The organism is Blastococcus sp. SYSU DS0616 (assembly GCF_054051015.1).
This window is the reverse complement of the sequence record NZ_JBJHAJ010000010.1, coordinates 1-111,082: the sequence shown is the minus strand read 5'-3', so window position 1 is coordinate 111,082 and position 111,082 is coordinate 1. Positions and strand designations below refer to the sequence as shown.

Below are 111,082 nucleotides of genomic sequence, written 5' to 3'. Positions count from 1 at the left end.
TCTGCCGACTGAGCTAAAGGGGCGTGCTCCGAGGAGCCATCGAAGACTGTACCCGATGCCTCCGGCCCCCCTGCAGGGGCCTGCCGCGAGCACCCGGACGTGCTGGAACGGCCCCGCGCCAGGGGCCCGGCGCGAGCTCGCGAGCGGTGGGGGGACGCGGGGTCCTTCGTCAGGTCCGGACGTACAGGCGGCGGTGGGTGGTCCCCGGTGCGGCGGAGCGCACGCCGGTCCGGGCGAGCAACCACTTCTCCAGCCGGTCCTCGGGCAGCGGCCGGCTGATCAGGAAGCCCTGCAGCTTGTCGCAGCCCATGGCGATCAGCTGGTTGCGCGTCATCTCGTCCTCGACGCCTTCCGCCACCACGCACAGCCCCAGGTTGTGGGCCAGCTCGATGATCGAGCGCGCGATGAACGACTCCCCCTGACTGGTGGCCATGGTGAGCACGAAGGACTTGTCGATCTTCAGCTCGTCGATGGGCAGCTGCCGGAGCTGGGAGAGCGACGAGTAGCCGGTGCCGAAGTCGTCCATGGACAGCCGGAGCCCCAGGTCGTGCAGGTTGTCCAGGACCGAGCTCTCCCGCACCGAGTCGTTCACGACGCTGCTCTCGGTCAGTTCCAGGATCAGCAGCTCGCCGGGGACGTCGTGCCGCTCCAGCGCACCGCGGATCCGCTCGACGAGGTCGGGCTCGCTCAGCGAGCACGCGGAGACGTTGACCGCGACCGACAGCGAGATGCCCTGGTCCAGCCAGCGCCGGCACCGCGCGAGCGCGAGCTCCAGGACGTGGTCGGTGACCGCCCCGATCCGGCCGATCTGCTCGGCCAGCCCGATCACGTCCTCGGGCGGGATGCTGCCGTAGCGCGGGTGGGTCCAGCGCACGAGCGTCTCCACCGACACGATGTCGGAGGTCTGCGCGTCGATGACCGGCTGGAAGACGACGTCGATGTGCCCGTCGGCCATCGCCTGCTCGAGCTCGGTGCCCAGCTGCAGGCGGCGCAGGCTCTGCTGGTCCAGCACCGGGTGGTAGCTGGCCACGCCACCGGCCTCCCCGGCCGCCAGCAGGGCGACGTCGGCGCGCTGCATGAGCGCGCCGGCGTCGGTGCCGTGCACCGGTGCGGCGGCGACGCCGATGGTCAGCGAGACCTCCAGGTCGAGGCCGGCCACCCGGACCCGCGTGGCCGCGGCCTCGCGCAGCCGCCGGGCCGCCTGCTCGGTGGCGGCCAGGGAGAGACCGGGCAGCAGGACGGCGAACTGCTCCCGCTCCATGCGGGCCAGGAGCGCGCGCGGCGGGGCGTGCTCGCGGAGCAGCCCGGCGGTGACCAGCAGCAGCTCGTCGCTGGCGGCGTGCCCGAGGGTGTCGGTGACGTCGGCGTAGGTGCCGAGCGAGGCGAGGATGAGGCCGGCTTGGCCGCCCTCGGGGTCCTCGGCCACCAGGGCCTCGATCTCCGCGGCGAGCCGCTGGCGGTTCGGCAGGCCGGTGAGCCGGTCGTGGTCGGCGTCGAAGCGGATGCGGGTGAGCAGCTGCTGCTGCCGGATCGCGGCGTTGATGTGGGTGAGCATCGACTCCAGGGCGCCGCGCTCGCTGCTGCCGAAGGAGACGGCGTCGCTGCGCCGGTCGCACACCTCCAGGTAGCCCGGCTCGCCGGCGGCCGTGGTCACCGGCGCCGCGAGCAGCTCGGCGACCCCCCGCCGGGCGAGAGCCGCCGCCTCGACCTCGTCGGCGCGGCCGGCCGCGACGTGGATCGCCCCGGCCGAGGCGACCGCGCGACGGCGCAGCACGTCGTCGGGGTCGCCCGGCCCGTCGTACCAGTCGGCACCGCCCTCGGTGGCGACGACCAGCCGCGGCCCCTCGTCGAGGTAGGGCGGCAGCCACAGGGCGACCCGCTCGGCGTTGAGGAGCTCCTGCACCGCCTGCACGATCCGCCGGGTTCCCGACTCGTCGGGCTGCACCTGCTCCACCCGGCGGGCGAAGGCGTAGACCCGCTCCAGGGACTGGCTCTCCCGGGTGACCTCGGCGAACCGGCGGTAGAGCAGCACGAGCGCGACCACGAGTGGGGTGAGGATGACCGCGGCCCACAGGGTGGTGTCCAGCAGCAGCAGGATGGCCAGGCCGATGACGACGGCCAGCGGCTGGACGACGACGACGGGCACGAAGAGGCTCGTCCAGACCGAACGTCCGGGATACCCCTGGGTCAGGGTGATGGCCCCGGCCACCATGCCGGCCCCCACGACGTTGGCCGCGAAGACGGCCAGCAAGCAGGACGCCCACGTCAGCGGATCCCTGATGTCACCCGCCGGGAGCAGTTCCAGCACCCCGATGGCGACCGCGCTGTCGATGACCGCCACGGCGACGTTGAACACGATCTTGGGCCGCGGATAGCGCTGGATCGCCAGGACGGTGCCGACGGCCAGGGCGCGGGTGACGGCGGTCCAGACCCCGCCCACCACGAGGAGCGCGATGACGAAGGCCACCTCGCTCGCCGAGTTGACGAAGCTGTGCCGCCGGAACTCGACGTGGACGTTGACCCACTCGGCGAGCATCGCGGCCAGCAGGACCGCGACGAGGACCCGACCATCGACCGCGAGCGGTTCCCGCGCCAACACGGCGGCGCCCGCCGGGACGGCGACCACCAGGGCGAGGGTCGCGACCGCCCAGGGACTGCGGACGGTACGCGGGCGTGTACGCTCACGAACGTCCTGCTCAGCCACGTGCACGGCACTCCCCGGGTCGTCGGGCGGGCGAAGGCTAGCAGCGGTGTCGATCACCGCCACCCTCCCCGCACCCGGGAGAGCGACCCGTCCACCACGGTCATCGGCACGCGGCACCCCGGACATGAGTGCGGGGCAGCCGGCCCATCGGACCGACTGCCCCGCACGAAGTCCGGCGACCGGGCGCCGCGGAGGCTCAGGCCTCGTTGCGGCCCCACTTGACACCGCGGCCCCACTTCACACCGCGGCCCCACTTCACACCCCGGGTACCGATCTCACGCTGCGTGCTGCTGTTCATGGCGCCTCCCTCGTGGCACGACTGTTGGCTGTTGCGGCAGCCATCCGCGCGCGGGGCAGGGCGTCGTCGAATACGGACCGCGCGGGTGACACTCCTTCCCGTCACCGGCCGCCACAAGCATCTCGATCACGACACGCCGCGTGACCCGTCGTGTCGTCACCAGCCGCCACGCTGATCACACGACGCGTGATTTGGCCCCTCCTCCGCCGACCGCGTGCGCGGACCGGCAGTTCCAGCCGCGGATCCTGCCGGTCCGCGCACACTGCGCACCCGCGCAGACGCACGGGCGTGCACGAGGACGGGTGAACCGTCCTCCGCGGTGGTCCACAGATCGTGTCGACGCCCCGCGGACGCCGGGGTGCACGCGCTTACGCTGCCGCGCGTGCACCCCGGCCCGGACGACCGCGAGCGCGGCTCGACGCTGCCGTTCGTGCTGGTGTGCTGGCTCGTCGCGGCGCTGATGGCCTTCGGGGCGATCGCCGCCTCCGATGCCTTCCTCGAACAGCAGTCCGTGCAGTCGGTCTGCGACGGCGCCGCCCTGGCCGCGGCCAACCAGGCCGACGAGGCGGTGGTCTACGCGCACGGGGTGGGGACCGAGCTCCCGCTCGGCCGCGCCGCCGCGCAGACGGCGGTCGCCGACCAGCTCGCCGACGGGGGGCTCGCACTGGACAGCTGGACCGCCGAGACCGACGGGGCCGAGGTGACGGTGCGGTGCACCCGCCACGTCGACATCGCGTTCGGCTGGCTCTTCCTGGGTGGTCAGCAGCTGGAGCGCACCGCCGTCTCCAGCGCCCGGGCTCCCACGGCGCCCTGACCCCGGTACGCGAACGGCCCCCGACCTGGTGGTCGGGGGCCGTCGTACCGGGCGTGGCGGGTGAAGGATTCGAACCTTCGAAGGCTAAGCCGACGGATTTACAGTCCGCTCCCATTGGCCACTCGGGCAACCCGCCGTGTTTGGTACCGGGAGAGAGTAACAAGAGGACGGACCCACGGGTGACGGGTCCCCGGCGCGCCGGGGCCCGTCCGGCATGAGAGGAGAGACATGGCCGACGCATCGTTCGACGTCGTGAGCAAGGTCGACCGGCAGGAGGTCGACAACGCCCTCAACCAGACGGGCAAGGAGCTCTCGCAGCGCTTCGACTTCCGCGGCACCAACGCCACCATCGCGTGGGCCGGGGAGGAAGGCGTGACCCTCCAGGCGGACACCGAGGAGCGGGTCTCGGCCGCGCTCGAGGTGTTCAAGGAGAAGCTGGTCAAGCGGGGCATCTCGCTCAAGGTGCTGGACGCCGGCGAGCCGCAGTCCTCGGGGAAGAGCTACAAGATCGGTGCGACGATCAAGCAGGGCATCGAGTCCGACGTCGCGAAGAAGATCGCCAAGCTGATCCGCGACGAGGGCCCCAAGGGCGTGCAGGCGCAGATCCAGGGCGACCAGCTGCGGGTCAGCGGCAAGAAGCGCGACGACCTGCAGGCGGTGCAGCAGCTCCTCCGCGGGGCCGACCTCGACGTCGCCCTGCAGTTCGACAACTACCGGTGACCTGATGGAACGGCCCCCTCGCAGGGACCGGCGGCGCGCAGAGCGTGGCGTGGGGAGCGAGGGGGCCCTTCTACCGGCCGAGCTCGCGGGCCATCTGCTCCAGCCGGGCGATCCGCTGCGGCATGGGCGGGTGGCTGGCGAACAGCGACGCCATGCCCGCCCCGCGGAACGGGTTCGCGATCATCAGGTGGCTCTGGGTGACCAGCCGGTCCTCCTGCGGCAGCGGCCGGGCCGCCGTCCCCCGCTCGATCACCCGCAGCGCGTCGGCCAACGCGAGCGGGTCCTGCGACAGCTGGGCGCCCGAGGCGTCGGCCTGGTACTCCCGGCTGCGGCTGATCGCCATCTGCACCACGCCGGCGGCGATCGGCCCGAGGAGCATCAGCAGCAGGCCGCCGAGGGCGTTGCCGCCGCCGCGGTCGTCGGACCGGCCGCCGAACAACGAGGCGAACATCGCCATGTGGGCCAGGTAGGTGATCACCGTGGCCATGGCGCCGGCCACCGAGCTGATCAGGATGTCGCGGTTGTAGACGTGCGAGAGCTCGTGCGCGAGCACCCCCCGCAGCTGGCGCCGGTCGAGCAGCTCGAGGATGCCCTGGGTGACGCAGACGGCCGCGTGGCGCGGGTTGCGGCCGGTGGCGAACGCGTTGGGCTGGTTCGTCGGGCTCACGTAGAGACGGGGCATGGGCTGCCGCGCCTCCGTCGCGAGCTCGCGCACGATCGCGTACAGCTGCGGCGCCTGCGTCTCGGTCACCGGGAAGGCCCGCATCGCCCGCAGTGCCAGCTTGTCCGAGTTGAAGTAAGCGAAGCCGTTCACCCCGAGGGCGACCACCAGCGCGATGAACAGCCCGCCGTTGCCGCCGATCGCGTAGCCGGCGACGAGGATCAGCCCGCCCATGGCGCCCAGGAGGACGGCGGTCTTCAGTCCGTTGTTCCAGCGCTGCACGTCCGGTCCAACGCCGTCCCGGGAGCGCCCGTTCCCGGACGACGGACGCGCCCTCCCCCGGCGGAATGACCGCGCCACCGCAGCGGTTCCTCCTTCCGGACGCGGTGACATCTCGCCGCTGCGGCGTGTCCGGTTGCACATCCCGGCCGTGTACACGCGCACGTAACCTCGCCCGGTGGAGGTAGACCGCTGATGACTGGCACCAATCCGACCGTCGCGCCGTCGAGCTCGAACGGCGCCCCGGCCACCCCGGTGTCCGGCTCCGCTCCCGGTGGGCTCGTCAAGAGCGTCGTGGAGCTCGACCGCGTCGTCATCCGGCTGGCCGGTGACTCCGGCGACGGCATGCAGCTGACCGGCAACCGGTTCACCAGCGAGACGGCGTCGTTCGGCAACGACCTCAAGACGCTGCCGAACTTCCCCGCCGAGATCCGCGCGCCGACGGGGACCCTGCCGGGCGTCAGCTCCTTCCAGCTGCAGTTCGCCGACCACGACGTCATGACGCCGGGTGACGCCCCGGACGTGCTCGTGGCGATGAACCCGGCTGCGCTCAAGGCCAACCTCGGCGAACTGCCCGGCGGCGGCCTGCTGATCGTCGACTCCGACGAGTTCACCCCGCGCAACCTGGCGAAGGTCGGCTACGCGACCAACCCGCTGGAGGACGGCTCGCTCGAGGGGTGGCAGACCGTCAGCGTCCCGCTGACCTCGATGACCCTCGACGCGCTCGCCGACTCGGGCCTCGGCAAGAAGGAGGCCGAGCGCAGCAAGAACATGTTCACCCTCGGCCTGCTGAGCTGGATGTACCACCGGCCCACCGAGGGCACGGTCCGCTTCCTCGAGCGCCAGTTCCGCCGCAAGCCGGAGATCGCCGCGGCGAACATCGCCGCGTTCCGCGCCGGCTACAACTACGGCGACACCACCGAGGCCTTCGCCGTCTCCTACGAGATCAAGCCCGCCCCGATGAAGCCGGGCCGCTACCGGAACATCTCCGGCAACCAGGCGCTCGCCCTCGGCCTCGTCGCCGCCGGCCAGCGCTCGGGGCTCCCGGTGTTCCTCGGCGCGTACCCGATCACCCCGGCGTCGGACATCCTCCACGAGCTGTCCCGGCACAAGGCCTTCGGCGTGCGCACCTTCCAGGCCGAGGACGAGATCGCCGGCATCGGTGCGGCCCTCGGCGCCTCCTTCGGCGGCGCGCTGGGCATCACGACGACGTCGGGCCCCGGTGTGGCGCTCAAGGCCGAGACCATCGGTTTGGCGGTCATGACCGAGCTGCCGCTGGTCATCGTCGACGTCCAGCGCGGTGGCCCCTCCACCGGCCTGCCGACGAAGACCGAGCAGTCGGACCTGCTGCAGGCGATGTTCGGCCGCAACGGCGAGGCCCCGATCCCGGTCATCGCCCCGCGCTCCCCCGGTGACTGCTTCGACGCCGCCGTGGAGGCCGCGCGGATCGCGCTCGCCTACCGGACGCCGGTCATGCTGCTGTCGGACGGCTACCTCGCCAACGGCGCCGAGCCGTGGGCGATCCCGGACGCCGACTCGCTGCCCGACCTCACCGGGTCGGTGGCCTTCGCCACCGAGCCCAACGGCGAGGACGGCGAGTTCCTCCCCTACCTCCGCGACCCCGAGACCCTGGCGCGCGCCTGGGCGATCCCGGGCACCGCGGGCATGCAGCACCGGATCGGCGGGCTGGAGAAGGCCGACAGGACCGGCAACATCTCCTACGACCCGGCCAACCACGACTTCATGACCCGCACCCGGCAGGCGAAGATCGACGGCATCGCCGCGTCGATCCCGGCCACCGACGTCGACGACCCCGACGGCGACGCGCGCGTCGCCGTCATCGGGTGGGGCTCCACCTACGGCCCGATCGGCGCCGCCTGCCGGCGGATCCGGAGCTCCGGCCGGAAGGTCGCCCAGCTCCACCTGCGGCACATCAACCCGTTCCCCGCCGACCTCGGCGAGGTGCTGGCCCGGTACGACCGGGTCATCTGCCCGGAGATGAACCTCGGGCAGCTGGCCCTGCTGCTGCGCGCGAAGTACCTGGTGGACGTGCAGAGCCACACCCAGGTGCGCGGGCTGCCCTTCCGCGCGGCCGAGCTGGCCGCGGTGATCCAGGACGCCATCGACAGCACCACCGCACCCCTGAACGGAGCACCGCAGTGACCACCGTCGAACTCGGCATGCCGGACGCACCGACCCCCATCGACGCCGCCATCGCCCGCTCGCTCGAGCAGCACGGCCCCAAGCAGACCGAGCTCAAGGGCAAGGACTTCAAGACCGACCAGGAGGTCCGCTGGTGCCCCGGCTGCGGTGACTACGTCATCCTGAACGCGGTCCAGAGCTTCCTGCCGAGCCTGGGCATCGCCCGCGAGGACATGGTCATCGTGTCGGGCATCGGCTGCTCGTCGCGCTTCCCGTACTACATGAACACCTACGGGATGCACTCGATCCACGGCCGCGCCCCGGCGATCGCGACCGGCCTCGCCGCCTCACGCCCCGACCTCTCGGTGTGGGTCGTCACCGGCGACGGCGACGCGCTCTCCATCGGCGGCAACCACCTGATCCACGCGCTGCGGCGGAACGTCAACATGACGATCCTGCTGTTCAACAACCGGATCTACGGGCTCACCAAGGGCCAGTACTCGCCCACCTCCGAGGTCGGGAAGGTCACCAAGTCCACGCCGATGGGCTCGCTGGACCACCCGTTCAACCCGGTGTCGCTCGCCATCGGCGCGGACGCCACCTTCGTCGGCCGGGCGATGGACTCCGACCGCAAGGGCCTCACCGAGGTGCTGCGGCAGGCCGCGGAGCACCAGGGCACCTCGCTGGTGGAGATCTACCAGAACTGCAACATCTTCAACGACGGCGCGTTCGAGCTGCTGAAGGACCCGGCGACGGGCCCGATGTGGACGATCCCGCTCGTCCACGGCGAGCCGCTGGTGTTCGGCCCGGACGGCGCCTCGTGCGTGGTCCGCGACGACTTCGGGGGGCTGCGCATCGCCGAGACCAACCAGGTCGACGCGAGCGAGATCGTGGTGCACGACGCGACCCGCGAGGACCCGTCCTACGCGTTCGCGCTGTCCCGGCTGTCCACGCAGGACCTCCGGTACACCCCGATGGGCGTGTTCCGGAAGGTGGCGAAGCCGAGCTACGAGGCGATGATGTCCGAGCAGCTGCACGAGGCCCGGCTGCAGGGCCCCGGCGACCTCGACGCCCTGCTGGCCGGTGGGGACACCTGGGAGGTCAAGGCCTAGGAGGACCCCGTTCCGCGCGCACGGCCCGCCTCCCGCCCGGGAGGCGGGCCGTGCTGCGTCCGGGGCGGATCAGCGCCGGCCGTTCTCCCGCAGCACGTCGGTGAGCACCGGCAGGGCCCGGTGGAGCTGCTCCCGCGTCGGCGCGGCGAAGCCGAGCACCAGCCCGGCCCGGCCATCGTCCACCAGCGCGTGCCGGGCCAGCCCGTCGACGGCGATCCCCCGCGCCGCGGCCGCCGCGCGCACCGCCTCCTCCGCGGCGGTGCCGGGCAGCGGCACGAGGACGTGCGCCCCGGCGGCGTCCCCCTCCACCCGGCACCCGGCCGCCGCGACCGCGGCCCGCACCTCGCCCGCCCGCGCGACCAGTTCACGGCGCAGGCGGCGCAGATGCCGGGCGAGGTCCCCGGAGGCCGTGAACCCCGCGAAGACCCGCTGACCGGCGCGCGCGGGCCGGGTGCCGGTGGCGGTGCGGCGGAGCAGCAGTTCCGCCCGCAGCGGTTCGGGCGCCACCATCCAGCCGACGCCGAGGGTGGGGCTGAGGATCTTGCTCGTCGTGCCCAGGTGCACCACGACGTCAGGCCCCAGCGCGCCCAGCAGCGGCAGCGGGGCGACGTCGTAGCGCAGCTCCCCGTCGTAGTCGTCCTCCACCACCCACCACCCCTCGGCGCGGGCCCGGGCGACCAGCGCGAGCCGGCGCGCGGCCGACATCCGGCGGCCGAGCGGGTACTGGTGGGCCGGCGTGCAGTAGACGGCGGCCACCCCGGACGGGAGCGCGTCGACGATCAGGCCGTCGTCGTCGACCGCGGCCGGGACGACCTCGACGCCGGCATCGCGCAGCGCACCGACGACGCGCTGGTAGCCAGGGTCCTCGACCGCCACCCGGCTGCCCGGCGGCAGCGCGCGCGCCACCTCCCCCACCGCCGCCGAGGTGCCGGCGGTGGCCAGCACCTCCTCCGGGCCGGCGGCCAGGCCCCGGTGCCGCAGGAGGTGCTCACCCACCGCCGATCGGAACGCGGGGTCACCGGCGGCGTCCGGGCGGGCGTCGGGCGCCTCGTCGCCCGCGGCCCGCCAGGCCCGCCGCCAGGCCGCCCGGTCGAGGACCTGCAGGCACGGCGACCCCGCCCGCAGGTCGACCAGCGCCGGTGCGGCCGGCGAGCGGACGGCCGGAGCGGGAGCCGCCGCGGGCGCCGCCGTCACCGCGCCGAGGACGTACGTGCCCGCGCCCCGGCGTCCGCCGAGCCATCCCTCGGCCAGCAGCTGGTCGTAGGCGGCGACGGTCACCGTGCGGCTCACCCGCAGCGCCGCGGCGAACGCCCGCGTCGACGGCAGCCGGTCCCCGGGGCGCAGCGTCCCGTCGGCGGCGGCGGTGCGCAGCGCCTCGGCCAGCTGGACCGACAGCGGCGTGCCCGAGCTGCGGTCGAGCAGCACCGGGGGGAGGTCGACCACGGTGCTCCTGCCGCCGACGAAGTGGACTGCCGGGAATCTAGCGGATTGGTCGTTCCGGAGGACCACCTGCGCCGTCCAGGATCGACGTCGTGGACACCGCCCCGCCGCTCTCCCCCACCGACCGCAGCACCGTCCGCCGGGGCGCGAAGCGCGCCCGCACCGACCGGGCCGACCTCTACGCCGTGCTCGACGCCGGCCTGATCGGCCATCTCGGCGTGCAGCTGGGCGACGCCCCGGTCGTGCTGCCGACGGGCTACGGCCGGCGCGGGGACACCCTCTACCTGCACGGCTCGACGGGGGCCGCGACGCTGCGGGGCGCGGCCGCGGGCGCGCCGGTCTGCTTCACCGTGACCCACCTGGACGGGATCGTCTACGCGCGCTCGGCCTTCCACCACTCGGTCAACTACCGCTGCGCGGTCGTGCACGGGCGGGCCCGCCTGGTGCAGGACCCGGACGAGCGGCTGCTCGGCCTGGAGGTGCTCACCGAGCACCTGGCGCCCGGATCCTGGACGGCGACCCGCCGGCCCGACCGCAGGGAGCTGGCCGCCACCGCGGTGCTGGCCCTCGACCTCGCCGAGGCGAGCGTGAAGATCCGCACCGGCCCGCCGGGGGACGACGAGCGCGACATCGAGGGCGCGGCGGCCCCGGACCCGGTGTGGGCCGGCGTCCTGCCCGTCCGGACGGTGCTGGGCGAGCCGGAGCCCTGCCCCCTGCTGCCCGCCGGGACCACCGTCCCCCTGCGGGTGACCGGCCGGGTCCTCAGCCCTGCGGGGTGACGCGGAGCAACTGGTCTCGGCCGCCGCCGTTGTCGGTGGTCACGTACAGCGCACCGTCGGTGCCCTGCTCGACGGTGCGGATGCGCCCGTAGGTGCCGTCCAGCTCGGGCAGCCGGAACTGCTCGACGAGGGCGCCGGCCTCGTCCAGGCGCAGCGCCAGCACGTGCTGCCCGCGCAGCGCGCCGAGCAGGAGCAGCCCGTCGTAGTCGCCCCACTGGTCCCCGTCGAGGAACGTGCCGTCGCTCGGGGCGATGGGCGGGGCGCCCGAGTCCCAGACCGCCGGGACCGCCCCCTCGATCTCCGGGTCGGTCATCGGCACGCTCTCGTCGTAGCCCCCGCCGCCCACGGGGTCCCAGCCGTAGTTGGCGCCGGGGCGCAGCAGGTTGACCTCGTCGTTCCGGTCGGGCCCGTGCTCGACCGAGTAGACCTGATCCGTGCCCGGCCGCCGGGCCAGGCCCTGGACGTTGCGGTGCCCGTAGGTCCAGATCAGGTCGGCCGCACCGTCGTCCGGAGCGACGAAGGGGTTGTCCGGCGGAGCCTGGCCGGTGGCGGGGTCGGCGCGGAGCACCTTGCCGGCCAGCGAGCCGAGGTCCTGGGGGTGGGTGCCGACCGCGTTGTCCCCGGTGCCGACCAGCAGCGCGCCGTCCGGCCCGAACTCGAGCCGGCAGCCGCCGTGTCGGCCGCTGCGCTCGTTGAGCGGGATGCCACCGATCAGCGGGTCGTCGACCCGGGTGGCGGACGACCAGTCGCCCGCCACCGTCCAGGCGACGACGCCGATGAACCCCTCCCGATCCCCCTGGCACGTGTAGAACCGCCGGTTCCCGGCGAACGCCGGGTCCAGCGCCAGGCCCATCAGGCCGGTCTCCCCCGCCACGAACAGGTCACCGAGGTCGGCCTGCACCTCCCGCACGGTGCCGTCCGGGAGCACCGCCGTGAAGCCGCCCGCGCGCTCGTCGAGCAGCAGGGTGCCGTCCTCGCTCTGGGCGACGTCCCAGGGGTGGTCGAGCCCGTCGGCCACCACCTCGACCTGCAGCGACGGGGCGCCGGTGGGAGCCGAGGTGGTCGGGGGCGTCGAGACCGAGCCGGCGTCCTCCTCCGCCCCGCCCGAGCACGCGGTGAGCAGGAGGGCGGCCCCCATGCAGCAGAAGGACCTCGCCCCTCTCACCCCTCGCACGCTCCGGGCGAGCCTTCGGGCGAGCCCGCGCTCGCCGACTTCGGAGGGCATGGGGGTCCTTCCGCTAGCTGGTGCGCGTGACCACGTAGTCGCACAGCGCCGAGAGCGCGTCGCGCACCTCACCGGCCGGGACGTCGTCCAGCCGGCCGCGCGCCCGATCGGCGTACTCCCGCAGCACGTCGGTGGCGCGGGCCAGCGACCGGGAGGACCGGAGCAGCGCGAGCGCCTCGGCGTGCTCGGCGTCGTCGGTGACCGGGCCGGCGACCAGCTCGCGGAGCCGGGCCTCCGCGGGGTCGTCGCCGGCCAGCGCGAACAGCACCGGCAGGGTGGCGATCCCCTCGCGGAGGTCGGTGCCCGGCGACTTCCCGGAGACGTCGTCGGTGCTGACGATGTCGATCAGGTCGTCGGAGATCTGGAAGGCGACGCCGACCTCCTCGCCGAACTCGGTCAGCGCCGCCACGAGGTCGTCGTCCACGCCGGAGAATGAGGCCCCGAAACGGGCCGACGTCGCCACCAGCGAGCCGGTCTTGTCGGCGAGCACCTGCAGGTAGTGGGCGATCGCGTCGTCGCCGGGCTGGGCGCCGACGGTCTCCTTGATCTGCCCGGTGACCAGGCGCTCGAAGGTCCGCGCCTGGACCCGCACGGCCTCGGGACCCAGGTCGGCGAGGATGTCCGACGCCCGGGCGAAGAGCAGGTCGCCGGTCAGGATGGCGATGCTGTTGCTCCACCGGCTGTTCGCGCTGGGGGCGCCCCGGCGCACGGCGGCCTCGTCCATGACGTCGTCGTGGTACAGCGTGGCGAGGTGGGTGAGCTCGCAGACCACGGCGCCCTGCGTGACCTCCGCGGCGGACGGATCGCCCAGCTGGGCGGCCAGGAGCGCCAGCATCGGCCGGAACCGCTTGCCGCCGGCGGCCATGAGGTGACCGGCGGCCTCCCGCACGAACGGGTGCTCGCTGCCCACGGCGACGGCCAGCTCGGCCTCCACCCGGGCCAGCCCGTCGGCCAGCGCCTCCCCGAGGTCGCCCTCGGGGAGCCAGGGGCCGATGGTCGACGCCGGGGTGGAGATCCGGTGCCAGACCTCGGTGGGGGTGCCGTCGGCTGCAGCACGGGCTCCGGTCATATCAACCGACGAATCTAGCCGCCTGCTCGGCGAGGTCGAGCACCGCCCCGGGCAGGACGCCGAGCGCGAGGGTCACGGCCGCGGTCACCGCGAGCACGATCGTCGTCGGGAGCCCGGGCACCCCCACCGTCGGGCCGTCGACGACCGGCTCGGAGAAGTACATGAGCACGATGACCCGGAGGTAGAAGAAGGCCGCCACCGCGCTGGCCAGCAACGCCACCAGCGCCAGCGGCCAGGCGCCCTGCTCGATCGCGGCGCGGAAGACCGCGAACTTGCCGGTGAACCCGGCGGTGAGCGGGATCCCGGCCAGCGCCAGCAGGAAAAGGGTCATGATCGCGGCCGTGACCGGGGAGCGCGCGCCCAGCCCCGCCCACTGCGACAGGTGGCTCGCCTCGCCGTCGCCGTCCCGCACGAGGGTCAGGACGGCGAAGGCGCCGAGCGTGGTGATGCCGTAGGCCAGCAGGTAGAACATCGTGGCGGACAGGCCGGAGCCGCCGCCGTCGGCGCCGAGGCCGATGACGCCGGTGAGCAGGAAGCCTGCGTGCGCCACCGAGGAGTAGGCGAGCATGCGCTTGAGGTCGGTCTGGGTCAGCCCGAGGATCGCGCCCACGACCATGGAGACGATGGCCGCGGCGTAGATCAGCGGCCGCCAGGTCCACTCCACGGGGCCGAACGCGACGTAGAGCAGGCGCAGGATCGCGCCGAAGGCCGCAACCTTGGTGCAGGCCGCCATGAAGGCGGTGACCGGCGTCGGGGCGCCCTGGTAGACGTCGGGCGTCCAGGCGTGGAACGGCGCCACGCTGGCCTTGAAGAGCAGGCCGACGACCAGCAGCGCCAGGCCCAGGACCAGCAGGACACCGCCGCCGTCCACGGTCGCGACGTCCCGGATGTCGCTGAGCCGGACGCTGCCGACCGCGCCGTAGACCAGCGCCAGGCCGTACAGGAAGAAGGCCGAGGCGAAGGCGCCCAGCAGGAAGTACTTGACCGCCGCCTCCTGGGAGAGCAGCCGGCGCCGCCGGGCCATCCCGCTGATCAGGTACAGCGGCAGGCTGAGCACCTCCAGCGCCACGAACATGACCAGCAGGTCGTTCGCCGCGACGAACAGCATCATGCCGCCGAGCGCGAAGGTGGCCAGCGGGTAGACCTCGGTCTGCACCCGGGGCACCGTGGCCAGCTCCCGGTCGCGCGGGCTGCCCGCGGGGACGGCGGCGCTGACGACGAACGCCGACCGCGCCGGGTCGAGCGCGCGCTCGGCGAACAGCAGGACCGACAGCGCACCCAGGCCGGCGATGGTCGCCTGCAGGAAGAGCGCCGGGTCGTCGACCGCCAGCGCGCCACCGGCGGTGACCTCGGGCTCGCGGGCCCAGGCGACGATCAGGACGGCGAGGAGGGCGCCGACGGTGCCGACCAGCGCGAGCGCCACCTGGGCCGCGTGGCGCCGGTCCCGCGGCACGAAGGCCTCCACCAGGATCCCGGCGCACGCCGCGCCGAACACGACCAGCAGCGGGGCCAGCGCGGCCCAGGAGAGGTCGGGTGCCTCGATCATCGGTCGGTCCCTCCGGAGGCGCCCAGGTCACCCAGGGTGGCGACGACGGCCGGTTCGATCAGGTCGATCAGCGGCTGCGGGTACACACCCAGGCCGATGATCAGCGCCACCAGCGCCACGACGACGGCCAGCTCGCGCCGGTCGAGGTCGAGCACCCGCAGGGAGCGGCGCGGGGCGGTCCGCGGGGCGGTCAGCGTGGCGGTGGCTCCCCCACCGACCGCCACCGGTTCGGCGGGGTCCTCCTGCAGCAGCACGCCACGGGGCGGGCCGTGCATGGTGCGCTGGTACATGAGCAGCACGTAGAGCGCCGCCAGGACGATGCCGACCGTCGCCAGCACCGTGAACACCGGCCGCTCGGGGAACGAGCCGATCAGCACGAGGAACTCGCTGACGAAGCTGTTGGTGCCCGGCAGGGCCAGCGACGCGAGCCCGGCCACCAGGAAGGCGCCGGCCAGCAGCGGGGCCTTCGCGGCGACGCCGCCGTAGTCGGCGATCCGGCGGGAGCCCCCACGGGCGATGAGCATGCCGACGACGAGGAACAGCAGCCCGGTCGCCAGGCCGTGGTTGACCATGTAGAGCACCGCGCCGGTGCCGGCCTCGGTGGTGAAGGCGAAGATGCCCAGCGCGATGAAGCCGAAGTGCGAGATCGAGGTGTAGGAGACCAGCCGCTTCATGTCGCTCTGGCCCATCGCCAGCAGCGCCGCGTAGAGGATGCCGACCACCGCCAGTACCAGCACGAACGGGGCGAACTCCCGCGACGCGTCGGGGAACAGCGGCAGGCAGTAGCGCAGGAAGCCGAAGGTGCCGACCTTGTCCAGGACGCCGACCAGCAGCACCGCCCCGCCGATCGGGGCCTCGGCACCGGAGTCGGGCAGCCAGGTGTGGAAGGGCACCAGCGGCGCCTTGATGGCGAAGGCGACGAAGAAGCCGAGGAACAGCAACCGCTGGACGTCGGGGTCGATGTCGAGCTGCCGGAGCGCGTCGAACGCGAAGGTCCCCTCGCCGAGCGCGCCGCTGCTGACCACGTACAGGCCGATGACCGAGGCGAGCATCACCAGCCCGCCGACCAGGCTGTAGACGAAGAACTTGACCGCCGCGTACTGCCGGCGCGGCCCGCCGAAGCTGCCGATCAGGAAGTACATCGGGACGAGCATCGCCTCGAAGAAGACGTAGAACAGCAGCACGTCGGTGGCGACGAAGACGCCGACCATCATCGCCTCGAGCAGCAGCAGCCAGGCGAAGAAGACCCGCACCGGGCGGCGGCCGCCGTCGGCCTCGTGCCAGGAGGCGGCGACCACCAGGGGCACCAGGACGCCGACGAGCAGCACCATCACCAGGGCGATGCCGTCGACCCCCAGCGCGAACTCCGACCCGAAGTCGGGGATCCAGGAGACCGCCGTCGTCAGCTGGAACCGCGGGCCGCCGGCGTCGAACGCGAGCGTCGTGAGCACGGCCAGCACCAGCACGACCAGGCTGACGGCGAGGGTCACCTGCTTGGCGAGCAGGTCGCGCCCGCGCGGCAGGGCGGCCACCGCCGCGGCTCCGACGGCCGGCACGGCGATCATCGCCAGCAGCCAGGGGAAGTCACTCACCGCAGCACGTCCTTTCCGGGGCACCGGTCGGCGCTCGAGACCATGTGTTCGCTTCCGCGGGACGGCCCGCTCATCCGGACGTCACCGCCAGCAGCGCGCCCGCGACCACGACGGCGCCGCCGAGCATGCCGAGGGCGTAGCTGCGCACGAAGCCGGTCTGCAGCCGGCCCAGCCGGGACGACGAGCCGCCCAGGCCCGCGGCCAGGCCGTTGACGGCGCCGTCGACGCCGCGGTTGTCGAGCCAGACCAGGGCGCGGGTGAGCCACTGCCCCGGCCGCATGAACAGCGACTCGTTCACCGCGTCGGCGTAGAGGCCGTTGCGAGCCGCGCGGGTGACCGGGGAGACCCGGACCGGCGCGGTCATCGGCACCTCGCGGCGGCCGACGAACAGCCAGGCCACCAGCACGCCGAGCAGCATCACGACCGTCACCACCAGGCCGATGACCGCCGGGGCCACCACGTGGGCGGCCTCCGCCGGCTCGCCGAAGACCGGCTCCAGCCAGCCCGACAGGGGGAACACCGACACCAGCAGGCCACCGGCGGCGACCGAGCCGACGGCGAGCACCACCATCGGCGCGGTCATCACCGGGGGCGCCTCGTGCGGGTGGACGCCCTCCTCCCAGCGGGGCCGGCCGAAGAAGGTCATGAGCATCAGCCGGGTCATGTAGAAGGCGGTGAGCCCCGCGCCCAGCACGGCGACCCCGCCGAGCACCCAGCCCCAGACGTCGTCCCGGTCCAGCGCGGCCTCGATGATCGCGTCCTTGGTGAAGTAGCCGGAGAGGAACGGGAACCCGATGAGCGCGAGGTAGCCCAGCCCGAAGGTGACGAAGGTGACCGGCAGCTTGTTCCACAGGCCGCCGAAGCGCCGCATGTCCACCGAGTCGCGCATCGCGTGCATGACCGAGCCGGCGCCGAGGAACAGCCCGGCCTTGAAGAACCCGTGCGCGAGCAGGTGCGCCAGGCCGGCGACGTAGCCGGCGGGCCCGAGCCCGACGGCCAGGAACATGTAGCCGATCTGGCTGACCGTCGACCAGGCCAGCACCTTCTTGATGTCGTCGTAGGCGCAGCCGGCGACCGCCCCGATCAGCAGGGTGAGCGCGCCGATCGCCAGCACCACCGCCCGCGCGGTGGGCGTCAGGTCGTAGATGGGGGCCGACCGGGCGATGAGGTAGACGCCCGCGGTGACCATCGTGGCCGCGTGGATCAGCGCCGAGACCGGGGTGGGGCCCTCCATGGCGTCGGGCAGCCACGCCTGCAGCGGGAACTGGCCGGACTTGCCGCAGGCACCCAGCAGGAGGAGCAGGCCGATCGCGGTGATCGTCCCGCCCGCCAGGGTGCCCACCGTCCCGAAGACGCCGGCGTAGGAGGTCGTCCCGAGCTGGGCGAACATCACGAAGATCGCCAGGGCCAGGCCGACGTCGCCGACCCGGTTCATGATGAAGGCCTTCTTCGCCGCGGTGGCCGCGGCCGGGCGGGTGTACCAGAAGGCGATGAGCAGGTACGACGCCAGCCCGACGCCCTCCCAGCCCACGTAGAGCGCCACGAAGCTGTTGCCCAGGACCAGCAGCAGCATGGCCGCGACGAAGAGGTTGAGGTAGGCGAAGAACCGGCGGCGTCCGGCGTCGTGCGCCATGTAGCCGATCGAGTAGACGTGGATCAGCGAGCCGACGCCGGTGATCAGCAGGACGAAGACCGCCGACAGGGGGTCGTAGAGCAGCCCCGCGGTGACGTCCAGCCCGCCGGTGGCGATGAAGGTGAACAGCTCCACGTCGACGGCGCGCTCGTCCAGCCCGGCCAGCTGCACCGTGCACAGCACCGCCAGCACGAACGCCGCGCCGACGGTCGCCGTCCCCAGCAGGTGGCCCCAGCGGTCGGTGCGGCGGCCACCCAGCAGCAGCACCGCGGCCCCCAGCAGGGGCAGCGCGATCAGCAGCCAGGACCAGCCCAGCAGCCCGTCCGCGGGCAGCGTCTCAGACACAGAAGTCCCCGTCCCGCGCGTCAGTACTTGAGGAGGTTGGCGTCGTCGATCGAGGCGGACCGCCGGGTCCGGTAGATCGACATGATGATCGCGAGCCCGACGACCACCTCGGCGGCCGCGACGACCATGACGAACAGCGCGATGATCTGGCCGTCGACGGTGCCGGTGGACCGGGCGAAGGTGATCAGCGTCAGGTTGACGGCGTTGAGCATCAGCTCCACGCACATGAACACGACGATCGCGTTGCGCCGCACGAGCACGCCGACCGCGCCGATGGTGAACAGGATCGCGGCGAGCACGAGGTAGTGGCTCAGGCTCACCGGTCCCGCCCTCCGGGCACGTCGCTGACGGTGGGATCAATCGACCCGAGGGCGGCGTCGGGTGACCCGAGCTGCTCCCGGCCGGTGGGACGGGGCATCTGCTCGATCTCCTGCGCCTCGATGCCGGTGGCGAGCGTGTCCTCGGCGTAGCGGCCGTCGGGCAGCAGCCCGGGCGCGGCCACCGAGTGGGCGCGGGCGTAGACCCCGGGTCCCGGCAGCGTCTGCGGCCGGTCGGTGAGGAAGCGCGCCCGGGAGAGCTCCCGCTGGCCCGTGCGGCTGCCCGGGGTCCGCTCCATCTGGGTGAAGACCAGGGCGCCGACGGCCGCGACGATCAGCAGCCCGCCGGTGACCTCGAACGCCACCAGGTACCGCGAGTACAGCAGGCCGGCGATCGCCTCGACGTTGCCCGACGCAGCGCCGCCCGCCCCGCCCTGCACCGCCTCGAGCCCGGCGACCGGCAGGTCCCGGGTCGCCCGCGCGATGCCGGCCCCCGCGATCGCGGCGAATCCGACGCCGAACAGCGTGGCCGCCACCCGCTGGCCGCGGAGCGTCTCCACGACCGAGTCGGAGGAGTCGCGGCCCACGAGCATGAGCACGAAGAGGAACAGGATCATGATCGCGCCGGTGTAGACGATGATCTGCGCCGCCCCGAGGAACGGCGCCTCCTGGACGACGTAGAAGACCCCCAGCGACAGCATCGTCAGGACCAGCCAGAGCGCGGAGTGCACCGCGTTCCGGCTGAACACCATGCCCAGCGCCCCGGCCAGCGCGACGGGGCCGAGGATCCAGAAGACGACGGCCTCGCCGGTGCCGATGACGACGCCGGCGGTGTCCGGGGTCACGGCCGGGGCTCCGGTTCGCGCACGTAGTAGTCCTTCTCGTCGTCGCCGAGCCGCATCGGGTGCGGGGTGGCCTCCATGCCGGGCAGCAGGGGGGCCATCAGCTGTTCCTTGGTGTAGATCAGGTCGCGCCGGTTGTCGTCGGCGAGCTCGAAGTCGTTGCTCATCGTCAGCGACCGCGTGGGGCAGGCCTCGATGCACAGCCCGCAGAAGATGCAGCGCAGGTAGTTGATCTGGTAGACCGCGCCGTACCGCTCACCGGGCGAGTAGCGCTCGTCCTCGGTGTTGTCGCCACCCTCGACGTAGATGGCGTCGGCCGGGCAGGCCCAGGCGCACAGCTCGCAGCCGACGCACTTCTCCAGCCCGTCGGGATGCCGGTTGAGCACGTGGCGGCCGTGGTAGCGCGGCTTGGTCACCTTCGGCTCGTACGGGTACTGCTCGGTGGTCACGGTCCGGAAGATCTGGGCGAAGGTGACCCCGAAACCCTGGACCGCGGCGGGCAGGAGGCTGTCCCGGACGGCGGGCCGGTTGCGTCCGCCCGCCGCGGAGTGCTCCACCTCCCCGCGGGACCGCCGGACCATGTCCTGCTCGCCGGGCTTGCCGTGCGCGGGGGTCTCCCGCTCGTCGCGGTCAGGCATCGCGCTCCTCCTCGACGGTGGCGGTGCCGCGCCGCCCGGTGCTGACGACCGGGGCCGCGTCGGCGGTGGTGGTGGACTGGCGCCGCAGCCGGGGCGACGGCGGCACCTGCAGGTCCATCGGCGGGACGGGGAACCCGCCCTCGGCGCGGCCGGGGCCACCGGCGGGCCGGCGGCGCGCCCCGGCCGGCGGCAGCACCTCCGGCTCGGCCCGGGTCGGGTGGTTGGAGCCGGCCGCGGCCTCGGCGGCGGCGAGCCGGGTGTCCTGCTGCGCGGAACGGCCGCCGAGCCAGAGCGCGGCGAGCACCAGCAGCGCCGCCGGGACCCCGACGTAGACCGCCACCTCGCCGGTGGAGAGGTCGGTCTCCCGGGAGACGGTGCGCATCGTCGCCACGATCAGGATCCAGACCAGCGCGACCGGGACGAGCACCTTCCACCCGAAGCGCATGAACTGGTCGTAGCGCAGCCGGGGAAGCGTGCCGCGCAGCCAGATGAAGACGAACAGGGCGGCGACGACCTTGAGGAAGAACCACAGCAGCGGCCACCAGCCGGTGTTCGCGCCGTCCCAGATGGAGATCGGCCACGGCGCGCGCCAGCCGCCCAGGAACAGCGTCGCGGCGAGCGCCGAGACGGTGACCATGTTGATGTACTCGGCGAGGAAGAACAGGGCGAACTTCAGCGACGAGTACTCGGTGTGGAACCCGCCGACGAGCTCGCTCTCGGCCTCGGGGAGGTCGAAGGGTGCCCGGTTGGTCTCCCCCACGACGGCGATCGCGTAGAGCACGAAGGACACCGGCAGCAGGACGGCGTACCAGCTGGGACCGGTGAACTCCCAGCCGAAGAAGGAGAGCTGGGTGCCGTCGGCCTGGGCGGCGACGATCTCCGAGGTGGACATCGTGCCGGCGTAGAGGAACACCGCCACGATGGACAGCCCCATCGCGATCTCGTAGCTGATCATCTGCGCCGCGCTGCGCATGCTGCCCAGCAGCGGGTAGGTGGAGCCGGAGGCCCAGCCGCCCAGCACGATCCCGTAGATGCCCATGGCGGACATCGCCAGGATGATCAGCACCCCGATCGGGGCGTCGGTGAGCTGGAGCGGCGTCTGCTCGCCGAAGATGCTCACGACCGGGCCCATCGGGATCACCGAGAAGGCGACGAACGCCGGGACGGTGGCGATCACCGGAGCCAGGAAGTACACCGGCTTGTCGGCCATCGCCGGCATGATGTCTTCCTTGAACGCCAGCTTGAGCCCGTCGGCGAGGCTCTGCAGGTAGCCGCGCGGGCCGACCGTGTTCGGCCCGATCCGCTGCTGCATCCGCGCGACGACCTTGCGCTCGAACACGATCGCGAACAGCGTCATCGCGACCAGCACGGCGAAGACGCCGACGATCTTGATGAGCACGATCCACCAGACGTCGTGCCCGAAGTCCGCCAGCGTCGGCTGGTCGGGCGCGGCCCACAGGTTCATCGCACGACCTCCCCGGCGACGGCCGACGTGCGGGCCAGCCGCACGACCGCGCCGGGCCCGGCGCCCAGCGCGGAACGGATCTCGCTGCCGGGCGAGCGCATCGGCAGCCACACCACCTGGTCGGGCATGGCGGTGACCACCACCGGCAGGCTGATCGAACCGGTGGGCCCGCTGACGGTGAGCCGGTCGCCGTCGGCCAGGCCGAGACGGGCGGCCGTGCCGGTGCCGATGCGGGCGACCGGGCGGCGGGCGGTGCCGGCGAGCTCGGGCTCGTCGCGCTGCAGGGTGCCGACGTCGAGCAGCTGCCGCCAGGACGCCAGGACCGCCTCGTCGTCCCGGAGCAGCGGGGCGGCCGGCGGGGCGACGTCGGGCCCGGAGGCGGTCGCGGCGGACCGGCGGGCCCCCAGCGCGGAGAGCGCGGACCGCGCCACCTCGGGAGCGGGCAGCCGCAGGTCGGCGTCCATCGCGTCGGCCAGGCCGTGCAGGACACGGCCGTCGGGCAGCTGCCCGGAACCGTGCAGCGTCGCGTCGAAGGACCGCAGCCGGCCCTCCCAGTCCAGGTAGCTGCCCGCCTTCTCCGGTGCGGCCGCGACCGGCAGGACGACGTCGGCGCGCTCGGTGACCGCGCTGGGGAACATCTCCAGGCTGACCACGAAGGCCGCCGCGTCGAGGGCCGCCAGCGCCAGGGCGGGGTCGGGCAGGTCGGCCGGGTCGACGCCGCCGACCAGCAGGCCGGGCAGCCGGCCGCTGCGCGCCGCGGTGAGGATGCCGGTGGTGTCCCGCCCCGGGGCGGCGGGCACGGCGCCGGGGTCGACGCCCCAGACCGCGGCCACCTCGGCGCGGGCGACGTCGTCGTCGACGGTCCGGCCACCGGGGAGCAGGTTCGGCAGCGCCCCGGCCTCGACGGCGCCGCGTTCGCCGGCGCGGCGGGGCACCCAGGCGAGCCGGGCCCCGGTGGCCCGGGAGAGGGCGAGCAGGGCGGAGAACGCGCCGGGAACCTCGGCCAGCCGCTCCCCGGCGAGGACGACGGCGCCCGGCTTCCGCAGCGCCTCCACCGCGGGCCCGCCCCAGGTGCCCTCGGCGAGCGCGAGCAGCGACCGCGCCTCCGCCCCGGGGACCGTGGTGAGCACCGTGGCCTCCAGCTTCGCGGCGGCCCGGGTGGCGAACGGCGCGAGGTCGAAGACCGGCAGCTTGCGGGTGCGCACTGCGCGGCGCAGCCGCAGGAAGAGGATCGGGGACTCCTCCTCCGGCTCGAGGCCGGCCAGGAGGACGGCGGGCGCCTCGCCGACGTCGGCGTAGGTGACCGCACCGGTCACCGGGCCGGTGCCGGCGATCGTGCTCGCCAGGAACTCCAGCTCCTCGGCGGAGTGCGCGCGGGCACGGGCGTCGACGTCGTTGGTGCCCAGCGCCACGCGGGCGAACGTGGCCCACGCGTAGGCGTCCTCGAGGGTGAGCCGGCCGCCGGGCAGCACGCCGACACCGCCCTCGGCGCGGGCCCGGAGCAGGCCGGCGGCGGCCGCGGCCCACGCCTCGGGCCAGGACGCCGGCTGCAGCTCCCCGTCGGCGCCGCGCACCAGCGGGGTGGTCAGCCGGGCGTTGGCGCTGGCGTAGCGGAACGCGTAGCGGCCCTTGTCGCAGGTCCACTCCTCGTTGACCGCCGGGTCGTCGCCGGCCTGGCGGCGGGTGATCTTGCCGCGCCGGTAGTCGGTGCGCATGGCGCAGCCCGAGGCGCAGTGCTCGCAGACGCTGTCCTCGCTGCGCAGGTCGAAGGGCCGGGCACGGAACCGGTACTGGGCGCTGGTCAGCGCCCCCACCGGGCAGATCTGGGTGGTGTTGCCGGAGAAGTAGGACTCGAACGGCTCGTCCTCGTAGATCGCCACCTGCTCCAGCGCGCCGCGCTCGAACAGCTCGATGAACGGGTCGCCGGCGACCTGCTGGGAGAAGCGGGTGCAGCGGGCGCAGAGGACGCAGCGCTCCCGGTCCAGCAGCACCTGGCTGCTGATCGGCAGCGGCTTGGGGTAGGTCCGCTTCTCGTCGACGAACCGGCTCTCGGCGCGGCCGTTGCTCATCGCCTGGTTCTGCAGCGGGCACTCGCCGCCCTTGTCGCAGGTCGGGCAGTCGAGCGGGTGGTTGATCAGGAGCAGCTCCATGGTGCCCTGCTGCGCCTTGTCCGCGACCGGGCTGGTGAGCTGGGTGTGGACCTCCATGCCCTCGGTGACCGGCATGGTGCACGAGGCGACCGGCTTGCGCTGCCCCTCGACCTCGACCAGGCACTGCCGGCAGGCGCCGACCGGCTCGAGCAGCGGGTGGTCGCAGAACCGCGGGATGAAGACACCGACCTGCTCCGCGGCGCGGATGATCAGCGTCCCCTTCGGCACGGCGACCTCGAACCCGTCGATCGTGCAGCGGACGGCGTCCGGCGGGGTGTGCGGGCCGGGGGCGCCCGGCGGCACCGCGGGTGCGGGTGGCGGGTTGGTGGGCGTGAGCGTCATGACGCGGCTCCGACCGGCTCGAGGCGGAGGGAGCGGCCGAGCCGGGCCTGCTCCTCGGGCGGCAGCAGGGCGACGTAGTCGTCCTTGAAGTACTTGAGCGAACTGGTGATGCAGCTGGTCGCGCCGTCTCCGAGCGCGCAGAACGACCGGCCCAGGATGTTGTCGCAGGTGTCGACCAGGATGTCGAGGTCCTGGGCGGTCCCCCGCCCGTGCGCGATCCGCTCGAGGATCTGCACCAGCCAGTAGGTGCCCTCCCGGCAGGGGGTGCACTTGCCGCAGCTCTCGTGCGCGTAGAACTCGGTGAACCGGAGCGTGGCCTCGACGATCGAGTCGGTCTCGTCGAACACCATGAGCGCGGTGGTGCCGAGCATCGAGCCCGCCGCGGCCACGGAGTCGAAGTCCAGCGGGACGTCGAGGTGCTCGGGCGTGAAGTACGGCGTCGACGAGCCGCCCGGCGTCCAGAACTTCAGCTCGTGACCGGGGCGGATGCCGCCGGCCATCTCGAGCAGCTCGCGCATCGTCGTGCCCATGGGGGCCTCGTACTGGCCCGGCCGGACGACGCGGCCCGACAGCGAGTAGATCTTCGGGCCGGGCGACTTCTCCGGGCCGAACGCCTTGAACCAGTCGGCGCCGCCGCGGACGACGAACGGCACGCTGGCGAGCGTCTCGACGTTGTTGATGACCGTCGGGGCCCCGTACAGGCCGGCGACCGCGGGGAACGGCGGCTTGAGCCGGGGCTGGCCGCGGTAGCCCTCGAGCGAGTCGAGCAACGCCGTCTCCTCGCCGCAGATGTACGCACCGGCGCCGGCGTGCACGATCAGCTCCAGGTCGTAGCCGGAGCCGAGGATGTCGGTGCCGAGGTAGCCGGCGGCGTAGGCCTCACCCACGGCGTTGAGCAGCCGCCGGTGCGCGTGCACCGCCTCGCCGCGGACGTAGATGACGGCCAGCTTCGACCGGATGGCGTAGGAGGAGATGATCACGCCCTCGATCAGCGAGTGCGGGTCGGCCATCATCAGCGGCAGGTCCTTGCAGGTGCCCGGCTCACCCTCGTCGGCGTTGACCACGAGGTACTTGGGCATCGCCGCGGGCCCGGTGGGCTCCTCCCCCGGCTTGGGCTGGGGGATGAAGCTCCACTTCATGCCGGTGGGGAAGCCGGCGCCGCCGCGGCCGCGCAGACCGGAGTCCTTGACCAGGGTGACCAGCTCGTCGGGCTGCATGGACAGCGCGGTGCGGAGTGCGGAGTAGCCGTCGAGCCGCTCGTAGGTGGCGAGCCGCCAGGACTGCTCGGCGCCCCAGCGGCTGGTGAGGACAGGGGTGAGGGGCACGGTTCATCGCCTCCGCTTCGGGCCGCGGCCCTCGATGGTCCGGGTCGGGCCGCCGGGCCCCTGGGTGTCCGGGGGTGGGGTGGCGGGGCTCTGACCACTCGTGCCGGGCTCCTGCCCGGCCGGGGTGTCGGTGCCCTCGCGGCCGTCGGGCAGCCGCCGGCCGGCCGGTTCGGGGGCGTCGGGGTGCGAGCCCGCGGCGCCGGCCTTCTCGGCCGGGGTGTCGGCGGCGGCCACCCGCGCGTCCGCCGCCTCCTTGCCCGGGGTCTCCCCCGTGCTCCCCGACGGGCGCACGGTCTCCCGCGGCTCGCCGACGTCGGCCGGCTCGGGCTCCGGGCCGCGCATCGGCGGCGCGGCCTCCCCGCGTTCGGCGGCCAGCCGCAGCCCGCGCAGGGTGGGCTCGTAGTTCCCCGGCGCGTCGACGGCGGCGGCAGCGGCCGCCGCGTCCAGGTGCTGGGAGAAGCCCGCCAGCTGGCGGGAGACGCCGCGGAAGTCGGTGAGCGGCGCGCCGCGGGTCGGCAGCGGCTTCTCCCCCCGGCGCAGCGCCGCGACCAGCTCGCGGGCGCTGTCGACGTCCTGCTGGTCGTAGAACTCGTAGTCCACGGTGACCACGGGCGCGTAGTCGCAGGCGGCGAGGCACTCGGCGTGCTCGAGGGTGATCGAGCCGTCGGCGGCGGTCTCGTCGTGGTGCACGCCGAGGTCGGCCGACAGCGCGTCCATGATCCGCTGCCCGCCCAGCACGGCGCAGAGCGTGTTGGTGCAGACGCTGACCAGGTGCCGGCCGGTGGGGCGGCGCTTGTACATCGTGTAGAAGGTCGCGACCGCCCCGACCTCGGCCTTGGTCAGCCCCAGCTCCTCGGCGCACAGCGCGACGCCCTCGGGGGTGACGTAGCCCTGGTAGCTCTGCACCAGGTGCAGCATCGGCAGCAGCGCCGAGCGGGCCACCGGGTAGCGGGCGATGATCTCGCGCGCCTCGAGCCGGGCCTGCTCGGGCAGCGGCGGGGTCTCGGCGAGGGACGCGACGTCGACCGGGCTGGAGTCCAGCCCGGTGACCGCCGTCCCCTCGGGACTGCCTGGCAGTGCACTCATCGGTCGACGCCCCCCATCACCGGGTCGATCGAGGCGATCGCGGCGATGACGTCGGCGATCATGCCGCCCTCGCTCATCGCCGCCGTCGCCTGCAGGTTCACGAAACTGGGGTCGCGCACGTGGACGCGCCACGGGCGGGTGCTGCCGTCGCTGACCACGTGGTAGCCGAGCTCGCCGCGGGGGGACTCGAGGGGCACGTAGACCTGCCCCGCCGGCACCCGGAAGCCCTCGGTGACCAGCTTGAAGTGGTGGATCAGGGCCTCCATCGACTGACCCATGATGTGCCGCACGTGGTCCAGCGAGTTGCCCATGCCGTCGGGCCCCAGGGAGAGCTGGGCGGGCCAGGCGATCTTCTTGTCCTCGACCATCACCGGGCCGGGCTCCAGCCGGTCCAGCGCCTGGGCGATGAGCTTCAGCGACTCGTTCACCTCGGCCATGCGCACCAGGTAGCGGCCCCAGGCGTCGCAGGTGTCGGCGGTGGGGACCTCGAAGTCGTAGGTCTCGTAGCCCAGGTAGGGCTCCACCTTGCGCAGGTCCCAGGCCAGCCCGGTGGCGCGCAGGACCGGTCCGGTGATGCCGAGGGCGACGCAGCCGGTGAGGTCGAGGTACCCGGCGTCCTTGAGCCGCGCCTGCCAGATCGGCTGGCCGGTGAGCAGCCGGTGGAAGTCCGCGACCCGCTTCGGGAAGACCTCCAGGAACTCCCGGATGTGCTCGACCGCCCCCTCGGGCAGGTCCTGGGCCAGACCGCCGGGGCGGATGTAGGCGTGGTTCATCCGCAGCCCGGTGATCTCCTCGAGCAGGTCGAGGACCATCTCGCGCTCGCGGAAGCCGTTGGTCATGCCCGTGAGGGCACCCATCTCCATGCCGAAGGTGGCCAGCGCCACCAGGTGGGAGGCGATCCGGTTCAGCTCCATCACCAGCACCCGGATCGTGGCCGCGCGCTGCGGGATCTCGACGCCGAGCAGCTTCTCGACGGCCATGCAGTAGCCGGCCTCGTTGAACAGCGGGGCCAGGTAGTCCATCCGGGTCACGAACGTCGTGCCCTGCACCCAGTTGCGGTACTCGGTGTTCTTCTCGATACCGGTGTGCAGGTAGCCGATCACCACGCGCGCCTTGGTGACCGTCTCGCCCTCCAGGTCGAGGACCAGGCGGAGCACGCCGTGGGTGGACGGGTGCTGCGGGCCCATGTTGACGACGAGGCGCTCCTCGCCGTGCGGGTCGGCCCCGAGGGTGACGTCCCAGTCCCCGCCGGTGACGGTGTAGACCCGCCCCTCGGTGGTCTCCCGCGAGCCGGCGTAGGGGTCGGCCGGGTTGTAGGTGGTGCTCATCGGTAGACCCCCGTCACCGGTAGGCCCGCCGCGTGTCCGGCGGCGGGATCGTCGCGTCGTGGTACTCCACCGGGATCCCGCCGAGCGGGTAGTCCTTGCGCTGGGGGTGGCCGTCCCAGTCGTCGGGCATGAGGATCCGGGTCAGCGCCGGGTGGCCGTCGAAGACGACGCCGAACATGTCGAACGTCTCCCGCTCGTGCCAGTCCGCCGTCGGGTAGACGCCGGTCACCGACGGGACGTGCGGGTCCTCCGCGGTGACCGCCACCTCCAGCCGGATGCGGCGCCGGTAGGTCATCGAGGTCAGGTGGTAGACGACGTGCAGCCGGGGCCGGCCGGGCGTCACCTCGGGGCCGCCGCTGTCGAGGTAGTCGACGCCGGAGAGGCTGCTGCACAGCTCGAAGCGCAGGGCCTCGTCGTCCCGCAGCGCCTGCACCAGGGTCAGCAGGTGCTCCCGGGCGACGAAGTAGGTGATCTCACCCCGGTCGACCAGCACGCGCTGCACCGCGGCGGCGTAGGTGGCCTCCCCCACGGCCTCGATCAACGCGTCGGTGACCTCGTCGAAGTACCCGCCGTAGGGCCGGTCGGTGGAGTGCAGCGCGACCGCGCCGCCGGGCTCCACCCGCACCAGGCCACCGAACCCCGAGGTGTCACCGCTGCCGCTGACCCCGAAGGCGCCCTTCCGGAAACCGCCGGACGGCGCGGTGCTGTCGTCGTAGCCGGCCTCCTCGCGACCGGGGACGACGTTCGAGCCGCCGTCGTTGCTCATCGCCGGCCACCCCGCTCGTCCGGGAGCAGGACGGCGTTGCCGCCGCGCCGCTCGATCCCGAACTGCCCGGTGCGCCCCTCGGCGGCCGCCTGCTCGTAGGCGCGGCGGGCCTCCTTGTCGACGCGGACGGTCGACGGCATCTCGACCAGCAGGTCCTTGGCCGTGCCGTCCTCGCGGGCCTGCTGCTGCTGGCGGGCCCGCTTCTCCCCCAGCGGCTCGTGCTGGATCTTGTGGTGCAGCTTGAGGATGGCGTCCATCAGCATCTCCGGCCGCGGCGGGCAGCCGGGCAGGTACATGTCCACGGGGACGACGTGGTCGACGCCCTGGACGATCGCGTAGTTGTTGAACATGCCGCCGGAGCTGGCGCAGACGCCCATCGCCAGCACCCAGCGGGGCTCGGGCATCTGGTCGTAGATCTGCCGCAGGACCGGCGCCATCTTCTGGCTCACCCGGCCGGCCACGATCATCAGGTCCGCCTGCCGCGGCGAGGCCCGGAAGACCTCCATGCCGAAACGGGCGAGGTCGTACCGGCCCGCACCGGAGGCCATCATCTCGATGGCGCAGCAGGCCAGGCCGAAGGTCGCCGGCCACAGCGACGACTTGCGGGTCCAGTTGACCAGCTTCTCCACGCTGGTCAGCAGGACGCCGCTCGGCAGCTTCTCCTCGAGTCCCATGTCAGTCCCCTGTCAGTCCCACTCGAGTCCGCCGCGCCGCCACTCGTAGGCGAAGGCGAGGAAGACGGTGCCGAGGAACACGGCCATCGCGGCCAGCCCCCACACCCCCAGCGCGTCGTTGGCGACGGCCCACGGGTAGAGGAAGACGATCTCGATGTCGAAGACGATGAAGAGCATCGCGGTCAGGTAGTACTTCACCGGGAAGCGGCCGCCGGTGAGCGGCTGGTCGACCGGCTCGATGCCGCACTCGTAGGCGGCCAGCTTGGCCCGGTTGTGGCGGCGCGGCCCGACGAACGGCGCGACGACGACCGAGAACAGCGCGAACGCCGCGGCCAGCACGAACAGGCCGACGAGCGGGGCGTAGGTCGAGAGCATCAGCTGCACCCTAGGGTGATGTCGGTCACGGCCTGGTCATGGTCGGGATACGGAGTGTCGTGCCGGCCGGTCGTCATGGCAGCTCCCTCACGTCGCCGGGGTGAGTCGCAGGAGCACGGCCAGCGCGCGGTCGATCGCGTCGCCGTCGCGGCCGTCGGTCAGGTTGCCCATCACCCGCAGCGCGGCGTCGGTGAGCGCGGGGCGGCGCAGCCCCCGGGCCATGGCGAGCCGGACCCCTGCTGGCCGGGCCAGCAGCGCCAGGAAGCCCAGGCCGAGCCGGTGGAGGCGGCCCAGCTCGGCGCGCAGCCGGCCGGGGTACCGCCGCAGGACCGCCTCCCGCGCCGTCCCGGTTGCAGGGGTTCACCGTGCCGGCGGCGTCCCCGGCAAGCAGCAGCAGCCCCCGGGTGTACGCCGGACCCCGGCTCAGCGGCGTCAGCCCGTCACCGCAGACCTTCTCCCGCGGGAAGTCGGCCTTCTCCAGCAGCGCGACATCCAGGCCCGCGCGGACGAGGTGCCAGGCCGCGCTGGAGCCGGCCGGCCCGGCACCGACGACCACGACGTCGGCGGCGTGCGCCGCTGCGGTCCGCGTCATGCCACCCCTCCGGTCCGTCGTCGAGCCCGGTGCAGCTTGTGAAAGAGTTCACAAACCGCTCGGTCCCGAGTCTAGGCCGCGATGTGATCTAGCCGACAGACCCCCCCTCGGCGCAGGGCCCCGGCGACCTCAGCGCGGCCCCGCACCGGGCGGCCGGTCCGGGCATCAGGAAGGCGCCGGCAACCAGGTGCTCAGCCAGGCCGCGGAGCGGTCGATCACCTGCTCGAGCGCGCCGGGCTCGGGGAACAGGTGCGTGGCGCCGGGGATGATCGCGACCTCGTGGTCGACGGTGAGCCGGGCGGCGGCCTGCCGGTTGAGCTCGACGACCTGGGCGTCCGCGCCCCCGACGACCAGCAGCACGGGCGCCCGCACCTGGTCGAGCGCGCTGCCGGCCAGATCGGGACGGCCACCGCGGGAGATCACCGCCCGGACCCTCTCCGGTCGCTCGGCGGCGGTGATCAGGGCGGCCGCCGCACCGGTGCTGGCACCGAAGGTGGCGACCGGCAGGGTCGCGAGGCCGGGCCGGCCGAGCAGCCAGTCGACGGCGCCGGTGAGCCGCCCGGCCAGCAGCGGGATGTCGAACCGGTGCTCGCGCGTGCGCGCGTCGACCTCCTCCTCGGCGAGGGTCAGCAGGTCCAGCAGCACGGTGGCGTACCCGGCGGCGTGCAGCCCCTCGGCGACCTGCTGGTTGCGCGGGCTCCGCCGGCTGCTCCCGCTGCCGTGGGCGAAGACCACCACACCGCGCGGATCGGCGGGGCCGACGAGGTCGGCGCGCAACGCCGCCCCGGGCACGTCGACGACGACGTCCTCCTGGAAGCCGGGCGCGCCCTCGTCAGCCGGCACCGTCGCGCTCCTCCGGCTCACCGGGGCGGGCCTGCGCGAGGGCCGCGCGCACCTCGTCGTCCTCGGTCGGTCGGAAGTCGGCGTAGCCCTGGCCGACGGCGGAGAAGTCCGCGGGGGCCCAGAGGCAGAGCAGTTCGTCGACGTCCGGTGTGATCTGCCGGCAGGCGTTCGGCGAGGCCACGGGGACGGCGACGGTCAGGTGCGCGGGGTCCTGGCGGCGGACGGCGGCGACCGCGGCGCGCATGGTCGAGCCGGTGGCCAACCCGTCGTCGACCAGGACGACGCGGCGGCCGGCCAGGACCGGCGGCGGGCGGTCGCCGCGATAGGCCTCGGTGCGCCGGCGCAGCTCGGACACCTCCTGGGTGCGGACGTCCTCGAAGGTGGCCGCGTCCACCCCGGCGCGGTCGATGACGCTCTCCTGCCGGACGGTCTCGATCTCGTCCCCCACGGCCGCGATCGCGCCCATGGCGAGCTCCGGCTGCCAGGGCAGGCCGACCTTGCGGACGACGACGATGTCGAGCGCTGCGTCGAGGGCGGCGGCCACCTCCGCCCCCACGACGACCCCGCCCCGCGGCAGGCCGAGTACGACCACGTCGCCGTGCCCGGGGGTGACCAGGTCGTCGTCGACCAGCCGCGCGGCGAGCGCCCGGCCCGCCTCCCGGCGATCTGCGAAAGGTCTCCGGTCTCCAGCCATGTGGTCCGGCTACCCGGCCCGCCGGGCGGCTAACGGCCGGAGCGGCTGGGAAGGGGGCGCGCGGGGTCGTCGGGCACCGGCGCTCGTCCCGCCGAGGCCGTCCCGCCGCTGCACCCCCGGAGGCCCTCAGGGCTTGCGGGCACGGTGCAGCGCGACGATCCCCCCGGTGAGGTTCTGCCAGGCGACGTCGGCCCAGCCGGCGTCCTGCAGCCGGCCGGCGAGCGCCGCCTGGTCGGGCCAGGCGCGGATCGACTCGGCCAGGTAGACGTAGGCCTCGGGGTTGCTGCTCACCGCCCGGGCGATGCGGGGCAGCGCCTTCATCAGGTACTCGGTGTAGACGGTGCGGAACGGCGACCAGGTGGGGCTGGAGAACTCGCAGACCACCAGCGTCCCGCCGGGCTTGGTCACCCGGGCGAACTCCCGCAGCGCGGCGTCGGGGTCGGCCACGTTGCGCAGGCCGAAGGAGATGACCACGCCGTCCACGCTCTCGGCGGCCAGCGGCAGCGCCATCGCGTCACCGGCCACCTTGGGCACCGGTCGCGCGGCCCCGGCGCGCAGCATGCCCTGGGAGAAGTCGCAGGCGATCGCCGTCACTCCGCCGGCGGCGAGCTCGACGGTGGAGACCGCCGTCCCGGCCGCGACGTCCAGCACCGTCTGGCCCGGCCGGGCCCCCAGCGCCTCGCGGGTGGCCCGTCGCCAGGAGGCGTCCAGCCCCGCGGAGAGGACGGTGTTGGTGACGTCGTAGCGCTGCGCGACCCGGTCGAACATCGCCGCGACCTCGGCCGGTCGCTTGTCCAGCCCGGCCCGCAGGCCGGCGGTGTGCGGGTTCTCTCGCCGGTCTGCCACGGCATCGACGCTACAAGGCCTCCTACTCTGATCACGTGACTGCCGCCGCCCTGACCTCCCCGGCGGCGGCGTCGCGCACCGTCACCACGGTCCGCTCCGACGCGGCCGGCGAACTGCTCGACCTGCTCCCGGTCCGCGGCGGCCTCTCCTGGGTGCGCCACGGTGAGGGCCTGGTCGGCTGGGGCGAGGCGGCGCGGCTGGAGGTCTCGGGCCCGCGCGCGCTGGCCGAGGCCGCCGAGTGGTGGGACCGGTTCACCGCCGGCCTCGACGTCGCCGACGAGCTGCGCGTCCCCGGCTCGGGCCCGGTGCTGTTCGCGAGCATCGCCTTCGACCCGGTCGCGGGGACGTCGGTCTTCGTCGTCCCCGAGGTCGTCGTCGGGCGGCGGGACGGCGTCGGCTGGATCACCGCCGTCGGGGCCGCACCGGAGCTGCCGGACCCGACCCCTGCCGACGACGGCCCGGCGCCCCGGCTGCGCTACGCCGACGGGGCGCTGGACCCCGCGAGCTGGTGCGCCGCGGTGGCCGCCGCCGTCACCCGCATCGACGCCGGCGAGCTGGAGAAGGTCGTGCTCGCCCGCGACCTGCTCGTCTCCTCCGACGTCCCGCTCGACCCCCGGCGAATGCTGCGCCGGCTGGCCGCCCGGTTCCCGGGGTGCTGGACCTTCGCCGTCGACGGCCTGCTGGGCGCCACGCCGGAGCTGCTGCTGCGCCGCACCGGCCGGCGGCTCTCCTCGCGCGTGCTGGCCGGGACCGCGCCGCGCGGGGCCGGCGCCGAGGACGAGCGGCTGGCCGCGGCCCTGATGGACTCGGGGAAGGACCGCGCGGAGCACGGCCTCGCCGTCGACTCCCTGGTGCGGGCACTGCAGCCGTACTGCCACGAGTTGACGGCACCGCCGGAGCCGGAGCTGCTCACGCTGGCCAACGTGCGGCACCTGGCCACAGACGTCGTGGGCACCCAGCGCGGCTCGGCCGGGCTGCTGGAGCTGGTCGGCGCGGTGCACCCGACGGCGGCCGTCTGCGGCACCCCCACGCCGGACGCCGCCGCGCTCATCGGCGAGCTCGAGGGCATGGACCGCGGCCGGTACGCCGGACCGGTCGGCTGGCTGGACTCGACCGGCGACGGCGAGTTCGGCCTCGCGCTGCGCTGCGCCGAGCTGGTCGGCGACGACGGCGCGCGGCTGTTCGCCGGCTGCGGCATCGTCGCCGGCTCCGACCCGGCCGCGGAGCTGGCCGAGACCCAGTCGAAGTTCGCCGCGTTCCAGGCCGCGCTCGAGGGCTGAGCCGCGCGCTCTGGGGGTGCTGCACACGCTCTGGGCGGCGTGCAGGACTCCTCCAGCAGGAGGAGCACCCCCAGAGCGGCGCGGGCTACTCCCCCAGCGCCGCCGCAGCGGCCCGCCGCAGGTCCTGGGCCAGCGCCGCCTCGGTGCGCTGGTCGGTGCCGACAACAACGACCTGCGGACCCCCCAGGCCGAGCACCGCCGTGAGCTCCGCCGGCGTGGACACCCGTGTCGCCGGCCAGCCCAGCGAGTCCGCCACCGCCACCAGGTCGCGCCCGTGCGGGGTGCCGAAGACCCGCCGGTAGTCCGCGGCGAACCGGTCCTGCCCCGGCTCCAGCTGGGCGAAGATGCCGCCGCCGTCGTTGTCCGGCACGACGACCGTCAGGTCCGGGCGGCGCTCGCCCTCGCCGAGCAGCAGCCCGGTCAGGTCGTGGAGGAACGTCAGGTCGCCCATCAGCGCGTACGCGGGACCGGCGTGGACGAGCGCCGCACCCACGGCGGTCGAGATCGTCCCGTCGATGCCCGCGACCCCGCGGTTGGCCAGCACCGTCACGTCGTCCCGGGGCACGGCCAGCCGGTCGACGTCGCGCACCGGCGTGGACGACCCGAGCACCAGCAGCGCGCCCGCGGGCAGGGCGGCGACGACGTCGCGGGCCAGCCGGGCGGCGGTCAGCGCCGGGGCGCCGTCGAGCACCGCGTCGACGGCGGCGCCGACCCGGGCCGCGGCGGCGTGCCAGGCGGCCGCCCAGTCGGCGTCGACCGGGTCGTCGGGATCGGCGCCGGCGAACAGCCGGGCCACGTGGCTGCTCGACCGGCCGGCGTCGGCCCACCGCGGCGAGGCGCTCACCGTCTCGACGGTGACGGCGGGGTCGGCCAGCAGGGCGCCGACCGGGCGGGAGAGCGTCGGCCGCCCCACCACCAGCACCCGCTCGGGCCGGTGCGCGGCCAGCCAGCCGGGCGCACCGAGCGCCAGCACGCCACCGCGCACGCTCCCCGGGCGCCCCCAGAGCCCGCTGCTCGGCTCGGCGACGACGGGCCACGCGGAGCCCTCGGCGAGGCCCGGGGCGCCGTGCAGAGGCCCGTCACCGGCGATCACCAGCGTCCGCGGGGGCAGCCGGCGGGCCCGCGCCGCCCAGCCGGCCGACGGCTCGGCCACCGTCCACGGCGCACCCCCCGGCCGGCCGGCCCACGGGGCCGCGAGTTCGGCCGGGAGTTCCTCGTCGGGCAGCAGCGGCTCGCGCAGCGCGAGGTTCAGCTGCACCGGACCGGCGTCGGCCGACAGCGTGCCGGCGGCGACGGTGAGCGCCTTGGCCACCACGGACCGCCAGTAGCGGTTCTGCTCGGCCTCCCGGCCCGCCTCGGGGACGCCGACGTCGGCCGCCCAGCGCACCGCCGCCCCGTACAGGCCGGCCTGCTCGATCGTCTGGTTGGCGCCGGTGGCCCGCAGCTCCGGCGGGCGGTCGGCGGTCAGCGCCAGCAGCGGCACCCCGCTCGCGTCGGCCTCCAGCACCGCGGCGTGCAGGTGTGCGGTCGCCGTCCCGGACGTGGTGAGCACCGGCACCGGGCGGCCGGAGCCCTTGGCCAGGCCGAGGGCGAGGAACGCCGCCGTCCGCTCGTCGAGGCGCACGTGCAGCCGCAGCCGGCCGTCCCTTTCGGCCGCCGCGAGGGCCAGGGCCACCGGCGCCGACCGCGAGCCGGGCGCCAGCACGGCGTCGGTGACGCCGCCGCGCACCAACTCGTCGACCAGCACGCGGGCGAAGGCGGTGGCGGGGTTCACGCGGCGAGCACCTCGTCGATCCGGGCCCGCCAGCGGGCGGCGGCGCCCTCGCCGCCCGCCACGACGGCGCGCCGGTCCGGCTCGGGCCGGGCCACCGGCAGCGCGCCGTCCACGGGCAGCAGCGGGGACGAGCAGACGTCTCCGGTGAAGAGCGCGACGGTCGCCAGGCCGCAGGCGAAGGGCAGCTCCGGCAGCGCGGCGGCGAGCGCCACCCCGGCGGCGATGCCGACCGAGGACTCCAGCGCCGAGGAGACGACGCAGGGCAGGCCGTGGGCCTCCGCGACGCGCAGCGCCGCCCGCACACCGCCCAGCGGCTGCACCTTCAGGACGACGACGTCGCCGGCCTCGCGCAGGTCGACCGCCAGCGGGTCGGCCGCCCGGCGCACGCCCTCGTCCACGGCGACGCGCACGTCGATCCGCCGGCGCAGCGCGGCCAGCTCGGCGAGGGTGGCGCACGGCTGCTCGACGTACTCCAGCCCGACGGCGGCGTCGAGCTCGCGGATCCGCCGCACGGCGGTGTCGACGTCCCAGGCGGCGTTCGCGTCCACCCGGATCGCGCCACCGGGACCGAGCGCGTCGCGCACGGCCTCGACGCGGGCGCGGTCGTCGGCGGCGGTCTGCCCCGGCTCGGCGACCTTCACCTTGGCGGTGCGGCAGCCGGACGCCGCCGCGATCGCGTGCGCCCGCTGCGCGCCGACCGCCGGCACGGTCACGTTCACCGGCACCGACGCGCGCACCGGCGCGGGGAAGCCCTCGACCGCGGCCTCCACCGCGGCGGCCCACCAGCGGCGGCTCTCGGTGGCGTCGTAGTCCCAGAACGGGGAGAACTCGCCCCAGCCGGCCGGGCCGCGCAGCAGCACGCCGTCGCGCACGTCGATGCCCCGGAAGCGGCTGCGCAGCGGCACCTCGTAGACGGCCAGCTCGGTGATCTCCGCCGGGAGCGCGGGCGCGGCGGCGGCGGTCATGGCGATCAGCCTAGGAGAAGGACCCCCTGCCCCCCACCACTCGCAGGCTCGTGGCGGGCCCCTGCAGGGGGCCGCATAGGCTCGTCCCTCGTGGCTCGGCACCTCACCCTCGTGCCCGCGGCCGAGCTCTCCGACGACGACGTCCGCGCGGCGCTGGACGGCGAGCGCCCGCTGGCCGTGCTGCCCGCCGGTCCCCCGGCCGTCGTCGACGCCGCCCGCGCCGCGCTTCGCCCCGACGAGCCGCTCGAGCCGGGCACCGACCTCGTCGTCGTGACCTCCGGCTCCACCGGGAACGGTCGCGGGGTGCTGCTGTCGGCCGCCGCGCTGCGGGCGTCCGCGGCCGCGACCCTCGACCGGCTCGGCGGCCCGGGCAGCTGGCTGCTCAGCCTGCCCGTGTCGGCGATCGCCGGGCTGCAGGTCCTCTGCCGCGGCCTGCTCGGCGGGCGCAGCGCCACCCGCCTCGGTGCCGGGGAGCCGCTGGCCGACGCCGTCGCCCGCATGCCGGCCGGCGACCGCCGGTACACCTCCCTCGTCCCCACCCAGCTGCGCCGCGCGCTGGACGCCGAACCGGATGCGCTGCGTGCCTTCGACGCGGTGCTCGTGGGCGGCGCGGCCACCGACCCGGCCCTGCTGGCCCGCGCCCGGGCCGCGGGCGTCGCCGTCGTGACCACCTACGGGATGACCGAGACCGCCGGTGGCTGCGTCTACGACGGCCTGCCGCTGGCCGGCGTGACCGTGCGGGTGACCGACGGGATCGAGCTGGCCGGCCCGGTGCTGGCGCACGGCTACCGCGGTGATCCGCAGGCGACCGCGGCCGCGTTCGCGGACGGCTGGTTCCGCACCCGGGACGCGGGCACGCTCGGCCCCGACGGCCGCCTCACCCTGCACGGCCGGCTGGACGAGGTCGTCATCTCCGGCGGCGTCAACGTGCCGCCCGCAGCGGTGGAGGCCGCGCTGCGCGAGCACCCCGCCGTCGCCGACGCCGTCGTCTTCGGCCGACCCGATCCGGAGTGGGGTCAGCGGGTCGTCGCCGCCGTCGTCCCGGCGCCCGGCGGCGCACCGACCCTGGCCGAGCTGCGACCGTGGGTGACCGAGCGGCTGGGCGCCCCCGCCGCGCCCCGGGAGCTACGGCTCATCGCCTCGATCCCCACCCTGCACACGGGCAAGCCCGACCGCCGCGCCGTCGCGGCCCGCACCCCGGAGGTCTGATGGCCACCCCTGCCCAGTGGCTGGCCGGCGCCCGCCCCCGCACCCTGCCGGCGGCGGTCTCGCCGGTGCTGGTCGGCACCGGTGCCGCGGTCGCGCTCGACGGCTTCCGGCTCGGCCCCGCGCTGCTCGCGCTGGTCGTGGCCCTCGCGCTGCAGGTGGGGGTCAACTACGCCAACGACTACTCCGACGGCCGGCGCGGCACCGACGCCGAGCGGGTCGGTCCGATGCGGCTGGTCGGTTCCGGCGCAGCTCCACCCGGGCAGGTGCTCGGGGCGGCGCTGGCCTCCTTCGCGGTCGCCGGGGTCGCCGGGCTGGCCCTGGCGGCGCTGTCGAGCTGGTGGCTGGTCGCGGTGGGGGCGGTCTGCATCGCCGCGGCCTGGACCTACACCGGCGGCCCGCTGCCCTACGGCTACCGGGCGCTGGGCGAGGTCTTCGTCTTCGTCTTCTTCGGCCCGGTCGCCGTCGTCGGCACCACGTACGTGCAGACCCGCACCCTGCCCGGCCTGGCGTTCGCCGTCTCCGTACCCATCGGCCTGCTGATCGTGGCGATCCTCGTGGTGAACAACCTGCGCGACATCGAGGGCGACGCCCGGGTGGGCAAGCGCACGCTCGCCGTCCTGCTCGGCGACCGGGGCACCCGAGTGCTCTACGCCGCGCTGCTGGTCGTGCCGTTCGCCGTCGTCGCCGCGGTGGGGCTCGCGCGGCCGTGGGCGCTGCTGGCCCTGGCCGCCGCGCCGCTCGCGCTCGCCCCGGTGCGGACCGTGCTGGGAGGCGGCCGCGGGCCGGCGCTCATCGGGGCCCTGGCCTCGACCGGGCTGCTGACCCTGGTCACCGGCGTGCTGCTCGGCGCGGGCCTCGCCCTTTCCTGAGCGCTGCTACTGCGGAGCGTCCCCGCTGAGCCGAGCGCGCAGGTCCTCCTTGGCCGTGCGCCGCGCGATGCTGCGCGCCGCCAGCGCCTCGGTGAGCCGGTCGCGGGAGGGCCGCAGCAGCACGTAGGAGACCGGCATCGACAGCAGCAGCCCGAACAGCAGGCCGGGGAAGCTGCCCAGCCCGGCCCACCAGAGGACCAGGACGAGCGCCGCGGCGATCGCGAAGCGGCCGACCGTGTAGATCACCAGCCACGGCAGGACCTTCGGCGGCGTCGCGGCGCCACCGGCCGGGCTCACCGGTGCACCGGCGGCGCTCGGGTTGTTCTCAGCCATGACGGCCCTCCCACTTGGTCGAGAGAACGACCGTCGTCCTCGTGCGTGCGACCCCTCTGATCCGGTTCAACGCGTCGATGGCCGCCTCGAGTGCCGGGATGTCGGTCACGCGCACCTTCAGCACGTACCCCTCGCTGCCGGCGACCCGCCAGCAGTCCTCCACCTCGGGGATCTCCCGCAGGCCCGCCTCGACGCCGGTGTCGTCGACCGCGTCGCTCTCGATGACGCTGACCAGCGCGGTGACGTGCAGGCCCACCGCCGCCGGGTCGACGACGGCGCGGTACCCGGTGATCACCCCGGCCGCCTCCAGCTTGCCCACCCGCTCGTGCACGGCGGGCGAGGAGAGCCCCACCTGCCGCGCGAGCTCGGCGTAGCTGGCCCGGCCGTTGGCGCGCAGCAGCTCGATCAGCTGCTGGTCCACGGCGTCGATGGTGGTTCTCCGTCCTGCCCGGGTATGGGATCTGCGTTGCGCGGCACCGAGTATCGCCGCCGACGTACGCTGGCGGTCGACGAGGGGGTGGGCCCGTGGTGTTCCTGGTGGTTCTCGTGATGGCGGTCGTGGTCGTCGCACTGGTGGTGCGCGCCGCGGCGAACGCAGGCCCCGAGGGGAGCGCGCGCCCGGAGCGCCGGCCGCAGCGGCCCCGGGGACCGGTCCGATTCGTGGCCCCCGATGACGACCCGGAGTTCCTCCGGGAGCTCGAGCGCCGCGCGCGCCGGGACGACGGCTCCCCCACGTAACGCCGTCCGGGCCCTTCCCGGGGCCTGAGCCGAGCGTGCGAGCGGCCCTCTCAGGCGGCCGGGGTCGTCCCGAAGAAGCGGCGCCAGCCGCGCCGCGGGCCCGCCTCAGACGTGCCCGCGTCCGGCGCCGAGCCGTCGGCGTCCCCCGGCCAGCCGAGACCGCCGCCGCCCTGGCGGGTGGGGCCGCCCGGCCAGCCCAGGTCGCCCTCCTCCGCCGCGCCCCGCGGGCTCCCGCGGTGCGCGCCCGGACCGTCGGCCTCCCGGCCGGCGAGCGCGGCCGCGACGAGCGGGTGCGACGCCTCCCCGTCGGCCGCCGCGTGCCTACCCACGCCGCACCTCCCGGCGGGCCCGTGCGCTGCTGATCAGCTCCATGAGGGCATGGAAGCACGCAGGTCCGACATCGGTCACCGCCCCGCGCCGCACTGCTCCCCGGACGGGGGAGCGCTCAGACCCCGCCGTAGCTGTGCAGGCCGGTCGAGACCATGTTCACGTACAGCAGGTTGAACAGCACCACGGCGAACCCCAGCACGTTGGTCCAGGCGGCGGGACGGCCGCGCCAGCCGGGGGTGGTGCGGGCGTGCAGGTAGCCGGCGTAGACGACCCAGGAGATGAACATCCAGGTCTCCTTGGGGTCCCAGCCCCAGAACCGGCCCCAGGCGCTCTCCGCCCAGATCGCGCCGGCGATCATCGCGAACGTGTAGATCGGGAAGCCGAACACCGCGGTGCGGTGCGCCACCCGGTCCAACCCCGCGGCGGACGGCAGCCGGTCGAGCAGCCCCCCAGCGGCGCCGGGCGCGGCGGCGCTGCGGCGGGTGCGGACCAGGTACAGGACGCTGGCGATGCCGCTCACCAGGAAGATGCCGGAGCCCAGGATCGCGCTCGTCACGTGGATGCCCAGCCAGCTCGACCGCAGCGCGGCGACCAGCGGCCCCGCCTCGGCGTAGAGGAACAGGCCGATGCCCACCATCGCGAGGATCACCGGGCCGAGGACGAAGACGCCGATGTGCCGCAGCGAGGGCTGGCGCAGCGCCAGCACGAAGTAGGCGACCACCGCGACCAGCACGACGGCCGTGGCGAACTCGTACATGTTGCCGAAGGGCAGCCGGTCGGTGGCCATGCCGCGGGCGACGAGGACGCCGGCGTGGGCCAGCGCGCCCAGCGGGGTCAGCGCCATGCCGAGGAGCCCCCAGCGGGTGCCCTGCGCCGTCTCCGGCGCCTCCTGCCCGGCCGGGGCGGCGGGGGGCTCGGGGGCGACCGGCCCGGCGCCGACACCGGCGAGCTCGCGGCTGCGCACCGTCCGCCGGCCGAACGCGAGCTGGGCGCAGAAGGCCAGCAGCGCGACGGAGTAGAGCGCGACGCTCACGGAGAAGAGGGTGTCGGACAGCTCGGCCAGCGAGGAGTCAGTCACGCGGGGGGACCTCCGGTTCAGGTGCGGTGCGGGCGGGTGCGGCGCTCAGCGCGTCCCGCAGGTCGTGGGATAGCGTGGCGAACCGGGAGCCGTTCTCGCCGCCACCCCGCGTGAGCGAGGCGAGCGTGAGCACGCTACCGCCGCCGTCGGGGGCGGGCTCGGCCCGGGCGAAGACGCGCTCCCGGCGCAGCAGGAGCATGCCCAGCAGGCCGGCCAGCAGGGTGATCGCCGAGCCCAGCACCCACACCTGGCCGGGGTCGTGGGAGAACTGCAGGGCGGCGAACTCCTTGACCCCGCTGAAGGTGACGCGGGTGCCGTCGGGCAGGTCCAGGGACTCGCCCACCGAGAGGTTCGCCGAGCCCACCTCGGTCAGCCGGCCGCGCTCGATCTGGCTCTCGTCGAGGGAGTACACCGACTGCGGCAGCCCGGAATCGAGGCCGAGGTAGCCGGAGAAGGCGATCAGCGCGACCTGCGGGGCCAGCGGCCGCGGGTCGACGGAGGTCAGCACGCCGCCCTGCACCAGACCCGTGGGCGCGAAGAAGCCCTTCAGTGCCAGCTGCTCCTCCCGGCCGGGGATGTCGGGCAGCTTGAGCGCGCCCTCGCTGGCCAGCGTCTGCTGGTCGCTGGGCAGGAAGGGCACGGTGAGGTCGGTGAAGGTCGTCCCGTCCGGCACGGTCACGGTGAATGTCGGGCTGAAGCCGTGACCGGTCACGTAGACCCGGTCGCCGTCGACCCGGAGGGGGTCGTTGACCCCGATGGTGGTCGGCCGCCCCTCGGCGGAGGGCTCGCCGTAGCGGATGTCCGCGGTGAACGAGGCGGCGGTGAGGTTCTCCTCGTACTCGGCGGTGAACTGCTCGAGGTCGACGCAGAGCGGGCTGAGGTCGCCGCTGTCGACCAGCGGGCCCGCGGAGTAGGTGTCGTACTGCTGGAAGGAGTTGCAGAACCCCTGTCCCTCGGTGACCAGGATGCTGCCCTCGTAGCCCCACAGCTTCCCGCCCGCGAGGCTCAGCAGGAGGGCCAGCAGCGAGAGGTGGAAGACCAGGTTCCCGGTCTCCTTCAGGTGGCCCTTCTCGGCCGAGAGCTCCGGGCCGCGCGCGGTCTCGCGGCGCACGACCCGGTAGCGCCGCACCCGCAGCTCCTCCTCGACGCCGTCGAGCGCGGCCCCCGGGGTGTGCGCCACGGGCCACCGATCGGCGTCGGGGAGCCGGAGCAGGTTCCGCGGAGCCGGTGGCGGCGGGGTGCGCAGTGCGCGGGCGTGCTCCCGGGCCCGCGGCAGGACGCAGCCGATGAGCGAGAGGAACAGCAGCAGGTAGACCGCGGCGAACCACGGCGAGCTGAAGACGTCGAACAGGTAGAGCCGGTCCAGCACCGGGGCCAGGTCGGGGTGGTCGGCGAAGTACTGCCGGACGTTGTTCTGGGACAGCGACCGCTGCGGCAGCAGCGAGCCCGGGACGGCCGCCAGCGCCAGGAGGAACAGCAGCACGATCGCCGTGCGCATCGCGGTGAGCCGCCGCCACCAGCGCAGCAGCAGGCCGCCCAGCCGACGGCCGGCCGGGGGCCCGGCGGGCGGGGTCGGGGTGGCCGGGCGCGGGGGCGCCTCGATGCTCACAGCGCCGATTCCCCGAACCCGGTGGCGGCCAGCCAGGAGCGCAGCCAGCCCATCATCTCGGTCCACGCACCGGTCACCAGGAGCAGCCCGACCACCACCAGCACGGCCCCGCCGAAGCGGGTCACCGCCTGCGCGTGCCGGCGGAGGAACGTCGTGGCCCCCACGGCCCAGCGGGCACCGAGGGCGACGAGCACGAACGGCACGCCCAGCCCCAGGCAGTAGGCCAGCCCCAGCAGCGCCCCGCGGCCTGCGGTGGCCTCGGCGAAGGCCAGGTTCTGGACGGCGGCCAGCGTGGGCCCCATGCAGGGGGTCCACCCGAGCCCGAAGACGACCCCGAGCAGCGGGGCCCCGGCCAGCCCGGCCGCCGGCCGGGTCGACAGGCGCGCGGTGCGCTGGAGGAACGGCACCCGGCCGAGGAACGCCAGCCCGATGAGGACCGTGATGCCGCCCATCACCCGGGTGATGAGCTCGTTGTGCACCAGGAGCAGCCGGCCGAGTCCGCCGAACGCCGTGCTGATGGTCACGAACACCGCGGTGAAGCCGAGCACGAACAGCAGGGCACCGAGCACCATCCGCCCCCGCGGCGGGCGCAGATCGGCCGCCGGGAGCACCGCCGTGGCGGTGGCCGCCGTGCTGCCCCCGGCGGGCGCGGACGCAGCCGGAGCCGGGGCCGGGGCCGTGGTCGCGGCGCTGCCCACCAGCCCGGTGACGTAGGAGAGGTAACCGGGCACGAGCGGCAGCACGCAGGGCGAGGCGAAGCTGATCAGGCCGACGAGCGCCGCGACGGCCGCCGCCACCAGCAGCGGCCCGTCGGTGACCAGGCCGGCGAAGGTCTCCCCCACGTCAGACCTCCTCCGCCTGCACCTGGTCCAGCACCGCGCGCAGGTCGTCCTGCGCCACCGCCCCGGTGTACACGGCGGCGACCCGGCCCTGGCGGTCCAGCACGATGGTGGAGGGGACGGCGTTGGCCGGGTAGTCGCGGAAGGCCAGCGCCACCTCGCCGCGCGGGTCGTAGAGCGAGGGGAACTCGATGCCGAAGCGCTCGACGAAGGCCAGCGCGAACTGCTCGTCGGTCTCCTTCACGTTCAGCCCGACGAACTGCACGCCCTCGTCCCGCACCTCGGCGTAGACCTCCTGGAACTCGGGCGTCTCGATCCGGCACGGGCCGCACCAGGACCCCCAGAAGTTCAGCACGGCCACGTCCCCGGCCAGCGCCGCCGACGAGAACTCCCCGCCGCCCAGCAGGGTGCCGGAGAACTCCGGCGCGGTCGCCCGCTCGTCGGCCGGGATCACCTCGCCGGCCGGGGTGGCCTCGACGAACCGGAACTCGCCGCCGTTGTTGACCTCGACCGCGTCGGAGCCGGTGCTGCACCCGGTGAGGATCGCGCCCGCCAGCAGGGCCGTCAGCAGCCGCCTCATGCGCCCGGCACCGCGTCGGGGTCGGTGGCGCCGGCCGGCTCGGCGTAGGAGACGCGCACGAAGTCGTCGTCCTCGTAGGTGAGCGAGGTGACGCTGGCCAGCGAGCACTGCCGGCGGCGGGGGTCGTGGGCGAACCGGCGTCCCTCGACGTGCAGGCGGGTGGCCCAGATGGGCAGCTGGTGGCTGACCAGCACCGCCTCGTGCCCGCGGGCGGCGTCCCGGGCCGCCTCGACCGCGGCGATCATGCGCGCGGCGATCTCCACGTACGGCTCGCCCCAGGAGGGCTGGAAGGGGTTGCGCAGCTTCCACCAGTTGCGGGGCGCCCGGAAGACGCCGCCGCCCCCGCCGACGACCCGGCCCTCGAACGCGTTGCCGGCCTCGATGATCCGCTCGTCGATCTGCACCTCCAGCCCGGTCGCCTCGGCCAGGGGGCGGATGGTCTGCCGAGCCCGCTCCAGCGGGCTGGACACCAGGTGGACGACGTCCCGCCCGCTGAACCACTCCGCGGCCGCGATGGCCATGGCCTCGCCGGCGGTGGAGAGGCGGTAGCCGGGCAGCCGGCCGTAGAGCACGCCGGCGGGGTTGTGCACCTCGCCGTGCCGGAGGAGGTGGACGACGGTGGTGGTCACGAGGAGCGCTCGCTGTCGATCGCGCCGGTGCGGTGGGCGTCGGCCTCGGCGGCAGCCCGGGCCGCGGCCGGGAGCGCCTCGAGCACCCGGTCGAGGGCCTCGCCGGAGAGCTGCGCGTTGACGAACCACGCCTCGAACGCCGACGGCGGGAGGTACACCCCGCGGGCCAGCAGGGCGTGGAAGAAGGCTGTGTAGCGGGAGACGTCCTGGGTGCGGGCGTCGTCGTAGTCCCGGACCTGGCGCTCGTCGGGCACGAAGAAGACCGAGAACATGTTGCCGGCCTGCTGCACCCGGTGCGGCACACCGGCGGCGAACAGCGCCGCGCTCGCTGCCCCGCGCAGCACGGCGGAGACCTCGTCGCACTGCGCGTAGACCTCGTCGGTGCAGTTCCGCAGGGTGGCCAGGCCGGCCGCGACCGCCACCGGGTTCCCCGAGAGGGTGCCGGCCTGGTAGACCGGCCCGCTCGGCGCGAGGTGCTCCATGAGGTCGGCGCGGCCACCGAACGCCGCCGCCGGGAGCCCCCCGCCCATGACCTTGCCGAAGGTGAACAGGTCGGCGTCGACCGGGTCGAGGCCGTACCAGCCCGACGCCGACACCCGGAAGCCGGTCATGACCTCGTCGAGCACCAGCAGCGCACCGTGCGCCGCCGTGATCCGCCGCAGCTCGGTGTTGAAGCCGTCCAGCGGCGGCACCACGCCCATGTTGCCGGGCGCGGCCTCGCTGACCACGGCCGCGATGGCGTCGCCGCGCTCGGCGAAGACCGCTTCGACGGCGGCGACGTCGTTGTAGGGCAGCACGATGGTGTCCGCGGCGGCCCCCGTGGTCACCCCGGGGGTGTCGGGCAGGCCCAGCGTGGCCACCCCGGAGCCGGCCGAGGCCAGCAGCGCGTCGACGTGGCCGTGGTAGTTGCCGGCGAACTTGACCAGGAGCGGGCGGCCCGTCACCCCGCGCGCCAGCCGCACGGCCGAGAGCACCGCCTCGGTGCCGGAGTTGACCAGCCGCACGCGCTCGACCGGCGCGACGCGGTTGCGGATCTCCTCGGCCAGCTCCAGCTCGCCCTCGGTGGGGGCGCCGAAGGACAGGCCGCGACGCGCGGCCGCGGTCACCGCCTCGACGACGGCGGGGTGCGCGTGGCCCAGGATCATCGGCCCCCACGAGCTGACCAGGTCGACGTAGCGCCGCCCGTCCGCGTCGGTGATCCAGGGACCGGAGGCCTCGGCCATGAAGCGCGGCGTGCCGCCGACGGCGCGGAAGGCGCGCACCGGGCTGTTCACCCCGCCCGGGGTGACGTCCTGACCGCGGGCGAAGAGGCCGGCGGAAACCGGGGCCTCGTAGGTGTAGGGCGGGCTGTCCAGCGAGGTCACGTCCCCAGTGTCCCCTCTGCGCCCGGCGAGCGGTCGGAGGCATCGCGCACACTCCCGAGCAGGGCGGCCCGCAGCGCCGCGGGGTCGCGGGTCGGGACCAGCACCGTCCGACCGTCGGCCAGCCGCAGCGGCAGCCCGGTGCGGCCCCGCGGCAGCGACCAGCCCCCGCCGAGCACGGGGGCACCGGCATCCACCCCGGCGTCGGCCTCCCGCAGCGCGGCGGCGTCGACGTCGCGCAGCGGCACCTGCTCGCGGCCCACCGCCAGGCCGTCGGCGTCCACCCGGACCGTCCACACCCGGCGGGCGGACAGGCAACCGATCGCGACCACGCCGGGCACCGCGACCAGGGTGAGCGCCCAGACCAGCGGCGGGACGTCCGGCCCGGGCAGCAGCAGGTCCCCGAGCAGGAAGAGCCCGAGGACCCCGGCGACCAGCCAGAACGGCCGCCAGGAGCCCCCGGGCTCGACGTACGTCACGTCCCCGACCACCCCTGGGTCAGCGGGTCAGCAACCGCGCCGCCTCGACGGCCCAGTAGGTGAGCACCTGGCCGGCGCCCGCGCGGCGGATGGCGACCAGCGTCTCGAGGATCGCCCGCTCGCGGTCCACCCAGCCGTTGGCGGCGGCCGCCTCGACCATCGCGTACTCGCCGCTGACCTGGTAGGCGCTCACCGGCACCTGCACGGCGTCGGCGACCTTGGAGACGATGTCCAGGTAGGGCAGCGCCGGCTTCACCATGACGGCGTCGGCACCCTCGGCGAGGTCCTGCGCGACCTCGCGCAGCGCCTCGTCGGCGTTCGGCGGGTCCATCTGGTAGGTCGACCGGTCGCCGAACTGCGGGGCACCCTCGGCGGCCTCGCGGAACGGGCCGTAGAAGCCCGAGGCGTACTTGGCCGCGTAGGCCAGGATCGGCACCTCGGAGAACGCGGCGCTGTCCAGCCCGGCGCGGATGGCGGCGACCTGCCCGTCCATCATCCCGCTGGGCGCCACCAGGTGCGCGCCGGCCTGCGCCTGCGCGATCGCCACCGCGGCGTACCGGTCCAGGGTCGGGTCGTTGTCGACGACCCCGGCCGGGGTGACGACGCCGCAGTGCCCGTGGTCGGTGTACTCGCACAGGCAGAGGTCGGCCATGAGGACCAGCTCGTCACCGAGGTCCGCCCGCAGGTGCTGCAGCGCCACGTTGACCACGCCGTCGGCGGCGTCGGCCCCGGACCCGACCGGGTCCTTCTCCGACGGGATGCCGAAGAGCATGAGCCCGCCGATGCCCGCCTCGGCGGCCTCGGCCGCGGCCTTCCGCAGCGAGTCCTGGGTGTGCTGGACCACGCCCGGCATCGAGCCGATGGGCACCGGCGAGTCGATGCCCTCCTTGACGAAGACCGGCAGCACCAGGTCGGCCGGGGCCACCCTGGTCTGCGCGGTCAGCCGCCGCAGCGCCGGCGTGGACCGCAGCCGGCGTCCGCGCGCGAAGCCCGGGTTCGCCCCACCACCCTCGATCACTTGCCCTCGCCGTCCTCCGCCTCGCGCAGCGACAGGGCGTACTCGGCGAGCGCGTCCACCAGCGGCGCCACGGCCGCGGTCTCCGGCTGCACGTCGACCCGCAGCCCGAACTCCTGGGCGCTGGCCGCCGTCGCCGGGCCGATCACCGCGACGACGGTCTTGGCGTGCGGCTTGCCGGCGATGCCGACCAGGTTGCGCACCGTGCTGGAGGAGGTGAAGCAGACGGCGTCGAAGCCACCTCCCTTGATCGCCTCGCGCACCGACGCGGCCGGCGGCGCGGCGCGCACCGTCCGGTAGGCGGTGACGTCGTCGATCTCCCAGCCGCGCTCGACCAGCCCGGCCGCCAGGGTCTCGGTGGCGATGTCGGCGCGCGGCAGGAGCACCCGCTCGATCGGGTCGAGCACGTCGTCGTACTCGGGGAAGTCGGCCAGCAGGCCCTGGCTGGACTGCTCGCCGCTGGGCACCAGCTCCGGCTGGATGCCGAAGTCCCGCACGGCCTCGGCGGTCTGCTCGCCGACGCAGGCCACCTTCACGCCCGCGAACGCGCGGGCGTCGAGGCCCAGGTCGACGAACTTCTCCCGGACGGCCCGCACCGCGTTGACCGAGGTGAACACGATCCAGCCGTAGCGGCCGGTGACCAGGCCCTTGACGGCGCGGTCCATCTGGGCCGGGCTGCGCGGCGGCTCGACGGCGATGGTCGGCACCTCGACCGGCACCGCCCCGTACGCCCGGAGCCGGTCGCTCATGTCCCCGGCCTGGTCCTTGGTCCGCGGCACGAGCACCCGCCAGCCGAACAGCGGGCGGCTCTCCCACCAGGACAGCTTGGCGCGCTTGTCGACGGCGGCGCCGACGGTGGCCACCACGGGCCCGCTGAGCGGGTCGAGGCCGGCGGTCTTCTCCGCCACGGCCGACAGCTTGGTCACCAGGCTCTTCTGGCCGGTCCCGGAGCCGCCGGTCGTCACCACGACCGGGGTGCTGCCGGAGAGCCCGCCCTCCACCAGGCGTGCGGCCGCGTCGGGCAGCGCCTCGGCGGTGCCCTGGAGGACCAGCGTGCCGCCGGTCGCGGCGGCGGCCCCGGCCAGCGCGGCGACGTCGACGCCGCTGCGCAGGTCCGCGGTCACCGCGGTGCTGCCCGGCGCGACGCCGGCGAAGGCGGGGACGGCGGTGGCGGTCGCGACACCCGGCACCACGTCGAACGGCACGGAGGTGCGGCAGACGGCGAGCACCTCCTTGACCACGTCGTCGGAGGTGTAGGGGTCACCGGTGACGAGGCGGACGACGACCGCGCCGCCCTTCGCCGCCGCGACGGCGCCCTTGGCCACCTCGGCGGGCTCACCGGACACCGGCGTCAGTTCGGCCTCCGGGTTGGTCTCGCGGACGGCGTCCTGGAGGGCGGCGGCGACGTCGGGGTCGACGAGGACCACCGACGCCTCGGCCAGCGCCGCGGTGGCGCGGGCGGTGAGCATGCCCGGGTCGCCCGGGCCGGCGCCGACGAACACGACCCGGCCGGACTGGCCTGCGGTCTTGCGGAAGCGCGTCATGCCGTGCTCCTGATCCTGGCCCGACTCCGTCGGGCGTCTGTTGTGGCCCGAGTCCTTCGGGCGTCTGCTGGGGTCTGGGTGGGGCAGGGGGTCACTCGCCGGCCGCCATCAGGGCGGCCGCGCCCCGGTCGAGCAGCTCGGCGGCGAGGGTGCGGCCGAGGGCCGCGGCGTCGGCGAGCGGACCCGTGAGCGAACCGCGCACGGAGTCGCTGCCGTCGAGCGCGGTCACCGAGGCGCGCAGGTACAGCTCCGGGCCGCTCTCGCCCTCGGCCACCTCCGCGTAGGCGGCGACCGGTGCGCTGCAGCCCGCCTCGAGGGTGGCGAGCGTCGCCCGCTCGGCCACCACGCAGGCGCGCGTGGCGGCGTCCTCGAGCCGGCCCAGCAGCTCGCGGGTGCGGGCGTCGCTGGTGCGGCACTCCACGGCGAGGGCTCCCTGGGCGGGAGCGGGGAGCACCTGCAGCGGATCGAGGGTCTCGGTGATCCGGTCGGTGCGGCCGATGCGGCTCAGCCCGGCCCGGGCGAGGACGACGGCGTCCAGGTCACCCGGGCCGTCGGGGGCGCCGGCCACCCGGGCGAGCCGGCTGTCGACGTTGCCGCGGATCGGCACGATCTCCAGCCCGAGCCCGAGGGCCCGCAGCTGGGCGACGCGGCGGGGGGCGCCGGTGCCGATCCGCGCACCGGGCGGCAGCTCGCCGAGGGTGAGCCCGTCGCGGGCGACCAGGGCGTCCCGGGGGTCCTCCCGCACCGGGACGGCGGCCAGGCTCAGCCCCGGCTCCGGCGCGGTGGGCAGGTCCTTGTAGCTGTGCACCGCCAGGTCGACCTCGCCGGCGAGCAGGGCCCGGCGGATCGCGGTGACGAACACCCCGGTCCCACCGAGCTGGGCGATGGCCGCGGAGGACCGGTCGCCCTCGGTGCTGATCAGCACCAGCTCGACCGGCACACCGGTGGCGGCGGTGAGGGCGTCGGCGACGGCCCGGGACTGGGTCTGCGCCAGCACGCTGGCCCGGGTGCCCAGCCGCAGCGGAACAGCGGTGCCCGCCACCGTGGTGGCGGCGTCCTGCACGTCGGCGGCGGTCATGCCGGGCCTCCCGGACGGTCGGGGTCGACGGTGACGGCGTCGGCCAGCCGGCCGGCGCCGGGGGTGACATCGGCGTCGATGCCCAGGCCGAACAGTGCCCGCAGCGCGCCGGCGTAGTCCGTGCCACCCGGCGTGGCGGCCAGTTCCTTCACCCGCACGGTGGGCTCGTGCAGCAGCTTGTCGACGACGCGGCGCACGGTGCGGGCGATCTCCGCACGCGCCCGCGCGTCCAGGTCGGGCAACCGGCCGGCCAGCCGCAGCAGCTCGGCGTCGACGACCTCGGCGGCCTGGCTGCGCAGCGCGGAGACGGTGGGCCCCACCTCGGCGGCCTGCCGCTCGGCGCGCAGCAGCGCCGTCTCCGCCTCGATCATGGCGCGGGCGGTGCTGATGTCGTCGGCCGCCACGGGCCCCGCGGTGGCCTCCCCGTCGCGCTGCTCGCCCTGCAGCAGCGCCGTGTTCCGCTCGCCCTGCAGGAGGGCCAGGTCGACGACGTGCACGCCGGGCAGCGCGGCCACGCCGGGGTCCACGTCCCGGGGCAGCGCGAGGTCGATGACCACCAGCGGCCGGTCGCGCCGGCCGGCCATCGCCGCGGCGACGACCTCGGTGCCCACGACCAGGCCGGTGGCACCGGTGCAGGTGAGCAGGACGTCGGCGGCGGCGAGCTCCTCGCCCATGTGGTCCAGCGGGGCGGCGCGGCCGCCCACGGCCTCGGCCAGCCGCTCGGCGGAGGCCGGGGTGCGGCTGCTGACGACGACGGAGGCACCGCGGCGGGCCAGCGTGGTGGCGGCGAGCGCACCCATGGAGCCGGCGCCGACGACGAGGACGGGGCGGCCGGCGAGGGCGCCGATGCGGGCCTCGGCCCGGTCGAGGGCCACCGACACCAGCGAGGCGCCGGCCCGGTCGATGCCGGTCTCGGAGTGCACCCGCTTGCCCACGCGCAGCGCGCGCTGGGCGACCGGGTGCAGGGCGCGGCCGACGGTGCCCTCCTCGCGGGCGAGGGCGTAGGCGGCGCGCAGCTGCCCGAGCACCTGCGTCTCCCCGACCACCATCGAGTCCAGCCCGGCGGCCACGGTGAACAGGTGGGCGACGGCCTGGTCCTCGTAGTGCACGGTCACGTACGGGGAGAGCTCCTCCACCGTGGCCCCGGCCTGACGGGCCAGCACCCGGCTGACGTCGGTGACGCCGCCGTGGAAGCGCTCGACCTCGGCGAACACCTCGACCCGGTTGCAGGTGGCGAGGACGAGGGCCTCGCTCACGTGGTCGCTGTCGACCAGCTCGTGCAGCGCCTTGACCCGCTCGTCGGGCCCCATCGCGAACTGCTCCAGCAGCGCGACCGGTGCGGTCTGGTGGCTCACGCCCACCGCGAGCATGCTCATGCCGACTCCTCCCCCACGGGCACGGCCCGCTGCTGGCCGAGGAAGGCCAGCACCTGCAGCTCGACGGACAGGTCGACCTGGCGGACGTCGACGCCCGGGGGCGCCGACAACGTCACCGGTGCGAAGTTCAAGATGCTCCTCACCCCGGCCGCGGCGAGCCGGTCGCAGACCTGCTGGGCGACCTCGGCCGGCGTCGCGATGACCCCGATGGAGGCCCCCGCGGCCGTCACGGCGGCCTCCAGCCCGGCCATGTCCTGCACGGTCAGGCCGCCGATGCGCTGGCCCACCCGGCCCGGCGCGGCGTCGAAGAGGCCGACGAACTCGAAGCCCCGGCTGCCGAACCCGGCGTAGTCGGCGAGCGCGGACCCGAGGTTGCCGATGCCCACGAGCACGCAGGCGCGGGACTGCTCGGCCCCCAGCACGCGGGCGATGCGCTCCTGCAGGGCGCGCACGTCGTAGCCGACGCCGCGGACGCCGCAGGAGCCCAGGTGGGACAGGTCCTTGCGCAGACCCGCCGGGTTGACCCCCGCGGCCGTCGCCAGGTCACCGGAGGAGACGGTCGTCCGGCCGCCGTCGGCGAAGCTGGTCAGCACCCTCAGGTACACGGCCAGACGAGCGACGGTGGCCTCCGGGATGGTCCGGGGCCGCGGCTGGATCACGGGCTCTCCACAGCGGTCGCGCCCGGGACCCGGCGGGCGCCGGGGGCGGTGCTGCGACATCGGGGACGCGAGCGCTCGGCGCGCTCGCGTCCGCCACGGTAACCGCTTGTGAACGCAGGAACAAAGTTGCCGACGCGGCGACGGGCCGTTGACCTGGACCGATCGGGTCACAGGTGTGGTGGAGAGCACGATAACCGCTGGCCGCCCGCCACCCGTACGGGGGGCCCGGGTCCGGCCCCGCCCCGGAACCGGGAGACAGCCGGACGGGGCCGCGCCTCAGTCCAGCCCGAGGTCCCGTCGCAGGCGGGGCACGTCGAGCGTGAAATAGGAGTGCTCCCGGCCGTCGAGCAGCAGCACCGGCACCCGGTCGCCGTACTCCGCCTGCAGCTCGGGATCGGCGTCGACGTCCACCCGGACCGGCTCCAGGCCGGCGCGGGCGGCGATCGGGGCCAGCTGCTCGGCGGCGGTCAGGCAGAGGTGGCAGCCGTCGCGGACCAGCAGCTGCAGCCGCTCAGCCATCGGTGGCCTCGCCGGCCGCTGCGCCGACCGGTGCCGCGGCGTCGGTGCCGGTGAGGCCGAGCTCGCGGAGGCGGGCACGGCTGACCTTGCCGGTCAGCGAGTGCGGCAGCGACGGGAGGAAGTGCACCGACGTCGGGACCTTGTACCGCGCGAGCGACTCCGCAGCGTGCCGCTGCAGCTCCTCCACCGCCAGCCGCTCACCCGGCTCGAGGACGACGACGGCCCGCACCGCCGCACCGGTGCGCGGGTCGGGGACGCCGATGACCGCGCTCTCCGCCACCGCCGGGTGCTGCTCGAGGACCCGCTCCACCTCGGCCGGGTAGACGTTGAAGCCGCTGACGAGGACCAGGTCACTGCGCCGGTCGACCAGGTGCAGGTCGCCGTCGGCGTCGCGGTAGGCGAGGTCGCCGGTGCCGAGCCAGCCGTCGGCGTCTGGCCCGTCGGCCCCGTCGGGCCAGAAACCGGAGAAGAGGTTCGGACCGCGCACCCAGATCTCCCCCGGGCCCTCGTCGGCCTCGTCGGCGTCCTCGTCCGCACCGGCGTCCGCGTCCCCGCCGTCGGGCGGGTCCACGGTGCGGGCGCCGACGGTCGCGGTGTCGCGCAGCTCCAGCTCCAGCCCCGGCACCGGGCCACCGATGCACGCGGGCTTGGCCCGGCCGGTGGCCAGGGTGCTGGCCACGACGGGCGCCGCCTCGGTGAGCCCGTAGCCCTCCCACACGGTGACGCCGGCCCGCTCGCGCATCGCCGTCCAGACCTCCTCGGGCAGCGGCGCGGCTCCGGCAGAGGCCACGCGCACGGCCGCGAAGCCACGGCGCAGCTCGGCGTCCGGGTGGGCGGGGTCCTCGAGGTTGCCCGCGTCGGCCGCGGCCAGCCAGGCCTGGTACATCGGCGGGGCGCCCGGCACGGCGGTGACGCCCTCCTCGGCCATCACCGCCAGCGACGCGCGCGGGTCGAAGGTCTCCTGCAGGACGGCGCAGGCCCCGGTGGCCGCGACCAGCCCGAAGCCCGCGTTGAGCCCGTACACGTGGAAGAGCGGCAGCACCAGGAGCACCCGGTCGTCGGGGCGGACCGGCGGCGAGGTCATGGCCAGGCACTGCTGCTGGTTGGCGCGCAGCGCCCCCGAGGTGAGCATCGCGCCGCGCGGCCGGCCGGTGGTCCCGCTGGTGTAGCAGAGGAAGGCCAGCGCGGCGGGGTCGTCGGGCACGGTGGGCGCCGGGCCGTCGGCCGCGGGCGGACCGGGGCAGACCGGCACGCCGGCCAGCGGGTCGCGGACGCCGGGCGCCACCAGGAGCGCAGCCCCGGAGTCGGTGAGGACGTGCTCGAGCTCCGGGTCGGTGTAGGCGGTGTTCACCGGGACGACGACGAGCCCGGCGCGCAGACCGCCCAGCACCGCCCGCAGCCAGTCCAGCCCGTTCGGCAGCTGCACGGCGACGCGGTCGCCGGCGGTCAGCCCGCGGTCGGCGTACCCCGCGGCCGCCCGGTCCGCCGCCGCGTCCAGCTCACCCCAGCTGAGCCGGCGGTCCCCGGTCACCACCGCCGGGGCGTCGGGGTCGCGCTGCGCGGCGGCGCGTACCAGCGCGGCCAGCGACGTGCCTGCCTCGGACACGGACATCTCCTGTCGTCGGTGCGGCGCAGCCCCGGTCGGGGGACGCGTGGGACGCGCCCGGGTGGGCTGCCGTGGACGGCCAGGGGCGATGTTGTCACCATGGGGCCTGCGACGCAGCCCATGCGCGCCGTGACGGCGCGCGTGGCGAACGAGGACGGTCCAGGCACAGCGGGCCGACGAGGAGGTCGAACGCCCGCATGCCGCACCCCCTGGACGCCGGGCGGCCGCCCGGTGCCGGCCCCCGCCCGCGTCCGAGGCCGTTCCCCCGCGCGAGCGCGGAGGAGCTGCCGGTCGCTGGAGCGCTCGCCTCGCTCACCGGCCCTCCGGCCGCGCCGGACGACGACGCCGATCCCCTCCCCGTGGAGGTCGCCGCGGAGCTCGCCGACGCCGGTGCGGGCCTCGTGGCGGCCGGCGACGTCGACGTGTGGGGGCTGGTCCGCCGGGCCCAGGGCGGGGACGCCGAGGCGTTCGGGCGGCTCTACGACCGCTACGTGACGCTGGTGCACCGGTACGCCTACCACCGGGTCGGCGACCGCGCGACGGCCGAGGACGTCACCAGCGAGACGTTCGTGCGGGCGCTGCGGCGCATCGACTCGCTGTCGTTCCAGGGTCGTGACGTCGGCGCCTGGCTGGTGACGATCGCCCGGAACATCATCCGCGACCAGGTGAAGAGCAGCCGCTTCCGGCTGGAGGTCAGCACCGCGGACATGCGGGACGCCGACCGGGCGACCGACGGGCCCGAGGACGCCGTGCTGCAGCACCTGACCAACGAGGAGCTCCTGGCGTGCGTGAGGCAGCTGGGGGGCGAGCAGCAGGAGTGCATCGTGCTGCGTTTCATGCACGGTCTCTCCGTCTCCGAGACTGCCGAGATCATGGGGAAGAAGGACGGCGCGATCAAGGCGCTCCAGCACCGGGCGGTCCGGCGGCTGGCGAGCCTGCTCCCCGACGGGCTGCGGTGACCGCACCCAGGGGTCGGGCCGTAACCGGCCGGTCCGCTCCATCGTTGGACACGGGGCGGCGGACCCTCGCCGGGATGCGGACGAGCGCCGAGGCGAGGACGGGAGGTGGCGGGTGATCCGGCCCGAGAACGGCTCGACCATGACCGGTCCCCCGTCCGCACCCGACACCGGGGCGGCGCTGGCCGCTCGCCTCGAGAGCCTCGCCGCTCAGCTCGACACCGACCCCGAGCCGCGGTACCGGGCCCGCGCCCGCGCCCGGCTGGTGGCGATGGCTGCCGTCCGCACCCCGGAGCCCGCCGGCCGTTCGCTGCGCCGGCGGTTGCTCGCGGCTCGCGCGGTGGACCGCCCGCCGGCCCGGTGGCGGGGACGGCTGACCGCGGGGCTCGCCGGCGCCGCGGTCGGCGTCACCGGCCTGGCGGCCCTCGTGGCCGTGGCGGCCGGCGCGCAGCCGGGCGATCCCCTCTACGACCTCAAGCGCGGCACCGAGCAGACGCAGCTGGCGCTCGCCGGCGACAGCCGCGGCCAGACCCTGCTGGAGCTGGCCAGCACGCGCCTGGAGGAGCTCGCCCTCCTCGCCGCCGCCGGGGAGCCGGCGCTCGTCCAGCACACCCTGCGGGCCATGGACGAGCACACCGCCCAGGGGGCCACTTGGCTCACCGGGCGCGCCGTGGAGCTCCGCGACGCCGCACCGCTGGACACCCTGGCCCGCTGGGCCGCCGCGCACTCGGGCGGGCTCGCGACGCTGTCGGACGACGTCCCGGCGGCCGCCGCACCGGCCTACGGGGAGTCCACGGACCTGCTCCGCGCACTGACCGCCCGGGTCGAGGGGCTGCGCGCGGCGCTGCAGTGCTCCGCGGGCCCCGCCGTCGTCGGGGATGACGCGCTCGGCCCGGTCCCCGGCCTCTGCCTCACCGCCGCCCCGCCCGCGGTGGTCGACGAGTCCCCGGCGGCGGTTCCGCCCCACACCGACACCGACACCGACACCACCGTGCCGCCGTCGGCCGGGCCCGCCGAACCCGCCGCACCGCCCACCCCCTCCGAGCCCGGTAGCACCCCTGCGGGCACACCGCAGGCGCCCGGGCCGGGCAGCGCGCCCACCGGTGGCGCCACGGCCACGCCCGGCGCCCCCCGCCCGTCGGTGCCGGCCCTGCCGGTGCCCGGCGGGCCCGGTGGGCCCGGACCGGTCAGCAGCACGACCCGGCCGGCGCCCCCACCGGTGCTCGACGTCCCACTGCCCGGTCCGCTGAACCTCTGCCTGCCGCCGCTGATCACGATCGGCGAGTGCTGACCACGACCTGACCCCGGGCCACCGGCCCGGCTAGGGTCGCAAGGACGGTGCGCCGGGCCGGCCGCAGGCGCAGTCCCGGCGCACCGGGCCGGATCGAGTGAGGGAGGTCGCCGTGCCGCGACTGTCGGTGCGCGGTCGCCGTGCCGCGCAGTCCGCCGAGGAGACCCGCGCCCACGTCGCCGGCGCCGCGTCGGCGGCGGCGGCGGAGGTGGCGAGCCCGACGGCCGTCGAGCCCGACCTCACCGCTGCGGCGTTCTTCGACGTCGATAACACGATGATGATCGGCGCCTCGCTGTTCTGGTTCGCCCGCGGCCTCGCCGCCCGCAAGTACCTCACTAGCCGCGACATCGCCCGCTTCGCCTGGCAGCAGGCGAAGTTCCGCATCGCCGGCAACGAGAGCGCCGACGACATGCTCACCATCCGCGAGAACGCGCTCGCCTTCGTCGCCGGCCGCGAGGTCTCGGAGATCATGCAGGCCGGTGAGGAGATCTACGACGAGCTGATGGCCGACCGCATCTGGTCGGGCACCCGCGCCCTCGCGCAGAAGCACCTCGACGCCGGTCAGCGGGTGTGGCTGGTGACGGCCACGCCGGTCGAGCTCGCGTCGATCATCGCGCACCGGCTCGGGCTGACCGGGGCGCTGGGCACCGTCTCCGAGATCGTCGACGGCCGCTACACGGGGCGGCTGGTCGGCGAGCTGATGCACGGACCGGCCAAGGCGGAGGCGGTGCTGGCCCTCGCCGAGCGGGAAGGCCTGGACCTGTCCCGCTGCACCGCCTACAGCGACTCGGCCAACGACCTGCCCATGCTGTCCCTCACCGGCACGGCGGTGGCGGTCAACCCCGACACCGAGCTGCGGGCGGTCGCCCGCGCCCGGGGCTGGACCATCCGCGACTTCCGCACCGGGCGGAAGGCCGCGAAGATCGGCGTGCCGACGGTGGCCGCCGCCGCGCTCTCCGGCGGGCTGGTCGGTGGCGCGCTCGCCCTGCGCCGCCGCAACAAGCTGCCCTGGTGAGAGGACCCTCGTCCTCCCACGCCTCGCACGCTCGGCGCGGGCCCCTGACGAGGGGCCGTTCCAGCACCTCACCCCAGGGCACGCCCCGCGCGCTCGGCGCGGGCCCCTGACGAGGGCCGTTCCAGCACCTCACCCCAGGGCACGCCCCGCGCGCTCGGCGCGCGCCCCTGACGAGGGCCTTCAGCTGAAGACGCTCCTGCGGCGCAGGAGCAGCTGGTAGAGCGAGTGCTGGATGGTCTCCCGCACCTGGTCGGTCAGGTTGAACACCAGCATCGGGTCCTCCGCGGCGGCCGGTCCGTAGGACGCCGTCTCGATCGGCGCCCCGAAGGCGATCAGCCACTTGGAGGGCAGCGGCACCAGGCCCAGCGGGCCCAGCAGCGGGAAGGTGGGGGTGATCGGGACGTACGGCAGGCCCAGCAGCCGCGCCGCGGTCCGGGCATTCCCGATCATCGGGTAGATCTCCTCGGCGCCCACGATCGCGCAGGGGATGATCGGCGCCCCGGTGCGCAGTGCGGCGGACACGAAGCCACCCCGGCCGAACCGCTGCAGCGTGTACCGCTCCCGGAACGGCTTCCCGATGCCCTTGAAGCCCTCGGGGAAGACGCCCACCAGCTCGCCGCTGGTGAGCAGCCGCTCGGCGTCCTCGTTGCACGCCAGGGTCGCGCCGAACTTGCGGGCGAGCGCGCCCACGACCGGCAGCTCGAACACGAGGTCGGCACCGAGCAGCCGGAACCGGCGGTTCGCCGGGTGTTCGTCGTGCAGCGCCACGGTCGTCATGAGCGCGTCCACCGGCAGCGTGCCGGAGTGGTTGGCCACCACGAGCGCCCCGCTGTCGGCCGGCACGTTCTCCAGGCCGAAGGTCTCCACGCGGAACCACTTCTGGAACAGCGGGCGCAGCATGGGGAGCAGCACGTGATCGGCCAGGTCGGGGTCGAAGCCGAACTCGTCGGTCTCGTACTCGCCGGTGAGCCGCCGCTCCAGGAAGTCGATCCCGCCGACGACCTGCTCCTCCCAGCCCGGCGGTGCCGACGGCGCGGCCACGCGCGGCTCGTCCTCGTCGGGACGCAGCCGGATGACCCGGGCCTCAGGCATCGCGCACCGCCCGGAGGTCCGGCGCCGGTGGGGCCGGGCGCAGCCGCTGCTCGACGGCCGAGGCGGTGTCGCCGAGGCGGCCCAGCACCGAGCGCAGCCCCCCGCCGACCGCCCGGACCGCAGCGGGGTCCAGGAGCGGGGTGACCGTGCGCGCGTAGTCGGCGAGCGCCGCTGCCGTGCTGTAGCGAGGGGTGTAGCCGAAGGAGGTGCGCAGCACCGTGGTGTCCACCACCCGGCCGAAGTTGAGGAAGCGCATCTGCTCCGGGGAGTAGTCGACGAAACCGAACCGGCGCGAGAGGCGCCCGACCGACCCCAGCGCGGGTGAGGGGAGCGGCACCTCGACACGGCCGAGGCGGCGGATGGCCTGCGAGAGCAGCAGGGTGCCCTCGCCGCCCACGTTGACGGTGCCGACGAAGTCGCCCGCGGTGGCGCGGGTGAGCACCGCCAGCGCGTCGTCCTCGTGCAGCAGCTGCACGCGGGCGTCGTAGCCCAGGGCGGTGGGGACCAGCGGCATGCGCAGGAACCCGGTGAGCAGCGAGTCGATGCGCGGACCGATGAAGTTGGTGAAGCGCAGGACGGCCACGTCGACGTCGGGACGCCGGCGGCCGAAGGAGCGCACGTAGCCCTCGATGTCGACGCTGTCCTTGGCGAACCCGCCCGAGGGCACCTGCCGGGCCTGCATCGCCTCGGTGAACACGGCCGGGTCGCGGGAGGACGCGCCGTAGACGGCGCTGGTCGACTTCAGCACGAACCGGCGCACCGAGGGCGCCCGCTGGCAGGCCGCGAGCAGCTGCATCGTGCCGATGACGTTGAGCTCCTTCATCGGCACCCGTCCACCGGAGCCGGCGGGCGTCGAGCTGATGTTCATGTGCACGACGGTGTCGACCGACGCCGTCGCGATGACCTTGCCGATCAGCGGATTGCGGATGTCGGCCCGCACGAACTCGGTACGGCCCAACCGGCGCAGCATGGCCGGGGAGGGCGGGACGGTGTCCACGCCGATGACCCGCTGGATGCGCGGATCGGTGGCGAGCTCGGCCGCCAGCGCGCCGCCCAACCACCGGCTCACGCCGGTGACGAGGACGACCGCGGGCGGCACGAGCTTCAGCTCACTTCTTGTTGCGGCGCTGGACGCGCGTCTTCTTCAGCAGCTTGCGGTGCTTCTTCTTAGCCATCCGCTTACGCCGCTTCTTGATGACCGAACCCACGTGTGTGCTCCCGACTTCGTCGCTAGATGATCAGCTCGCACGCGACAGCGGGACCGCATCCCGGTGTCGCCCGGCGACCGAGCGTACCCGAGCCGCCCCGCGGTGACGCTGCAGCACGGTCACCCCCGGGCGACGCTGCGGCTGACGCCGTCATCCTCCGGGCGCCGTCGCGGGCGGCTGCCGGCCCTGTCGCGCAGAGCCGGCCCGCACCCCCACCCGGGAATCCCGGCAGGGTCACTAGGGCGACACCACAGCCGCGCGCCGGCTCCCGTCGGGTGGAGCCGGCCCTCGGCCCCGTCCGGAGACTCACCCCGAGCCCGCGAGGGGTGAGGAGGACGGGGCCCTCTCCCAGGCGACGACGTTGTCGCCGGCGCTCTCTCAGGCGATGTCGGTGTAGGCGTCGCGCAGGTAGTCCTGCACGGCGCGCTCGGGCACGCGGAACGAGCGGCCGACGCGCACGGCGGCGAGCTCACCGGCGTGGACCAGGCGGTACACGGTCATCTTGGAGACGCGCATCATCGAGGCGACCTCGGCGACGGTCAGGAAGGTGACGGCGGCGCGGGGGGCCGGGACGGCCGGGCGACCGATCGGCATGGCGGCCGGGTGCTGCGCGGGGACGGGGCGCCCCATGGCGGCGGCCGTCATCGGACGGCCCATCGGGCGGGGGACGGGCATCCCCGGACGGACGACGGTGGCGGCAGCGTGAGCGGCGTGGCGCTGGGGCATGGTCATGTCTTCGTCTCCGGAACCTAGCTCGTGTCGTGGCGCCGGCTTCCCCACCGGCAACTGAACACGCACGCGCTGGTACTGAGAGTAAGGGGGCGTGCGTGACGGAAGCGATGGTTGAAACGAACAGGCGGACCGGTCCGTCCTAGGCAGAACTACACCTATGCAACACGGTGCACACGCGTTTCGGCGCGTTTCGCGACACGGTGAGAACTCGGTGACGCAGCGTCGCCCATTTCCTCGTCTCCGTGCACTAGCGTGTTCGCCCGCTCACGCACCGTCCGGTCGATCTGTCGACTCGGGAAGGCGCCGGCACTGCGTCCTACCGGGTCGACGTCAGGACTTGTCGGCACCCAGCTCCACAGAACGGGCGTGCGCCGCCTCGATGGCCGCCATCAGCGCCGCACGGACGCCGTGCTTCTCCAGCTCCCGGATCGCGGCGATGGTCGTGCCGCCCGGGCTGGACACCGCCTCGCGCAGCTGGACGGGGTGCTCCCCCGAGTCGCGCATCATCACCGCCGCGCCCAGCGCCGTCTGCACGATGAGGTCGGCGGCCAGCGCGCGGGGCAGGCCCAGCAGGATGCCGGCGTCCACCATCGCCTCGACCAGGTAGAAGAAGTACGCCGGCCCGCTGCCCGACAGCGCGGTGACGGCGTCCTGCTGCGACTCCGGGACCCGGCGGACCTGCCCGACGGCGGCCAGCAGGGCCTCCGCCTCGTCCAGGTGCTCCTCACCCGCGTGCGCACCGGCCGACAGCACGCTCATGCCCTCGTCCACCAGCGCCGGGGTGTTCGGCATCACCCGCACCACCGGGACGCCGGGGGGCAGCGCGGCCTCGAGCCGCGCGGTGGGCACCCCCGCGGCGACCGAGACCACCAGGTGCCCGGTGTCGACGTGCTCGGTGACCAGGCCGAGGAGCGTGTCGATGTCCTGCGGCTTCACCGCGAGGAGGAGCACGCGCGCCCGGGCCGCGGCGTCGGCCAGCGACACCGCCGGCACGCCGTAGCGCCCGGCCAGCTCCGCGGCGCGCTCCGCGCTGCGCTCGACGACCAGGATCCCGTCGGCCCCGCCGCGCCGGACCAGGCCAGAGAGCAGCGCCTCACCGATCTTGCCGCCGCCGATGATCGCCAGGCCGCGGCGGCCGGTGGCCGTCACGACCGCCCACCCGCGACGGGCACCTGCGCGCGGACGGCGCAGCCGGCGGCCGGTAGGCGGCGGTCCTCGGTCGATTCTCCCCAGGGCATGACGTGCTCCCAGCTCTCGGGCGCGCGGCCGCTCCCGGCCGCGCGCTCTCCGGTGATGGCGATCGGTCGCGGCTGGACGGACGCGACGGCCGGTCCCCCGTCGCCGGCCACCACGACGACCGGGCAGCGAGCGGGCCCACCGGGGAACCGGCGGCGCGGGTGGACGGGCACGCCCGAAACCGTAGTGCTCCGGCGTGTGCCGGTTCAGGGCGCCGGGTAGCGCCGCCGTCATGGCAGGAGAACTGGACGGGATGAGGGTGGCCGTGCTGGCCACCGACGGTGTCGAGCAGGTCGAGCTGGACCGGCCCTGGCAGGCGCTCGAGGAGGCCGGTGCCGAGCCGGAGCTGGTGTCGTTCTCGACCGGCACGATCACCGCTTACGACCACATCGACAAGGGCGAGCACCGCACGGTGGACACCGACCTCGGGTCGGCGGATCCGGACGACTACGCGGCGCTGGTCCTGCCGGGCGGCGTGATCAACGGCGACTTCGTGCGCGCCGACGCCGACGCGGTGACCTTCGTCAAGGCCTTCTTCGAGGCGGGGAAGCCGGTGGCGGCGATCTGCCACGCGCCCTGGGTGCTGATCGAGGCCGACGTGGTCCGCGGCCGGCGCATGACCTCCTGGCCGTCACTGCAGACCGACCTGCGCAACGCGGGCGCGAACTGGGTGGACGAGGAGGTCGTCGTCGACGGGAACCTGATCACCAGCCGCAAGCCCGACGACCTGGACGCGTTCGGGGCGGCGATCGTCGAGGAGTTCGCGGCCTCGCGCGACGCCGAGCCGGCCGACGCCTGACGGCGGATCAGGACGTCGCGAGGAGGGTGGCCGCCGGGGCGATGGTCAGCAGGGTCCCGGCGAACACCAGGACGGCGAGCAGCCGGGCGCCGACCGGCTCGGCGCCCTGGCGCTCCCGCCACACGTTGACCCCGCTCACCAGGCCGGCGACCGCGAGCGGGGCGAGGAAGACCGCCAGGTGCGGGATCATCTCCCACAGCACCGTGGCCGCGAAGTAGATGCCCACCCCGGCCGCGAGGGCGATGACCAGCTCGCCGGCGAACCGGAGCCAGGCCAGCGCGCTCTCCCGCGGGGTGACGTCCAGGTCGGCGTCCGGGTCGCCGGCCCGCACGACCGGGATCGGCCCGGTCGAGGGGACGCCGTCGCGGGACGACTTCTCGGTGGCCGGCGCGTCGGTGACCGATGCCTCGCGGGCGGGCCGGCGCGTGGCCGTGCGCTGCGCGCCGGCGGCCTCGGCGGGCCGCCGCAGCGGCGGCACCGGACCCGAGGGGTGCGGCACCCCGGGCTTGCGGTCCGGCCGCAGGCCGGGGATCGCGGCGGTCACCGGGTCGGCGGCCCGGCCCGACGCCCGGGCCCCGTGACTGCGCGCCGGGGCCGGCTCCGGCAACTGCGCGTCGCTGCGCCGCCGGCCGTACCCGGAGCGGTCGACACCGGCGTCCGCGCGGCGCTGGCGGATCCCGGTGTCGTCCTCGTCCTCGACCCGGCGACGGCGGGCGGTGCGGGCGGCGGACTCGATGCCTGCCTCCCGCAGGATCTCGGCGAGCGAGCGACCTCCCGTGTCCGGGTTCCAGTCCGGCTCGGCCATCACGCGCCTCCCAACGAGTCCAGCCTGCGCAGGATGACTCCCTCGCGCAGCGCCCACGGACAGATCCGCACGGACGGTACGTCGAGCGCACGCAGAGTAGCGGCAGCCACGACCGCACCGGCGGGAACCTGGTGCGCCCGCGCGGCGGACACGCCCGGCAGCTCGGCCAGCGCCGACGAGCCGATGCGCGAGACGAAGCCGACCAGCTGACCCAGCCCGGTCGCGGTCAGCTCCCGGGGGACGCGCAGCCCGGCGCCCGACGGCGCGGCCCCGGCGAGCCGGGCGAGGGTGCGGAAGGTCTTGCTCGTGGCGGCCACCAGGTCCGGCGGACCGGCCGCGGCGATCTTCTCCGCCGCCGGCCCGAGCAGGTCGGCGGCGTGCGCGGCGAGCTCGTCCAGGGCTGCGAGGTCGGGGCGTCCACCCTCCTCCGCCCGGGGCAGGAACCGCCGCGTCATCCGGCCCGCCCCCAGGGGGAGGGAGAGGGCCACCTCGGGGTCCTCGTCGATGCCCGCGGCGAGCTCCAGGGAGCCCCCGCCGATGTCGAGCACCAGCAGCCGGCCGGCGCTCCAGCCGAACCAGCGCCGGACGGCGAGGAAGGTCAGCCGCGCCTCCTCCTCGCCGCTGAGCACCTGCAGCTCCACACCGGTGCGCCGCTGGACCCGGTCCAGCACCTCCAGGCCGTTGGCCGCCTCGCGGATGGCCGAGGTGACCAGCGCCATGAACTCGTCGCAGCGCTGCGCCTCCGCCTGCGCGCGGGCGTCCTGGACCGCCTGGAGGAGCGCCTTCTCCCCCGCCTTGGACAGCACGTCGTCGGGCCCCACGTGCTCGGCCAGCCGGAGCACCGACCTGTCGTCGTGCATCGGCGTGGGGTGCGCACCGCGGTGGGCGTCCACCACCAGCAGATGCACGGTGTTCGATCCGACGTCCAGCACACCCAACCGCATGCGAGCGATTCTGCCTGGCCCCCTCCAGAGGCTCGCGCCGAGCGGAGCGAGGCGTGCGGCCGCGGGGGGCCTTCTAGGCTGGCCCGGTGCGAAACGAGCCTCCCGACGAGGTCGACCCGGACTTCCCCCGCGAGTGGGTGGAGTTCCCCGATCCCGCCGACCCCGAGCACGTCGTCCGGGCGGACCTGACCTGGCTGACGTCGGCGTGGACGTGCGTCTTCGGCCGGGGCTGCGCGGGCGTCGTCGAGGGCCGGGCGGACGACGGCTGCTGCAGCCACGGGGCCTTCTTCACCGACGAGGACGACCTGCACCGGGTGACCGCCGCGGTGGCCGACCTCACCGGCGAGGACTGGCAGCTCGCCCCGATCGGGCGCGGCGCGTGGACCGAGGAGGACGGCGCCGACGACGAGGACGCCACCCGGTCGCTCCGGACCCGCGTGGTGGACGGCGCCTGCGTCTTCCTGAACCGGCCGGGGTTCTCCGGCGGCACGGGGTGCGCGCTGCACCGGATGGCGCTGCGCACCGGCCTGCACCCCCTCACCACCAAGCCGGACGTGTGCTGGCAGCTGCCGGTCCGCCGCGAGCAGGAGCACGTGGACCGCCCCGACGGCACGCGGGTGCTGGTCTCGACGATCGGTGAGTTCGACCGGCGCGGGTGGGGGCCCGGCGGTGCCGACCTGCACTGGTGGTGCACCGGCTCCCCGACGGCGCACGTCTCCCCCGAGCCGCTGGTCGAGACCTACGCCGCGGAGCTGGTCGCGCTGCTCGGGGCGCCGGCCTACGAGGAGCTACGCCGGCTGGCCGAGCTCCGGCTCGACCTGGGCCTGATCGCCCCGCACCCCGCCAGCCCGGCGCTCGCCGGGCCGGTACCCCTCCAGCTGCACCGGCGGCGCCCCGACGCGTGACGCCCCGCCGGTCCGGAAGGTCTGCCGGTAGGAGCGCGGGGAGACCCCGCGCCGGCGGGCGAACTGCTCGCGGAGCCCGGCGGCGGTCCCGAAGCCCACCAGCCGGGCGATCTCCTCGACGGGCGCATCGCTGTTCTCCAGCAGCTCCTCGGCCGCCGCCAGCCGCTGCGCGAGCACCCAGGCGTGCGGCGTCGTCCCGGTCGTGGCCTTGAACCGCCGGGCGAAGCTGCGCGGGCTCATCAGGGCCCGGCGCGCCAGGACGTCGACCGACAGGTCCTCGGCGAGGTGCCGACCGGCCCACTCCAGGACGACGCCCAGCAGGTCGTCGGAGCAGGCGGGGACCGGGGCGTCGACGAACTGCGCCTGACCGCCGTCGCGGTGCGGTGGGACGACCATCTCCCGGGCGAGCGCGTTCGCCGCTGTCGCGCCCCACTCGCGGCGCACCAGGTGCAGCAGCGCGTCGACGCCGGCCGCCGTCCCCGCACCGGTGATCACCTGCCCGTTGTCGACGTAGAGGACGGCAGGGTCGACGTCGAGAGCGGGGAACCGCGCGGCGAGCTCCCCGGCGTACTTCCAGTGCGTGGTCACCCGCCGCCCGTCCAGCAGGCCGGCGGCGGCGAGCACGAAGGCCCCGGTGCAGTGGCTCACCAGGATCGCGCCGCGGGCGGCAGCGGCCCGCAGCGCGTCCAGCAGCTCCGCCGAGGGGTCCTCCTCGAACACCTCCCAGGCGGTGATCAGCACGATGCCGGAGCGCTCCAGGCGGTCGAGGCCCTGCTCGACGACGATCGGGATGCCGGTGTCGGTACGGAGCACGCCGGGCCGCTCGGTGACCAGCGCGAAGTCGAAGACGGGCAGGCCGAGGGCGCGGCGGTCGTAGCCGAACACCTCGGCGGCGACCCCCACCCCGAAGCTGCCGACGAGACCGTCGGCCACGACGGCGCTGACGACGACGGGAACGGCGCCGGTGCCGGGCGCGGTGCTGGGCATGCGCAGATGATGGCAGAAACCATGCGATGTCGGTCGTTCCTGCCACTCGTCCCGCCGGCCCGACCGGCGCAGGCTGCCGGCATGCTGCTGATCACCTGCCCCGTCACCCGCTCCGACGAGCTGGTCGCCGACCGGCGGATCCGGTCGGTCACCAACCACCCGACGCACATCGCGCTGCACGTCGAGTGCCCCGCCTGCGGCGCCGTGCACGCGTACCGGACCGGCCGCCGCTGGGAGGCCGCCCGGGCCGCGCGCACCGCCGCACCCGCCCGGGAGGCGAGGGAGCTGCACCCGGCCTAGCATCGAACACATGAGCGAACCGAACGCCGCGGACCAGACCACCGAGAAGGACCCGGACGAGTGGGTCACCGGTGACGAGCCCGCCACGGGCGCGCAGAAGAGCTACCTCGAGACGCTCGCCCGGGGCACCGACGAGGAGATCCCGGAGGACATCTCGAAGGCCGACGCCTCGAAGAAGATCGACGACCTGAAGTCGTAGGACCCCGGCCCCGTCCCGGGTCCCACCCCGAGCGTGCGAGGGGTGGGGAGGACGGGTGTCCTTCCTCAGGCCTCCAGCTTGTAGCCCAGACCCCGCACCGTCAGCAGGTACTTCGGGTTCGCGGGGTCGGGCTCGAGCTTGGCCCGCAGCCGCTTCACGTGGACGTCGAGGGTCTTGGTGTCGCCGACGTAGTCCGACCCCCACACCCGGTCGATGAGCTGGGCCCGCGTGAGCACCCGGCCGGCGTTGCGGAGCAGGAACTCCAGCAGGTCGAACTCCTTCAGCGGGAGGGCGACCTGTTCCCCGTCGACCGCGACGACGTGCCGCTCGACGTCCATCCGGACCGGCCCGGCGGTCAGCACCCCGCCCTCGACGGGCGCCGCCTCCGCGGCCTCGCCCCGGCGGCGCAGCACCGCGCGGATGCGCGCGACCAGTTCGCGCGCCGAGTACGGCTTGGTCACGTAGTCGTCGGCACCGAGCTCGAGGCCGACGACCTTGTCGATCTCGGCGTCCTTCGCGGTGAGCATGATGATCGGCACGTTGCCGCGGGACCGCAGCGCCCGGCAGACCTCGGTGCCCGGCAGGCCGGGGAGCATCAGGTCGAGCAGCACGATGTCGGCGCCGCCGCGGTCGTACTCCTCCAGCGCATCGGGCCCGGTGGCGGCCACGACGGTCTCGAAGCCCTCCCGCCGCAGCATGTAGGACAGGGCGTCGGAGAAGGACTCCTCGTCCTCGACGACCAGGACTCGGCTCATGGGGTCTCGCTCTCCAGTTTCTGCGTTGCGGGGACGGACGACTCCGCCGCCGGGTTCTCGGCGGGGCCGGCGAGCGGGATGCGCAGGGTGAACGTCGAGCCCAGCCCTTCCTCGCTCCAGACGGTCACCGAACCACCATGGTTGCTGGCGACGTGCTTGACGATGGCCAGGCCCAGACCGGTTCCCCCGGTGCTGCTGGCGCGGGACTGGTCCACCCGGTAGAAGCGCTCGAACACCCGGTGCCGGTCCGCGCGCGGGATGCCGATGCCGCTGTCGGTGACGGCGATCTCCGCGAACCCCGACCGCGCCCGGGCGGCGACCGCGACCCGGCTCCTGCCCTCGCTGTAGGCCACCGCGTTGGCCAGCAGGTTGGTCACCGCCGTGACCAGCTGGCTCTCCACCCCGCGCACCACCAGCCCATGCTGCCCGCCGACCACGATCTCCAACTCCTTGGCGCGGGCGGCGGTGCGTGTGCGGTCGACCGCCTCGCCGAGCACCCGGTCGACCTCCACGGGCACCAGGTCGGGCAGCGGCTCGCCGCCCTGCAGCCGGGAGAGGTCGATCAGCTCCCGCACCAGCCGACCCAGCCGGTCGGCCTCGTGGGTGATCCGGGCCGCGAAGCGCTGCACCGCCTCGGGGTCGTCGGCCGCCCCCTCGATGGCCTCGGCGAGGAGGGCCAGCGCCCCCACCGGCGTCTTGAGCTCGTGCCCCACGTTCGCGACGAAGTCGCGGCGCACCGCCTCCACCCGCCGCGCCTCGGTGACGTCCTGGAGCACCAGCGCGACCGGGCCGGGAGGCGGGGTCGTGCCGCCGTCGAGGCGCACGCCGTGCACACCGACCAGCCGCGGCCCCCCGCCGACCACGTCACCGGGCAGCCGGACGTCCACGCGGCGGGAGCCCCCGCCGCGCACCGCCCGGGCGAGCGTCAGCAGCTCGGGCACCAGCAGCCGGGTGCCCCGCACGATGCCCAGCGCCCGGGCCGCCGGGTTGGCCAGCAGCACGGCGTCGTCGATGCCGACCACCACGACCGCCGGATCCATCAGCTCCACCAACCGCCGAGCCAGCACGTCCTCGGGCAGCGCGACGGCCGCCCCGTCGAGGGGGCGGCGCCCCAGCTCGCGGCCGGAACGGAGGATGATGGCGGCGGCCACCACCCCACCCAGGAGGAGGCCGACCACCAGGGCGACCAGTGGACTCACGGCCCAGATGCTAGGTGTGCCGGGGCCGGGCACCATGCTCCGGCAAGAGGTTCACCGCTCGGACGGGTCAGTGTTCACCGGCGATAGGGCCGGAGTTCACCCCACAGCGGCCGGAACGGTCCCCGGCGCGCCTACCGTCGCCGGGGAATCACGACGAGAGGACGACCGTGCGGGACACTTACCACGAGGAACTCGAAGACATCAACACCTGCCTGGTGGAGATGGCCAACTCCGTGGGCTCGCAGATGAGCACCGCCACGACGGCGCTCCTCGACGCCGACGTCGCCCTGGCCGACCGGGTCATCGCCGGCGACGACCAGATCGACGCCACCCGGGAGAGCATCGAGCAGCGCACGTTCACCCTGCTCGCCCGCCAGCAGCCGGTGGCCGGCGACCTGCGGACCATCACGGCGGCCATGCGGATCGTCGCCGACCTCGAGCGCATGGGCGACCTCGCCGCGCACATCGCCAAGGTGGCGCGCATGCGGTTCCCCGACCACGCGGTGCCGCAGGAGGTGCGCCCGTCCTTCCTGGAGGCCGGCAACGTGGCCGAGCTGCTCATCGCGAAGACGGCGACGGTGATCGCGAAGCGGGACATCGAGGCGGCGCGGGAGCTGGAGACCGACGACGACGCGATGGACCAGATCCACCGCGGCCTGTTCCGCCAGCTGCTGAGCGAGACCTGGCCGCACGGCATCGAGTCGGCCATCGACATCACGCTGCTGGGTCGTTACTACGAGCGCTTCGCCGACCACGCGGTCAGCGTGGCCCGGCGGGTCTGCTACCTGGTCACCGGCGAGCGCTGGGAGTCCGAGGCGACCGCATCGTCGTCCTGACGGACGGCACCGCGGCCTGGAGCCGTCCCCTGCTGGGCTGAGCCCGGCGCTGCCGACTTTCCCGGGGAATCCCCGGGTCCCCCTCCGTCGCAGCGCCCGCAGGGGGCGGCTCCCGCGCTTCCTCACCGACCCCTGCGGGGCCGGCCCGTCAGCGCTTGCCCTGGTTCTTGACGGCTTCGATGGCGGCCGCCGCGGCGTCGGGGTCGAGGTACTCGCCGCCCGGCTTCACCGGCCGCAGGTCGTCGTCGAGGTCGTAGCGGAGCGGCACCCCGGTCGGGATGTTGAGGCCGACGACCTCGTCCTTCCCCATGTCGTCGAGGTGCTTCACCAGCGCGCGCAGGCTGTTGCCGTGGGCGGCGACCAGCACGGTCTTCCCCAGCCGCAGGTCCGGCACGATCGCGTCGTACCAGTACGGCAGCATCCGGACGACGACGTCGGCCAGGCACTCGGTCGCCGGGCGCGCCTCCGGCGGGAGGAACGAGTAGCGGGCGTCGCCGTCCTGGCTGTACTCGCTGCCCGGCTCGATCGGCGGCGGCGGGGTGTCGTAGGAGCGGCGCCAGGTCATGAACTGCTCCTCGCCGTACTCGGCGAGCGTGGCGGCCTTGTCCTTGCCCTGCAGCGCCCCGTAGTGCCGCTCGTTCAGCCGCCAGGAGCGCTGCACCGGGATCCACTGCCGGTCGGCCTCGTGCAGCGCCAGCTCAGCGGTCATGATCGCCCGGCGCAGCAGCGAGGTGTGCGAGACGTCGGGCAGCAGCCCGTGCTCGGCCATCAGCCGTCCGCCGCGGGCAGCCTCCTCGCGCCCCTTCTCCGTGAGCGGCACGTCCACCCAGCCGGTGAAGAGGTTGGCCTTGTTCCACTCGCTCTCGCCGTGGCGGAGCAGCACCAGGGTTCCCGTCGAGGTCGTCACGGCGATCATCCTGCCCGACGCCGCCGCCACGGGCAGCAGGGCCGTCAGGCCAGGGCCAGCTCCCGCTCGCCGTCGCGCGCCCAGCACACCGCCGCGGTGACCTCCTCGCTGCCCGTGGGCACGGCGAGGGCCGCGCCGCGGCCGGGCACCGGTGCGGCGCACCCTCGTCAACACTCCGTTGCGCTATCGGGTCACTGCGTGGCCGAGGACACCCGTCTCGGCCGGCCCGGCAGCCAGAGCAGCACCACCACCGCCGCGACGAGGGTCGCGGCCGCCGTCCCGATGGCCGTCAGGTGCATCGCCGTGACGAACGCCTCCCGGGCGGGCTCGACCACCGCGGTCGCGGCCCGCGCGACCTCCGGCGTCCCCTCGGCCTGCGCCCGGCGCACGGCGTCCAGCGTGGCGACGACCGACTGCCGGGCGTCGTCGCGCGCACCGGCCGGGAGCCCGTCGGCCACGGACCCCAGCTGTGCGGAGTAGGTGGCGGCCAGCAGGGAGCCCAGGATCGCGACGCCCAGGGCGCCGCCCACCTGCCGCACCGAGTTGTTGACCGCGGCACCGGCGCCGGCCTTCTCCCGCGGCACCACGGACATGATCGACTCGGTTGCGGGGGCCATGACCGCGCCCATGCCGAGCCCCTGCACGGAGAGCACCACCAGCAGCAGCCAGACGGGGGAGGTGAGGTCGAGCAGCTGCACCCCGAGGAACGACAGGGTGATGAGCAGGAAGCCGGTCGCGCAGACGGCCTTGGCCCCGAACCGCTCGGCCAGCCCGGAGCTGCGGGGCGCCATGAGCGCCATGCCGAGCGCGACCGGGATCAGCGCCGCGCCGCTCTGCAACGGCGAGTAGCCGCGCGCGCCCTGCAGGTAGAACACCAGGTAGAACGTCGCGCCGAGCAGCGCGAAGAAGTTCAGGCCGAGGGCTGCTGCGGCGGCGGAGAAGGCCGGGTTGCGGAACAGCGAGACGTCGAGCGCGGGGTGGGCCGACCGGCGCTGCAGCCAGACGAAGACGGCCAGCAGGACCAGACCGCCGAGCAGGGGTACGAGGACGCCCGGCGTCGTCCACCCCGCTCCCCCGCCGCCGTGGATGATGCCGTAGACGAGGCCGGCGAGCGCGACGATCGACAGCAGCACGCCCGGCACGTCCAGCCGGCCGGGGTTGGGGTCCCTCGACTCCGGGACGAAGGCGAGCACGGCGACGATGCCCAGCACCGCCACGGGGACGCCGACCAGGAAGACCGCGCCCCACCAGAAGTGCTCCAGGACCGCGCCCCCGGCCAGCGGGCCGCCGGCGACGGCGATCCCGGCCGTGCCCGCCCAGACACCGATGGCGCGCCCGCGCTCGCGGGGCGGGAAGACGTTGGTGATGACCGCCAGCGTCGTCGGCTGGACCGCGGCCCCGCCGATGCCCATCACCGCCCGCCAGGCGATGAGCTCCAGGGGGCTGTCGCTCAGCGCGGCGAACACCGACCCCACGGCGAAGATGCCCAGGCCGATCAGCAGCACCCGCCGGCGGCCGATCCGGTCGCCGATGACGCCCCAGGTGAACAGCAGGCCGGCGAACACGAGGATGTAGGCGTCGACGACCCACTGGAGCTCGCCCTGGCTGGCCTCCAGCTCCCGCTGCAGCGTCGGGAGGGCGACGTTGAGGATCGTGTTGCCCATGATCACCACGAGCAGGCAGACGGTCATGGTGGCCAGCACCCACCACCGGCGGGCGTAGCCGGGCCCCGCGCCCTCGCCGGGTGCCTCGGCACCCGGCTGCGCCCTGTCCGTCGCCGTCATGCCCCGGGCGCCGGGTCGGCGTCCCGCCCTCCCGCGGCCGGGCGGCGCGAGGGGTCGGCGAAGGCCGCGAACGCCTCCAGGTTGCGCAGCGACTCCCCGCGCTTGACCCGCCACTCCCACTCGCGGCGGATCGACGTGCCGAACCCGATCTCGAGCATGGTGTTGAAATGGTCGTCGGCGTAGCTGAGGACCGCCCCGAGGAGCCGGTCGAGCTCCTCGGGCGTGACGGCGGCGTGCGGCAGCCGGCCGGTGAGGTAGACGTCGCCCACGGAGTCGATCGAGTACGAGACGCCGTACATGCGGGCGTTGTGCTGCAGCAGGTAGGTCCACAGCTGCTCGCGGTTCTCGTCGGGCTGGCGGCAGACGAACGCCTCCACGCGCAGCGCGTGGTCCCCGACGATGAGCCCGCAGACCGTCTTCAGCTTCTTCGTCCCCGGCAGCTCCACGAGCCACGTGCCCGGCCTCGGGTGCTCGTGCACCAGCTCGCTGTCGCGCAGGGTCCGGTCGATGACGGCGTCGAGCTCCTCGATCGTCCGGTTCACCGCGCGACCCCCATCCCGGGCAGGGCCCGCAGCGGCCCACCCCGGCGGTCGCGCACCGGGCGGGCCGGCGGCGCCGCCATGTCGGCGGCCGCGGCGACGTAGGCGTCGACGAGCGCGTCGGCGGTGCGGTCCCAGGAGAAGCCGGCCGCGTGCCGGCCGGCGCCCGCGGCCAGCAGCTCCCGGCGGGCGAGGACCGAGCGCACCGCGGCGGCGTAGTCGTCGGCCCGGTGGCCGTCGACCAGCACACCGGAGACACCGTCGCGCACCGCCGTCGGCAGGCCGCCCACGGCCGCCGCGACGACGGGGGTGCCGCAGGCCTGCGACTCCAGCGCCACCAGGCCGAAGGACTCGTTGTGGCTGGGGACGACCGTCACGTCCGCGGCCCGGTAGAACTCGGCCAGCCGCGCGGGGGGCTGCGGCGCGTGGAAGCGGACGACGTCGCCGATGCCCAGCGAGCGGGCCAGCTGCTCGAGCTGCCGGGGAGCGTCCAGGCCGGTGCCGCTGGGCGCACCGACCACGTGCACCTGCAGCCGGGAGCGCAGCGCCGGGTCGTCGGCCAGCAGGCGGGCCGCGGTGTGCAGCAGCACGTCGGGAGCCTTGAGCGGCTGGATGCGCCCGACGAACAGCAGCACCACGGCGTCGTCCGGGACGCCGATCGTGCGGCGGGCCGCCGCCCGGCTGCCCGGCCGGAACCGGTCGAGGTCGACCCCCGGCGGGACGACGAGGGTGCGCGCGGGGTCCGCGCCGTAGAGGCGCACCAGCTGGCGGGCCTCCTCGTCGGTGTTGGCGATCAGCCGGTCGGCCTCGGCCACCACCTGCTCCTCCCCGATCACGCGGGCGCGGGGCTCGGGGCGGTCGCCCGCGGCCAACGCCTCGTTCTTGACCTTGGCCAGGGTGTGCGCGGTGTGCACCAGCGGCACCCCCCAGCGGTCGCGGGCCAGCCAGCCGACCTGCCCGGAGAGCCAGTAGTGCGAGTGCACGACGTCGTAGTGGCCCGGCTCGTGCTGGGCCTCCGCGCGCAGCACCGCGGCCGTGAACGCGCAGAGCTGGGCGGGCAGCTCCTCCTTGCCCAGGCCCTCGAACGGCCCGGCGCTGACGTGCCGCACGGTGACACCGGGCGTCACCTCCACCACCGGGGGCAGCTCGCTGGAGGTGGCGCGGGTGAAGACGTCGACCTCGATGCCCTGGGCGGCCAGCCGGCGCGACACCTCGACGATGTAGACGTTCATGCCGCCGGCATCACCGGCACCGGGCTGGTCCAGCGGGCTGGTGTGCACCGACAGCGTCGCCACGCGCGCCGGGCGGCCGGCCCGGGGGAAGCGGCGAGCGGGCACGAGGGACCTCCGCTCTGCTCTGCGAGGGCCCCGACCGGCACCCCTGTCGGTACTCCATCCTGCAACAGCGCCAGGATGGGCACATGTCAGGTTCCTCACCCCCGGCCCCCGCGGGGGCCGGCGCCCTGCCCGGTACCGGCCGCACCGCCGTCGTCACCGGCGCCTCGAGCGGGATCGGCGCGGCCACGGCCCGCCGGCTGGCCGCCGAGGGCTTCGACGTCGTCGTCGGCGCCCGCCGCCTCGACCGTCTCGAGGCGCTCGCCTCGTCGATCGGGGCCCGGGCCCTCCCCCTCGACGTGACCGACCCCGGCTCGGTGCAGGCGTTCACCGCGGCCCTCGACCGCGTCGACGTGCTGGTCAACAACGCGGGCGGGGCGTTCGACACCGCGCCGGTGGCCGAGGCCGACCTGGACTCGTGGGCGCGCACCTACGAGGTCAACGTGCTCGGGACCGTGCGGCTCACGAAGGCCCTGCTGCCGGCGCTGCGCGCCAGCGGCGCCGGGGACGTGCTGTTCGTCGGCTCTACCGCGGGGCTGATCTCCTACGAGGGCGGCGCCTCGTACACGGCGGCCAAGCACGGGGTGCACACGCTGGCCGAGACGCTGCGGCTGGAGCTCTGCGGCGAGCCGGTCCGGGTGATCGAGATCGCCCCCGGCATGGTGAAGACGGAGGAGTTCTCGCTCAACCGGACGGGCTCGCAGGAGCGGGCCGACGCCGTCTACCGCGGGGTGCGCGAGCCGCTGGTGGCCGACGACGTCGCCGACTGCATCGCCTGGACGGTCACCCGCCCGCACCACGTCAACGTCGACCTGCTCGTCGTGCGGCCGCGCGCCCAGGCCGCCCAGCACAAGGTGGCCCGGGAGGAGTGACGATGCAGATCCGCGAGGCGACCGGCGCCGACTGGCCGGCGATCCACCCGATCTTCCGTGCGGTCGTCGACGCCGGGGAGACCTACGCCTATCCCGCCGGGCTCTCCTCCGAGGAGGCGCGGGCGCTGTGGATGGAGCCCCCGCCCGGACGCACGTTCGTCGCCGTCGACGGCGACCGGGTGCTGGGCAGCGCGAAGACGGGCCCGAACCGGCCGGGTCGCGGCTCCCACGTGGCGACGGCGAGCTTCATGGTCGACCCGGCGGCGCAGGGCCGCGGCGTGGGCCGCGCCCTCGGCGAGCACGTGGTCGCGGCGGCGCGCGCGGACGGCTACCGGGCGATGCAGTTCAACGCCGTCGTCGAGACCAACACGGCGGCCGTGCGCCTGTGGCGGTCACTGGGCTTCCGCGTCATCGGCACCGTGCCGGAGGCGTTCGAGCACCCCGAGCACGGCTACGTCGGCCTCCACGTCATGCACCTGGACCTGACCGGCGGCTGACGGCACGGTCGCGCCGGGTGGGGCCCGGAGGGTCCCGCGCAGGCGCGACTCAGCGGCTCAGCGCGATGGGGGGACGGCAACTGGTGGCGGTGTCGCCCGGTAGGGCGACGGGGTCGTCGGCTCGCGCTCCAGGGTGACGCCGAACCGCTCCCGCACGGTGCCGACCACCCGATCGGCGAAGGCCAGCAGCTCCGCCGCCGTCGCGCCGTCGGAGGTGGTGAGGGCCAGGCTGTGCCGTGACGACGTCCCCACCCGCCCGTCCCGGGTGCCGCGGCCGAAGCCGGCGTGCTGCACCAGCCACGCGGCGCTGAGCTTGACCAGGCCGTCGCCGGCCGGCCAGCTGGGGCACCCCTCGACGGCGTGCCCGGCCGGCACGATCGGGTTGGTGAAGAACGACCCGGCGCTGCGGCAGTCGGGGTCGGCCGGGTCCCAGACCATCCCCTTGCCGCGGCGCAGCGCCAGGACGGCGTCGCGGACGGCGGCCAGCGGCGCCCGCTCACCGATCTCGACGCCGAGGGACCGGGCCAGCTCCGCGTAGCCGACCGGCCGGGAGAGCTCGCCGGGGTGCAGCGCGAAGGCCACCTCGAGGACGACGAACCGGCCGGGCTCGCGCTTGAGCCGGCTGTCCCGGTAGGCGAACCCGCACTCGGCCGGCGCGAGCGTGCGCTCGGCCTTCTCGGCGCGGTCGTACACGCGCACGCCGGTGATGGTCTGCGCGACCTCCTGGCCGTACGCGCCGACGTTCTGCACCGGCGTCGCCCCGGTCGACCCGGGGATCCCCGACAGCGCCTCCACGCCGGCCAGCCGGTGGGCGACCGTGTAGGCGACCAGCGCGTCCCAGTCCTCCCCCGCCTGCACGGTGAGGCGATCGCCCGCCCGCTCGATCCCGCGGGAGCGGACGGCGACCACGTCACCCCGCCACCCCTCGTCCGGGGCGATGAGGTTCGAGCCGCCGCCGATGAGCAGCAGCGGGCGGCCGGACTCGTCGGCGTCGCGGACCGCTGCCACGAGCTCGGCGGCCGTCTCCACCTCGATCAGCCGCTCGGCGGGACCGCCCACGGCAAGGGTGGTCAGCTCCGCCAGCGGGACCCCGGATCGCACCTGCACGGGGACGACGGTAGCCCGGACTAGGCTCGCATCCGGTGAGCGAGCCGGGCAACGACCACAAGCGCCGGGCCTCGCTGTCCCCTCAGCCGCAGCGCAAGGCGCCCCGGCTGGCCGCGGGGCGGGCGCGGGCACTGGGCCTGCCCACCCGTGGGACCACCAACGCCAACCGGCTGCGCCGGGTCGACCGGTGGCTGGTGGCCACGCAGGTGCCGCGGCTGCGTGACGCCGCTCGTCCGCTCGTCGTGGACCTGGGCTACGGCTCCTCCGCCGTGACGACGCTGGAGCTGGTCGAGCGGCTGGGCCCGGAGGTCGCCGGCCTGGAGGTCGTCGGGCTGGAGATCGACCCGGCGCGGGTGGCGGCCGTGGCCGCCGACCGGGATCCGCCGCGGGTGGACTTCCGGGTGGGCGGGTTCGAGCTGGCCGGGCTGCGGCCGGTCCTGGTGCGGGCCTTCAACGTGCTGCGCCAGTACGACGAGGAGTCCGCGGCGCGCGCCTGGGACACCATGCGCGGCGCGCTCGCCCCCGGCGGGTTGATCGTCGAGGGCACCTGCGACGAGTGGGGGCGGCGCTCGGCCTGGGTGGCGCTGGACGCCGACGGCCCGCTCACCCTGACGCTCGCGGCGCGCGTCTCCGACATCGCGACGCCGTTCGATCTCGCCGAGCGGCTGCCCAAGGCGCTCATCCACCACAACGTGCCCGGCCAGCCGGTCCACGAGTTCCTGCGCGCCTTCGACGCCGCCTGGGCCGCCGCCGCCGGGATGAGCGCCTTCGGCCCCCGCCAGCGCTGGACGACGGCGGTGGAGGCGCTGGGCGCGCAGGGGTGGCCGCTGGTGGGCTCCAGCCGGCGCTGGCGGCACGGCGAGATCACCGTGCGGTGGTCGGCGGTCGCCCCGGTCTGAGCCTGCCTCACCCCTCGTCCGGCACCGGCGTCACCGGGCACTCGACCACCACGGCGGCCATCCCGGTGCCCGATCCGCTGTCGTGCAGCTCGCCGGGCTCCCAGAGGACGGCGTCCCCCGCCGCCAGCGCCACCCGGACACCGTCGCCGCCGGCCGCCCAGCCCTCCCCGGAGACCACCGCGAACAGCTGCCAGAGGCGCGTCTCGTGCCGACCCAGGATCGCGCCGGCCGCGAAGGTCACCAGGTGCACCGCGAAACCGGGCACCGGCTCCGGCACCCGGGCCGGCGAGACCATGGACACCCCACGGCTGCCGAAGGCGGTGATCTCCCGCGGCGGCAGCTCGATCCGGCGCACGTCGGGGACGGTAGCCGCCCGAGCGCCGAGGGCCCCCCGGGAACGCAGGTGGGACCATGGCCTGCGATGTCAGCGGGGACGGCGGAGCGCCGGATGGGGACGGCGCACCGGTGAGGACTCCCCCGGGGCCGGTCCCCGTCGACGGCGGCACCGCGGAGCTGCTCGCCGACGCCGACCGCGACGGCTCGTGGGTGCTGATGGTGAACGGCACCCCGCAGTCCCACGTGGACCTCGCCGACCCCACCCACCTGGAGTTCGAGTACGTCCGGCGGATCGGCCACGTGCTGGACCTGGCCGCCGAGCCCGGCGCCCCGCTCGACGTGGTCCACCTCGGCGGTGGCGCGCTGACGCTCCCCCGCTACGTGGCCACCACGCGCCCCGGGTCGCGCCAGCGGGTCGCCGAGATCGACCAGCCCCTCACCGACCTGGTGCGCGAGTTCCTGCCGCTGCCGCGCGCCGCCCGGGTGCGGGTGCGGGCCGCCGACGCCCGCGAGGCCCTCGCCGCGCTGCATGCGGACAGCGCCGACGTCGTCGTCACCGATGTCTTCGCCGGCGCCCGCACGCCCGCCCACCTCACCACCGTCGAGTTCGCCGGCCAGGTCGCGCGGGCGCTCCGGCCCGGGGGCGTCTACGCCGCCAACGTGGCCGACGGGCCGCCGCTGCGCTTCGCACGCGGCCAGGTCGCCACGCTCCGCACCGCCTTCCGGCACGTCTGCCTGCTCGCCGAGCCGGGCATCCTGCGAGGCCGGCGCTTCGGCAACCTGGTCGCCGTCGCCTCCGACGCCGAGCTGCCGCTCGCGGAGCTCAGCCGCGCGTGCGCCCGCGACCCGATGCCGTCGCGCGTGGTCGACGGCATCGAGCTGGACCGGTTCACGGGCAACGCCCGGCCGGTCCTCGACGCCGATGCGCAGCCCTCGCCCGAGCCACCCGCCGGCGTGTTCGGCCGCTGATCACCCGACCGTCTGCGCGGAACCCGAGGCCACGAGGACGAGACGAACTCGTCGCACGGACCTAGGCTGGCCGCGTGACGACACCTGCGCCGTACCGGCTGCGCCGGGACACCCGCCACAAGATGGTCGCCGGCGTCTGCGCCGGCATCGCCCGACGTTTCGGGCTCTCGCGCAGCGGCCTGCGCGTGGCCTTCGTGCTCTCCTGCGTGCTCCCGGGCCCGCAGTTCGTGGCGTACCTGCTGCTCTGGATCATCATCCCGGCCGACGACCGGCCCTGAGCCGGGTCGACGGGGCGGCCGCCTGCTACCAGGTGTTGTCGCGGCGCATCCCGCCGACGGCGGGACGCACGTCGACCAGGTAGACGATCGCCGCGATGACCGCGGGCAGCCCGAGCAGCGACAGCGGGGTCTTCAGCCAGAAGATGACCAGCAGTGCCAGGCCGGTGATCGCCGCCCAGGCCGGCTTGGTCAGCTTGCCGGCGGCGACGTACCCGGCGGCCGGCCGGATGAGGGCGTCCACGAACGCCCAGGCGGTCAGCCCCAGGGACGCCCAGTACAGGATGAGCAGCAGCCATCCGTCGAACACGCCCATGCCCCGAGCCTACCCGCGCTCCGCCGTCCGCCGGACCAGCGAACCGGCAGACTCGCCCGAAGGGAGGGGCTCGCCGGACGCGACAGGGCCCCGGACCGCTGGTCGCGGCTCCGGGGCCCTGGTCGGTGGCGCCGTGGCGTCAGTTCTTCTTGGTGGGCACCGCGGTCGGGTCCGCCGGCTTGGCGGCGCGGGCCCGGGTCACGCGGGCCGAGGTGGCCTTGGCCGGGGACTTGCGGGCGGCCGAGGTGCCCTTCTTGGCGGGCTTGGCCTTGGGCGCCGCGACGGCCTCCTCGGCGACGTCCTTGGTCGCGTCGGCGGCGTCCTCGAGCTTGTCCTCGGCCTTGGCCGCCGCCTTGGTGGCCTTCGCCGCGGTCTTCTGCGCGACCGAGGTCACCTCGTTGGAGGCCTCGACCACGGCCTCCGCGCCGTCCTCGAGCGCGTCCTCGAGAGCGTCCTCGACGGTGTCGACGGCCCGCTCGGCGCGACGGACGACGCGGCGGACACCGGGCTGGCGGCGCAGGTCCTCGACGACGACCGCGCCGCGCTCGGCCAGGGTCTCCACCGTGGCGGCGGCCTGGGTGCGGGCGGTCTCGACCAGGCCGGCGACGGTGCTGGCCAGCACCTCGGGACGGACGGCGTCGGCCAGCTGCTGGGCGGTGGTGCGGGCGGTGCCGGCGGCCTCGGCGGCCCGGGTGCGGGCCTCCTTGACGGCCAGGTCGGCCTGGACCTGCGCCTCGCCCGGCAGCGCCTCGGCGGTGCTGCGGAACTGCGCGACGACGGTGCGGGCCCGCTCGACGGCCAGGTCACCGGCGCCGACGAAGGCCAGCAGCGGGGTGCGGGCCTGCTCGGCGAGCGTGCGGCCCTGGGTCACGGCGAACTCGCCGTACTGCTTCACGGTCTGCGTGGGGGTCATGCGGAACTCCTCAGGAGTGGGGGGAGGGGGTCAGCCGGCGGCCGGGGACGAGGCCCGGTGCTCGCGGACGTAGGTCTCGTAGAGCTCGAGCAGGACGGCCTTGTGCCGCTCGGAGAGCGCGTCGTCGTTGCGGATCGCCGCCACGGTGTCCGGGTTCCCGGAACGCCGGTCGAGGATCCCCGCCTGCTCGTAGAGCGTCTCGGCCGAGATCTTCAGGCCCCGGGCGATCGACGCGAGGATCTCCGCCGACGGCTTGCGGAGGCCCCGCTCTACCTGGGACAGGTAAGGGTTGCTGACCCCGGCGGTGCGGGCCAGCTCGCGCAGCGAGACGCGCGCGGCGCTGCGCTGCTCACGGATGAAGTCACCCACCGACGAGCCGACCGCCGAGACGCTCGGTGCGTCGGCGACGGTGTCGGCCACGCTGCCGGCGACCCGGTCCACCCTCTCGCGGACCGTGGTCACCTGGTCGCGGACGAAGTCACCAGGGGTCTGCACGCCTTCGACGCTAACCCCGAGTGCTAGCTCTTGCAAGCGGAGCGGCTAGCACCCGTGGGTGATACCAGCCACACTCGGCCGGCGACCGGTCAGGCGTCCAGCGCAGCGGACTCCCGGACCTCGCCGACGACACCGGTCCCGCCGGAGACGGGTGTCCGCGCCCACGGGGCAAGCACCTCGGCGGGGACCCCGAGCCGGCGCAGCCCGGCCGCGAGCGCCGGCGTCCGCCCGCGGTCCCCGCCGTCGTCCAGCTTCAGCGCCACCGCTCCCGCACCCGGCACCGCCGCCACGTGCACGCCGTCGGCGCCGCCCTTCACCAGGAGGCCGGGGACCGCACGCATCAGGTCGGTGTCCTCGCGGCCCGAGCCGGCCACGAACCAGGGCTGGGCACGCATCGCCTCGGCGACCGCCCGCTCCCGCGAGCCGTCGGCCGCCTGCACCAGCGAGAGGACCCCGCGCGCCAGCCCGGTGAGCGGCAGGGCGTGCTGCGGCGCACCGCACCCGTCGACGACGACGGCCGCGACCGGCACACCGGCCGCCTCGCCCAGCCGCGCCTCGATCGCCTGCTGCAGCGGGTGCTCCCGCTCCAGGTAGCCCGCCGTCGGCCAGCCGGCGGCGACGCAGGCCGACAGCATCGCGGCGTGCTTGCCCGAGCAGTTCATGGCCAGGCGTTCGGGGGCGCGCCCGGGGACGAGCCAGGTCGCCTTCGTCGCCTCGTGCTGCGGCAGGGACGGCGGGCAGCCCAGGTCGTCGGGCCCCAGCCCGACGGCGGCGAGCATGCCGGCGACCAGCTCCCGGTGCCCGTCCTCGCCGCTGTGGGAACCGGCACCGATGGCCAGCTCCTCGGCCGAGCGCGGCGTCCAGCCCGCCGCCAGCATCGCGGTCGCCTGCACCGGCTTGTTCGCCGACCGGGGCAGCACCGGCCGGTCGACGTCGCCGGCGGCGAACCGCACGTCCCCGTCGGCGCCCAGCACCACCAGCGCTCCCCGGTGCACCGACTCGAGGAACCCCGACCGCCGGACCTCGACCAGCACGGGGTTCTCCGGCCACGGTGAGGCGGAGGAACCGCCGCGAGCGTGCTGAGGTGCTGGAACGGTCACGCCTCAGGGTCCCATGCGGAGCGTGCGAGGCATGGGGGGAGGCGTGGTCCTTCTAGTGGTCCTCCTAGTGGCGTCCCTCGTCGGCGAGCAGGGCCGCGACGTCGGCCTCGCCGTCGCGGTACCGGCGGCCGAGCTCCGCGGCCAGGCCGTCCATGACCTGCTGCACGCCGCGGCGACGCTCCGACAGCCCCTTCTCGGCGTCGGCGAGCGCCCGCGCGGCCGCCTCGAGCTTCGCGTCGGAGAGCTCGGTGATCGCCGAGAGGTCGGCGCCCGGGGTGAGCGCGTGCACCCAGGACTCGTACTCCTGCGGGTCCGCCGGCTGCACCGTCTGGTGGCGGCCGAGGCCGTGGGCGGGGCCGCGCCCCTTCTCGGCGAGGATCTCGGGCAGCAGGTCGACCAGCGAGCGCCCGTCGTGCTCGGCCCGCCGCTGCAGCTCGCGCCGCACGATGTCCAGGCGCCCCTGCAGCAGCCGGCGGGTGTAGGAGAGGTTGACCTCCTGCTGCTCCGCCTCCCGGCGCAGCCGGCGCACGTCGCCCATGGGCCGGCTCACGGCGCTCTCCAGGAACGCCGGGTCCAGCAGCGCGTCGACGGCGGCACCCCCGGCGGGGGACGGCTTCGGACTCACGGGGGTGGCCTCCAGGTGCGGGACGCCCGGCGCACGGGCATCGGCGGTGGTCAGCGGCGGGCGCTGGCCGGAGCGTAGGTCAGCGCCCCCGACCTGCCCACCCGTCAGGCGGACGGCCGCGGCGCGCTCAGCCGATCGTCCCAGACCGGACGGCCCGGACCCGGTTCCGCGCCGCCACCTGGGTGTCGTCGAGCGCCGGCGCGGCGTCGTCGGGGTCGATCGCGGCCGTCGAGCCACCCACGGTCAGCGCGGTGTCCTGGGCCACCGACTGCTTGACCAGCGCCAGGGCGATCACACCCAGCTCGTGGTGCCGGACGACGCTGCCCACCCGGCCGACCGTCCGCGTGCCCGCCAGCACCGGCTCGCCGGGGCCCGGCAGGTCCTCGCTGACCCCGTCGAGGTGGAGCAGCACCAGCCGGCGGGGCGGGCGGCCGAGGTTGTGCACGCGGGCGACCGTCTCCTGCCCGCGGTAGCAGCCCTTGTCGAGGTGGACGGCGGTGCTCAGCCACTCCAGCTCGTTCGGGATGGTCCGGTGGTCGTTGTCGAGGCCGAACCGCGGCCGCCGGGCCTCGACGCGCAGCGCCTCGTGGGCCGCAGCACCCGCCAGGGGGGCGCCCAGGCGGTCGGCCACGGCCCCGAGGTCCGCCCGCGGGACCAGCAGGTCGTGGACGGCGGCCGACCCGTCGCCGACCGGCGGCATGCGGCGCACCCACCCGGCACCGGCCGGTTCCACCGCGTACGGCGCGCTGGGCACGGGCAGCCCCGCCGTCGCCAGCACCTCGTCGGCGCCGGGGCCGACCAGGGACAGCACCGCCCAGTCGTCGGTGACCAGCTCCGGCTCCACGCGGAGCATGAACCGCATCCGCTCGAGGAACGCCTGCAGGGCGGGGCCGGCGCCCGGCTCGACGTCGACCCAGGTCGTGCCACCCAGCTCGGCGAGGACCAGGTGGTGCTCGACGTGCCCGTGGGGGCTCAGCACCAGCGCCTCGCTGCCGATGCCGTCGGCCAGCCGCTCGAGGTGCTGGCTGGTGATGCTGTGCAGCCAGGAGAGGCGGTCCGCCCCGGGCACCCCCAGGACGTCGCGGTCACTGCGATCGACCAGGCCGGCGCCCTCGGCGAGCAGCCGCTGCTCGCGCAGCGGGTCGCCGTAGTGCGCCGCGACGACGCGGGCGGACTCGGGTCCGGCCTCGAGGGGCACCGCCCCGGGCCGCGAGAGGAGGGGTGAGGGCGTGGTCATGACGACTCCGTTCCGGCGCGGTCTCGGCAGGCGCGGCACGTGCCCGACAGGGCGACGTGGCCGACGTCCACGGTGAAACCCAGGTCGGCCGCCAGACGTTCCGCCGCCGCGTCGAGCAGGTCGGGGGCCGCCGACGAGATCTCGCCGCAGGAGTTGCAGACCACGTGCAGGTGGGGCCGCTCCGCCGCGTGGTAGACCGGCGCGCCACGCCCCAGGTGGGTGTGCCAGACCAGCCCGAGCCGCTCCAGCAGCTCCAGCGTCCGGTAGACCGTCGAGGTGTCGGGGGCGCTGCCGCCGGGGCCGGCCTCCTCGCGCAGCCGGGCGCCGATCGCCTCCGGCGTCGCGTGCGGCAGCGCCGCGACCGCGGCCAGCACCCGGGCGCGCTGGGGGGTCAGCCGCAGGCCGCGGGCCCGCAGCTGCTCCGCCAGCGGAGCGGCGACGTCGTCGGTCCCCATGCGGTGAGCCTAAGCCCGCGGTGCGGCAGGCTGGACCCGTGAGCGAGCAGCGCAGGGTGGCGGTCTGGCAGGACGGCGCGGCGGCGCCGGTCCCCGCCGACCAGCCGGTCGTGACCGCCTTCGACCTCGGCCTGGCCCGCGGCGACGGCGTCTTCGAGTCCGTCCTCGTGGTCGGGGGGAGCACGCCGCACCTGCCCGCGCACCTGGCCCGGCTCGCCCGCTCCGCCGGTCTCCTGGGGCTGCCGCACCCCGGCGACACGGCCTGGCGGGAGCTGGTCGCCGTCGTGCTGGCCGGCTGGCCGGCCGACGTCGAGGGCGTGTGCCGCCTCCTCCTCACCCGCGGGCTCGGCGACGGCGCGCCGCCCACGGCGCTGGCCCTGCTCGCCCCGGTCCCCGCGGAGACGGTGCGGCAGCGTCGCGAGGGCATCTCGGTGGTGACGCTCGGGCTCGGGGTGCCCGCGGACTTCCGCGCGGGGGCACCGTGGCTCCTCGGTGGCGCCAAGACCCTCTCCTACGCGGTGAACATGGCGGCCCAGCGGCACGCGCACGACCTGGGGGCCGACGACGTCGTCCTCACCAGCCTCGAGGGGCGGCTGCTGGAGGGCCCCACCTCGACCGTCGTCTGGGCCGCCGCGGGCACGCTGCACACGCCCCCGGTGGACAGCGGCATCCTCGCCGGCACCACCCAGGCGCGGCTGTTCGACGCCGCGCGCGCTGCCGGGTGGCCGACCGCGTCGACCCCCGGCACGGTCGAGGACCTGCACTCCGCGGACGCGGTCTGGCTGCTCTCCGGCGTGCGCGGCGCGGTGACCGTGCACACCGTCGACGGCGCGCCCCGCGGCGACGCCGGGCTGTCCCCCCGCATCCGGCAGCTCCTCGCCGGGTAGCGTGAAACCCAGGTGCGCCGGGAAGTCTGGTCGGCAGCGCGTCCGTCGCCGGGCGCGCCCCCGACCCGATCCTGCCCTCCGGAGCCGCCCCGTGACGTCGACCGCCCCCAACCGCCTCTTCGGACGCGGCTCCTGGACCGAGGCGCAGCGCGTCGCCTCGGTGCTCCGCAAGGAGACCGTAGGCGGCGCCCTGCTGCTGGTGGGGGCGGCGATCGCGCTGATCTGGGCCAACTCCCCCTGGGCGGAGAGCTACGAGGCGCTGCGCGACACCCGGGTGGGGCCGGCGGCCCTGCACCTGGACCTCACCCTCGGGACGTGGGCCGCCGACGGTCTGCTGGCCATCTTCTTCTTCGTGGCCGGGCTGGAGCTGAAGCGGGAGTTCGTCGCCGGTGACCTCCGGGAACCGCGCCGCGCGGCCCTGCCCATCGCCGCCGCGGTGGGCGGCATGGCCGTCCCGGCGCTGTTCTTCGTGCTGCTCAACCTGGGCGGCCCCGAGGGTGCGCTGGCGGGCTGGGCGATCCCCTCGGCCACCGACATCGCCTTCGCCCTCGCCGTCCTGGCGGTGATCAGCACCCACCTGCCCAGCGCCCTGCGCACGTTCCTGCTGACGCTGGCGGTCGTCGACGACCTGCTGGCCATCACGATCATCGCGATCTTCTACACCTCCGCCCTGGCGGTCACCCCGCTGCTGCTGGCGCTGATCCCGCTGGCGCTGTTCGGCTTCCTGGTGCAGAAGCGGATCCGCTCCTGGTGGCTCCTACTGCCGCTGGCCGCCGTCACCTGGGTGCTCGTCCACGAGTCGGGCGTCCACGCCACGGTCGCGGGCGTCCTGCTCGCCTTCACGGTCCCGGTCGTCCGCAGCGAGGCCGCCGGCGGGCCCGACGCCGGGCCGGGCCTCGCCGAGCACTTCGAGCACCGCATCCGCCCGCTGTCGGCCGGCGTGGCCGTCCCGGTCTTCGCGTTCTTCTCCGCCGGCGTGGCGGTCGGCGGGCTGTCGGGCCTGGGCGAGTCGCTCGGCGACAGCATCGCCATCGGCATCGTGGCCGGGCTGGTCGCCGGCAAGGCGATCGGCATCACCGGCGCCACGTGGCTGGTGGCCCGCTTCACCCGGGCCCAGCTCGACGAGAACCTCGGCTGGCCCGACGTCCTGGGGCTGGCGCTGCTCGGCGGTATGGGCTTCACCGTCTCGCTGCTGATCACCGAGCTCGCGTACGGCGCCGAGAGCGAGAGCTACGAGCACGCCAAGGTCGGCATCCTGGCCGGCACCGTCGCCGCGGCGCTGCTGGCCAGCGTGATCCTGCGGCTGCGCAACCGCCGCTACAAGGCGATGTACCTGCACGAGCTCAGCGACCTCGACCAGGACGGCATCCCCGACGCCTGGGACACCGTCGACGACCGCGTCGAGCAGCCGGCCCGCGCGGCCGCCGCGCCGCCCGGCCCCGGCGCCACCCCCGCGACCGAGGAGCTGGGCGAGGAGGCCGCGCGACCCGGCTACGAGACGGTCGACGACCAGGCCGAGCACGAGCCGGAGTGGGAGGGCGTCACCCCGCCTCCCGGGCGCACCGCCACCGACGCCGCCGAGGACCTCGGGGACGACGACGGTCCGCGGCCGGACTACGAGACGGTCGACGACCAGGCCGAGCACGACCCCGACTGGTCGGGCACCCGCCCGCCGGGGCGCACGATCGGTCCCGGCAGCGGGAGCTGACCGCCGTCCGGCCGGTCCGGGACACGCCGGTCCCGGACCGGCCACCAGGGCGTTCGCTCACAGCGGAGCAAATCGGTTGCCGCTCCCGTGCCCGCGGCCGTACCGTCGTGGCACACGAGAGAGGAGGTGGTCCGTAACTTTGCTGAGCTACAGGACTCGTGAGGTGGCTGTCCGCTAGCCGCCGTCCAGATGGGCCGCCCGTTCGGATGGGAATCCGAACGACGGCATGATCGCCCGTCCGTCGATGGCGGCGAGCGAGAACCGGACAGTCACCCGACCCCCGGGCCGCCGACAGTTGTCCAGTCGGCCCGCGTGCAGCTTCCCTGTGGAGCGCCGCGGAGCAGCCCGGGGGTTGTCCGTTTTCCAGGAGGCGTACGTGCAGCTCGGCGGACTCCCCGTCGAGACCGACGTGTCCGCCGGCGCCTGGCTCGCCGAGGCGGTCGGCCGGGCCCACTGGGGCACGGTGGCCTCGCTCGTGCCGCCGGTGTTCCCCGCCTACGCCCGCGTGCTGCACCCCGCCTACCGCTACGAGGGCGACGACGACGTGGAGGTCCCCTGGGCCGCGGTCGCCGCGCTCAACGGCACCGTCGTCCACCCGCTCGCGCAATGGCCGGCGGTGACCGGCGGCTGGGAGTACCTGCACGAGGACAGCCAGCCCCCCGACTGGGACGGCGCCCCCGCGGAGGGGCACCTGCCCACCGCGGTCGCCGCGCGCATGGCTGCCGTGCTCGCCCGCCACACCACCGCGCCCGGGGACTGCCTGTTCGGCCGGTGGGCCGGCTTCGGCGCCGACGCCGCCGCACTGCGCGGTCAGCCCACCCTGCCGCTGCCCCGGGGCCGCGACGCCGTGCTGGTGCAGGGCCGGGTGGCCGACGCAGCGCGCAACCTGGCGCCCGAGCCCGCCGAGCAGAGCGCCAACCTGTGGTGGCCGGCCGACCGCGCCTGGGCGGTGGCCACCGACATCGACCTGATGAGCACCTACGTCGGCGGCAGCCCCGCCTGCGTCGCCGAGCTGATGGGCACGCCGGGGCTGGAGGTCCTGGCCTCCGGGGTGGACGACCGGGTCGGCCACGCCGACGACCCGGTGAACCCGACCCCGCCGCGACGCTAGAGCACCGCGAGCTCCGCCTCGAGGTCGTCCAGGCCCAGCGACCCCTGCGACAGCGCGGCCATGTGCCAGGCCTTCAGGTCGAAGGCCGCCCCGTGGGCCCGCTGGGCCGCGGCCCGGCCGGCCAGCCACGCCCGTTCCCCGAGCTTGTAGCTGATCGCCTGCCCCGGGATCCCGAGGTAGCGCACCAGCTCGCTGTCGAGGAAGGCGACGTCGGCGCCGGAGTGCTCGCCCAGGAAGGCGCGCGCCAGCTCCGGCGTCCAGGGCTGACCGCGGTGCTCGGCCAGCGCGCCGCCGGCGTCGTCGGGGACCGGTAGCTGCAAGTGCATGCCGATGTCGATGACCACCCGCACCGCCCGCAGCTGCTGGGCGTCCAGGAACCCCAGCCGCTCCGCGGGGTCGCGGAAGTAGCCGAGCTCGTCCATCAGCCGCTCGGCGTAGAGCGCCCAGCCCTCCACGTTCGCGCTCACCGAGCCGACCGAGGTCTGGTACGTCGACAGCTGGGAGGAGACGTGGACCCACTGGGCCAGCTGGAGGTGGTGGCCGGGAACGCCCTCGTGGTACCAGATCGAGACGAGGTCCCACAGCGGGAACCGGGTGCGGCCCAGGGTGGGCAGCCAGGTGCGGCCCGGACGGGAGAAGTCCTGCGCCGGCCGGGTGTAGTACGGCGCCGCCGCACTGCCGGGCGGCGCGATCATCGCCTCCACCCGCTTCACCGGCTCGGCGAGGTCGAAGTGCGCCCCGTCCAGCTCGGCGATCGCCTCGTCCATCATCTGCTGCAGCCGCTCGCGGATCTCCGCCACGCCCTCGACGGCCGGGCCGTTGGTGGACAACCAGCGCATCGCCTCCAGCGGGGTGGCGCCCGGGCGCACCTTCTCCGCCTCGATCAGCTGCTCGGCCAGGATCCGCCGGTGCTCGGCCCAGCCCCAGGCGTAGACCTCCTCCAGCCCGCCACCCGAGCCGAGGTCCGACCCGGTCCAGCGGCGCACCGCCCGGGTGTAGCGCTCGCGGCCCACGGCGTCGGGCACGTCCTCGGTGCGCGGGCCGTACTCGTCGCGCAGGTGGTCGCGGATCGCGGCCACCGCGGCGTCGGCGGCCTCGGCGGCCGACCGCAGCTGCGGTTGCAGCGCCTCCGGGCCGGCGGCCACGAACGTCGCGAAGTAGGGACCGGCCAGCCACTGGCCCAGCTGCTCGACGACGGTGCGCACCTGGCGCGGGGCCACGAGCAGGTTCCGCCGGGCGGCCTCCTCCAGCGTCTCCCGGTAGGCGCGGTAGGCCTCCGGGACACGGGCCAGGCGCCGAGCGAGGACGGACCAGTCCTCCTCCGACGCCGCCGGCATCATGCTGAACACCTGGCGCACCGAGTGCACCGGGCTGAAGAGGTTGTTCAGCGAGCGGTAGGGCTCCCCCACGGCGTGCGCGTCCAGCTCGGCGGTGAGCCGCTCGCGCAGCAGCCGGGCGCACCGGCGCTCGACCGGGTCGTCGCCGAGCGCGGGGTCGGCAGCCAGCACCCGGTCCAGCTCGGTGAGCGTCTCGCGCGCCAGCGCCGCCTCGGCCTCGATGCCCGCCGGCGACAGGTCCGGGAGCCGGTCGTCACCGGGGCGCACGCCGAGCGCCGTGGCCAGGATCGGGTCGAGCTCTGCGGCCCGCGCGACGTAGGCGTCGGCGACCTGGCGAGGAGTCGTGGCGCGGCTCGTGCCGGCCGTCATCGGATGCGCTCCAGGCGGGCCGACATGACCGGGCGGGGCGGCTGCTCCCCCACGGCGCGGTCGATGGCGTACATCAGCGCCCCCTCGACGATGCCGTAGAGCCGCACCGACCGGGTGACCTCGGCTGCGTCGGGCGTGCGCGCCAGCACGTCGCTGGCGAGCTCCCAGCTGGTGGTGGTGCGAGCGGTGCCGACGTAGATCTCCACGAGCCCGTCGGGACTGGCCACCAGCAGCTCGACGTCGTCGTTCCCGCGGGGGCGCCAGAAGCCGGACTCCCGGACGTCCGGCCCCACGATCCTCCCGTCGTCGGTGAGCCGCCAGGTGCGCGACTCGTACGCCAGGAAGCCCCGTCCGTCGTGGGCGAACCGGATCCACTGGCCGAACCGGTGGTCGCCGCCGGTGCCGGCCGCCTGGCCCTCCCCGTGCCACTCCCCCAGCAGGGGCAGCACCGCGAGGAGCTGCTCGGAGACCTCCGGCCCGCTGCGGACGTCGGCGGTGTCGGGCACCGGCAGTTCGGTCGGGCCGCTCATCGCCGGCCCGCCTTCGGGCCGCGCGCGAGCCGGAGGGCGCCGTAGCCCAGCGCCGCGGCGCCGGACGCCGTCAGGGTGACCAGGAGCCAGGCAGAGACCATGGGAACCACCGTAGTGACGGCGGGGCGACCGGTCCTCAGGCGGCCACCGGTGCGTGCTCCGCGGTCGCGGCGACCACCTCGGCCCACGGGGTCGGCGCGATGCCGAACGTCGCCGTCGTGTCCGCCGCGTCGACCACGTACTCCTGGTCGAACTGGTGCCGCACGGCGACGACCTCCCGCATGAGCGGCGAGAGCAGCCCCACCGCGCGCAGCACCGGCCAGGGCACGCCGCGGACGGTCGGCGCCGGGGCGGACATGGCCGCCGCCAGGTCGGTGAGGGCGGCGCGCTGGGAGCGCGGTGGGGCGCTCGGCACGTGCCAGGCCCGGCCGAGGGCGCGCTCGTCGGTGCCCAGGGTGGCCAGGGTGGTGGCGACGTCGGGGAGGTAGGCCCAGCTGCGGGGAGCGTCGGGGTCCCCGATCACCCAGGCGGTGCGACCGCGCCGGAGGGCGGGGAGCTGGCGCATCAGGTGGGACTGCGGAGCCGGCACCTGCGGTCCGACGAAGTCCGCGGCGCGGGCCTCGGTGATCCGCACCCGGCCGGCCTGGTGGGCGGCCAGCGCCTGCTGCCACATGCGCGCCCGGACGAGCCCCTTGGTGTCGGTGGCGGCCAGCGGCGTCCGCGGCGTCATGGGCCCGTGGGGGCGCCCGTAGGGGTAGAGGTTGGACATGGTGACCAGGACGGCGCCGGTGCGCTCGGCGGCCAGGAGCAGCGCGTCCGCGACCGGCGGCCAGTCGGTGGCCCACCGGTGGTAGGCGGGGTTCACCGCGTTGTAGAGCGCGGCCGCGCCGCGGGCGGCGTCCGCGAGGGCCCCGGCATCGGCGGCGTCCACCTGCCGGTGCTCGAGCCCGTCCGCGGAGACCCCGCCGCTCCGGGAAAGGACGCGCACGTCGTGCCCGCGCTCCCGCAGTTCCCGGGCGGTGGTCAGGCCGACCGGCCCCTTGCCGACGACGACGTGCAGTGCCATGGGTGCTCCCCGGAGGTCGTGGTGTGAGCGGTGCTCTCGTTGTGGGGCAATGCTCGCGCTGGCGACCGGTGCGTGTCAAGAGCACTGCTCTCGCTTGCGCGCACTGCTCCGAAGCGGCACGCTGGGCCGGTGCCCACCGCCCGGGAGCGCGTCCGCGCCGAGATCACCGCCGAGATCGCCGACGCGGCCCGGCGGCAGCTCGCCGCGGTCGGTGCGGCCGGGCTCTCCCTGCGGGCGGTGGCCCGCGAGCTCGGCATGGCGTCCTCCGCCGTGTACCGCTACGTCCCCAGCCGCGACGAGCTGCTGACCCGGTTGATCATCGACGGCTACGACGACCTGGGCGCCGCCGCCGAGGCCGCCGACGTCCCCTCCGATCCGCCACGCCGGCGCTGGCTGGCCGTCTGCCGGGCGGTGCGCGGGTGGGCTCTGGAGCACCCGCATGAGTACGCGCTGCTGTACGGGTCGCCCGTCCCGGGGTACGAGGCGCCGGCCGAGACCGTGCCCGCCGCCGCCCGCGCAGGCGTGGTCCTCGGGCGCATCCTGGGCGATGCCGCCCGCTCCGGGGCGCTCCCCGAGGCCGCCGGCGAGCGCGATCCGGGCCTGATCAGCGACGGCGCGGTCGCGATCCTGGGTGGCGAGCACCCGGCCCTCGACGAGACGGTGCGCGTGCGTGCCCTGCTGGCCTGGAGCTCGATGTTCGGTGCCATCAGCTTCGAGCTGTTCGGCCACCTGGTGGGCTCGGTGGTCGACCGCGACCGCTGGTTCGACCGCGCCATGGCCGAGCTCGCCGGCTCGCTCGGCCTCTGACCGGCCACCGGCGCGGGCCGGGTGAGGCCGACCCGACAGCCCGGGTTGCTGGTGAGCCGGGGGGTCGTACGGCAGGCTGGACCGGCCCCGCGCACGCGGGAGACAGTGGGAGGAGCGGACATCGGGATGGCCCAGGCCGGCCGCAGCGCGGCGCAGATCACGGGCGAGGAGTCGCTGCCCGGGACGCCGTCGTGGTTCTCGGTGCTGCAGGACTCCTCGCTGCTGCTCGCCGCGGTCTGCGACACGGGGGGCACGCTGCTCACCGCCAACCGGCTGGCGCTGGAGGACTGCGGCTTCGACCGCCGCGACCAGCTGGGCCGGCTGCTGTGGGACGTCGGCTGGTGGGCCGGCGACCCCGAGGCCCGCGCCCGGGTCACCGCCTGGTGCCAGCAGGTGGCCACCGGTGGCGAGCCGGTGCGTGCGGCCACCGGCTTCTTCCTGGCCGACGGGACGCGGCGGGTCGCCGACCTGACCCTGCAACTGGTGAGCGAGGGCACGCAGGACGAGTACCTGCTGGTCACCGGCCTGGACGTCACCGAGCGGCTGGAGAACGAACGCCTCACCGCCGAGGCGCGCGCGGCCGGTGCCGAGGCGACCACGCTGCGCCAGGTCGCCACCGCGCGCGCCCGGGACCTCGAGGTGCTGCAGGAGACCGAGGCCAAGCTCACCCGGGCGCTCGCGATCACCGAGCGGGTGCTGGCCAACGTCGCCGACGGCATCTACGGCCTCGACGTCGACGGCCGGGTCGAGTTCCTCAACCCCGCCGCGGCCCGGCTCACCGGCTACCCGCCCGGCGAGCAGCTCGGCAAGGACCAGCACGCCCTCATCCACGGCACGCGCCCGGACGGCTCGCCCTACCCGCGCGAGGAGTGCCCGGTCTGGCGGGCCCTGCGCACCGGCCGCACCGTCGTCGCCGACCAGGAGACGTTCTGGCGCAGCGACGGCACCCCGATCCCGGTCGAGATGGTCGTCGTGCCCACCGTGGAGGACGACGAGCTCACCGGCGTGGTGGTCTCCTTCCGCGACCTCACCGACCGGCTGGCCGCCCAGCGCCAGGCCGCGGAGCTGGAGGCCCTGGCCGCCCGGGCCGCCGCGGACCGCGCCCTGTCCGACCGGCTGCAGCAGTCCCTGCTCACCCCGCCGCCGGAGCCCGACCACCTGCAGATCGCCGTGCGCTACCGCCCCGCGGCGCACGAGGCGCAGGTGGGCGGCGACTGGTACGACGCGTTCCTCCAGCCCGACGGGGCCACCATGCTGGTGATCGGCGACGTCGTCGGCCACGACAGCAACGCGGCCGCGGCCATGGGTCAGCTCCGCGGCCTGCTGCGGGCGCTGGCCTACGCCGAGGAGGACGGCCCGGCGGCGACCCTCACCCGGGTCGAGCACGCGGCGCGGGGGCTGGCGGTCTCCTCGCTGGCCACCGCCGTGCTGGCGCGCATCGAGCGGCATCCCGAGGAGCCCGTCGCCGGCCGGCGGCTGCTGCGCTGGAGCAACGCCGGGCACCTGCCGCCGATCCTGCTGGCCCCCGACGGCACCACCACGCTGCTCACCAGCACCCCGGAGCTGATGCTCGGGATCGACCCCGGTGCGCCCCGCGGCGACCAGACCGCCGACCTGCTCGACGGGTGCACCCTGCTGCTGGTCACCGACGGGCTCGTCGAGCGCCGCGACATCGACCTGGACGAGGGCCTGGAGCGGCTGCGCGAGGCGCTGCGCGACCTCGGCCGCACCCACTTGGAAGAGCTGCTGGACACCGTCCTCACCCGGCTGGTGCCCGACGCCGGGGCCGACGACGTCGCCATCGTGGCCGTCCGCGCCTTCCCCGAGGACCGGCCCCGGCCGGCCGAGGCCGGTCCGCGCCGGGTGCCGCCGGGTCTCGCCTGAGGGCGGCCCCGGGTGCGGCGCCCCGGGAACACCGACGGCCCGTCCCCCGGAGGGAGACGGGCCGTCGGACACCACCGCGTCAGGCGATCGGGACCGTGGTCTCGTTCAGCCCCACCTCGGCGGCGAGCTCGCGCTCTCCCTTGCCGACCGCGGCCAGGGCGCGCAGCTTCCACGGCCCGGGGGCGGCGAAGAACCGGAACTCACCCTCGGGGCTGGTGACCACCTCGGCGGTGAACTCGTCGGTCGAGTCCAGCAGCCGGACGTATGCCCCGGCCACCGGGGCGCCGTCGTGCCACACCGAACCCTGGATGACCGTCTGCGTGCTCAGGTCGATCCCGTCGAGGGAACCGCCCTGCTTCGGCGCTCCGCACATGTCAGCTCACTTCTCGATCGGGACGCCGACGAGGGAGCCGTACTCCACCCAGCTGCCGTCGTAGTTCTTGACGTTCTTCTTGCCGAGCAGCTCCCGCAGGACGAACCAGGTGTGGCTCGAGCGCTCGCCGATGCGGCAGTAGGCGATCGTCTCCCGGCTGTCGTCGAAGCCCTGCTCGGCGTAGAGCTTGGCCAGCTCCTCGTCGGACTTGAAGGTGCCGTCCTCGTTGGCGGCCTTGCTCCACGGGATGTTGATCGCCGTGGGCACGTGGCCGGCCTTCTGCGACTGCTCCTGCGGCAGGTGCGCGGGCGCGAGGATCTTGCCGGAGAACTCGTCGGGCGAGCGGACGTCGACGATGTTCTTGCTGCCGATGGAGGCCACGACCTCGTCGCGGAACGCGCGGATCGAGAGGTCCGGCTCGCTCGCCCGGTACTGCGTGGCCGGGCGCTGCGGAGCGTCCTTGGACAGCGGGCGCCCGTCCAGCTCCCACTTCTTCCGGCCGCCGTCCATCAGCTTCACGTCGGAGTGGCCGTAGATCTTGAAGTACCAGTAGGCGTAGGCGGCGAACCAGTTGTTGTTGCCGCCGTAGAGCACGACGGTGTCGTCGTTGCCGATCCCCCGGGCCGACATGAGCTCCTCGAAGGCGCTCTTGTCCAGGAAGTCGCGGCGCAGCGGGTCCTGCAGGTCCTTCTTCCAGTCCAGCTTGACGGCGCCCTCGATGTGGCCGCCGTCGTAGGCGCTGGTGTCCTCGTCGACCTCGACGAGGACGATGCCGGGCTGGCCCAGGTGCTCCTGGACCCAGTCGACGGTGACGAGCACGTCGTTGCGGCTCATGGTGGTGGTCCTCCGGATGATCGGTGTGCGGTCGGTCGGTCTGGTGCTGCAGGGACGACGCTGATCGCTCGGACCGCGGAACTCACGGGAGAGAGGGGCATCCCGACGGCGCGGAGAGCGCGTCTGGACGGCGCGGTGCCGCCCTCAGAGGGCGGGACACAGGCAGCTGCCGACGCGGCACAGGTCGACTGTGCGGCGCGAGGTCAGCAGGATGCCCACGGCGCGAGGGTAGCCGATCACCGCGCCCCGCCCACGTGGGCGTCCACCAGTGCGAGGAGTTCCTCCGGCCGGGGTGCGCCGGTGCTGCGCCCCACGAGCGCTCCGGCCCGGTCGAGGTAGAAGAGCGTGGGCGTCCGCCGGACGCCGAGCTCACGCACCTCGTCCAGGTGGCTCTCCGCGTCGACGTGCACCGTGACGAGGCCGGGTCGGGTCGCCTCCAGCCGGGCCAGCCGCGCCCTGGTCGCCCGACACGGCCCGCAGAACGCGGTGGAGAACTGCACCACGGTCAGGTCCGCCTCGGCCGGTCGCACGCCGAGCCGTCCGAACACCGCAGTCGTGTCCACCGCATCCACCTCCGCTCCGGGCACCGGCTGGCACGAACCGGGGCCACCAGGGCGCTATTCCGGCCGGAGAACCGTGTCCTCGGCCACCGCGCGCACCTCGACGCCGTCCTCCGCGGGGGTCACGTCCGTGAGCCGGAGCCCGTAGGGCAGCTCCACGGGGTACCGGAGGTCGAGCAGCTCGGTGACCCGGCCGACGAGGGAACGGGGCACCTCGACGCCGGCACCGGCGACGCGGTCGACGTCGACGACGAGCTCGTCCCCGTCGACCGAGACGGTGCCGGCTGCGGTGAGCGGCAGCGTGCGGCCGAGCAGCTCGACCGTCCGGGTGATCCGGAGCCCCTCGCCCTCGCGCTCCAGCGTGGTGTCCCCGCCGAGCTCCCGGGCGAGCAGCTCGTAGGAGAGCGTCGCCGTCCCGTCGATGCGCTCGACGGGCACCTCCTGCACCGTCCCCGACCGCAGCTCGGACAGGGGCAGGTGCACACCGCGGAGGGTGACGTCGGCGCGGGTGCCCTCGGGCTGGCCCAGGTCTTCCGCGGTCAGCGAGACGTGGACCTCCTCGTAGCGCCCGCCGACGGCCTGGGTGAGGAACGGGAACCCGCGGACGTCGACCTCCGGGCGGCCGGCCAGCTCGTCCTGGCTCGCCAGCTGCTCGGCGACCCGGTCCTCGGCGAAGCCCACCGCGACCCGGTCGAGCAGGACGCCGACGCCGAGGAGCAGGACCAGGAGGACGGCGACGACCTTCACAGGACGGTCAGCAGGGCCAGGGCCACCGGGGCGCAGGCGGCGAAGGGCAGCACGACCTGCACCACGGTCGGTGCCCACGGGGAGAGCGCCTCCGCCTGGCCCTCGCTGGTCGTCTCGACGGCGAGGTAGCTGCCGGCCACGGCCACCAGCGCCACCACCCCGGCGACGACGGCACCGACGGCCGGTGCGCGCAGCGCACCGAGCTCGGCCAGGTCGCGGACGGCCCAGGCCGTGCCCGCGCCCGCGAGCACCGCGAGGACGATGCCGAGCAAACCACGGGGGACGCCGGGGGCGAGCTGCGGCCGCGGCAGCACCTGGTCGACCAGGTGGCCGACCAGGAGCGCGACCCCGGCCACCAGGGCGGTCGTGGCCAGGCGGCCGTCGTCGGCCCGGCCCAGCGGGAGGAGCACCGCGAGTGCGCCGACGGCGGTGATCAGCACGGCCGACCCGGCCAGCGAGTCGACCAGGTCGTGCCGTGGCGAGCGCAGCATCTGCTGCAGGACGGCGGCGAGGAAGCCGATGCCGAGCACGGCCAGCAGACCGCCCGGACCCGGGTCCTCGGGCAGCGCCAGCGCGAGGTCCGCCGCCACGGCGGCGGCCGTGCCGACGGCGAGCGAGGCCGCGAAGCCCTGCATCCCGGTGGCGAGCACCCAGGAGAGGACCAGCGCCAGCTGCAGCACGAGCACGGCGGCGAGCGCGCCCACCTCGCCGACCGCCGCCGGGAGGCCGGCGAGCAGGCCCGCCGCGACGACGGCGAGCCCCGCGGCCGACAGGTGGTGCGGTCGGGCCGGTGTCGTCGACGGGACCGCGGTGGGGCTCACGCGCCGATCGTCTCAGAAGCCCGACGCCCGATCCGCCCGACGAGCGGAGCGCTCGCTCCGCTCTCGGCGTGTCCGGGCCCCGGGACCACCCGTGCGGTGGCGGTGGGCCTGCGGGCGGCACTTCGACCGGCCGCCTCCGCGGCAGCTGGGGCTGTCCGGCAGGCACGTCCGCTATCCTGCTGGCTCACCTCGACAGCGTTGTCGCAGGTCCGGTCGGCGCCCGCCGGCCCCGGACCCCGGAGGAGACGACATGCGACTCGTGCTCATGACCGCCGCACGTCAGGCCACGACCGAGGTGCTGCCCGCCCTGGGGCTGCTCGGCCACCAGGTCCGCGTCGTGGCGCCCGAGCTCTCCAGCCTCCTCGACGGCGACTCCGGCGACGTGGTCCTGGTCGACGCCCGGTACGACCTCATCCAGGCGCGCACCCTGTGCGGGCTGCTGTCCTCCACCGGGGTGGCCTCGGCGCTGGTCGCGGTGCTCTCCGAGGGCGGGTTGGTCGCCCTGTCCGCGGACTGGGGCGTCGACGACGTCCTCCTGGACACCGCCGGCCCGGCGGAGGTCGACGCCCGGCTGAAGTGGGCGACCGCCCGGCGGCTGGCCGCGACCACCCCGGCCGACGGCGCCGACGGCGGGGTCACCCAGGCCGGTGAGCTGGTGATCGACGAGCACAGCTACTCGGCGAAGCTGCGTGGCCGCCCGCTCGACCTCACCTACAAGGAGTTCGAGCTGCTGAAGTACCTGGCGCAGCACCCGGGGCGGGTCTTCTCCCGCGCGCAGCTGCTCCAGGAGATCTGGGGTTACGACTACTTCGGCGGCACCCGCACCGTCGACGTCCACGTGCGCCGGCTGCGGGCCAAGCTCGGCACCGAGCACGAGGCGCTGATCGGCACCGTGCGCAACGTCGGCTACAAGCTGGACCAGCAGGTGGCCGACGCCACCGCCCGGGCCGCCGCGGAGGGCCGCGCCGCGACCGCCGAGGACAGGGCCGGCGCCGAACTGGTCTGATGGCCCGGTGATCGACGATCCCGACGTCGCCGGCGTCCTCGCCCTGCTCCGCGCCGCCGGCGCCGCGGACGGGGTCCGCCCCGTCTCCGAGGAGGGCGAGCTGCGGCTCCGCCACGGGTCCCCCGGTGGGCACGACCTCACCGTCCACGACGAGGACGGCGCCCTGGCCGGCTACGCCCGCCTCGACGGCGACACCGCCGAGCTGGTGGTGCACCCCGAGCGGAGACGGCGTGGCCACGGCACCGCGCTGCTGCGCCGCCTCCTGGACGTCGCCGGCGACCGGCCGCTGAACGTCTGGGCGCACGGCGACCTGCCCGGATCCGCCGAGCTGCTCGCTCCGCACGGGTTCCGGCGGGCACGGGTCCTGCTGCAGATGCGGCGGGACCTGGCCGGCATCGACCCCGAGCCGCGACCCGAGCTGCCCGCCGACGTCCGGGTGGTGCCGTTCGTCCCCGGCCGCGACGAGGAGGCGTGGCTGGGGGTGAACGCCCGCGCCTTCGCCTGGCACCCGGAGCAGGGCCGGATGACGCGCGCGGACCTCGAGCTGCGCGAGGCCGAGCCGTGGTTCGACCCGGAGGGCTTCCTGATGGCCTGGCGGGGGGATCCGGGAGCCGGCGAGCTGCTCGGCTTCCACTGGACCAAGGTGCACCCGGCCGGGGACGCCGGTCCCGAGCCGGTCGGAGAGATCTACGTGCTCGGCGTCGACCCGGCGGCCCAGGGGCTGAGGCTCGGCCGGGCACTCACCGATCTGGGTCTGGCACACCTGCGCCGGCAGGGCCTCGAGGAGGTGCTGCTGTACGTCGAGGAGGACAACGCGGCGGCGGTGCGCTTGTACGAGGGGCGGGGGTTCCGCCGGTTCGCCGTCGACGTCGCGTGGCACCGGGAGTCGCAGCGCTCCTGAGGCCGTTCGGCGGCTACGGGGCGGGAGCGCTCAGGACGACGTGGCGGAACCCCGACGGGCCGGGTCACCGCGGTACGCCGACTGGTCGTCGTCCTCCCCGAGGAGGTGGTCCCGGAGGAAGGTCTTCGGGTGGTAGCGGCGGAGGTCGACGTCGCGGAGGTGTTCGAAGTCCCCGCCGAGGGTGTCGTGCAGCTGTCCGCGCACACCGGTCACCGCACCCCGCACCCGCTTCAGGCCGCCGGCGGCGTCCTTCGCCAGGTCCGGCAGCCGCTCCGGGCCGAAGATGAACAGCGCGGCCAGGCCGAGGACGACGATCTCGCCCCACCCGATGGAGCTGAACACCGGCGCTCCCCTCAGGATCGATCAGCGGACAGGACTCAGCCCAGGGCGGGGACCGCGTGCCCGACGGCGGCCTCGGTGGCGATCTCCCCCGCCCAGCTCCGGACGGCTCCCCAGTTCCGGAGATCGCCTCCCGCGCCGCCGGTCGGCCAGACGCTCCGTTCGGCGGCCGAGAGCAGCCGCCGCTCCAGCCGGCCGCTGAACAGGCGGTGACCGCGGGCCCCGATGCGGTCACCGAAGGAGCGCGCGTCCCCGTCGCCACCGTCGGAGCACCCCGGGTGGCTGGCGCCCAGTCCGCTGGAGAACAGCCACGTCGGGCGGCGGAGCAGCTCCGGGGCGACGGCCTCGACGTAGCGCCGGGCCGGCTCCAGCCAGCGGCCCGAGTAGACGGCGCTGCCGAGCACGACGGCGTCGAAGTCGGCCGGGTCGGGCAGCAGCTCCACCGGGGCCAGGGTCGCGGACAACCGACCGCTGCGTCCCGCAGGCGATGCGGACAACCCCCGGGCCATCTCGGCGGCGATCTCCCTGGTCGACCCGTGCCGGCTGGCGAAGGCCACCAGCACGCGGGGACCACCGCTGCCGCCGGTCCGGGCGGTCAGCGAGGTGAGGAGATCCCCGGTTCCGGGAGGACAGGCCCGGACGGGCGTGGGGGTCGCGCCGGGGCTCGTCGCCAGCAGGTGGGTCATGACCGTGGACGCTATGCGGCACGGGACCGCGTCGGCGTGAACTCCGGGGGAACAGCCGCCGACCCCGGGAGAGCCGGTGCAGAGGGCTCCCGAGTCCCGCGCGCGCGGAGGCCGGCGCCGCAGGAGAACGCGCGGTCGGCCGGCTCGCCGCCGGGTGAACTCGACGCCCCGACCGTTGTCCGAGGGTTCGCCCGCGGGCCGTCCGAGCGCCTCATGGCGTGCCTAGCGTCCGACAGGCCCTGGGGTTGCACCGGCCCCGCGGACCCACTCCGAGGAGACACGGTTCATGACCATCTCGTTCGATCGACGCAAGTTCCTGCAGCGCGGCGCAGCGGTCACCGCCGGCACGATGCTGGCCAGCGGCACCCAGCTCCTGGGGGCGCACGGCGCGCTCGCCGCCCCCGGCGCTCGCGGCCAGCAGCTGAAGGCCCCCGACAACGGCGGCTACGGCCCGCTGCAGCCCACGAAGGACCGGACCACCGGGCGGACCCTGCTGAACCTGCCGGCCGGCTTCGAGTACGCCTCGTTCGGCCACGCCGCCGAGTACGCCGCCGCCCTCGGCCTGCCGGCCGCGGTCGGCTCCGACGGGTACCCCACCCCCGGCCGTCACGACGGCATGGCGACGTTCACCGAGCCCCAGAGCTACCGGGGCATCATCAAGCTGGTCCGCAACCACGAGCAGGGCTACTCGCCGATCGACGCAGGGCAGGAGCCGGGGGACTACACCGGCCGCGACTACGACCGCGACCTGATCGGTGACCCGGCGTCGGCGTACGACCCGATGGCCGCCGGTGGGACCACGACCCTGACGTTCGACACGCGTTCGCTGACGCTGGTCGACAGCTTCATCAGCCTCAACGGCACGTCGGTCAACTGCGCCGGCGGCCCGACGCCCTGGGGCTCCTGGCTGAGCTGCGAGGAGACGGTCAACGGGACCCAGAACGGGTTCACGAAGAACCACGGCTACATCTTCGAGGTCCCGGCCAACGCTCCCGACCGGAAGCGGAGCCGCGGCCCCTTCCCGGAGATGGGCCGGTTCGCGCACGAGGCGGTGGCCGTCGACCCGGCCAACGGGACCGTCTACGAGACCGAGGACAGCGGCAACACCTCCGGGTTCTACCGCTTCCTCCCCAACAAGCCGGGCTACCTGGCCGAGGGCGGCACCCTCCAGATGCTCGCCGTCAAGGGTCAGCCCCAGCTGAAGACGTACGAGGGCCACAGCGACCGCGTGGGCCAGCCGATGCAGGTCGAGTGGGTCACCATCGACGACCCGGACCCGGCCGACATCACCACGGAGTCGGTCTTCAACCAGGGCTTCGCCAAGGGTGGCGCCGCCTTCGCCCGTCTCGAGGGCTGCTGGTACGACGGGGGCAGCATCTTCTTCAACGCCACCAGCGGCGGTGACGTCGGCGCCGGCCAGGTGTGGGAGTTCCGGCCGCGCGGTCGCTCCGGCGGCCAGCTGATCCTGCTCTTCGAGTCGCCGTCCCCGGAGGTGCTCGACGCGCCGGACAACCTGACCGTCAGCCCCCGCGGCGGGCTGGTCCTGTGCGAGGACGGCGGCGGTGAGCAGTACGTCCGCGCCCTCAACGAGCGGGGCGAAATCTTCGACTTCGCGCGCAACAGCATCGAGGGCACGGAGGACGACATGAACAACGAGTTCGCCGGGGCCTGCTTCAGCCCGGACGGCGACGTCCTCTTCGTCAACATCCAGACCCCGGGTGTCAGCTTCGCCATCCGCGGCCCCTGGGAGAAGGGCGCGATCTGACGCCCGGTACCTGCGCGGGGCTCCGGCACGCACGCTGACGCCTCGGTCCACCGGCTGCGCCCCGGCATCTCCCCGGATGCCGGGGCGCAGTCGCGTGTCCCGGGTCGTCCATCGCCCCCCCGTGACTCTTCGATCCGCCGTCGCGCCGGCTCTGCCTCGCGGACACCGCACATCCACCCGGACCCGCGACCGTGTCGTCGTGCCCCTTGCCCCAGACCACGCCGGCCGGCCCGACGCTCCCGGCCGCTCCCGGACCCGCCGGCGCGGATGCGCGTCGATCCCCGTGGACGCCGGCGTCCGGGGAGTCCGCGCCCGGCACCTCCCCTCCTGGCCTTGCGGGTGCCCCCGCACGAGCCCGTCGACGTCGAGGCGCCCGCTCGGCCGGAGCGCTCGGTGACGTCGCCGCTGGAGCGGAGCCCGCTGCAGACGCCGGCGGATCACTGCGGGTGGGCTGACGGCCCTCGCGCCGACGCGGCGACCCGCCGGCGCCGGTCGTGTCGCCTGGTCGGGGCGCTGCTGGCCGCGGCGATCCGCGTCCCGCTGCGGGCAGGCGCCGGCGGGAACGGCCGGCGGCGGGCCGCCGTCTGCAGCGCCGCCGGCATCCTCACCGCGCTGGGGGTCCGCGTCGAGGTCGTGAACCCGCCGCGGCCCTGGCCGCGCCCGCGGACCGGCCACCTCGTCGTGAGCAACCACGCCTCCTGGCTCGACGGGCTCGCTCTGCTCGTCGCCGTGCGGGCGACACCGGTGGTCGAGGCCGGCGAGCGGGACCGGGCGCTCGTGGGCCGGCTGGCACGGCGCCTCGGCGTGGTGGTCGTGGAGCCCGAGCGACCGCAGTCGGTCGCGGCAGCGGCTGCGGAGGTCGCTGCACGACTCCGTCGCGGCGAATCCGTCACGGTGCGCCCGGAGGGAGCACCGAGCTGCAGCGGACCGGTCCTGGGCTTCCGCCCGGTCTTCTTCCAGGCCGCCGTGGACGCCGGCGCGGCGGTGTGCCCCGTGTCGATCCGGTACCGCACCGCCACCGCGGGGCCCACCGGCCGGCACGTCTGCGTCGGTGGCTCGCTGGGGAGCAGCATCCGACGGGTCCTCGCCACGCGGGACCTCGTGGTCGAAGTGCACCTGCTGCCCGCGCTGGAGGCGACCACGCACGACCGGAGGGCCCTCGCGGCGCACGCGATCGGTGGTGCCGGCCGGCCCCTGCCATCGCCGGACGGCAGCACACCCGGCCCCGCCCGGTCGAGCTCCACCCTCGGCCGGCCCGGGATCCCCGTCCCGCGCCGGCACATCCCGCCGGCCGCTTGAGGCGACGCCGACGGGACACCGCCGCGCTACAGCCCGACGCCGGCGCCCCGGCGACCGCGACCGCCCCGCCGGCCGCGGCAGACCCCTGCGACGAGCGGGGTCAGCACCAGGGCCGCGGGGAAGGCGAACGGTCCCAGGCCGCCGGCGGACACCTCGCCCGTGCTCACCAGGGCGGCCCCTGCGGTCCCCGCGGCGACGGCCGATGCCGCCAGGACGAGGACCCGCACCGCGCGACCGCACTCGCGTTCGGGGTCGCCGGACTCCACCGGCGGCTCCCCCGCCTGGTGGACCATCGACGCGCCCGCGGCGACCGCCAGCACCGCGGCCGCCAGCAGCAGCAGGACGGCGACCATCGTGGTCACGCCCCGCGGATCTCGACGCGGCCGGAATGGCTCCTCACGGGCCCACCGTCGGCGGTCGACGTGACCCCGGGGTGGCGCGGACGTGTCAGCCGGCTGGAGTCTGCGAGGCGTCTCCGGGCGCCGACCGCCCCCCTGACGGCGACCTCCGCGACGCCTGGTGACACCGACCCGGGAGGACACGCCCCGAGCCGCACCCGGTCTTGCCCGGCAGGCAGCGCCTGAGGGACCATCGTCCCTGGCCGACGTGACGCCGGCCACCCATGATCATCTCAGTCCTCTGCGGTCGTTCACCCTGCGTTCACCTGCCCTCGGTAAGCGCGCCACCTGAGGTCCCTAGCTTCGGTCGCGTCGGTCCCACGCTGCCCGGAAGACGTCCGGGCGAACCTGAGAGGCCCTGAGTTGAAGCTCAGCACCAAGACGCGCGCCACCACGCTCTCCGTGGCGCTCGCCAGCACCCTCGCGCTCGCCGCCTGCGGCGCGTCCAACGAGTCGAGCAACGCCGGTGGGGGTAGCGACGCCGGCAGCGGCGGCGAGCTGAGCGGCACGCTCGTCGGCGCCGGCGCCAGCAGCCAGCAGGCGGCCATGCAGGGTTGGACCGCGGGGTACAACAGCGTCCAGCCGGACGTGACCGTCAACTACGACCCGGTCGGCTCGGGCGGTGGCCGCGAGCAGTTCCTCGCCGGCGGTACGGACTTCGCCGGCTCGGACGCCGCGCTGGACGAGGAGGAGCTCGCCGAGGCCGAGGAGCGCTGCGGGACCTCCGGGGTGTTCGAGCTGGTCAACTACATCGCGCCGATCGCCGTGGTCTACAACCTCGAGGGCGTCGACGAGCTGAACCTCTCCCCCGAGACGCTCGCGGGGATCTTCAACCAGCAGATCACCAACTGGAACGACCCGGCGATCGCCGCCGACAACCCCGACGCGACGCTGCCCGACCTCCCGATCACGCCGGTCAACCGTGCCGACGACTCCGGCACCACGGAGAACTTCACCGAGTACCTGGCCGCCGCGGCGGCCGACGCGTGGCCGCACGAGCCCGACGGCGTCTGGCCGGTGTCCGGCGGCGAGGCTGCCCAGGGCACCTCGGGCGTGGTGAGCGCGGTCGGCGCCGGCAACGGCGCCATCGGCTACGCCGACCTGAGCCAGGCCGGCAGCCTCGGCGTGGCCAACATCGGGGTGGGCGACGAGTTCGTCGAGCCGTCCGCCGAGGCCGCGGCCGCGGTCGTCGAGAACTCCGAGACGCTGGAGGGCCGCGGCGAGTACGACTTCGCCATCGAGCTCGCCCGCGACACGACGGAGTCCGGCAACTACCCGATCGTGCTGGTCAGCTACCACGTCGGCTGCATCGAGTACGAGGACCAGGAGACCGCTGACCTGGTCAAGGACTTCATGGGCTACGTAATCAGCGAGGAGGGCCAGCAGGCCGCCGCCGAGGCCGCCGGGTCGGCGCCGATCTCGGACTCCCTGCGCGAGCAGAACCAGTCCGCGATCGACGCGATCACCGCCGCCGGCTGATCCGGCACCATCAGTGACGGCCCGGAGCGTCTGAGACGCTCCGGGCCGTCACTCCGCCCGCCGCCGGCGGGCACACCCGACGGGCACCCCATCGACGCGCAGCAGACGGAGCAGCGGTGACAGTCAGCAGTCCCCCGCAGGAACCGACGGCTCCCCGGGCAGTACGACGGCCCGGCGACCGGATCTTCGCCGGCAGCGCCAAGGGCGCCGGGATCCTCATCCTCGTCATCCTCGCCGGGGTGACCGTCTTCCTCCTCGCCGAGTCGCTCCCGGCGCTGACCGCGCCGGCGGAGGAGCTCCCGGGCGAGGCCGGGCTGGTCTCCTACGTCTGGCCGCTGATCTTCGGCACGCTGCTGTCCGCCGCGATCGCCCTGCTGGTGGCCACGCCGCTGGCGGTCGGCATCGCGCTGTTCATCACCCACTACGCGCCGCGCCGGCTGGCCCAGGTCCTCGGCTACGTCGTCGACCTCCTCGCCGCCATCCCGAGCATCGTCTACGGGTTCTGGGGCATCTTCTGGCTGGCGCCGCGGCTGGTCCCCTTCTACCGCTGGCTCGAGGAGAACCTCGGCTTCATCCCGCTGTTCGCCGGCCCGGTCTCGGCCACAGGCCGGACGATGCTCACCATCGGCCTGGTGCTGGCGGTCATGATCCTGCCGATCGTCAGCGCCATCTCCCGCGAGGTCTTCACCCAGGTGCCCACGTTGCACACGGAGGCCGCGCTCGCCCTGGGGGCCACCCGGTGGGAGATGATCAAGATGGCGGTCATCCCCTACGGCAAGAGCGGCGTCATCGGTGGCGCCATGCTCGGCCTGGGACGCGCACTGGGCGAGACCATGGCGGTCGCCATCATCCTCTCCGGCTCGGCCGCCGGCATCACCTTCGCCCTGATCTCCAGCGCCAACCCGCAGACCATCGCGGCGAACATCGCGCTGCAGTTCCCGGAGCAGACCGGGCTCGGTGTCAACACGCTGATCGCCAGTGGCCTGGTGCTGTTCGTGATCACGCTCCTGGTCAACATGCTCGCCCGCTGGATCGTCAACCGCCGGGCCGACTTCTCCGGAGCCAACTGATGAGCACGTCGATGCAGCAGCGCAGCACGGGCGTCAGCGCCCCGGGCACGCCCCCCGAGCGGCGCGGGGAAGGCCGGCTCCCCCAGTGGGCGCCGTGGGCCTGCTTCGCCGCCGCCCTGGCGCTGGCGGCCCTCATCGGGTTCCTGACCAGCCCGAACATCGTCCTGCTGGTCATCTACACCGTCGTCCTGGGCACCATCGCCGTCTACGCGACGTCGCGCGTCGTCGAAGGCCCCCGGCGGGCCGTCGACCGGCTGGTCACGTGCCTGGTGGTGACGGCGTTCGGGATCGCCATGGTGCCCCTGGTGTCGCTCGCCTACGAGGTGATCCGCCGCGGCGCGGAGCGGTTCGACGGCGAGTTCTTCGGCGCGTCGCTCCAGGGCATCATCGGCGAGGGCGGTGGCGCCTACCACGCGATCATGGGCACGCTGATCATCACCGCGCTGACCACGCTCATCTCGGTGCCCATCGGCCTGATGACCGCCATCTACCTGGTCGAGTACGGCTCCGGCCGGCTCAAGCGATCCATCACCTTCTTCGTCGACGTCATGACCGGCATCCCGTCGATCGTCGCCGGCCTCTTCGCCTACGCCCTCTTCGTGATCTTCTTCGGCCCGGGGATCCGGCTCGGCATCATGGGTGCCGTGGCCCTCTCGGTCCTGATGATCCCCGTCGTGGTGCGGTCGGCCGAGGAGGTCCTGAAGCTGGTGCCCAACGAGCTGCGCGAGGCCGCCTACGCCCTCGGCGTGCCGAAGTGGCGCACGATCCTCAAGGTCGTCATCCCCACGGCGATCGCCGGCCTCGGGACCGGCATCACGCTGGCCATCGCCCGCGTGATCGGCGAGACCGCTCCGCTCCTGGTGACCGTCGGCATCACCAACGCCACCAACTTCGATCCGTTCGACGGCCGCATGGCCACGCTGCCGGTCTACGCCTACTACCAGCTGACCCAGCCGGGTGTGCCCCCCGAGCACGCGATCGCCCGGGCCTGGACGGCAGCCCTGGTCCTCGTCATGCTGGTCATGGGCCTCAACGTGGTCGCTCGCCTGATCAGCCGCTTCTTCGCCCCCAAGACCAGTCGCTGAGCTTCATCCACCCAGGAAGGGACCACCCCCGTGGCCAAGCGCATCGAGGTGTCGGATCTCGACATCTACTACGGCAAGTTCCTCGCCGTGCAGGGCGTGAACGTCTCCATCGAGCCGCGCAGCATCACGGCGCTTATCGGGCCGTCGGGCTGCGGCAAGTCGACGTTCCTGCGTGCGCTCAACCGCATGCACGAGGTCATCCCCGGTGCGCGCGTCGAGGGCAAGGTCGTCATGGACGGCCAGGACCTCTACGGCTCCGACTCCGACCCCGTGACGGTCCGCCGGCAGATCGGCATGGTGTTCCAGCGGCCGAACCCGTTCCCGACGATGTCCATCTACGACAACGTCGCCGCCGGCATGCGCCTGAACGCGAAGAAGATGAAGAAGTCGGAGACCGACGAGCTCGTCGAGCGCTCGCTGCGCGGAGCCAACCTGTGGGAAGAGGTGAAGGACCGCCTCGACCGGCCCGGCTCGGGCCTCTCCGGTGGTCAGCAGCAGCGGCTCTGCATCGCCCGCGCCATCGCCGTCGAGCCCGACGTGCTGCTCATGGACGAGCCGTGCTCGGCTCTGGACCCGATCTCGACGCTGGCCATCGAGGACCTGATGACCGAGCTCAAGGAGCGGTTCACGATCGTCATCGTGACCCACAACATGCAGCAGGCGGCCCGGGTCAGCGAGCAGACCGGCTTCTTCAACCTCAACGGGGTCGGGCAGCCCGGCCGGCTGATCGAGTTCAACCCGACCGAGAAGATCTTCAGCAACCCCGACGAGAAGGCGACCGAGGACTACATCTCCGGCCGCTTCGGCTGAACGGCCCTGGTGCAGGGCCCCGCCGCGAGCCTGCGAGCGGTGGGGGGGCACCAGGGTCCTTCTACTAGCAGGTGACGGCGGCCGCCTCCGGCTCGGGGGCGGCCGCCGCCGTGTCCGGCGCGGCCTGGACCGGCTCCCGGGCACCGACCTCGACGGGCACGACCGTGGAGTAGCCCGGTCCGATGACCAGCTGGACCGTGTCGACGATCGCATCGCTGGGCTCGATGACGGCGCCGGGGACCGCGGCGGCCACGGTGCGGGCCTGCTCCAGCGCACCCGGCCCGTACCGGACGACGCTCTCGTTCACGGTGCCCGGCTCGTTGCCCACCGCGCCCACGGCGAAGCCCTGCCCCCGGAGCGCGTCGGCGACCGTGGCGGCCAGCCCGGTGGTGGCCGTGCCGTTGAGCACGTCCACGGTGATCTCACCGGGGGCCGCGGTGAGCGGCTCGGGCGCCGCCGGCTCGGGGGCCTGCTCCGGCGCCGGTTCGGGCGCGGCCGCCTCCGGCGCCTCCGGGGTGGCCAGCAGCTCTGCCGGCACCTGGGCGCCGTCGATGACCGCGTCGAAGAGCGCGCGCGTGCCCTGCCGATCGAGGACCACGTAGGCCTCATCGGTGCCGGCCGGCACGTAGCCGACCTGGGCGACCGGCAGCGCGGCGCGCTGGACCGCGTCACCGGAGAGGTCGCCGAGCGTGGCAGCGAGGACGCGCAGATCCCCCAGCGTCGTCTGCTCGTCGACCGTCAGCGCATCCGCGGCCCGGGAGAGGAAGCGGGTGAGGGTGACCGGGTCGAGCACCGTGTCCGCGGACATCGCGGCCCGGAGGGTGGAGGTGAGCAGCCGCTGGGCGCGTTCGGCGACGGCCGCACCGGTGACGTCGACCCCGCTGTCCCCCGGCTCCAGGAAACCCGACGCCGCGGCGCCGGACAGCTCGGACGGCCCGGCCGGGGGCGGGGTGGCCGCGGCAGCGGTGGTCGTCGAGGGAATGACGCAGACGGGGACACCGCCCAGGGCGTCGACCATCCCGGGGAGGCCGGCGAGGTCCACGCCGAGGTAGTGGTCGATCCGGAGGCCGGACAGCTGCTGGACCGCCCGCACCGTGCACGCGGGCCCGCCCTGGAGCAGCGAGCTGGCGAACGCCTCGGTGACCGGGTCGCGCAGCGTGCCGTCGGGCGTACGGCAGACCGGGGTGTCCACGAGCGCCGTGGGGGGCACGCTGACCAGCGCTGCGCGGTCACCCTCGGCCGAGACCGAGACGACCAGGGTGGCCACCGACGCCGCACCGGTCTGCCCGGGGACGCCCGTACCGACGACCAGATAGGTCTCGGCGGCGTCCTGCAGACCCGGGGCGAGGACCTCGGGGCCGTCGACCGCGAGCGCGTCGACCCGGTCGATGCTCTGGTCGACGTAGAAGTACAGCGCCAGGTGGTAGAGGACGACCACGCCCACCACCGCGGCCAGCGCCGTTCCCGCACGCATCAGGCGGCGGCGACGCGGGCTGCGCGGGGGGCGGTCAGCGGCCCGCCGGCGGGTGGCGCCCGACGGGCGCGGCGGCGGAGCCAGCCCGGGGAGCGGGGGGATGGGTCCACTGCGCCGGGAGGGCCGCTCGTCGGGCGCCCAGGCCGTCGGTGTCCCGGCCGCCGACGACCGGTCCGGCGCGGACGGGACCGGGGGAAGTCCTGGCTGCGCACCGGCCGCCGGTGACACCCCCGGCTCGGCGCCGGGGACCGGCGGGAGGCCGGGCTGCGACCCCGCGACGCGGCCGGGCCGGGCGGCGCCGGGGACCGGCGGGAGCCCGGACCGGACGGCGGGGGCGTCCGCTGGGCCGGCCGGAGGGATGCCGGCGCCGGGCCCGGAGAGCGGACCGCGCTCGGCCGGCCGCGGCTGGTCGCCGCCTCGGGCCGGATCTGCCGCCTCCCGCCGGCCATCGGGGGCAGCGGTGTCACCGCGGGAGGACGACGGCTGGGCAGAGCCCCGCCGAGCGGCCCGTCGACCACCGACGGCGTTGCCCTGCCGGGCGAGGAGCTGCTCGACGGTCACCGGCTCCGCGACGCCGTCGGCCGGGGCGCGCCCCCGGCGGGTGCGACCGGGGACGTCGCGGCCATCCGCGTCGCCCCACCTCGGCTGATCACCCACAGGTGTCGACACCTTTTCGTCGTCCGCATGTCCCTGCCTGTCGTCCCACGATACGGGCGGATCTGCGATCGCCACGCCGACGCGCGGGCGCCGCTGCGCCGACGTGCGGCCCGATCGGGGCGAGGGGCGCAACCGAATGGTGGGCCACCGGCGCACTGCGTACCGTCCACACGGTGCGCCTGCCCTCCGTTCCCGGCCCGTCCGACGTCTTCGCCGCGGTGGGCGGTCTGCGCGAGGGCGTGGCGGACGCCCTCGCTCTGGTGCCGCGGGCAGCCGGCGTCCTCGGCCGCGTGGAGCAACTGCTGGACCAGGCGTCCGGGATGGTTGCCCGCGTCGAGACGCTGCTCGACCGGGCGGACGTGGCGATCACCGGTCTGGACGACACCCGGTTGGCCGCGGACGAGGCCATCGTCGCCGTCGGCCGGACCCGGATCGCCGCGGACGAGGCCATCACCGCCATCGGCGACACCCGTACCAAGGCCGACGACGCCATCGAGGCCATGGGCCACACCCGCACCAAAGCCGACGACGCCATCGAGGCCATGGGCCACACCCGCACCAAAGCCGACGACGCCATCGAGGCCATGGGCCACACCCGCACCAAAGCCGACGACGCCATCGAGGCCATGGGCCACACCCGCACCAAAG

General features: G+C 74.9%; 113 protein-coding genes, 2 tRNA genes and 2 pseudogenes (1 of these 117 cut by a window edge). 36 read left to right on the top strand and 81 right to left on the bottom strand.

Annotation, left to right across the window (positions count from 1 at the left end; translation table 11 throughout):
- Both ACI79K_RS09935 and ACI79K_RS09930 read right to left on the bottom strand, forming a co-directional pair.
- A tRNA-Thr gene (locus ACI79K_RS09935) sits at nt 1-23 on the bottom strand (it extends 50 nt beyond the left edge of the window).
- A 146-nt stretch (nt 24-169) separates the two neighbouring features.
- Nucleotides 170-2,626 (bottom strand): putative bifunctional diguanylate cyclase/phosphodiesterase, encoded by a 2,457-nt coding sequence (locus tag ACI79K_RS09930; RefSeq protein ID WP_456599613.1) that lies wholly within the window; start codon nt 2,624-2,626, stop codon nt 170-172.
- Between the two features lie 758 nt (nt 2,627-3,384).
- Here ACI79K_RS09930 and ACI79K_RS09925 point away from each other — a divergent pair.
- Nucleotides 3,385-3,816: a pilus assembly protein TadG-related protein gene (locus ACI79K_RS09925; RefSeq protein WP_456589088.1), complete on the top strand. Its 432-nt coding sequence runs from the start codon at nt 3,385-3,387 to the stop codon at nt 3,814-3,816.
- Between the two features lie 54 nt (nt 3,817-3,870).
- On the opposite strand, the gene ACI79K_RS09920 is transcribed toward ACI79K_RS09925, so the two are convergent.
- A tRNA-Tyr gene (locus tag ACI79K_RS09920) sits at nt 3,871-3,952 on the bottom strand.
- Nucleotides 3,953-4,044: 92 nt separating this feature from the next.
- On the opposite strand from ACI79K_RS09920, the gene ACI79K_RS09915 reads away from it, so the two are divergent.
- Complete coding sequence (locus ACI79K_RS09915) at nt 4,045-4,536, top strand: YajQ family cyclic di-GMP-binding protein (RefSeq protein WP_456589089.1); 492 nt, start codon at nt 4,045-4,047, stop codon at nt 4,534-4,536.
- Between the two features lie 70 nt (nt 4,537-4,606).
- Here the strand turns inward: ACI79K_RS09915 and htpX are convergent, their stop codons facing one another.
- On the bottom strand, nt 4,607-5,479 hold the full coding sequence (gene htpX, locus ACI79K_RS09910) for a zinc metalloprotease HtpX (RefSeq protein WP_456589090.1): 873 nt from the start codon (nt 5,477-5,479) through the stop codon (nt 4,607-4,609).
- A gap of 192 nt (nt 5,480-5,671) precedes the next feature.
- On the opposite strand from htpX, the gene ACI79K_RS09905 reads away from it, so the two are divergent.
- Together ACI79K_RS09905 and ACI79K_RS09900 are read left to right on the top strand one after the other, a co-directional pair.
- Nucleotides 5,672-7,639 (top strand): 2-oxoacid:acceptor oxidoreductase subunit alpha, encoded by a 1,968-nt coding sequence (locus tag ACI79K_RS09905; protein ID WP_456589091.1) that lies wholly within the window; start codon nt 5,672-5,674, stop codon nt 7,637-7,639.
- A complete protein-coding gene (locus ACI79K_RS09900; protein ID WP_456589092.1) occupies nt 7,636-8,730 on the top strand; it encodes a 2-oxoacid:ferredoxin oxidoreductase subunit beta in 1,095 nt (364 codons plus the stop codon). Before ACI79K_RS09905 ends, ACI79K_RS09900 begins: the two co-directional genes overlap by 4 nt.
- A 69-nt stretch (nt 8,731-8,799) precedes the next feature.
- Here ACI79K_RS09900 and pdxR read toward each other — a convergent pair whose 3' ends face one another.
- Complete coding sequence (gene pdxR, locus ACI79K_RS09895) at nt 8,800-10,173, bottom strand: MocR-like pyridoxine biosynthesis transcription factor PdxR (RefSeq protein WP_456599612.1); 1,374 nt, start codon at nt 10,171-10,173, stop codon at nt 8,800-8,802.
- Nucleotides 10,174-10,262: 89 nt separating this feature from the next.
- Here pdxR and ACI79K_RS09890 point away from each other — a divergent pair, with 89 nt between their 5' ends.
- Nucleotides 10,263-10,949: a pyridoxamine 5'-phosphate oxidase family protein gene (locus ACI79K_RS09890; protein ID WP_456589094.1), complete on the top strand. Its 687-nt coding sequence runs from the start codon at nt 10,263-10,265 to the stop codon at nt 10,947-10,949.
- Here the strand turns inward: ACI79K_RS09890 and ACI79K_RS09885 are convergent.
- The 21 genes and pseudogenes from ACI79K_RS09885 to ACI79K_RS09785 form a co-directional block, all read right to left on the bottom strand.
- A complete protein-coding gene (locus ACI79K_RS09885) occupies nt 10,933-12,087 on the bottom strand; it encodes a PQQ-dependent sugar dehydrogenase (RefSeq protein WP_456599611.1) in 1,155 nt (384 codons plus the stop codon). The two genes, ACI79K_RS09890 and ACI79K_RS09885, sit on opposite strands and share 17 nt — an antisense overlap.
- A gap of 100 nt (nt 12,088-12,187) precedes the next feature.
- Nucleotides 12,188-13,243: a polyprenyl synthetase family protein gene (locus ACI79K_RS09880; protein ID WP_456589096.1), complete on the bottom strand. Its 1,056-nt coding sequence runs from the start codon at nt 13,241-13,243 to the stop codon at nt 12,188-12,190.
- Between the two features lies 1 nt (nt 13,244).
- Complete coding sequence (gene nuoN / locus ACI79K_RS09875; protein WP_456589097.1) at nt 13,245-14,789, bottom strand: NADH-quinone oxidoreductase subunit NuoN; 1,545 nt, start codon at nt 14,787-14,789, stop codon at nt 13,245-13,247.
- Entirely contained in the window at nt 14,786-16,381 is a 1,596-nt protein-coding gene (locus ACI79K_RS09870; protein ID WP_456599610.1) for an NADH-quinone oxidoreductase subunit M, read from the bottom strand. The genes nuoN and ACI79K_RS09870 overlap by 4 nt, the downstream gene beginning before the upstream one ends.
- Nucleotides 16,382-16,451: 70 nt before the next feature.
- Nucleotides 16,452-18,359 carry an NADH-quinone oxidoreductase subunit L gene (gene nuoL, locus ACI79K_RS09865; RefSeq protein ID WP_456599609.1) on the bottom strand — a complete coding sequence of 636 codons (1,908 nt, stop codon included), beginning with the start codon at nt 18,357-18,359 and terminating at the stop codon, nt 16,452-16,454.
- A gap of 20 nt (nt 18,360-18,379) precedes the next feature.
- Nucleotides 18,380-18,679 carry an NADH-quinone oxidoreductase subunit NuoK gene (nuoK, locus tag ACI79K_RS09860; protein WP_091931090.1) on the bottom strand — a complete coding sequence of 100 codons (300 nt, stop codon included), beginning with the start codon at nt 18,677-18,679 and terminating at the stop codon, nt 18,380-18,382.
- On the bottom strand, nt 18,676-19,521 hold the full coding sequence (locus tag ACI79K_RS09855) for an NADH-quinone oxidoreductase subunit J (RefSeq protein ID WP_456599608.1): 846 nt from the start codon (nt 19,519-19,521) through the stop codon (nt 18,676-18,678). Before ACI79K_RS09855 ends, nuoK begins: the two co-directional genes overlap by 4 nt.
- Nucleotides 19,518-20,156, bottom strand: coding sequence for an NADH-quinone oxidoreductase subunit NuoI (gene nuoI, locus ACI79K_RS09850; RefSeq protein ID WP_456589101.1), 639 nt, complete (start codon nt 20,154-20,156; stop codon nt 19,518-19,520). The genes ACI79K_RS09855 and nuoI overlap by 4 nt, the downstream gene beginning before the upstream one ends.
- Nucleotides 20,149-21,621, bottom strand: coding sequence for an NADH-quinone oxidoreductase subunit NuoH (gene nuoH / locus ACI79K_RS09845; protein WP_456589102.1), 1,473 nt, complete (start codon nt 21,619-21,621; stop codon nt 20,149-20,151). Before nuoH ends, nuoI begins: the two co-directional genes overlap by 8 nt.
- The gene (locus tag ACI79K_RS09840) at nt 21,618-24,113 is read right to left on the bottom strand and encodes an NADH-quinone oxidoreductase subunit G (protein ID WP_456599607.1); all 2,496 of its coding nucleotides are present in this window, start codon (nt 24,111-24,113) and stop codon (nt 21,618-21,620) included. Before ACI79K_RS09840 ends, nuoH begins: the two co-directional genes overlap by 4 nt.
- Entirely contained in the window at nt 24,110-25,438 is a 1,329-nt protein-coding gene (nuoF, locus tag ACI79K_RS09835) for an NADH-quinone oxidoreductase subunit NuoF (RefSeq protein ID WP_456599606.1), read from the bottom strand. The genes ACI79K_RS09840 and nuoF overlap by 4 nt, the downstream gene beginning before the upstream one ends.
- Before the next feature lie 3 nt (nt 25,439-25,441).
- Nucleotides 25,442-26,524 (bottom strand): NADH-quinone oxidoreductase subunit NuoE, encoded by a 1,083-nt coding sequence (gene nuoE, locus ACI79K_RS09830; protein WP_456599605.1) that lies wholly within the window; start codon nt 26,522-26,524, stop codon nt 25,442-25,444.
- Nucleotides 26,521-27,852 (bottom strand): NADH-quinone oxidoreductase subunit D, encoded by a 1,332-nt coding sequence (locus tag ACI79K_RS09825; RefSeq protein ID WP_456599604.1) that lies wholly within the window; start codon nt 27,850-27,852, stop codon nt 26,521-26,523. The genes nuoE and ACI79K_RS09825 overlap by 4 nt, the downstream gene beginning before the upstream one ends.
- A gap of 13 nt (nt 27,853-27,865) precedes the next feature.
- Nucleotides 27,866-28,618, bottom strand: a complete 753-nt coding sequence (locus tag ACI79K_RS09820; protein WP_456589107.1) for an NADH-quinone oxidoreductase subunit C — start codon at nt 28,616-28,618, stop codon at nt 27,866-27,868.
- The gene (locus ACI79K_RS09815) at nt 28,615-29,292 is read right to left on the bottom strand and encodes a NuoB/complex I 20 kDa subunit family protein (protein WP_456589108.1); all 678 of its coding nucleotides are present in this window, start codon (nt 29,290-29,292) and stop codon (nt 28,615-28,617) included. The genes ACI79K_RS09820 and ACI79K_RS09815 overlap by 4 nt, the downstream gene beginning before the upstream one ends.
- A gap of 12 nt (nt 29,293-29,304) precedes the next feature.
- Nucleotides 29,305-29,667 carry an NADH-quinone oxidoreductase subunit A gene (locus ACI79K_RS09810; protein WP_456589109.1) on the bottom strand — a complete coding sequence of 121 codons (363 nt, stop codon included), beginning with the start codon at nt 29,665-29,667 and terminating at the stop codon, nt 29,305-29,307.
- Between the two features lie 87 nt (nt 29,668-29,754).
- Nucleotides 29,755-29,889 (bottom strand): hypothetical protein, encoded by a 135-nt coding sequence (locus ACI79K_RS09805; RefSeq protein WP_456589197.1) that lies wholly within the window; start codon nt 29,887-29,889, stop codon nt 29,755-29,757.
- Nucleotides 29,890-30,124: 235 nt separating this feature from the next.
- A pseudogene (locus tag ACI79K_RS09800) lies at nt 30,125-30,259 on the bottom strand (NAD(P)/FAD-dependent oxidoreductase); the annotation flags it as partial.
- A gap of 165 nt (nt 30,260-30,424) precedes the next feature.
- A complete protein-coding gene (locus tag ACI79K_RS09795) occupies nt 30,425-31,102 on the bottom strand; it encodes a dienelactone hydrolase family protein (protein WP_456589110.1) in 678 nt (225 codons plus the stop codon).
- Nucleotides 31,092-31,796 (bottom strand): phosphoribosyltransferase, encoded by a 705-nt coding sequence (locus tag ACI79K_RS09790; RefSeq protein WP_456599603.1) that lies wholly within the window; start codon nt 31,794-31,796, stop codon nt 31,092-31,094. The genes ACI79K_RS09795 and ACI79K_RS09790 overlap by 11 nt, the downstream gene beginning before the upstream one ends.
- Nucleotides 31,797-31,922: 126 nt before the next feature.
- Nucleotides 31,923-32,642: a demethylmenaquinone methyltransferase gene (locus ACI79K_RS09785; protein WP_456589112.1), complete on the bottom strand. Its 720-nt coding sequence runs from the start codon at nt 32,640-32,642 to the stop codon at nt 31,923-31,925.
- A 35-nt stretch (nt 32,643-32,677) separates the two neighbouring features.
- Between ACI79K_RS09785 and ACI79K_RS09780 the strand changes: the two genes are divergently transcribed.
- Complete coding sequence (locus ACI79K_RS09780; protein ID WP_456589113.1) at nt 32,678-33,922, top strand: isochorismate synthase; 1,245 nt, start codon at nt 32,678-32,680, stop codon at nt 33,920-33,922.
- An 85-nt stretch (nt 33,923-34,007) separates the two neighbouring features.
- Here the strand turns inward: ACI79K_RS09780 and menD are convergent, their stop codons facing one another.
- Both menD and ACI79K_RS09770 read right to left on the bottom strand, forming a co-directional pair.
- The gene (gene menD / locus ACI79K_RS09775; protein ID WP_456599602.1) at nt 34,008-35,696 is read right to left on the bottom strand and encodes a 2-succinyl-5-enolpyruvyl-6-hydroxy-3-cyclohexene-1-carboxylic-acid synthase; all 1,689 of its coding nucleotides are present in this window, start codon (nt 35,694-35,696) and stop codon (nt 34,008-34,010) included.
- Entirely contained in the window at nt 35,693-36,661 is a 969-nt protein-coding gene (locus ACI79K_RS09770; RefSeq protein WP_456599601.1) for an o-succinylbenzoate synthase, read from the bottom strand. Before ACI79K_RS09770 ends, menD begins: the two co-directional genes overlap by 4 nt.
- 90 nt (nt 36,662-36,751) lie before the next feature.
- Here ACI79K_RS09770 and menE point away from each other — a divergent pair, with 90 nt between their 5' ends.
- Both menE and ACI79K_RS09760 read left to right on the top strand, forming a co-directional pair.
- Nucleotides 36,752-37,870, top strand: a complete 1,119-nt coding sequence (gene menE, locus ACI79K_RS09765; protein ID WP_456599600.1) for an o-succinylbenzoate--CoA ligase — start codon at nt 36,752-36,754, stop codon at nt 37,868-37,870.
- Entirely contained in the window at nt 37,870-38,739 is an 870-nt protein-coding gene (locus tag ACI79K_RS09760) for a 1,4-dihydroxy-2-naphthoate polyprenyltransferase (protein WP_456599599.1), read from the top strand. Before menE ends, ACI79K_RS09760 begins: the two co-directional genes overlap by 1 nt.
- Before the next feature lie 6 nt (nt 38,740-38,745).
- Here the strand turns inward: ACI79K_RS09760 and ACI79K_RS09755 are convergent, their stop codons facing one another.
- Both ACI79K_RS09755 and ACI79K_RS09750 read right to left on the bottom strand, forming a co-directional pair.
- Nucleotides 38,746-39,072 (bottom strand): DUF4229 domain-containing protein, encoded by a 327-nt coding sequence (locus ACI79K_RS09755; RefSeq protein ID WP_456589118.1) that lies wholly within the window; start codon nt 39,070-39,072, stop codon nt 38,746-38,748.
- Nucleotides 39,065-39,493 carry an Lrp/AsnC family transcriptional regulator gene (locus ACI79K_RS09750; protein ID WP_456589119.1) on the bottom strand — a complete coding sequence of 143 codons (429 nt, stop codon included), beginning with the start codon at nt 39,491-39,493 and terminating at the stop codon, nt 39,065-39,067. Before ACI79K_RS09750 ends, ACI79K_RS09755 begins: the two co-directional genes overlap by 8 nt.
- A gap of 104 nt (nt 39,494-39,597) precedes the next feature.
- Between ACI79K_RS09750 and ACI79K_RS09745 the strand changes: the two genes are divergently transcribed.
- A complete protein-coding gene (locus ACI79K_RS09745; protein WP_456589120.1) occupies nt 39,598-39,810 on the top strand; it encodes a hypothetical protein in 213 nt (70 codons plus the stop codon).
- Nucleotides 39,811-39,860: 50 nt separating this feature from the next.
- On the opposite strand, the gene ACI79K_RS09740 is transcribed toward ACI79K_RS09745, so the two are convergent.
- The 15 genes from ACI79K_RS09740 to ACI79K_RS09670 form a co-directional block, all read right to left on the bottom strand.
- Nucleotides 39,861-40,139: a hypothetical protein gene (locus ACI79K_RS09740; RefSeq protein ID WP_456589121.1), complete on the bottom strand. Its 279-nt coding sequence runs from the start codon at nt 40,137-40,139 to the stop codon at nt 39,861-39,863.
- 116 nt (nt 40,140-40,255) lie between these two features.
- Nucleotides 40,256-41,218, bottom strand: coding sequence for a c-type cytochrome biogenesis protein CcsB (gene ccsB, locus ACI79K_RS09735; protein ID WP_456589122.1), 963 nt, complete (start codon nt 41,216-41,218; stop codon nt 40,256-40,258).
- Complete coding sequence (resB, locus tag ACI79K_RS09730; RefSeq protein WP_456599598.1) at nt 41,211-42,827, bottom strand: cytochrome c biogenesis protein ResB; 1,617 nt, start codon at nt 42,825-42,827, stop codon at nt 41,211-41,213. Before resB ends, ccsB begins: the two co-directional genes overlap by 8 nt.
- Nucleotides 42,824-43,669 (bottom strand): cytochrome c biogenesis CcdA family protein, encoded by an 846-nt coding sequence (locus ACI79K_RS09725; RefSeq protein ID WP_456596273.1) that lies wholly within the window; start codon nt 43,667-43,669, stop codon nt 42,824-42,826. Before ACI79K_RS09725 ends, resB begins: the two co-directional genes overlap by 4 nt.
- 1 nt (nt 43,670) lies before the next feature.
- Nucleotides 43,671-44,246: a TlpA family protein disulfide reductase gene (locus ACI79K_RS09720; RefSeq protein WP_456599597.1), complete on the bottom strand. Its 576-nt coding sequence runs from the start codon at nt 44,244-44,246 to the stop codon at nt 43,671-43,673.
- Nucleotides 44,243-44,875 (bottom strand): histidine phosphatase family protein, encoded by a 633-nt coding sequence (locus ACI79K_RS09715; protein ID WP_456599596.1) that lies wholly within the window; start codon nt 44,873-44,875, stop codon nt 44,243-44,245. The genes ACI79K_RS09720 and ACI79K_RS09715 overlap by 4 nt, the downstream gene beginning before the upstream one ends.
- A complete protein-coding gene (gene hemL, locus ACI79K_RS09710) occupies nt 44,872-46,239 on the bottom strand; it encodes a glutamate-1-semialdehyde 2,1-aminomutase (protein WP_456589127.1) in 1,368 nt (455 codons plus the stop codon). Before hemL ends, ACI79K_RS09715 begins: the two co-directional genes overlap by 4 nt.
- Nucleotides 46,236-46,715 (bottom strand): hypothetical protein, encoded by a 480-nt coding sequence (locus tag ACI79K_RS09705; RefSeq protein ID WP_456589128.1) that lies wholly within the window; start codon nt 46,713-46,715, stop codon nt 46,236-46,238. The genes hemL and ACI79K_RS09705 overlap by 4 nt, the downstream gene beginning before the upstream one ends.
- 19 nt (nt 46,716-46,734) lie before the next feature.
- Nucleotides 46,735-47,733: a porphobilinogen synthase gene (gene hemB / locus ACI79K_RS09700; RefSeq protein WP_456589129.1), complete on the bottom strand. Its 999-nt coding sequence runs from the start codon at nt 47,731-47,733 to the stop codon at nt 46,735-46,737.
- Nucleotides 47,730-49,274 (bottom strand): uroporphyrinogen-III synthase, encoded by a 1,545-nt coding sequence (locus ACI79K_RS09695; RefSeq protein ID WP_456599595.1) that lies wholly within the window; start codon nt 49,272-49,274, stop codon nt 47,730-47,732. Before ACI79K_RS09695 ends, hemB begins: the two co-directional genes overlap by 4 nt.
- A gap of 91 nt (nt 49,275-49,365) precedes the next feature.
- On the bottom strand, nt 49,366-50,352 hold the full coding sequence (gene hemC / locus ACI79K_RS09690) for a hydroxymethylbilane synthase (protein ID WP_456589131.1): 987 nt from the start codon (nt 50,350-50,352) through the stop codon (nt 49,366-49,368).
- A complete protein-coding gene (locus ACI79K_RS09685) occupies nt 50,349-51,728 on the bottom strand; it encodes a glutamyl-tRNA reductase (RefSeq protein WP_456589132.1) in 1,380 nt (459 codons plus the stop codon). The genes hemC and ACI79K_RS09685 overlap by 4 nt, the downstream gene beginning before the upstream one ends.
- The gene (locus ACI79K_RS09680) at nt 51,725-52,387 is read right to left on the bottom strand and encodes a redox-sensing transcriptional repressor Rex (RefSeq protein WP_456599594.1); all 663 of its coding nucleotides are present in this window, start codon (nt 52,385-52,387) and stop codon (nt 51,725-51,727) included. Before ACI79K_RS09680 ends, ACI79K_RS09685 begins: the two co-directional genes overlap by 4 nt.
- Nucleotides 52,388-52,663: 276 nt before the next feature.
- Nucleotides 52,664-52,906 carry a glutaredoxin family protein gene (locus tag ACI79K_RS09675; protein WP_456589134.1) on the bottom strand — a complete coding sequence of 81 codons (243 nt, stop codon included), beginning with the start codon at nt 52,904-52,906 and terminating at the stop codon, nt 52,664-52,666.
- Nucleotides 52,899-54,518 carry an AMP-binding protein gene (locus ACI79K_RS09670; RefSeq protein WP_456599593.1) on the bottom strand — a complete coding sequence of 540 codons (1,620 nt, stop codon included), beginning with the start codon at nt 54,516-54,518 and terminating at the stop codon, nt 52,899-52,901. Before ACI79K_RS09670 ends, ACI79K_RS09675 begins: the two co-directional genes overlap by 8 nt.
- Before the next feature lie 191 nt (nt 54,519-54,709).
- Between ACI79K_RS09670 and ACI79K_RS09665 the strand changes: the two genes are divergently transcribed.
- From ACI79K_RS09665 to ACI79K_RS09655, 3 genes are all read left to right on the top strand, one after another.
- Nucleotides 54,710-55,471: a sigma-70 family RNA polymerase sigma factor gene (locus tag ACI79K_RS09665; protein WP_456589136.1), complete on the top strand. Its 762-nt coding sequence runs from the start codon at nt 54,710-54,712 to the stop codon at nt 55,469-55,471.
- A 139-nt stretch (nt 55,472-55,610) separates the two neighbouring features.
- Nucleotides 55,611-56,759 (top strand): DUF5667 domain-containing protein, encoded by a 1,149-nt coding sequence (locus ACI79K_RS09660; protein WP_456599592.1) that lies wholly within the window; start codon nt 55,611-55,613, stop codon nt 56,757-56,759.
- A 112-nt stretch (nt 56,760-56,871) separates the two neighbouring features.
- Complete coding sequence (locus tag ACI79K_RS09655) at nt 56,872-57,774, top strand: HAD family hydrolase (protein ID WP_456589138.1); 903 nt, start codon at nt 56,872-56,874, stop codon at nt 57,772-57,774.
- Between the two features lie 180 nt (nt 57,775-57,954).
- On the opposite strand, the gene ACI79K_RS09650 is transcribed toward ACI79K_RS09655, so the two are convergent.
- The 6 genes from ACI79K_RS09650 to ACI79K_RS09625 form a co-directional block, all read right to left on the bottom strand.
- Nucleotides 57,955-58,866, bottom strand: coding sequence for a lysophospholipid acyltransferase family protein (locus ACI79K_RS09650; protein WP_456599591.1), 912 nt, complete (start codon nt 58,864-58,866; stop codon nt 57,955-57,957).
- Nucleotides 58,859-59,965, bottom strand: a complete 1,107-nt coding sequence (locus tag ACI79K_RS09645; RefSeq protein WP_456599590.1) for an NAD-dependent epimerase/dehydratase family protein — start codon at nt 59,963-59,965, stop codon at nt 58,859-58,861. The genes ACI79K_RS09650 and ACI79K_RS09645 overlap by 8 nt, the downstream gene beginning before the upstream one ends.
- A gap of 10 nt (nt 59,966-59,975) precedes the next feature.
- A complete protein-coding gene (locus ACI79K_RS09640) occupies nt 59,976-60,074 on the bottom strand; it encodes a 30S ribosomal protein bS22 (protein ID WP_012854759.1) in 99 nt (32 codons plus the stop codon).
- A gap of 378 nt (nt 60,075-60,452) precedes the next feature.
- Nucleotides 60,453-60,806, bottom strand: a complete 354-nt coding sequence (locus tag ACI79K_RS09635; RefSeq protein WP_456589141.1) for a helix-turn-helix domain-containing protein — start codon at nt 60,804-60,806, stop codon at nt 60,453-60,455.
- Nucleotides 60,807-61,136: 330 nt separating this feature from the next.
- Nucleotides 61,137-61,955, bottom strand: coding sequence for a pyrroline-5-carboxylate reductase (gene proC, locus ACI79K_RS09630; RefSeq protein WP_456589142.1), 819 nt, complete (start codon nt 61,953-61,955; stop codon nt 61,137-61,139).
- On the bottom strand, nt 61,952-62,215 hold the full coding sequence (locus ACI79K_RS09625; protein WP_456589143.1) for a hypothetical protein: 264 nt from the start codon (nt 62,213-62,215) through the stop codon (nt 61,952-61,954). Before ACI79K_RS09625 ends, proC begins: the two co-directional genes overlap by 4 nt.
- Before the next feature lie 59 nt (nt 62,216-62,274).
- Between ACI79K_RS09625 and ACI79K_RS09620 the strand changes: the two genes are divergently transcribed.
- Nucleotides 62,275-62,841 (top strand): type 1 glutamine amidotransferase domain-containing protein, encoded by a 567-nt coding sequence (locus ACI79K_RS09620; protein ID WP_456589144.1) that lies wholly within the window; start codon nt 62,275-62,277, stop codon nt 62,839-62,841.
- Nucleotides 62,842-62,848: 7 nt separating this feature from the next.
- Here ACI79K_RS09620 and ACI79K_RS09615 read toward each other — a convergent pair whose 3' ends face one another.
- Complete coding sequence (locus ACI79K_RS09615; protein ID WP_456589145.1) at nt 62,849-63,646, bottom strand: hypothetical protein; 798 nt, start codon at nt 63,644-63,646, stop codon at nt 62,849-62,851.
- On the bottom strand, nt 63,646-64,590 hold the full coding sequence (locus ACI79K_RS09610; RefSeq protein ID WP_456589146.1) for a Ppx/GppA phosphatase family protein: 945 nt from the start codon (nt 64,588-64,590) through the stop codon (nt 63,646-63,648). Before ACI79K_RS09610 ends, ACI79K_RS09615 begins: the two co-directional genes overlap by 1 nt.
- A gap of 86 nt (nt 64,591-64,676) precedes the next feature.
- Here ACI79K_RS09610 and ACI79K_RS09605 point away from each other — a divergent pair, with 86 nt between their 5' ends.
- Nucleotides 64,677-65,495: a hypothetical protein gene (locus ACI79K_RS09605; protein WP_456589147.1), complete on the top strand. Its 819-nt coding sequence runs from the start codon at nt 64,677-64,679 to the stop codon at nt 65,493-65,495.
- Here ACI79K_RS09605 and ACI79K_RS09600 read toward each other — a convergent pair.
- Nucleotides 65,379-66,482 carry a helix-turn-helix domain-containing protein gene (locus ACI79K_RS09600; RefSeq protein ID WP_456599589.1) on the bottom strand — a complete coding sequence of 368 codons (1,104 nt, stop codon included), beginning with the start codon at nt 66,480-66,482 and terminating at the stop codon, nt 65,379-65,381. The two genes, ACI79K_RS09605 and ACI79K_RS09600, sit on opposite strands and share 117 nt — an antisense overlap.
- A gap of 81 nt (nt 66,483-66,563) precedes the next feature.
- Between ACI79K_RS09600 and ACI79K_RS09595 the strand changes: the two genes are divergently transcribed.
- Nucleotides 66,564-66,782, top strand: a complete 219-nt coding sequence (locus ACI79K_RS09595; protein ID WP_456599588.1) for a hypothetical protein — start codon at nt 66,564-66,566, stop codon at nt 66,780-66,782.
- A 10-nt stretch (nt 66,783-66,792) separates the two neighbouring features.
- Nucleotides 66,793-66,981, top strand: a complete 189-nt coding sequence (locus ACI79K_RS09590) for a DUF3072 domain-containing protein (protein WP_456596253.1) — start codon at nt 66,793-66,795, stop codon at nt 66,979-66,981.
- A gap of 65 nt (nt 66,982-67,046) precedes the next feature.
- Here the strand turns inward: ACI79K_RS09590 and ACI79K_RS09585 are convergent, their stop codons facing one another.
- A complete protein-coding gene (locus ACI79K_RS09585) occupies nt 67,047-67,736 on the bottom strand; it encodes a winged helix-turn-helix domain-containing protein (protein ID WP_456589151.1) in 690 nt (229 codons plus the stop codon).
- Nucleotides 67,733-68,935, bottom strand: a complete 1,203-nt coding sequence (locus ACI79K_RS09580) for a sensor histidine kinase (RefSeq protein ID WP_456599587.1) — start codon at nt 68,933-68,935, stop codon at nt 67,733-67,735. The genes ACI79K_RS09585 and ACI79K_RS09580 overlap by 4 nt, the downstream gene beginning before the upstream one ends.
- A gap of 167 nt (nt 68,936-69,102) precedes the next feature.
- Between ACI79K_RS09580 and phoU the strand changes: the two genes are divergently transcribed.
- On the top strand, nt 69,103-69,771 hold the full coding sequence (gene phoU / locus ACI79K_RS09575) for a phosphate signaling complex protein PhoU (RefSeq protein WP_456589153.1): 669 nt from the start codon (nt 69,103-69,105) through the stop codon (nt 69,769-69,771).
- Between the two features lie 148 nt (nt 69,772-69,919).
- Here phoU and ACI79K_RS09570 read toward each other — a convergent pair whose 3' ends face one another.
- The 4 genes from ACI79K_RS09570 to mshA all read right to left on the bottom strand — a co-directional run bounded on the left by ACI79K_RS09570 (nt 69,920) and on the right by mshA (nt 74,338).
- Nucleotides 69,920-70,687 (bottom strand): phosphoglyceromutase, encoded by a 768-nt coding sequence (locus ACI79K_RS09570; protein WP_456599586.1) that lies wholly within the window; start codon nt 70,685-70,687, stop codon nt 69,920-69,922.
- 182 nt (nt 70,688-70,869) lie between these two features.
- Nucleotides 70,870-72,462 (bottom strand): MFS transporter, encoded by a 1,593-nt coding sequence (locus ACI79K_RS09565; protein ID WP_456599585.1) that lies wholly within the window; start codon nt 72,460-72,462, stop codon nt 70,870-70,872.
- Nucleotides 72,459-73,004 (bottom strand): YbjN domain-containing protein, encoded by a 546-nt coding sequence (locus ACI79K_RS09560; RefSeq protein ID WP_456599584.1) that lies wholly within the window; start codon nt 73,002-73,004, stop codon nt 72,459-72,461. The genes ACI79K_RS09565 and ACI79K_RS09560 overlap by 4 nt, the downstream gene beginning before the upstream one ends.
- Nucleotides 73,001-74,338: a D-inositol-3-phosphate glycosyltransferase gene (mshA, locus tag ACI79K_RS09555; protein WP_456596247.1), complete on the bottom strand. Its 1,338-nt coding sequence runs from the start codon at nt 74,336-74,338 to the stop codon at nt 73,001-73,003. Before mshA ends, ACI79K_RS09560 begins: the two co-directional genes overlap by 4 nt.
- A gap of 83 nt (nt 74,339-74,421) precedes the next feature.
- Between mshA and ACI79K_RS09550 the strand changes: the two genes are divergently transcribed.
- Complete coding sequence (locus ACI79K_RS09550) at nt 74,422-75,207, top strand: SDR family oxidoreductase (protein ID WP_456599583.1); 786 nt, start codon at nt 74,422-74,424, stop codon at nt 75,205-75,207.
- A gap of 2 nt (nt 75,208-75,209) precedes the next feature.
- Nucleotides 75,210-75,704, top strand: a complete 495-nt coding sequence (locus tag ACI79K_RS09545) for an N-acetyltransferase family protein (protein WP_456599582.1) — start codon at nt 75,210-75,212, stop codon at nt 75,702-75,704.
- A 57-nt stretch (nt 75,705-75,761) separates the two neighbouring features.
- Here ACI79K_RS09545 and ACI79K_RS09540 read toward each other — a convergent pair whose 3' ends face one another.
- Complete coding sequence (locus ACI79K_RS09540) at nt 75,762-76,943, bottom strand: UDP-N-acetylmuramate dehydrogenase (protein WP_456599581.1); 1,182 nt, start codon at nt 76,941-76,943, stop codon at nt 75,762-75,764.
- Between ACI79K_RS09540 and ACI79K_RS09535 the strand changes: the two genes are divergently transcribed.
- Entirely contained in the window at nt 76,847-77,710 is an 864-nt protein-coding gene (locus ACI79K_RS09535) for a class I SAM-dependent methyltransferase (protein ID WP_456589161.1), read from the top strand. The two genes, ACI79K_RS09540 and ACI79K_RS09535, sit on opposite strands and share 97 nt — an antisense overlap.
- 7 nt (nt 77,711-77,717) lie before the next feature.
- Here the strand turns inward: ACI79K_RS09535 and ACI79K_RS09530 are convergent, their stop codons facing one another.
- Nucleotides 77,718-78,065: a cupin domain-containing protein gene (locus tag ACI79K_RS09530; protein WP_456599580.1), complete on the bottom strand. Its 348-nt coding sequence runs from the start codon at nt 78,063-78,065 to the stop codon at nt 77,718-77,720.
- Nucleotides 78,066-78,175: 110 nt separating this feature from the next.
- Here ACI79K_RS09530 and ACI79K_RS09525 point away from each other — a divergent pair, with 110 nt between their 5' ends.
- Together ACI79K_RS09525 and ACI79K_RS09520 are read left to right on the top strand one after the other, a co-directional pair.
- Complete coding sequence (locus ACI79K_RS09525) at nt 78,176-79,015, top strand: spermidine synthase (RefSeq protein ID WP_456596241.1); 840 nt, start codon at nt 78,176-78,178, stop codon at nt 79,013-79,015.
- A gap of 74 nt (nt 79,016-79,089) precedes the next feature.
- The gene (locus ACI79K_RS09520; protein WP_456589164.1) at nt 79,090-79,293 is read left to right on the top strand and encodes a PspC domain-containing protein; all 204 of its coding nucleotides are present in this window, start codon (nt 79,090-79,092) and stop codon (nt 79,291-79,293) included.
- 25 nt (nt 79,294-79,318) lie between these two features.
- On the opposite strand, the gene ACI79K_RS09515 is transcribed toward ACI79K_RS09520, so the two are convergent.
- From ACI79K_RS09515 to ACI79K_RS09485, 7 genes are all read right to left on the bottom strand, one after another.
- A complete protein-coding gene (locus tag ACI79K_RS09515; protein ID WP_456589165.1) occupies nt 79,319-79,606 on the bottom strand; it encodes a DUF2516 family protein in 288 nt (95 codons plus the stop codon).
- Nucleotides 79,607-79,745: 139 nt separating this feature from the next.
- Nucleotides 79,746-80,519 (bottom strand): hypothetical protein, encoded by a 774-nt coding sequence (locus tag ACI79K_RS09510; protein ID WP_456589166.1) that lies wholly within the window; start codon nt 80,517-80,519, stop codon nt 79,746-79,748.
- A gap of 30 nt (nt 80,520-80,549) precedes the next feature.
- The gene (locus tag ACI79K_RS09505; RefSeq protein ID WP_456589167.1) at nt 80,550-81,014 is read right to left on the bottom strand and encodes a helix-turn-helix domain-containing protein; all 465 of its coding nucleotides are present in this window, start codon (nt 81,012-81,014) and stop codon (nt 80,550-80,552) included.
- 89 nt (nt 81,015-81,103) lie between these two features.
- Entirely contained in the window at nt 81,104-82,048 is a 945-nt protein-coding gene (locus tag ACI79K_RS09500; RefSeq protein WP_456599579.1) for an asparaginase, read from the bottom strand.
- 130 nt (nt 82,049-82,178) lie between these two features.
- Nucleotides 82,179-82,739 (bottom strand): RsiG family protein, encoded by a 561-nt coding sequence (locus ACI79K_RS09495; protein WP_456589169.1) that lies wholly within the window; start codon nt 82,737-82,739, stop codon nt 82,179-82,181.
- Between the two features lie 127 nt (nt 82,740-82,866).
- The gene (gene ygfZ / locus ACI79K_RS09490; RefSeq protein ID WP_456599578.1) at nt 82,867-83,976 is read right to left on the bottom strand and encodes a CAF17-like 4Fe-4S cluster assembly/insertion protein YgfZ; all 1,110 of its coding nucleotides are present in this window, start codon (nt 83,974-83,976) and stop codon (nt 82,867-82,869) included.
- Nucleotides 83,973-84,431, bottom strand: a complete 459-nt coding sequence (locus ACI79K_RS09485) for a Fur family transcriptional regulator (protein ID WP_456589171.1) — start codon at nt 84,429-84,431, stop codon at nt 83,973-83,975. The genes ygfZ and ACI79K_RS09485 overlap by 4 nt, the downstream gene beginning before the upstream one ends.
- 38 nt (nt 84,432-84,469) lie before the next feature.
- On the opposite strand from ACI79K_RS09485, the gene ACI79K_RS09480 reads away from it, so the two are divergent.
- From ACI79K_RS09480 to ACI79K_RS09470, 3 genes are all read left to right on the top strand, one after another.
- Nucleotides 84,470-85,318 (top strand): aminotransferase class IV, encoded by an 849-nt coding sequence (locus tag ACI79K_RS09480; protein WP_456589172.1) that lies wholly within the window; start codon nt 84,470-84,472, stop codon nt 85,316-85,318.
- A gap of 91 nt (nt 85,319-85,409) precedes the next feature.
- Nucleotides 85,410-87,026 (top strand): Na+/H+ antiporter NhaA, encoded by a 1,617-nt coding sequence (gene nhaA / locus ACI79K_RS09475; protein WP_456599577.1) that lies wholly within the window; start codon nt 85,410-85,412, stop codon nt 87,024-87,026.
- A 352-nt stretch (nt 87,027-87,378) separates the two neighbouring features.
- Nucleotides 87,379-88,137 (top strand): hypothetical protein, encoded by a 759-nt coding sequence (locus ACI79K_RS09470; protein ID WP_456599576.1) that lies wholly within the window; start codon nt 87,379-87,381, stop codon nt 88,135-88,137.
- On the opposite strand, the gene ACI79K_RS09465 is transcribed toward ACI79K_RS09470, so the two are convergent.
- The 3 genes from ACI79K_RS09465 to ACI79K_RS09455 all read right to left on the bottom strand — a co-directional run bounded on the left by ACI79K_RS09465 (nt 88,134) and on the right by ACI79K_RS09455 (nt 91,439).
- Nucleotides 88,134-89,843: a DUF885 domain-containing protein gene (locus ACI79K_RS09465; protein ID WP_456599575.1), complete on the bottom strand. Its 1,710-nt coding sequence runs from the start codon at nt 89,841-89,843 to the stop codon at nt 88,134-88,136. The genes ACI79K_RS09470 and ACI79K_RS09465 overlap by 4 nt on opposite strands.
- Nucleotides 89,840-90,373, bottom strand: coding sequence for an FABP family protein (locus ACI79K_RS09460; RefSeq protein WP_456599574.1), 534 nt, complete (start codon nt 90,371-90,373; stop codon nt 89,840-89,842). Before ACI79K_RS09460 ends, ACI79K_RS09465 begins: the two co-directional genes overlap by 4 nt.
- Nucleotides 90,374-90,509: 136 nt before the next feature.
- Nucleotides 90,510-91,439 (bottom strand): NAD-dependent epimerase/dehydratase family protein, encoded by a 930-nt coding sequence (locus tag ACI79K_RS09455; RefSeq protein WP_456599573.1) that lies wholly within the window; start codon nt 91,437-91,439, stop codon nt 90,510-90,512.
- A 129-nt stretch (nt 91,440-91,568) separates the two neighbouring features.
- On the opposite strand from ACI79K_RS09455, the gene ACI79K_RS09450 reads away from it, so the two are divergent.
- A complete protein-coding gene (locus ACI79K_RS09450) occupies nt 91,569-92,246 on the top strand; it encodes a WHG domain-containing protein (RefSeq protein ID WP_456589178.1) in 678 nt (225 codons plus the stop codon).
- Nucleotides 92,247-92,372: 126 nt separating this feature from the next.
- Nucleotides 92,373-94,130: a SpoIIE family protein phosphatase gene (locus ACI79K_RS09445; RefSeq protein WP_456589179.1), complete on the top strand. Its 1,758-nt coding sequence runs from the start codon at nt 92,373-92,375 to the stop codon at nt 94,128-94,130.
- Between the two features lie 79 nt (nt 94,131-94,209).
- On the opposite strand, the gene ACI79K_RS09440 is transcribed toward ACI79K_RS09445, so the two are convergent.
- From ACI79K_RS09440 to ACI79K_RS09420, 5 genes are all read right to left on the bottom strand, one after another.
- Nucleotides 94,210-94,503: a DUF1416 domain-containing protein gene (locus tag ACI79K_RS09440; RefSeq protein WP_456589180.1), complete on the bottom strand. Its 294-nt coding sequence runs from the start codon at nt 94,501-94,503 to the stop codon at nt 94,210-94,212.
- Nucleotides 94,504-94,509: 6 nt separating this feature from the next.
- Complete coding sequence (locus ACI79K_RS09435) at nt 94,510-95,337, bottom strand: sulfurtransferase (protein ID WP_456589181.1); 828 nt, start codon at nt 95,335-95,337, stop codon at nt 94,510-94,512.
- 236 nt (nt 95,338-95,573) lie between these two features.
- On the bottom strand, nt 95,574-95,900 hold the full coding sequence (locus ACI79K_RS09430) for a thioredoxin family protein (RefSeq protein ID WP_456589182.1): 327 nt from the start codon (nt 95,898-95,900) through the stop codon (nt 95,574-95,576).
- A gap of 54 nt (nt 95,901-95,954) precedes the next feature.
- Nucleotides 95,955-96,644: an LmeA family phospholipid-binding protein gene (locus tag ACI79K_RS09425; RefSeq protein ID WP_456589183.1), complete on the bottom strand. Its 690-nt coding sequence runs from the start codon at nt 96,642-96,644 to the stop codon at nt 95,955-95,957.
- On the bottom strand, nt 96,641-97,465 hold the full coding sequence (locus tag ACI79K_RS09420; protein WP_456589184.1) for a hypothetical protein: 825 nt from the start codon (nt 97,463-97,465) through the stop codon (nt 96,641-96,643). The genes ACI79K_RS09425 and ACI79K_RS09420 overlap by 4 nt, the downstream gene beginning before the upstream one ends.
- A gap of 250 nt (nt 97,466-97,715) precedes the next feature.
- Here ACI79K_RS09420 and ACI79K_RS09415 point away from each other — a divergent pair, with 250 nt between their 5' ends.
- Nucleotides 97,716-98,471: a winged helix-turn-helix transcriptional regulator gene (locus ACI79K_RS09415; protein WP_456589185.1), complete on the top strand. Its 756-nt coding sequence runs from the start codon at nt 97,716-97,718 to the stop codon at nt 98,469-98,471.
- Nucleotides 98,472-98,478: 7 nt separating this feature from the next.
- Nucleotides 98,479-99,372, top strand: coding sequence for a mycothiol synthase (gene mshD / locus ACI79K_RS09410; protein ID WP_456599572.1), 894 nt, complete (start codon nt 98,479-98,481; stop codon nt 99,370-99,372).
- A 30-nt stretch (nt 99,373-99,402) separates the two neighbouring features.
- Here mshD and ACI79K_RS09405 read toward each other — a convergent pair whose 3' ends face one another.
- Together ACI79K_RS09405 and ACI79K_RS09400 are read right to left on the bottom strand one after the other, a co-directional pair.
- Nucleotides 99,403-99,714, bottom strand: a complete 312-nt coding sequence (locus ACI79K_RS09405) for a twin-arginine translocase TatA/TatE family subunit (protein WP_456589187.1) — start codon at nt 99,712-99,714, stop codon at nt 99,403-99,405.
- Nucleotides 99,715-99,749: 35 nt separating this feature from the next.
- Entirely contained in the window at nt 99,750-100,397 is a 648-nt protein-coding gene (locus ACI79K_RS09400; protein ID WP_456599571.1) for a flavodoxin domain-containing protein, read from the bottom strand.
- 286 nt (nt 100,398-100,683) lie between these two features.
- Between ACI79K_RS09400 and ACI79K_RS09395 the strand changes: the two genes are divergently transcribed.
- Nucleotides 100,684-102,162 (top strand): PhoX family protein, encoded by a 1,479-nt coding sequence (locus ACI79K_RS09395; protein WP_456589189.1) that lies wholly within the window; start codon nt 100,684-100,686, stop codon nt 102,160-102,162.
- A 339-nt stretch (nt 102,163-102,501) separates the two neighbouring features.
- Nucleotides 102,502-103,461, top strand: a complete 960-nt coding sequence (locus ACI79K_RS09390) for a lysophospholipid acyltransferase family protein (RefSeq protein WP_456599618.1) — start codon at nt 102,502-102,504, stop codon at nt 103,459-103,461.
- Between the two features lie 26 nt (nt 103,462-103,487).
- Here the strand turns inward: ACI79K_RS09390 and ACI79K_RS09385 are convergent, their stop codons facing one another.
- Nucleotides 103,488-103,823: a hypothetical protein gene (locus ACI79K_RS09385; RefSeq protein WP_456589190.1), complete on the bottom strand. Its 336-nt coding sequence runs from the start codon at nt 103,821-103,823 to the stop codon at nt 103,488-103,490.
- Between the two features lie 399 nt (nt 103,824-104,222).
- On the opposite strand from ACI79K_RS09385, the gene pstS reads away from it, so the two are divergent.
- From pstS to pstB, 4 genes are all read left to right on the top strand, one after another.
- Complete coding sequence (pstS, locus tag ACI79K_RS09380) at nt 104,223-105,338, top strand: phosphate ABC transporter substrate-binding protein PstS (RefSeq protein WP_456599570.1); 1,116 nt, start codon at nt 104,223-104,225, stop codon at nt 105,336-105,338.
- Between the two features lie 116 nt (nt 105,339-105,454).
- The gene (gene pstC, locus ACI79K_RS09375) at nt 105,455-106,408 is read left to right on the top strand and encodes a phosphate ABC transporter permease subunit PstC (protein ID WP_456599569.1); all 954 of its coding nucleotides are present in this window, start codon (nt 105,455-105,457) and stop codon (nt 106,406-106,408) included.
- Nucleotides 106,408-107,493: a phosphate ABC transporter permease PstA gene (gene pstA / locus ACI79K_RS09370; RefSeq protein WP_456599568.1), complete on the top strand. Its 1,086-nt coding sequence runs from the start codon at nt 106,408-106,410 to the stop codon at nt 107,491-107,493. The genes pstC and pstA overlap by 1 nt, the downstream gene beginning before the upstream one ends.
- Before the next feature lie 30 nt (nt 107,494-107,523).
- The gene (pstB, locus tag ACI79K_RS09365) at nt 107,524-108,303 is read left to right on the top strand and encodes a phosphate ABC transporter ATP-binding protein PstB (protein ID WP_456589194.1); all 780 of its coding nucleotides are present in this window, start codon (nt 107,524-107,526) and stop codon (nt 108,301-108,303) included.
- 64 nt (nt 108,304-108,367) lie between these two features.
- Here the strand turns inward: pstB and ACI79K_RS09360 are convergent, their stop codons facing one another.
- Nucleotides 108,368-109,777: an LCP family protein gene (locus ACI79K_RS09360; RefSeq protein ID WP_456599567.1), complete on the bottom strand. Its 1,410-nt coding sequence runs from the start codon at nt 109,775-109,777 to the stop codon at nt 108,368-108,370.
- An 830-nt stretch (nt 109,778-110,607) separates the two neighbouring features.
- On the opposite strand from ACI79K_RS09360, the pseudogene ACI79K_RS09355 reads away from it, so the two are divergent.
- Nucleotides 110,608-111,082: pseudogene (locus ACI79K_RS09355) on the top strand (hypothetical protein); the annotation flags it as partial.

Coding starts and splice junctions, on each gene's coding strand:
- ACI79K_RS09915 (WP_456589089.1), top strand. CDS start 4,045: ATGGCCGACGCATCGTTCGACGTCGTGAGCAAGGTCGACCGGCAGGAG.
- ACI79K_RS09905 (WP_456589091.1), top strand. CDS start 5,672: ATGACTGGCACCAATCCGACCGTCGCGCCGTCGAGCTCGAACGGCGCC.
- ACI79K_RS09885 (WP_456599611.1), bottom strand. CDS start 12,087: ATGGGGGCCGCCCTCCTGCTCACCGCGTGCTCGGGCGGGGCGGAGGAG.
- ACI79K_RS09880 (WP_456589096.1), bottom strand. CDS start 13,243: ATGACCGGAGCCCGTGCTGCAGCCGACGGCACCCCCACCGAGGTCTGG.
- nuoN (WP_456589097.1), bottom strand. CDS start 14,789: ATGATCGAGGCACCCGACCTCTCCTGGGCCGCGCTGGCCCCGCTGCTG.
- nuoI (WP_456589101.1), bottom strand. CDS start 20,156: ATGCCTGACCGCGACGAGCGGGAGACCCCCGCGCACGGCAAGCCCGGC.
- nuoH (WP_456589102.1), bottom strand. CDS start 21,621: ATGAACCTGTGGGCCGCGCCCGACCAGCCGACGCTGGCGGACTTCGGG.
- ACI79K_RS09840 (WP_456599607.1), bottom strand. CDS start 24,113: ATGACGCTCACGCCCACCAACCCGCCACCCGCACCCGCGGTGCCGCCG.
- nuoE (WP_456599605.1), bottom strand. CDS start 26,524: ATGAGTGCACTGCCAGGCAGTCCCGAGGGGACGGCGGTCACCGGGCTG.
- ACI79K_RS09825 (WP_456599604.1), bottom strand. CDS start 27,852: ATGAGCACCACCTACAACCCGGCCGACCCCTACGCCGGCTCGCGGGAG.
- ACI79K_RS09820 (WP_456589107.1), bottom strand. CDS start 28,618: ATGAGCAACGACGGCGGCTCGAACGTCGTCCCCGGTCGCGAGGAGGCC.
- ACI79K_RS09815 (WP_456589108.1), bottom strand. CDS start 29,292: ATGGGACTCGAGGAGAAGCTGCCGAGCGGCGTCCTGCTGACCAGCGTG.
- ACI79K_RS09810 (WP_456589109.1), bottom strand. CDS start 29,667: ATGCTCTCGACCTACGCCCCGCTCGTCGGCCTGTTCGTGCTGGCCGCG.
- ACI79K_RS09805 (WP_456589197.1), bottom strand. CDS start 29,889: ATGGCCCGGGGGCTGCGCCGCCCCGCGCTCACCGACGCCGCGCTGCGG.
- ACI79K_RS09790 (WP_456599603.1), bottom strand. CDS start 31,796: ATGGCTGGAGACCGGAGACCTTTCGCAGATCGCCGGGAGGCGGGCCGG.
- ACI79K_RS09770 (WP_456599601.1), bottom strand. CDS start 36,661: ATGACCGCCGCCGCCGCGCCCGCGCTCCCGGCGGAGATCACCGAGCTG.
- ACI79K_RS09760 (WP_456599599.1), top strand. CDS start 37,870: ATGGCCACCCCTGCCCAGTGGCTGGCCGGCGCCCGCCCCCGCACCCTG.
- ACI79K_RS09755 (WP_456589118.1), bottom strand. CDS start 39,072: ATGGCTGAGAACAACCCGAGCGCCGCCGGTGCACCGGTGAGCCCGGCC.
- ACI79K_RS09720 (WP_456599597.1), bottom strand. CDS start 44,246: ATGAGGCGGCTGCTGACGGCCCTGCTGGCGGGCGCGATCCTCACCGGG.
- ACI79K_RS09695 (WP_456599595.1), bottom strand. CDS start 49,274: ATGACGCGCTTCCGCAAGACCGCAGGCCAGTCCGGCCGGGTCGTGTTC.
- hemC (WP_456589131.1), bottom strand. CDS start 50,352: ATGACCGCCGCCGACGTGCAGGACGCCGCCACCACGGTGGCGGGCACC.
- ACI79K_RS09685 (WP_456589132.1), bottom strand. CDS start 51,728: ATGAGCATGCTCGCGGTGGGCGTGAGCCACCAGACCGCACCGGTCGCG.
- ACI79K_RS09675 (WP_456589134.1), bottom strand. CDS start 52,906: ATGGCTGAGCGGCTGCAGCTGCTGGTCCGCGACGGCTGCCACCTCTGC.
- ACI79K_RS09670 (WP_456599593.1), bottom strand. CDS start 54,518: ATGTCCGTGTCCGAGGCAGGCACGTCGCTGGCCGCGCTGGTACGCGCC.
- ACI79K_RS09665 (WP_456589136.1), top strand. CDS start 54,710: ATGCCGCACCCCCTGGACGCCGGGCGGCCGCCCGGTGCCGGCCCCCGC.
- ACI79K_RS09660 (WP_456599592.1), top strand. CDS start 55,611: ATGACCGGTCCCCCGTCCGCACCCGACACCGGGGCGGCGCTGGCCGCT.
- ACI79K_RS09650 (WP_456599591.1), bottom strand. CDS start 58,866: ATGCCTGAGGCCCGGGTCATCCGGCTGCGTCCCGACGAGGACGAGCCG.
- ACI79K_RS09635 (WP_456589141.1), bottom strand. CDS start 60,806: ATGACCATGCCCCAGCGCCACGCCGCTCACGCTGCCGCCACCGTCGTC.
- ACI79K_RS09620 (WP_456589144.1), top strand. CDS start 62,275: ATGGCAGGAGAACTGGACGGGATGAGGGTGGCCGTGCTGGCCACCGAC.
- ACI79K_RS09615 (WP_456589145.1), bottom strand. CDS start 63,646: ATGGCCGAGCCGGACTGGAACCCGGACACGGGAGGTCGCTCGCTCGCC.
- ACI79K_RS09610 (WP_456589146.1), bottom strand. CDS start 64,590: ATGCGGTTGGGTGTGCTGGACGTCGGATCGAACACCGTGCATCTGCTG.
- ACI79K_RS09600 (WP_456599589.1), bottom strand. CDS start 66,482: ATGCCCAGCACCGCGCCCGGCACCGGCGCCGTTCCCGTCGTCGTCAGC.
- ACI79K_RS09595 (WP_456599588.1), top strand. CDS start 66,564: ATGCTGCTGATCACCTGCCCCGTCACCCGCTCCGACGAGCTGGTCGCC.
- ACI79K_RS09590 (WP_456596253.1), top strand. CDS start 66,793: ATGAGCGAACCGAACGCCGCGGACCAGACCACCGAGAAGGACCCGGAC.
- ACI79K_RS09585 (WP_456589151.1), bottom strand. CDS start 67,736: ATGAGCCGAGTCCTGGTCGTCGAGGACGAGGAGTCCTTCTCCGACGCC.
- ACI79K_RS09570 (WP_456599586.1), bottom strand. CDS start 70,687: ATGATCGCCGTGACGACCTCGACGGGAACCCTGGTGCTGCTCCGCCAC.
- ACI79K_RS09565 (WP_456599585.1), bottom strand. CDS start 72,462: ATGACGGCGACGGACAGGGCGCAGCCGGGTGCCGAGGCACCCGGCGAG.
- ACI79K_RS09550 (WP_456599583.1), top strand. CDS start 74,422: ATGTCAGGTTCCTCACCCCCGGCCCCCGCGGGGGCCGGCGCCCTGCCC.
- ACI79K_RS09545 (WP_456599582.1), top strand. CDS start 75,210: ATGCAGATCCGCGAGGCGACCGGCGCCGACTGGCCGGCGATCCACCCG.
- ACI79K_RS09515 (WP_456589165.1), bottom strand. CDS start 79,606: ATGGGCGTGTTCGACGGATGGCTGCTGCTCATCCTGTACTGGGCGTCC.
- ACI79K_RS09510 (WP_456589166.1), bottom strand. CDS start 80,519: ATGACCCCCACGCAGACCGTGAAGCAGTACGGCGAGTTCGCCGTGACC.
- ygfZ (WP_456599578.1), bottom strand. CDS start 83,976: ATGACCACGCCCTCACCCCTCCTCTCGCGGCCCGGGGCGGTGCCCCTC.
- ACI79K_RS09485 (WP_456589171.1), bottom strand. CDS start 84,431: ATGGGGACCGACGACGTCGCCGCTCCGCTGGCGGAGCAGCTGCGGGCC.
- ACI79K_RS09465 (WP_456599575.1), bottom strand. CDS start 89,843: ATGACGGCCGGCACGAGCCGCGCCACGACTCCTCGCCAGGTCGCCGAC.
- ACI79K_RS09460 (WP_456599574.1), bottom strand. CDS start 90,373: ATGAGCGGCCCGACCGAACTGCCGGTGCCCGACACCGCCGACGTCCGC.
- ACI79K_RS09455 (WP_456599573.1), bottom strand. CDS start 91,439: ATGGCACTGCACGTCGTCGTCGGCAAGGGGCCGGTCGGCCTGACCACC.
- ACI79K_RS09445 (WP_456589179.1), top strand. CDS start 92,373: ATGGCCCAGGCCGGCCGCAGCGCGGCGCAGATCACGGGCGAGGAGTCG.
- ACI79K_RS09440 (WP_456589180.1), bottom strand. CDS start 94,503: ATGTGCGGAGCGCCGAAGCAGGGCGGTTCCCTCGACGGGATCGACCTG.
- ACI79K_RS09435 (WP_456589181.1), bottom strand. CDS start 95,337: ATGAGCCGCAACGACGTGCTCGTCACCGTCGACTGGGTCCAGGAGCAC.
- ACI79K_RS09415 (WP_456589185.1), top strand. CDS start 97,716: ATGCGACTCGTGCTCATGACCGCCGCACGTCAGGCCACGACCGAGGTG.
- ACI79K_RS09400 (WP_456599571.1), bottom strand. CDS start 100,397: ATGACCCACCTGCTGGCGACGAGCCCCGGCGCGACCCCCACGCCCGTC.
- ACI79K_RS09395 (WP_456589189.1), top strand. CDS start 100,684: ATGACCATCTCGTTCGATCGACGCAAGTTCCTGCAGCGCGGCGCAGCG.
- pstA (WP_456599568.1), top strand. CDS start 106,408: ATGAGCACGTCGATGCAGCAGCGCAGCACGGGCGTCAGCGCCCCGGGC.
- ACI79K_RS09360 (WP_456599567.1), bottom strand. CDS start 109,777: ATGCGTGCGGGAACGGCGCTGGCCGCGGTGGTGGGCGTGGTCGTCCTC.